We start from the raw sequence: 110,504 nt of genomic DNA, 5'->3' as shown, positions 1-110,504 counted from the left end.
AGCACCGAGGCGAACACCGAGTTTCAGACGAACCAGGCGCTTGCTCGGCGACAGGAGGAGCTGGACGACTACGGGCGCTCGGGATACGTGCTCACCAGCACGATCTCGGTGCCCGCCGCGGACCGCGTCACCATAGTCGACACCATGCAGCGGATCGTCGAGGACTGATCATGCGGCGCTGCATCATGTGCGACGAGCCGAACCCGATGTACATCCCGGACGACGTCGTCGACGACTACGGCACCTACAGCTGCGGCAACTGCGGATTCGAGATGGAGTGCGCGCGAGAGCTGCCCGCACCGCCGGTCACGGCGATCCCTCTCATCCCCACTGCGATCCTCCTCTCCCTCCCGCACGTGGACGAGCCCGCACTCGAGCACACGCCGCCGGCGCTTCTCCTGACAGGGAGCCACCATGGATGACACCAACCCCGCCACAAGCACCGAGCAGCTCGTCTACATCGGCCGAGCGCGAGCAGCCTCAGGAAAGCTCGCACACTGGTACCGCCCCATCGTGGGCAACATCCTCGATTCCGGGCGGCAGGTCGGGACACTCAAGCGCTACGCGTCCAGCCCTATTGGCGCGATCGTCACCGTCCACCGACCCGCAGGCCAACCGGACCACATCTACACTGCGGGCCAGTACGCCCCCGAGATCTCCGGCGCATGGCACGACGAAGCGGCTATCAACGAGTGGCGCACAACCGACCGTGCCGAGTACCAACGCGACGCCAACGAGTCACGCGCGCGCAAAGAGCTCGCCGGCGTCCCGGACGAGTTCATCGCCGCCCTCGACACCCTCGCCGCACACTTCTCCCGCCTCAACCACAGCCAGCGCGCAGCACTGCTCTTCCTCGTGCAGACGAAGCTTCTGCGCGGATAGCGAGCAGCACAATGCACACGATCGACATCATCGGCGACCAGTTCCCCCACGGCACACCTCGAGGATTCACCGAAGGATGCCGCGGAGCCGCCTGCCCCGCGCTGATCAGCTGTCGCGACATCCACACCAGATACGCGGGCGACTGGAGCTTCAAACGCCTCATCGACGTCGGCACCCCGCTCGAGGAGATCATCGCCCGCGAGACAGCAGAACGAGACAGCGTCCGAGAACGCGACCGAGCCGCGACCCACGCGGACCGTCACGCTGAGGCGCGAACCACACGAGCGCGCGCCGCCAACCGGAAGCCATCGTCCACCCGCGGCCGCGGCGCTTCGCCCGCGGTGGCACTTCCGACACGCGCCACCCCAGCGGTGTCACCCCCAGTAGCTCCCGAATCCGCGGCACCAAGGGTGCACCCCGGATATGCCTGGCTTTCCAACGCTGAGACCCTCGCTGCCGAACTCCCCGTTGAGCAGGCGGCCGACTGGCGGCGAGCGCTCGAGGAGTATCGCTCCGCGCTTGACGCGCACGTCGCAGACCTGGCCGGATGGGCGGCCGATCGCCGGCGGGGCCGTGCAACTCTGCGCAGCGCCAAGCTGATGCTCGAGCAAACCCGGATCGCCCTGAGCACAGGGATCTCCCTGGACGGAGCGATCTCCGCTGCAGCGGATGCCGCACGAACGGAGTATGACTGTGCCCTGGCGGCGTGGGAGGAGCATGCGGCGTCCGCGAGGCCAGAACCGCCTGCCCGTCCGCGCCGGCCGCAACACCGCCTCGTGAAGCGGACGCCGGCGGCGCCGCGCGAGCTGAAGCCCCATGGGACGAACGCTTGCCGGGCTCGAGGGTGTGATCGCCCGGAATGCATCGAGGCAGGCCGTCAGTACCACCGCGCATGGGTGGCCGGGCGGCAGGGTCAGAACATCGAGACGAAACATCACGGCACGGCCTATGGCTACCAGCTCGGTTGCAAAGACCGTTCGAACTGCCCTGCCGAGATTTCCTGCGCGGATGCGTCGCTGAACGAGGAACGACGACGAGCACGGCAAGCGGGCATTCCCGCACAAGCTCCCCGTGTCCCCGCTGAGCCCGTGCGCGAACGCGTTCGAGAACTCATGGCATCGGGCATGACCATCCTCTCGATCGCCGCCGACGCGCAGGTCTCCAAGACAGGGATCAAGATCTTGCTCTATGGGCGGTCGGGTGCCCGCAAGGGCGAGGTGCCCGCGGCGATCGAACAGGGCAAGGCTGATCGGATCATGCAGCTCAAGCCCCACCGCGGAGCATCCTCACAGACTGCGTGAGTCAATCACGCACCGGTTACCGCTTCCTGTTGGCGAAGGGCCAGCGCCCATACCGCTCCGCGAACACTGCGCGGTAGTGGATCTCGACAGCCTCTGCCGACTCGTCAGGAGTTGTGGCCCAACAGACCAGCAGCTCGTCCTGATCAGCCAGCTGCCAGATGGACCGTCCACCCTGATGACTGGCACCCTTTCGCGCGAACTGGCCCAGTCGCTTGCGCAGCCCGCCGGCCTTTGCCTCGGCCTTCCCGATGTAGACCACCGGCGTGCCCTCAATCCATCGAGCGGACAAGTCCTCGAGGGGGTAAGCCGCTCCGGCGCGTGCTCTGGTCACCTCGAGTAGGTGAGGCGGTGTGCTCGCTGTTCGCAGCACGAGGTAGATGCCGGGGGAACGGGGGACATTGGCTGTGTTGAGCTCGGCGAAGGCGACGAAGCCAGCGAAGCCCACCTCCTCGAGTCCAGCTCGATCCCACGAAGCCGGCAATTGAAGCGAGCTCATTCGCCGTCCACTTCCGCAACGGCGAGCGCAATCCCCCGAGGATGCACGGACGCTCGCATCAGCTCAACCACGAACCGGCACCGAGAGCAGCTTGCCGCTCGAACCAGCAGCCGTAACGATGACCACGCCACCCTCGGGCGGCTCCACCGTCGCGATCCCGTCGGCGTCGACTGTCAGGACGTATCCGCTGACGACAGCGCGACGGTGATCCTGGATCTCCTCGATCGGCGCGTCACCGTGACGAACCACGTCGGTGTCGACGTACTGGATCGGACGCGCCTGGCCACGGACCCACGGCTTGACGGGGCTCTTCTGCCCCACCAACGAGGCGAACTCCACCGACTCCTCGGCGTCGAAGTAGACGCGGCCGTCCTCTTGGCGCTCATGCGACTTCACGTCATAGACGGAGACCACCTGGTCGTTGTAAACCCCGACGACCACATCGCCGTAGCGTTCCACAGCCTCATCGGTCACCCCGGCCCACCAGCCCAGAGTGGCGTCCTCCATATCCCTGAGGCCGGCGAGCACCTCTCGGTAGGACTTGCGCAGATTCACGACGATCATTGTTCTTCCTTCATCCGGTGAAGATGGGTCTTCTTTGTCACTCGTTTCGAAGATAGCACTTCTTCAACCCAAGATGTTTCTGTAGGTTCCCGCCCGAAATGGCGAAGGTTTCCGCTATTCCACGGTATTTGACAGCGACTTACGGACAAGGAATCCACGCGAAGTGGCGGATTCCTACATTCCGCCAACTAGCAGTGGAGCTGTAGGCGGTTCGGATCGGAAGAACTGCCCGCGCGGATCCGAGCTACCGGCCCTTCGGGCCGAGGGAGCCGGCCGTGTACTCCTCGAGCGGGACCTCGCCATTCCGCCAGGCGCGCAGCACCGGTTCGAAGATGCGCCAGCTCTCCTCCGCCATGTCGGCCCGCACCGACAGCAGCGGGTCACCCTCGACGATGCCCTGCAGCACCTGACCATAGGGGAGCAGGTCGCCCAGCTCTTTCTTCGCAACCAGGGTGCTGCGTTCCAATGTGAACGCGTCGCCACTTCCGTTCATCGTCAGATCGAGTTCGACTGAGCCCGACTTGAGATCAAGCGTGATGCAGTCGGGCGCCGGAGCGCCGCCGAACCCGGGGATTGCCGGCACCGGCCGCATGTGCACGCGCACCCGAGTCACGTACTTGCCGAGAGCCTTGCCCGACCGCAGCACGAACGGCACGCCATGCCACCGCGCGGTGTCCACCTCGAGGGTGACCTGCGCGAACGTCTCGGTCTCTAGCGCCGGATCCACCCCCGGTTCATCCGTGTACGAAGGCATCGATCGCTCGCCCACCTTGCCGGCCGTGTAGCGGGCCCGGCGGCTGGAAGTAGCCGGATCGTCGTCCCACACGTGGGTGGCGCGCAGAACCTGGGAGGCATTCGATCGGAGCTCGACCTCGTTCAGCCGCGGCGGCCGCTCCATCGCGACGAGCGCGAGGACCTCGAGCAGATGGCTCTGCAGCATGTCGACGAGGGCACCCGCGTGGTCGTAGTAGCCGCCGCGCCCCTCGAGTCCGAGCAGTTCGTCGTACACGATCTCGACGCGTTCGATGCGGCGGCTGTTCCACACCGGCTCGAGAAACTGATTCGCGAAGCGCAGGCCGAGGATATTCAGCACCATCGACATCCCCAGGAAGTGATCGATGCGGAACACCTGCTCTTCGGGCACAAGCTGCGCGATCTGTCGGTTCAGCGCGCGCGCAGACTTCAAATCGGTGCCGAACGGCTTCTCGAGCGCGAGGCGAGTGCCATCGGGGAGGTCAAGCGAACGCAGCGAGGCACACACCTTGGTGGTGACGGCGGGCGGCAGGGCGAAGTAGATGATCGGCGTGTGGTCGCACGCCGCGATCAGACTGCGAAGCTGCTCGGCATCCGTCACGTCTCCCGTGATATACCGGGCGGATTCGAGGTAGCGGTCGGCGTTCTTGGGATCGGTGACCAGCGCGAAGCTGTCGCGGATCAGCTGCCGCCATTCCGCGTCCGTGCGCTCTTCCCGAGCCGCGCCGATCACCTGCACGTCGTAGTCGTGCGACGACAGCAGGCTCGCCAGCCCCGGGAGCAGCAGGCGCTTAGTCAGGTCGCCCCCGGCTCCGAGAATCAACAGGCTCACGCTCTTGGGTGCTCGACGCTTGGTCACAGCCCCAATGCTAGGTCGTGGTCGTCCGGCGCGAGGGCCCCTCGTGCGCGAGCCCCTCCGGTGCTGCCGGTTGGATCCCGGTACACGCTCGAGGTCACGCGCTGGCGGAGTCCGCCTTCCGGCTGCCGGCCTCCAGCACGTCACCGGCGGGAAGCTCGGCGTGCCCGCCGAACTGCAGGCGCATCGCCGAGAGCAGCTGGTTCGCGTAGTGATCCTCACCGCGGGAGGCGAAGCGCTCGAACAGTGCCGCCGCGAGCACCGGGACAGGCACTCCGGTGTCGACAGCGGCCTTGATCGTCCATCGCCCCTCGCCCGAGTCCGACACGCGACCCGCGAGACCGTCCAGCGTCGGATTCTCCTCCAGCGCCGCAGCCGTCAGGTCGAGCAGCCATGAGGAGATGACCGATCCGCGACGCCACAGCTCGGTGACCTTCGGAGTGTCGACCGTGAACTGGTAGAACTCCGGCTCCTCCAGTGGTGCGACCTCGGCGGAATGCTCGGACTCTCGGATGCCGGCATCCGCGTTGTCGAGGATGTTCAGCCCCTCCGCCAGCGCCGCCATGATTCCGTACTCGATGCCGTTGTGCACCATCTTCACGTAGTGCCCCGCGCCCGACGGCCCGCAGTGCAGGTAGCCCTGCTCCTCCGGCGCGTAGTCGCCTTCCCGACCGGGAGTTCGAGGGATCTCGCCCGGCCCGGGTGCGATCGTCTTGAGGATCGGCTCGATCACCGATACCGCCTCGTCGGGGCCGCCCACCATGAGGCAGTAGCCCCTCTCCAGTCCGAACACGCCGCCGCTCGTGCCGACGTCGACGTAGTGGATGCCACGCTCCTTCAGCTTCGCGGCCCGGCGGACGTCATCTCTGTAGTTGGAGTTGCCGCCGTCGATGATGATGTCGCCGGGCTCGAGTACATCGGCGACCTGGTCGACTACCTTTCCCGTGAGTCCTGCGGGGATCATCAGCCACACGACACGTGGCGCCGGCAGCTTCGCAACCATCTCCTCGATGTTGCGGCTGCCCTCCGCCCCCTCACTTTCGAGAGTTGTGACCGCCGCTTCGGCGACGTCGAAGACCACGGTGTCGTGACCGTCCCGCATCAGCCTCCGCGCGAGATTCGCACCCATCCGGCCGAGGCCGACCATTCCCAGCCGCATGCTTCCTCCGATTACTCGATCGACCCCACCCAGGCGGCGGATCACCGGAGTCTACGGCGAGGTCGTCCCGGGAAATAGCACCGGGGAAGACCGAGCTCGTCTACGACTCGGCAATCTCCGGTTCGTGGTCTGGGCCACTCGAATCGACCATCGCTGCGGTTGCATCGAATTGCGACATGATCAAGGCCGCTGTGCTTGTGAAGCCAGCGGCAAGGGCGATGAGGATCGACGGGACGAAAGCGGACGTGGGAGGCGCCCATCCTCCGATGATCCAGGGAAGAACGATCAACACGACGACGGCCGCCGTGCTCGTCCATTGATTGACCAGGAGTGCCGACGAATCGCCGGATCCGCCCTTCATCAACATTCGCCGCCCCGTGTCGACCGTGGAGACCGCCAATATCGCACTCAGGGCGATGAACGCCGCGGCACCCCAGATCGTGTCCAACGCCGCGAGAGCCAATGATGCGAAGAGTGCCAACGCGTAGACGACGAAGACCCAACGCACACCCGAACGCAGATAGCGATCGGCCGTATCCGACGCCATGAGTCGGCGGTGCATATCGGTGTCGATATAGAAGAACACTCCCACAATGAATGTTCCGAGCAAGGTCGCTGAGACCCCGGCGACGCCCAAGAGAAGTTCATCCACGTTGATGCGCATGGTCGGTCAAACCCCTCTTTCGTGTGGTGTGGACTCTGTCACGCACTCATGCTGTCATGACACTCGGGCGGCGGATCCTCAGGTGATGCGGGTTGCAACGCGATTGCAGAGCGTGATCCACTCGCCTTCCGGCCTGAACTCCCAGTGATGGGTTTGAGTGCGTCCGTCATCGTTGAACGTGATGGTGGCGCGCTCCTCGTCGCCGGTGAGGGTCCAGACGTCTCCGTCGACGGTGACGAGATACTCACGCGCGAATCCGTGATTCTCGATGCTCCATGAAAAGTAGGTCGAACGGTCGGCGTCCCATCCGAGGAAGCTCATCGTGTCGAAGGGTCCGTTGGCGCGCTCATTCTGAACGATGAAGAAATCGCCGGAGTGCCAAACGGCCGAGTGCACGCTCCGCCACGGTTCCCTGTGGAGTTGGCGCTTTTTGGCGGTGTTCTGTGATCGCTTAGTGTCGCTGGTTGCCAATGACGAGGGTGCTGGCGGCGGCCTCGATGACGTCGTCCGTGATGGTGTCCAGCTGGTTGATCTTGAGGACCCGGTTGATCTGAGGGAAGAGTCGTTCGAGGAGGCGGAATGAGTCACCCCGGCATGTTCGGAGAGCGTTTTGCTGGTGTCAGCCCGTTCGTTCGAGGGGTTCGGTGTGAGCGTAGTCGAGCTGCTCGGCCTCTACGGGGGTGAGGTCATCGATCGAGCTGTGGGTGCGTTCGGTGTTGAACCACTGCACCCAGCTCGCGGTGGCAACCTCGACCTGGTCGACGTCGCGCCAGGGGCCTTCGTGGTGGATGAGCTCGGACTTGTAGAGCCCGATCTGCGACTCCGCGAGGGCATTGTCATACGCATCGCCGACGCTGCCGACGGACGCGTCGATGCCCTCATCCACGAGCCGATCCGTGAAGGAAATCGACGTGTAAACGCTGCCCGCATCCGTGTGATGGGTGAGGCCGGCGAACCCAGCGATGCCCTCACGACGACGCGTCCAGAGCGCCATTTCGAGACAGTCCAGAACCAACGGTGTCGTCATCGAAGTGGCGGCGCGCCAGCCGAGGATGCGGCGGGAGTGCGCGTCGAACACGAACGCGACGTAGACCCACCCGGACCATGTCCAGACATACGTGAAGTCGGCGACCCAGAGCTGGTTCGTGCGGAATCTCGCGAAATGCCGGTCGACGAGATCAGCTGGTCTGGTCTCCCGCGGGTCCGCATCGACCGGACGCTTCCGGCGCCCGCGGATCACACCGGCGATGCCCAGTTCTCGCATGAGGCGTTCGACCGTGCAGCGGGCGATATCGTGCCCATCACGACGGAGCCTCAGCCAGAGTTTCCGGGCGCCGAGGAGCTTTCGCTGCTTCTGCCACGTCGCCAGGACGATCGACTTCCACCGTTCGTCCGACACCCCCCGGGGTGAGGGGCCGCGGCGCCTCGCGTCGTAGTAGGTCGATGGGGCGATCTTCACGTCATGCTGGCTCAGCACGGCGCAGATCGACTCGACACCCCATCGCAGCCCACCATCCCGGCGGTCCTTGTGCGCCTCGATGAAGGCGACTAACGCAGGTGTGGCCGGTCGAGTTCGGCCGCGAAGAAAGTCGAAGCCGCCTTCAAGATCTCGTTCGCCCGCCGCAACTCGGCGTTCTCCCGCTTCAGCTTCTTGATCTCGGCCTGCGCGTCGGTCGTGACACCCGCCCGGTCGCCGGCATCGACCTCACGCCGGCGAATCCACGTCCGGATCGTCTCCGGCGAACCGATACCGAGCATCCCCGCCACCGCCGTCATCGCGGCATACTCGCTCGGATAATCGGGCCGCACCTCGGCGACCATACGGACAGCGCGCTCACGAAGCTCACGCGGGTACTTACTGGGACGTCCCATAAGACAGATCCTTCCAAGGAATCTGCCCTCCGGACACACCGGGGTGACTCAGGACGTGGAAATGTTGTCGTTGGACTGGTTGGTCCGGAAGGCTGGGCGTAAGGTGACGGGTGTGTCCCGCCACGAACGGCTCGTGCTCTCGATCGCAGTGGGAGCATCGTTCGTCGTCTTCATGAGCGGAACGGTCCTCACGGTCGCGCTGCCCAGAATCACCGACGACCTCGGTGGGGGTCTCGTGGGGCAGCAGTGGATGATCAACGCCTACCTGGTCACGCTCGGTTCGCTGATCCTCGTCGCTGGCTCTGTCAGCGACTCGCTGGGTCGCGCTCTGGTGCTTCGCGTAGGTCTAGTCGGGTTTGCGGTTGCCTCCACGGCCATCGCCCTCGCACCAACCGTGGAACTGGTCGTTGGTTTCCGGGCCGTGCAGGGCGCCGCGGGCGCGTTCCTGGTACCGAGCTCGCTCGCATTGATCACGTCCACGTTCCGCGGTGCTGCCCAGGCTCGGGCGATCGGCATTTGGACTGCCGCCACAAGCATGGCCTCCATTGTCGGCCCCATAGTCGGCGGACTGCTCTCGGACTTCCTGTCGTGGCGGTTGGCTTTTCGTGATCAACCTGCTACCGATCGTGATCGTCCTGGTCCTCGTCGCCGTGGTGAAACTGCGCGACGTACCGACGGGCGGGCGAGTCGACATTCTCGGGGCGGCGCTATGCGCTTTGGGCCTGGGCGGTCTCGTGACTGCGCTGATCGAGGGACCGAGCCAAGGCTGGGCCGAGCCTCTCGTGCTCGGATGCCTGATCGGGGGTGCCGCGCTTTTCCTCGCCTTCATCGCCCGGCAGCGATATGGTTCACACCCGATCGTGCCGCTGGAGCTGTTCAAGAAGCGAAACTTCTCGAGCGGAAATCTGGCCACGATTTTCGTTTACGCAGCCCTGTCACTAAACGGGTTCGCCCTGGCCATCTTCCTGCAGCAGTCGGTTGGCCTCTCTGCGACCGCTGCCGGGCTGGCATCGCTGCCCATGACGATCATCATGATCCTTGGAAGTTCCGCCATCGGTTCGCTCAGTGGTCGCTTCGGACCACGACTGTTCATGACCGTCGGGCCGATCATGATGGCCCTTGGCTCGCTAATGCTTCTCACCGTGTCAGTCGACTTCAACTACTGGCTGCAAGTGCTGCCTGGCGTCATCGTGTTCGGAGCCGGCCTCACGGTGACCGTCTCGCCGCTGACGAGCGCCGTGCTCGGCTCGGTGCCCATCGAACGCTCCGGAACCGCGTCGGCGATCAACAACGCGGTTGCCCGACTTTCCAGTCTCGTCATTGTTGCTTTGCTCGCCGTGATCGTCGGAGGGCAAATCGACCTCTCAGGGTTTCACCGCGCCGCTGTCGTCACGGCAGCACTTCTCGGTGCGGGCGCTCTCGTGTCATGGGCCGGGATCCGCACTGTGATCGAGCCGAATTCTCTGACCAAAACGATGGTCACGGCTGAGCCCTGCACAGCGTCGGATATCCCCGTGGCTGTCGGCGTCGCACGAGCACACCCAAGACCCAGGTGACAAACGAAGGAGCTATCCGATGGGAGTGATCAACAGCAGATTCGGTGGGCGTCGCGGCGACGACGATTCACGGGTGCCACCGGGCCAGACAGTCGTCGACGACTGGCCGGTCCTGACCGCTGGCCTGACGCCCGATATCGGAGCGCACGAGTGGACGTTCACCATCACGACCGAGACGGGCAACGAGCACCGATGGGACTGGAACGCGCTCCAAGACGTGGGCGTGGAAGACATCGTCGCCGACATACACTGCGTCACCCACTGGTCGAAACTCGACATGGCGTGGCGCGGAGTCTCCCTGGACCGGCTATTCAAGGACGTCAAGACGTCCTATGACTACGCCATGGTCCGAAGCCATGGCGGCTACACCACCAATCTGCCCCTCAAGGATCTGCTCAACGGCCAGGCCTGGATCGCCACCGAGGCAGAAGGTGAGCCCTTGTTTGATGAGCACGGCGGACCCGCGCGTCTTCTCGTGCCCCATCTCTACTTCTGGAAGAGCGCCAAGTGGGTCCGCGAGATTCGGATGATTCCCAGCGACGAGCCCGGGTTCTGGGAACGGAACGGATACCACCTCCGCGGTGATCCGTGGCAGGAGGAGCGCTACTCGTGACCCATACGGGCAGGACGGGTCGCCAGCTGTGTTGGAGCTCAGCGTCGTGAGGCACGAAACGGAGGAGAACATGACCGCGCACAACGAAGTCGCTGACCATGCCGGCCGCGAAGAACCTCGCGCACACGCGAAGAGCGAGGCAGATCACAGCCAGGAGATAGGCAGGATTGGGCTTGGACTCGCGGCTCTCGGACGACCGGTCTACCTCACGGCGGGCAGAACCGATGCCTTCGGCGCTCCTGGCGACCGAAGCGTCGACGCCATGCGTGCCCGGACGTTCGAGGTGTTGGATGCTGCGTGGCGACTCGGCATCCGGTTCCTTGACGGCGCCCCCTCGTACGGGCACGCGGAAGACTTCCTGGGAGCATGGCTCACCTTGCACCCGACTCGCCGCGGTCAACTCTTGGTCAGCTCAAAATGGGGGTACGAGTACGTTGCCGGATGGGACCCCAAAGCGACAGTCCACGAACGCAAAGAACACAGTCTTGAGATGCTCGAGAAGCAGTGGCCCCAGAGCCGTGCCGCCCTTGGGAGCACTCCAAATTTCTATCTGGTCCACTCCGTAACTCCTGACAGCCCGGCGCTCAGCGATCCCGCTCTGCTCGCGCGGCTGAGAGCTGTGACGGACGAGGGCACGCAAGTCGGGCTCACCACCAGCGGCCCGTATCAAGCACAGGCCATCGACACAGCGCTGAGCCTTCCATCATCGCCGTTTTCCGCTGTGCAGACCACATGGAACCTGCTCGAACGATCGGCACAGCGATCTCTCGAGACCGCTGCCGACCACGGGTGGACGGTCATCGTGAAGGAAGCCATGGCCAACGGTCGCCTCGCGCCAGGTGGGACACCCGAGGTGGACCGCCTCGCGGCTGCGGCTGGCACCACCAGCGACGCGCTCGCAATCGGCGTGGCCCTCGCGCAAAGCTGGGCTCACATCATCCTCAGCGGTGCGGTAACCCCCACTCAATTGATAAGCAATACGAGTGCCCAACCGTTGATCATGGACGCCGCAGAACTCGACCGACTGTTGATCCCCACGGACAGATATTGGGCGGAGCGAGCCGCACGCACGTGGAGTTGACCGGCCTGAGCCCTCATGTGCTGGGCCTTCGGGCAGCCGTCCCCTCCCCCACGGGATCGGTGATAGTCGTGCAGTTCTCGTCGAGGTCCGCGACGACCTAATCCCCCCGAGAACGTCAGCTGTCTCAGCGTCGGCCCCGCGGCGAGTCCTCGGCGACGAGATCGGCCAGTCGGCCGAATCAGTCGCGAAGCTCATCGGCCGTGATGTCGCCGCCAGTTACCGCCACACACGCGATCGAAGTCCCGGCGTCGGAAATCGTGATCGTCCCGCATGCAGTGATGCCCGGCCTCCGCCTCGGCGGCCGTCGTGGTCCTTCGCGCTACATCCGTTCAGGCGCGTCGACGCCGAGAAGGTCGAGTCCGTTGCGCAGAACCTGACCGCTCGCGTCATTCAGCCACAACCGCGTTCGGTGCACGGCTTCGATGGGTCCGTCGCCGAGTGGGATCACGCGGCACATGTCGTACCAGCGGTGGTACAGTCCGGCCAGCTCCTCCAGATAGCGCGCGACGCGGTGCGGCTCGCGCAACTCCGCAGCAAAGCCGACGATGCGCGGGAACTCCTGCAGGGCGCCCAGAAGTGCGGCCTCCGTCTGGTGGTCGAGCAGTTCGGGCGCGAACTCCGAGCGGTCGACACCTGATGCGGCCGCGTTACGTCCGACGTTATGCGTACGGGCGTGCGCATACTGCACGTAAAAGACGGGGTTGTCGTTCGTCCGCTTGCGCAGCAACTCGGGGTCAAGCGTGAGCGGCGAGTCGGCCGGGTAGCGTGCCAGCGAGTATCGCAATGCATCGGTCCCAAGCCACTCACGAAGGTCGTCCATCTCAATAATGTTCCCGGCGCGCTTGGAGAGCCTTGCACCATTGACCGACACCAGCTGGCCGATCAGCACCTCGATGTCCTTCTCCGGGTCGTCCCCGGCGGCACCGGCGAGTGCCTTTAGCCGATGAACGTAGCCGTGATGATCAGCTCCGAGGAGATAGATCTTGTGCGCAAAGCCGCGGTCGCCCTTATTGAGGTAGTACGCGGCGTCAGCAGCGAAGTACGTGTACTCGCCATTGGATCGACGGATCACTCGGTCCTTGTCATCGCCGAACTCGGTGGTGCGCACCCACACCGCATCATCAGCATCGAAGACGTGGCCCTGCGCCCGCAATCGGCCCACCGCCTGTTCGACGAGGCTGGGAGCCCCGCCGGTGCCGGCCGCGTGCAGGTCTCGCTCGGAGAACCAGACGTCGAAGGCCACATGGAAGGCTGCGAGTGAGGCCTGCAGCTCGGCGAGCTGGAAGCCGTACGCGAGATCACGCGCAGTGGTCATCTGCTCAGCGTCGTCGAAGCCGAGCAAGTCGGGCCGCGCCGCGATGACCCGCCGCGCCAACTCGTCAACGTACGCCCCGGAATAGCCGCCTTCCGGTGCGGGCTCGCCCTTCGCCGCCGCGATCACCGAGCGGCCGAAACGATCCATCTGCACACCAGCGTCGTTGATGTAAAACTCCCGGACGACCGTCGCACCGCTGGCACGAAGCAGTCGCGCGATGCAGTCACCGAGCGCCGCCCAGCGGGTGTGGCCGATATGCAACGGACCGGTCGGATTCGCGCTGACGAACTCGACGTTGATCGAGTTGCCACGCTGCGAGTCGTTGGTGCCGAAGGCCGCGCCGGCCTCGACGATCACCCGCGCCACCGACCCAGCTGCCGCGGTCTCCAGTCGTATGTTGATGAAGCCGGGGCCGGCCACTTCGACGGTCGCGACACCGGGAGTCGCCGTCAGGGCCTCTGCGATCTCGGCCGCGAACTCCCGCGGATTCGCTCCGACCGTTTTGCCGAGCTTGAGCGCAGCGTTGGAGGCCCAGTCACCGTGGTCGCGGTTCTTCGGCCGGCCCAGCAGGAGGTCAGCGACGCTTAGATTCTCTGTCGATCCGGAGCGCCGTGCCTCCGCAAGCGGAATGATCACGGCGAGCAGGGCTTCGGCGAGAGCGTCAGGATTCATGACCGGGCCAGTCTATGGTCGCCGTCATGTTGCCCTCCGGCACCCTGGGAAAGTCCATTAGTTGCAGCCCGGACACGAGAATCGCGGTGGGATGGGCCGGTGAAGCAACTTCTCGGTCCATTTCTGGGATGAGAAGGTTCCAGGAGTTTGGATAACACCATCCCCAGAACTGGCCCAACAGGACCAACATACGCTGCCATCGGAGGCGTGCTGCCGGACACCGGCCTACGGGCCAAGGCTCATCTTGACGCGGGGCGCGCTGAAGCTACATCGCTAAACTGGTCCTGCTGGGCCAATAGCCGTTGCGACAGCAACTGTGCGTGCCGGATACTGACCCTCATGACAACGGCCGAAAGTGCAACCATCTTTGATGATCTCGTCGGCGAGATCATCCAGCACCACCCACGGGGGCGCGTTCTCATCGCGATCGACGGAGTTGATGCACAAGTATCCGGTGGGTTTGCTCTCTCGCTGGCGGAGGCGATCAGAGCCAGGTCGCGGGTAGTTGTCCGGTCGACAAGTACGGCGACCTCCGATCCCGCGCAAGGGTGTAATCTCTCGTTTCCTCGGCATGAGGGCTATCTCGCCGACGACGACTACAGTCGGCTGCGCGACATCGTCTCGCATTTCCGTGACGGCGACCTGTCCACAGATACCTCAGAGACGGTGATTCCTAGCGACGCGGTGCTGATCGTCGACGGCCGATTCCTCCTGCGACCAGAACTGCGGGGAGTTTGGCATTTCGGGGTGTGGCTAGAGGGCGACACCCGTCTCAGCGACGAATCACTCGAAGCACAGATTCGCTACAGCCGGGACAGTGCACCCAGGGCCGCCGCAGACGCCATCTTCGATGTCACGAAGACTGATGCGCCCGCTCGAGTATGGGCTGACTCGTGCTGACCTTGCAGCATCCGGCCCATCCGGCCCTCTCACGCGGGCAGCGAGCCTCAGAAAAGGTGAAAACAGCCGTTACGACGACTTCCCCACACCCACTCAGCCGCGACAAGCCAACGTGCGCCGTCCAGCACGTTCGTCCGGGCGGCGGCGCCTCACGCGATGATCGAGGACTGGCGCCCGACAATGTGCGATGCCGCTGTCACGGATGGACTGCGTGTGATCTCAGCGGTCCGGCAAAGTCTGAAGCTGGAGCGTTAACGTCATCACCTCCGTCGCGGGTCGCCTGAGAAGAGTGTTGCCGTGGAGGACAATGCAGTTGACGCCCGCGACCAGAATGTCGACATCCGACGAGCGGAGTTGGCTGCGGGATTGAGCTGTGCTGACGTGACGGACGCCGTCGGCCGGAAGCACCGTCACCGGGCGCACCTCACCGGCCTTGTAAGTCCAGTACCGAGTCGCACGCTCTTTGGCAGAGTTGTGACGATCTCATTCTTCCCCGCATGCAGATCAAGACTGAATCCGGACGATTTCAACTTTGACCGACTATTTCACGAGGCCGTGCACGGCGGAGGAAGCGATCCCGCGCACACGGTTCTCGTCATGGCGAGTAACGGGTACACGTCGACGTCGCTCGCTGGCGGAACAAAGCTGTCACGCGTCACCACCGCAGGCCTGGCGGGGGTGCTAACCGACGGGCGCCTGCGTGATTTTGACGAGCTGGTCAACGAACCGTACGCGGCGTGGTGTTCAGGCGAAGCGGTCGCGTGGGGCGGTGGCGACGTGACCCCCTTCCAATCGAACGTGCCGGTAGTCATCGGCGGCGTCGGCGCATACCCGCACCAGTACGTATTCTGCGACTCGTCTGGAGCCGTGTTCATCCCGGAAGCGGACATCGACAACGTGCTTGAAACTGCTCATCAGATTCGACGCGAGGATGCATCTCACCGTATCGACATCGCCCGAAAGGGCATGACTGCCGCTGCCGGAGACGAGCGGTGATGGGTGACAGCGAATCGAGCCCTCAGGAGATCCCATCCGTCCACGACGGTGGCACATCAGCAAGCCTCGGGTCCCCGCGTCTGGCAGATTTGGTGGAGAGAATTCCTGAGGGCTGGACACGTGCCAGCTATCGAGGGCGCGCCTACGGCTTGTCCCGGACGACTCGGGTTGGAGGTCGAAGTATTAGTGTCACTGCGGCGGAGCTGGGCGGACAGGACCTCATCAGCGCGAACGTGTATCGCACCCGTCGAGACGACGTTCTTCGATCATGCGAGATGCCAGATGCGAAGGTGCTGGCGTTCCTGCGCGAATGGACGCCCGCATAATTAACTTCGGTCGCGCGCACGGTCTACAGCGGGGAGGCCAAATGACCAGACGAGGGGTCGGACTAGGTTGAAAACATCCGAACTTGCGCGATTGCCATGTCCAGCGCCACTCGCATGGGCTGCACATCACGGAAAGTTTTTGCCAGCAAGTACCCTCCCTGCACTGCAGCGAGGAGGCCGTTAGCTGATATGTGACTGGTTCCTGTCAAGTGGCAGGGGAAAGAGCGCCCGGAGTGATCGAGCTCCGGGCGCTCTTTCGTGGGGTCGACGGCGTCGTGGTCTCGGTTGACGAGCGTGTCGTGGCGACGCGTGGTCAGACTGATATGCGCGGGTTGGTTACCGCAGGACGGGCTGTTCGGCTGGAGCGGAACCGCTTGTCTAGGATCGAGCGTCGCCCGCCGTGGGCAGGCTGCTCATAGCTAAATCGCGGGTCGCTCCTCGCGTTGCCGTCACCGTTGTCCGCGGCGCCGTCGACCGGTCGGGGGCTGTCAGTCGGGCATGACGGCCAGGGACCAGCACCAGCCCGCGAGCTCGCGGGCGACAGCGACGTTCGCGATCACGGGACGCTTCTTGCGGGTGGTGAACTGCTGCCACTTGTGGTGAAGGCGGTGGTTGCCGGCGTCGCCCCGCGCGACGGCCATCCCCGAAGCTTGAGCCCACCGCGCTTGCATGACCGCGCCGGGTCGGTACGGCTTGCGGTGATGCCAGGCTGATTCGACCAGCAGGCGCCTGGCGTGCGTGTTGCCGGTCTTCGTGATCGATCCCTGAACCCTGGACTGGCCTGAGGAGAACTCTGAGGGCACCAGCCCGAGGAACGCACCGATGGTCGATCCGGTGAACCTGTCCCAGTCGCCGATCTCGACGGCCAACGCGAACCCGGTCAGCGTCGAGACACCCCGCAGGCAGCCGAGCCGGCGCACCGTGGCCGCGTACTGACTGGTCTCCGCCAGCTCCTCGATCAGCTTGTCGAGGCGGTCCTTGCGGGCACCGATCTGCTGCACGGTCTCGTAGTCCGCGTCGAACGCGGCCTGCAGGCCCGGATGCTCGAAGCGGTGCCGTCGCAGCCAGGCATCGTGCGCGCCCGTCCACGCAGACTTGCCGTCGTAGAGGATCCCGTGCCGCAACAGCAGCTTCGACAGCCGATGCCGCGCCGCCATCAGCGCGGCCCGGTTGTCTTCCCGCGTGCGGACAAGATCCCGTGCGGTCTCCTGCTCGATCGTCGGCACCCGGACCGCGACGATCTCGTCCAACCGCAACAGCCTGGCCAGATGCAACGCATCCCGCGCGTCCGTTTTGACTCGATCCCCTGACGGTCGCTGAAGCTTCGACGGCGCCGCGACAAGACACGAGATCCCCGACACCGCGAACAGTCGCGCCAACGCGAAACCTGTCGGACCGGCCTCGTACGTCACCGCCGCGGGCTGCGGCAAAGACCGCACCCAGGCGACGACCTCGGCGGGGTCATACCCGAATCGTCGCCGGAGGACCTCGCCGGTCTGCTCATCGATCGCCGCCGCCACCACACTCCGTGCGTGCACATCCAGTCCGACGCTCGTACGCTGAGTAATCAACTGGGGCCTCCATTCGCCTGTCGGATAGACCAGTCCCCACCGGACTGGTAACCCACGCTTACGCGAATCGAGGCCCCAGCCTCAAGAGGACCGAAGACCCATATCGTCTAGCGCCCGCGAATCAGCGTCCGCGCTGATCACTCCATGACTTTTCAGCCTGTCAAGCGCGGCGGTCAGTAGCTGAAGCCACTCATCGAAGTGCGCGGCGATCCTGCGTCGGCCCTCATCGTCTTGGTCGGCGATCTCGTTAGCCATTGACCCAAGGGGACACCCGAACGCCCCATCACGGATCGCGTTGCGCTCCACGAGCTCATCACGCCAAAGCTCGAGCCCGCGAATGGAGTCAACCTTCTCCAGCCGACGACGCTGCTGCGCAAGCACCTTCTCGGCCCGAACCTCGATGACTTCCCCCACTAGTGCGGCCTTGCTGGCGAAATGTTGATAAAGCTGGGACTTGGACGTCCCACTAGCAATCCGAACATCAGCAAGCGTGGTAGCCGAAACGCCCCGCTCGTACATCAGTTGATCAGCGACCTCGACGATGCGCAGCTTCGTGGCCTTCCCACGCGACGTCAAACGGCGCACACTCGCGTCGGCGCTGCTAGTAGTCACACCCCCAGGTTAGCCCTCCCCCAGGCTTTGAATCCGGGAGGCTTCGTGTGTGGAGGTGCGTGGATCGAGGCGCGCCGAATGAGTTGGCCGGCGCTATCGCGTGTCGTCGTGCGGCTTCATTTCAATCCCACTGGTCTACTTAGTTCTTCGTTTGGACCCTCGGGTCCTCGTCTGCGAAAAGCCTACTGGATGAGCGGGCGCTGTTGATCCCACACAAGGGGGCCAGCAGACCAGCGTTTGCCGGAGTTTTCGCTCCGTCCTCAGCTTCCCGGTCACGTGGCACCCAGTTGTAAAAATGGACCTGTTGGTCCTACATGACCGGCGTATGATGATCGAACAATCCAGGACGAAGTGTTCGCCTCACGATCGGAGTGGAGCATCCGTCTTCACATCCCTGAACGGCACCTGGTAACTGCGTTTGGGCGCGTTATCGTACGCGTCTTGCGTAAGCCATTGGATGGTGCCAGCTTCATCTTGCCGAGCTCGATCGCGTGGACCCGTTCGCTGTGATGCTGCTCGGATTGAACGTGGCAGTCCCGAGTGAAGGAGTCCCATGTCAGTCATTAACAGCGGTTTCGGTCGCCGACACGCCTCTAGCGACCCACGGTTGCCTCCGGGACAAACATTGGCCGATGACTGGCCGGTGCTCACGGCAGGTCCAACGCCCGAGATCGGGGATGACCAGTGGTCTTTCACGATCAGGACAGAGACGGGCGCCGAGCACAGCTGGGATTGGAACGCACTCCACGAGCTCGGCGTGGAGGAGATCGTCACCGACATTCATTGCGTCACGCACTGGTCCAAGTTGGACATGGCGTGGCGCGGGGTGTCGCTTGACAAGATTTTCGAGAACGTGGAGTCGCTGCACGACTACGTGATGGTGCAGAGCTATGGCGGCTACACCACCAACCTTGCAGTCGAGGACCTGCTCGATGGGCAGGCCTGGATCGCCACGGAAGCAGAGGGGGAACCGCTTACGCCAGAGCACGGTGGACCGGCGCGTCTTCTCGTACCCCATCTCTACTTCTGGAAGAGCGCCAAGTGGGTCCGCGGGATGCGAATGATGTCGCTTGATGAGCCCGGTTTCTGGGAGCAGAACGGATATCACCTCCGAGGCGATCCCTGGTTGGAGGAGCGCTACTCGTGACGCTACTGACCCGTGCGAAATGGCACATCGGGCGAGTAGTGGACATTCGCCGCGAGACAAGATCGGCGGTGCGTATTGAACTCGATGTACCTACTTGGCCTGGTAATCACCCCGGTGCGCACCTGGATATCCGTCTCACCGCCCCTGATGGCTACCAGGCTGCGAGGTCGTATTCCGTCGCCAGCTCTGGCGAGACGACGCGAGTGGTCTTGGCTGTCGAAGAGGTTGATGGCGGCGAGGTATCGCCCTTTCTCGTCCACCATCTCAGCAAGGGTGAAGAAGTAGAGGTGCACGGCCCACTTGGCCGCTACTTCGTATGGGATCCTTCGACACCCGATCTAACACCCGTGCAGCTCATAGCGGGAGGGTCGGGTATAGTCCCGCTGTTCGCGATGGCGGTCGCTCGGGAGCTGGAGGCAGACAGCGTCGCTTTTCGCTTGCTGTACTCCGTCCGCACACCTCAGGACGTGTTCTTCTCCGAGGAGATCGCCGCATTCGCGAGGACCACCGTGGACCTCGTACACACCAGGGAGCCACCTCCCGGGGCCGACCGCCCGGCGGGACGGCTAACAAGGGAATCGCTTGGTGCCCTCACTTTCCCTTCCTCAGCAGCACCGCGGATCTTCGTCTGTGGGCCCACGCCGTTCGTCGAGGCGGTTGCTGGTTGGCTTGTTCAGCTTGGCCACGACCCCGCAAGAATCCGCACGGAACGATTTGGAGGAATCGGATGAGTTACGTAGACGGAAACGCTCTTGCGGGAGTGCTTGCTGACGTATTCGGCGTCGAAATGACTGCGGCCATTGCACGGTGTCGCCACTGTCAACGCATCTTCGAGCTCGCCGTGGCACACGTGTTCATCACCGCCATGGGGTCAGTGATGCGGTGTGCACACTGCCAGTCGACGCTCGCCGTGATCGTGAACAAGCCCCACGAGACCCTCTTCAGCCCCACTGGCCTATCGTTCGTGGCAGCCCCGCGGTCGTGACCGCGTGCACGGAAGAGATCAGAAAGGGTGCGAGCACAGATGTTCCATATCTACGACAGTCGCACCCGCGCAGTGCGCGCATTCATCCCCGTCCAACCAGGAAAGGTCAGCATCTACCTCTGCGGGCCCACGGTTCAGTCCGCGCCACATATCGGGCACCTGCGAAGTGCCCTCACCTACGATCTCTTGAACCGCTGGCTCACCCACCGCGGATACACCGTCACCCTCGTACGAAACGTGACGGACATCGATGACAAAGTCCTCGCCTTGGCCACCGAAGACGAACCATGGTGGGCCCGCGCATACCGTGTCGAAACAGAATTCACGCGGCTGTACGCGTCGATGCGAATCCTGGCGCCCACGTATGAGCCGCGCACCTCGGGCCACATCATTGACACGCAAGCATTCATCGAGAGGCTGATACAGCGCGGTCACGCCTACGCTGCTAGCGACGCATCTGGAGACGTCTACTTCGACGTCAGCAGCTGGGGCGACTACGGTGCGCTGACGAGGCAGAAGCCGGATAGCATCCCCGATTCCGATGAGGCCCCCAGCGCCGCGAAGCGCGATGCACGAGATTTTGCTCTCTGGAAGGGAACGAAGCCCAACGAACCGGCGTCGGCCTCATGGCCCTCCCCATGGGGGGCTGGCCGACCTGGTTGGCACATCCAGTGCTCGGCCATGTCGCACCGTTATCTCGGGCCCGTTTTTGATATCCACGGTGGCGGTCTTGACCTTCGGTTCCCACACCACGAAAACGAGCTCGCCCAATCGGCGGCTGCCGGCGACGCATTCGCCCGGAACTGGGTCCACAACGGCTTGGTCACCGTCGGCGGGCAGAAAATGGCCAAGTCGCTCAGCAACTGGGTCTCCGCTGACGAGCTCCTCCAAACTGTCGGCCCGGACTCCCTGCGCTACTACCTGCTGAGTGCTCACTACCGGTCGACGCTCGACTATCACCCGCACGCTCTCGCCGACGCCCAAGCGGCCTTCGCTCGAGTTTTGACCTTCCTGAAGCGGCATCAGCAACAAGCTGTCGCCGCAGCACACACAGTCGATGCCCTTCCTCGCCAATTCGCTGATGCCTTGGATGATGACCTGAACGTGCCAGCGGCTCTAGCCGTCCTTCACGAGCATGTCCGCACCGGAAACATGGCACTCGATCGCGGCGAGAGAGCCATCGCATCCGCGGAGTATCGAGCAGTATCGGCAATGCTCACGGCGCTCGGCATGCACCTTGATGACAAGACCCGTCCGACGAAGCATGACAACCGTGACACGCTTGCGGACCTCCTCGATGTCCTGGTGGCCCGTCGCGAGCAGGCACGAGCGGCAGGCGACTACGCCTCAGCTGACCGCATTCGCGACGATCTCGCACGCGCCGGAATAGTCCTCGAAGACACCCCCTCAACCAGCACCTGGAGGACCATGACGACTCCCCCGTAAGCACATCAACAATCCTCCGGCAGTCAGCGTGGGCGAGCGTGTCCTGGTGACATCCGGGAGTCGGAGTTCCTCCTCTGACGGGAGAAGAGGACCCCATGGCTTGGTCCGACTGAAGCGGCATCAACCCCGAACTGATCTAGACCTCAGGTGCATCTGCGCCTGGGACACACTTTCAAGTCCACATCCACTGAGGAGTCCCATGGAACACGCACCGAAGTCCACGCCCGAGTTCTTTGCGACCCCTGGATATGGGGAATGGGCACGTGAGCACCTTCACTACTCGCAAGCGTTGCGGATCGGAAATCGAATCGAGACCTCCGGCCAAGGCGGCTGGGACGACCACTGGGTGCTCCCTGAATCGCTGGAGGCGGAGATCGTACGTGCGTTCGAGAACGTCGAGCGCACTCTGGCGACGGCCGGCGCGAGCTGGCGGGACGTCGTTCATGTGAACTCCTACCACGTGCCAACCGAGACAGACGCGATCGGTCACGCACACAATGACGTGATGGTGGCACAGCTCCGGCGCTGGACAGGGCAACGTGCTCCGATCTGGACCCAGACCGGCGTGACAGCACTCGGACTGGCCGGGATGAGGGTTGAAATCCGCGTCACCGCGATCGTCGCTTAGCGGCAACGTGGCATCGCATCAAAAGGATGGTCGACATCGGCCCAAGAACGACCTCACACACCGCAACACAACCCAAAGGACGAGGGATTTGATACTCATGGCTCGACCACTTAAGGAAGCACGCGGCTGCGGCGGTTTGGGCGACCTTCGCCGGCAGAGGGATGCTGACGAGCACTACGGCTCCCACCCCGAGTACCGGTGAGATCTCACATGAATCCCGCCGCGACCGAACGCATTGAATTCTCAGGCTCGCAGGGTGACTCACTTGCCGCCCGACTCGAACTGCCGCTCGGCGAGCCGCGCGGGTACGCCCTCTTCGCCCACTGCTTCACCTGCAATAAGGACTCCGTCGCCGCAAGTCGCATCTCTCGCGCACTCACCAGCTCAGGGATCGCAGTGTTGCGCTTCGACTTCACCGGCCTCGGCCAGTCCGGCGGTGACTTCGAGAACTCGAACTTCAGCTCAAACATCGGAGACCTGATCGCCGCTGCGGACTATCTGCGCGAGAACTACGACGCGCCCCGCATTCTGATCGGTCACTCGCTCGGCGGCTCAGCCGTGCTCGCCGCTGCGGGGAGTATCCCCGAAACGGCGGCTGTGGTGACGATCGGCGCTCCCGCAGAGACGGAACACATCGTGCGGTTGATCGGCGATGACCTCTCCACAATCGAGCGCGACGGAGTCGCAGAGGTGAATCTCGGCGGCCGACCGTTCCGTATCCAGACACAGTTCCTGCGCGACATCGAGATGCAGCCCCAGCAGGAGCGGATCGCGAGCCTCGGCGCGGCGCTGCTCGTGCTGCACTCACCGGTGGATGAGACCGTCGGCATCGACAACGCACGCATAATCTTCGACGCGGCGCGACACCCCAAGTCGTTCATCGCGATCGACGGTGCCAACCATCTGCTCTCCCACAAGCAGGACGCTACCTACGTCGCTGCCATCATCGGTCACTGGGCGAGCCGCTACGCCCTCACCGACCCACCGGCCGAGGCCATCGGTCGTGGGCCAGACCTCGCCCCGGGGCACGTGCGCGTCTCTGAACGATCAGCCGACGGCTTCGTCCAGACGGTCACCACGGCCCAACACCTGTCCGTCGCCGATGAACCCTTCCCGCGCGGCACTGACGCAGGCCCGAATCCCTACGAGCTTCTTCTCGCCGCCCTGGGAACATGCACCTCGATGACCCTACGGATCTACGCGAATCGCAAGAAGTGGCCGCTCGAGCACGTGGAGGTTGAGCTCTCCCACGCGCGCTCCCACCCAAACGACTGCGAAACCTGCGACGAGACCACCGCGCAGCTTGAGCACATCGACCGCACGATCACTCTGACGGGCAACCTGACTGACGATCAGCGGTCCGCTCTCCTGGTGATCGCCGACAAGTGCCCGGTGCATCGCACGCTTCACGCCGGACTCGTCGTATCAACCCGGCTCGGATAGACGCCAACCTGAGGGCGACGACGAGGGTGTCAGCTTCATGAGCTTTGCCGCCGTAGACCCTTACCGAGCACGAGCATGCGAACGAGTACGCCGGAATGCCGCAATCAGCTCGCCCGCACGCTAGACCTCGAAAAGGAGCGCAGCAACGCCGGGCTCAAGTGCGTGTTCAGCTAGCGGTGATCAGATAGCCGTCGAGGAATCATCTAAGTGCTCGCGGGCCGCGTCCAGCGCACGGCTGAGAGGTCCCGACATCGATGCCGAGGGTCACCGCTGCACGCTTGCTCGTTTCACCGACCCGACGGCTCCCGCCGGCACGCGGACCGTCAGATCGCGCACCGAGCGTTACCTGCCGCTGCCCTCGAGACCCGCGTTGTGCAACTCGACAAGGTATTGGCTATCTGCGGGGTGAATCGGCCTGACTTTCGTTCCGTTCTTCAAGTAAGGATGGAACACGATGAACAGGAAGTATTCGCCGGAGATGCGTGAGCGGGCGCTGCGGATGCTCGCGGAGACGCGGCCGTCGCACCCGACGATGATGAGCGCCGTCCGGCACGTGGCCGGATTGCTAGGGATGAGCCCGGAGACGTTGCGATTGTGGCAACGCCGCTACGAGGTAGACGCCGGCGTGAAGCCCGGCGTAACGACCGAGGCGGCCGCGGAGATCAAGCGTCTGCAGAAGGAGGTCTCGGAGTTACGGAAAGCGAACGAGATCCTCAAGGCTGCGAGCATCTTTTTCGCGAAGGAGCTCGACCACCCCTCGACGAGATGATCCGGTTCATCAACGAACACCGGGATCGTTTCGGGGTCGAGCTCATCTGCCAGGTCCTCCGACCGGCAGTGAGAGGATTCCTCACGTCACGCGGCTACCGCGCTGCGGTGAACCGCACTCCATCCGCCAGGCAGCTGCAGGATGACCTGCTAGTGCCCGAGATCGTCCGGCTGCACGCAGAGAACTACGGGGTCTATGGGCGCCGGAAGATGCACGCGCTGATGCGACGACAGGGGTGGGACATCGGGCGCGACCAGACCGAACGGCTGATGCGTCTCGCCGGTGTTCGCGGGGTGCGCAAGTCCAAGCGAGTGTTCACGACGAAGTCTGATCCCGCCCTGCAGCGTCCGACGGATCTCGTCAACCGCCGATTCACCGCCGACGGTCCCCGCCGGCTCTGGGTCTGCGACGTGACCTATGTCGCGACGTGGTCCGGGTTCGCTTACGTCGCGTTCGTCACCGACGTCTACTCACGTCGCATCGTGGGTTGGAACGTCGCGGCCACGCTTCGGGCGGAGATTCTGCCGATGCAGGCGCTGGATATGGCGGCGTGGGACGCCGGCGATGACCTCACCGGGCTGACGCACCACTCGGACCACGGCTCGAACTACATGGCGATGGTCTACACCGACAGGATCGTCGAACTCGGCGCTGTTCCCTCGACCGGGACGGTCGGCGACAGCTTCGACAACGCGATGGCAGAGGCGGTCAACAACCTCTACAAGACCGAGCTGATCCGCCAACGCGGTCCCTGGCGGACCGTCGAGCAGGTCGAGCTCGCGACCCTCGAATGGGTGTGGTGGTGGAACAACTCCCGCCTCCACGGCGAGCTCGACATGCGCACCCCACTCGAGGTCGAGCAGGCGTACTACGCTGACCAAGAATCAGCCCAACCGGCCCCCGCCAGACAAGGCTCCCGATAGGAACGAAAGTCAGGCCGATTCACACTGAGCGTAATTGGTGACTGTGGTCGAAACACATGACCGAGAGTGAATTGATCGAGCTGCGACCATCGACGACGTCTGCCGGCACCCCGAAAAGCCCGCTCGAGCATGCGAAAGAGGACGCCGGAACGGCCGCGCGACAAGCTCGCTCGAGAGGGAGCGCAGCCACGCCGGATCCCAGTGCTTGCTCAGCTGCTGGTGACGAAATAGCCGTCCAGAGAACCACGAAGATGATGGCGGGCCTCGTTCAGCGCACGGCGGAGATCGCCGACCGCGACGCCGAGGATCGTCGCCGCGCGCTCGCTCGTTTCACCTTCAAAATCCACCAGGTTGACCGCCGTAGCTTGCAGAGAGCTAAGGTCGTCGAAGGCATCGTCGACGACGCCGTACAACTCCGTGGTCGAAAGATCCGCTTGCGGCCCCAGGATTTCGTTGTGTCCGGGCCACGCGTTGGGCTGGTCGATCCACGCGCCAGCGTCGGGGCCCTCGCCATAGAACGCGGGGTAAAACAACTCGGCTTCATCCGCGTCCGCGTCCAGCTGGTCGACGATGGCGTCTGCGCCGCCGTCGTGATCATCCCATGACCGCACCTCGGGGTCACCGTCGTCCTCGACCAGAAGCAGCTCGGTGAGTCGTTCGCGGGTGAACGCCTCCGAACCCTCGCGAAGAGCGCGCAGCCAGGCAGACTGGACGGCATCTTGCGCGCTCTCGGGCCGGAAGGCCCGAGCGAGTCCGAGCAGGTATCCGGTGTGGTCCATGGCAGCCTGAGCCGCCACGTCGGCCAAAGATGCGGTTGCGGAAGCGGCGGCGAGTACATTCCGTAGTTCGTCGGGCACGACGACATCTGGCCGTTCGCCCAGGATCCTGATGGTGGTCCGAAGTTGGGCGAGGTGCCGCGGGCACGCGTCGCAGCCTTCCAGGTGTGCGTCAACCTCTGAGCGCTCCTGCGGCTCGAGTACGCCGTCGAGATAGTCCGAGGCCATCGATACGACCCGGGCGCATGTCAATGTAGCCATCATTCGACTCGAGGCGCTCATGCGTCGGTGACGTCGATGAGCACTTTGCCGACGGTGTCCGCCTCAACGGCATCGTGAGCTGCCGCGGTGTCAGCGAGGTCGAACCTGGTGAGGGGAAGCCCGTGCTCGGCGCCGACGGGCAGTGCACCGTCAGCAAGAGCGGAGGTGACGGCGGTGACCGCGTTGGTCTTCTGGTCCTCGGTCACGGTGTAAGTGAGCACGAACTGGTATCGAGCGTTTCGACGCATTGCGCTACCGATGGGAACGGCGAGCGGCGCGGACGAGTCCGAGGCGTAGATGGCGATCGTTCCGCCGAACTTCAGCACCGCCAAGTCTGTGGCACCGTTGGCCTGCACGTTCACGTCGACGATGGTGTCGACGCCCTCTTCCGCGATGGAGAGTACGGCGGCGGCTACATCCTCGTTGCGGTAGTTGATGACGTGGTGGGCGCCGGCCGCTCGGGCGAGTTCCGCTTTCTCGGGGCCGCTGACCGTGGTGATGACCGTTGCCCCTGCCCAGCGCGCGAGCTGTATGGCTGCGTGCCCCACGGCGCCGGCGCCGCCGGTCACGAGGATGACCTGGCCGCCGAGTGCACCGGGAGCGAGCCGCGCGGGGCCGTGTTCGTTGGCGGTGAGGGTGCGGTGCGCGGTTAACGCCGGGATGCCGAGCGATGCGCCCACGTCGAAGGAAGCGTTGGACGGCAACGGAACGACCTGCCGGACGGGCACGACAGCGAGTTCCTGGGCGGTACCCGCGGTTCGCTCGTATGCGGCATCCCACACCCAGACGCGGTCGCCCACCGACAGCCCAGACACTCCGCTGCCGAGCGCGTCGACGATACCCGCACCGTCTTGATTCGGCACTCGTCGCTCGAAGCTGCTCGACGAGCTGCCGGCGCGTGCCTTCCAATCCGTGGGGTTAACGCCGGACACGACGATCCGCACGCGGACTTCTCCTGGGCCCGGATCAGCGGCCTGGACCTCGTCGAGGGTCAGTACTGAGGATGCGCCGGGCCGGTTGTAGCTGATTGATTTCATAGTGGTATCCCTAACTGTTGAAGTGAATAGTGAATCTCGCCTACCGCTGAGCAGAATCCGGTTCGTCGTCCGCAAGGCTCAGATCGGCCATTGCTGCGGTCGCATCGAATTGGCCCATGATCAGACCGAGAGTGCTTGTGAAGCCGGCGGCGAGGGCGAGGAGGATGGACGGGATGAATGCGGTCGCCGGAGGCACCCATCCTCCGATGACCCAAGGAAGCGCGACCAGGACAACAACGGCTGCTGTAGACACCCATTGATTGATCACCGTGGCAGTCGAGTCACCCGATCCACCACGCACGAGCATCCGTCGCACCGTGTCCCCGGTGCAGACGATCAGAATCGCGCTCAAGAGGATGAATATAGCGGCGCCCCAGACCGGGTCGAAGACCGCGAGAGCTAAGGAGGCGAAAAGCGGTAGGGCGTAGACAAGGAAGACCCAGCGCACGTTGGAACGGAGGTATCGATCGGCCGCGTCTGACGCCATCACAACACGGTGCATGTCGGTGTCGATGTAGAAGAACACCCCGACAATGAAGGTGCCGAGGAGCGTCGACGAGACTCCCGCAACGCCCAGCAGAAATTCATTCAAGTTGATGCGCATCGTCGGACCTCTCACAATCTGAGTTTGTTTTGGCAGTCGCCCGCTGGCCATCGTGTGTGAGCGACCCTCAAGGCTCAGTGTGGTGCGGATCATAGGGTTTCTCGGTAACCAGGGAGGGTTTCCGTTTGCATCCCATGAAGTACGGTGCTCCACGCAGACTCGCCTTGCCATAGTTGAACGATCCGCGATCGAATCTCGACCGCATCGCCTCCTTTCTTAACTCCTGAGGCACCACCCCCGCACGCAGACAATCTGACCAACTCCGGTGAAGCTCCAGGTCTCGACCTCGGATCCCGCGCTCGCGCAGGATCCGAGGACTGCACGGTAGGCGGCTTCCGACTCGATTCGCGCCGTGGCCGCGGAACCCGCTGCAATCGGCGGAACTGCGGCCTGGAGGTCGGCGACCGCCTCACTTACCGCACCCTGGCCGGAGGTAGCCACTCGATCGAGTGCACGTGTCGCGAGCCGATTCCAGCTCCGCTGCTCCTGCACAGTCAGGCGACCCTCCTGCGCTGCCGAGTCAGCGTTGAACGTGATCGCGACAACGTCGCCGATGGCAGCGCACATGTCCGCGTCCGTGACCCCTACCACTGCGTTTACTGAGTCCGTGAGTGGAGGATCAGGCGACGAGGCGCAGCCAGCAAGGGTCAGCACGAGTGTGAAGGCGAAGGCCCCAATCGCAGGCCTCACGTAGCGAAGCCACACATCCTTGTCCCGATGGCGCGGACTCACCCGGGGTCCACCTGACCGACGATCTGCGTTTCGTCCGGCCCCATCGCCTCCGACTCAACGGGCACAGCCCCTTGCGCGAGCTTGAGGCGAGTCCACACATTCATGTTTATGACGACAGCGGCGATCTCTGCGACATCGCGTTCGGTGAAGTGGGTGCGCAGTTCGTCGTGTGCGGTGGCAAACCGCTCCTGGTTGAAGACGGTTAGGGCTTCGCAGTATTCCAGTGCTGCTCGCTCCTTCACGGAGAACATCGTGCTCTCCCGCCACGAGGGGAGATGCGCCACGTCGATCGACGAGATCCCGATCTTGATTGCGACTTCGGAATGCAGGATCAGGCAGTAGGAGCATGGATTGAGCTGCGCGACTCGAAGTCTCAGCAGTTGCAGCAGTTGCGGATCAACGGCCAGTTCGGCCGAGTACCCGAATGCTGCGGCCATCTCTGCCGCCAAGCGGTCGAGTCCAGTCTGTTCCGGGTTAAACCGGGTGTTGCGGAAGCTGACGTTCTCGAGGACCTTACCGAAGCGATTGGTCTCTTGCTCAGACATCGTCATCCGGATCCCGGCCCGGTTGGTGGTCGAGGCGTGCCGCGTACTCTGGGTGATGCTGGACGAACGAGCGGAAAACGGGGCACTTCACCGTCACGCTCTTGCCCTCGGCATGGAGCATGTCGAGCACCCTTCGCGTGAGTGCCGCGGCCAAACCCTTCCCGCGAAACTCCGGCAGGATCGACGTTGCCAGAAGCAGAACTCTGTCGTCTTTTTCGGCGAACACCACTCCGCCGAACTCGATGCCATCCTTTGTGGCTATGAACACGTCGGCGGCCTCGTCTAGGGAGATCGAAAACGAGGGCTCCTCCTCTGGACCAGTCGCCGGCATCTCGTCCATCAGAGCCTGCTGGTCTGCGGAGACAGCGGGCGAGCTGTGGTCCGCCCGGTCCAAAGCATCCGACGACGACAAAGCCGGAAGACGCGAATCGGTCATGTCAGCCTCTCGAGTCCACTGCGGAGATATGGGATCAGGGCGTTAGCGGAGCCCGAAAAGCGGGCCGCCAGGCGCTCAGGGGACTTCGATGTCGAACGCCTCCGTGAGGCTGAGCATACTCCCAGGCGAAAGTTTATGGACGCCAAGGTCCAAGCCCATCTATGGTGAGGAATGGCGGCGGTACCGAGGAGGAAGCCATGACTTCGAAGGACTATCTCAAGACCGAGGAGGCGCTCAGTCGCCTTACTGAACGGCAGCGCTATGTCACCCAGAACGAGGGCACTGAGCCCGCGTTCAACAATGAATTCTGGGCGAACGACGAGCCCGGCATCTATGTCGATGTGGTTTCCGGGCAGCCCCTGTTTTCCTCTACTGACAAGTACGACAGTGGAACTGGCTGGCCGAGTTTCACCAAACCAATCGAAGACAATGCTGTCGACACCAGAACCGACTACCGTCTGACCCGGCCCCGCGTCGAAGTGCGTTCGGTGGGTGCGGATAGCCACCTCGGCCACGTCTTCCCGGACGGACCGCAGGAAGCTGGTGGTCTTCGATACTGCATGAACTCCGCCGCCTTCCGTTTTATCCCCGCCACATCGCTCGAGGAGGAGGGTTACGGCCAATACCGCTCCTTATTCGACTCGACAACAGAATCGACAGGACACGGATCATGACCAGCGCCATCAACAACACCGGGAAGATCACCCGCAACACCGACACGGAGACCGCTATCCTTGCTGGCGGCTGCTTCTGGGGCATGGAAGATCTGTTCCGACACCAGCCAGGCGTGGTCGACACCCGTGTGGGCTACACCGGGGGCGAGAACGATCATGCGACCTACCGCAACCACCCGGGTCACGCCGAGGCGATCGAGGTCGTGTTCGACCCAACCCAGACGACCTACCGCGACATCCTGGCCTTCTATTTCCAGGTGCATGATCCGACAACACTGAACAGTCAGGGCAACGATTACGGCACAAGTTACCGATCTGCGATCTTCCCAACCTCCATGCAGCAGGAGCAGATCGCGCGGGACACGATCGCGGACGTGGATGCGTCCGGCCTGTGGCCGGGCAACGCGGTAACGACCATCGAGGCGGCCGAGTCGTTCTGGGAAGCGGAGCCTGAGCACCAGGGCTATCTCATCACTTACCCGAATGGTTACACGTGCCACTTTGTGCGTCCGGACTGGGTTCTCCCGAGGCGAATCGTGTCAGAAGTGCCGGCGAGTCACTGAGCCACCCAGCGGTTGCCAGTGACCAGCTTCGCCCCTTCCTTTCGGACGCCGTGGTCGCAGAGCACGCGGAGAGGCTTTCGCAGGTCGCCCACTACCAGACAGTCAGGACGACATGGAACGCAGTGAAGACAGCATGGTCACGCTGATGGGCACTGACCAAGTGATCGCGGAGCTGACGGTGTCCGAGACCGGGGCGACCGATGAGGACGATCTTGGCATCAGCGACAACAAAGACGCTGGCGCCTACGAGCTCAGGGTCGCCGGGCAGACGGTAGCTGGCCTTCTCTATACGGAAACGGGGACGCGCGTCACTCTTCTCGCGACGTCTGTGTTCCCCGAGTTCCGCGGCAGGGGTATCGCGGGCAGGCTTCTCGGCGGAGTCCTCGACACGCTTCGCAGAGAGGGTCGAACGGTCACACTCAGCTGCCCGTTCGCGATGGCCTTTGTCCGATCTCGCCCCGAGTACGCGGACCTCGTCGACGTCGCTTTTCCTGGCAGTGCGCACTCTCTTGGGCACCACGGCATGCACGGAGTCTTGCGCCAGCACTGAGTCATGTCGAGGGAGCAAGCGATGGAGCCAACACACCGCGCGGCCAACAACATCACACCATCGACTCGGGATCACGGGGTCAGGGTGCGCCTGGACGACGCGCCCGCGGAGCGATGATGCGCAACGAAGATGGTCTGCTCCCTTTCATGGACAAAGCTCTACCCGACGCGTGGACGGCAGCGACGACCTTCGCGGCTGCCATCTCCCGGGAGACCACCCGGCACGGCCTCACGCTCGCGGAAATCGAGCTCATCAAGGTGCGCGTCTCCCAGCTCAATGAATGCGTCTTCTGCCTGGACCTGCACTCACGGCAGGCCAGAAAACTTGGCGTGCCGCAGCAACAGCTGGATCTCCTGCCCGCATGGCGGGAAACCGCATTGTTCAGCGCGCGGGAAGCTGCCTTGCTCGCTGTCGCCGAGACAGCCACCGAGTTGCCACTAACAGAACGCAGCAAGGCAGACCTCATTGCCACGTATCGCCCTCGGCGACGAGACCTTCGTACGCGCTGAATGGGTAGCCACCACCATCAACATCTTCAACCGGATCTCCATCCTCAGCGAGCACCCGGTACGTACACGCGATGCTGACGGACATCTCTCCTGACGCTGACGCCGGGACTCGGCCCCTGTGTCGGGGCACGAACCGAGCCCGACTCGTCGTTTGACGGTCCTCTCGTCGGGAGCAGCGCACTCGCCATCACCATCTGCCGCGCTGTGAGATCGGCGTGCCCGGTTGCCGGCCGGGCCGAGACTGAAGTCACAGTCAGCTCCCAGGAACTCAGGACCAAAAGGTCTACTTCCTGCGTTTCACCTGATGACGCCGCGGACCAGACGCGGCCGGAACGGAGAAATCGTGGTCAAGTCCCGTGGTGTGGTGTCATTCCGTATCAGTAATCTTGAAGAGCGGACCATCTCACCCAGGAGGAGACCATGAGCGCGAAGGATTACGTGAAGACCGAGGAGGCGCTACGCAGCCTCACCGAGGACCAGCGTTACGTCACGCAGGAAGAGGGCACCGAACCTGCTTATGACAACGAGTATTGGGCGAACGACGAGCCCGGCATCTACGTCGACATCGTCTCCGGGCAGCCGCTGTTCTCCTCGACCGACAAGTACGACAGCGGCACCGGTTGGCCGAGCTTTACCAGGCCGATCGATGACGACGCCCTGGACACCAGGACCGATCATCAGCTGGTCACGCCTCGCATCGAGGTGCGTTCGACCGGTGCGGACAGCCACCTCGGCCACGTCTTCCCCGACGGACCGCAGGATGCTGGGGGGCTCCGGTATTGCATGAACTCCGCCGCCCTTCGCTTCGTCCCGGCCTCATCCCTCGAGGAAGAGGGATACGGGCAGTACCGCTCGCTGTTCGACGCGGATGCCGGCTCGACAGGAGTCGTCGCATGACCGCCGGCATCGATGACACCGGAAAGATCACCCGCAACCCCGACACCGAGACCGCCGTCCTCGCGGGCGGCTGCTTTTGGGGCATGGAGGATCTGTTCCGTCGCCAGCCGGGCGTGGTTGACACCCGTGTCGGCTACACGGGAGGCGAGAACGATCACCCGACTTACCGTAACCACCCCGGGCATGCCGAGGCGATCGAGATCGTCTTTGACCCGACCCAGACGACGTACCGCGACATCCTCGCCTATTTCTTCCAGGTCCACGACCCCACGACCCTCAACAGCCAGGGCAACGACTACGGCACGAGCTACCGCTCCGCGATCTTCCCCACCTCCATGCAACAGGAGCAGATCGCCCGCGAGACGATCGCCGACGTCGACGCATCCGGTCTGTGGCCGGGGAAGCCTGTCACCACCATCGAGCCCGCGGGCTCTTTCTGGGAAGCCGAGCCCGAGCATCAGGATTACCTGATTACATACCCCAACGGCTACACATGTCACTTCGAACGCCCCGATTGGGTGCTGCCGAGCCGAACCGAGGCGGACGCGCCGGCATAGCGACGGCGGATCTCAGCGAACCTCGGACGATCGCGCCGGAAACAGGACACACATGGACAGCAGCCAGGACGGCATGGTCACGCTGAGAGGTACCGATCAGGTGCTCGGAGAACTGGACTCGTCCCGGACCGCCGACTCGCTCGCCGAAGTCACGAACATCACGAACGACGAGAGCGCATCGGTCTATGAACTCCGCGTCGAGGACCGCACCGTTGCGGGACTTGTGTACGCCGAGACCGGCAACCGGGTGACTCTGCTCGCGACATCCGTGTTTCCTGAGTTCCGCGGAAAAGGGCTTGCCGGCAAGCTCCTCGGCGGCGTCCTCGACAAGCTTCGCACCGAGGGCCGGACCGTGACCCTGACGTGCCCATTCGCCACCGCATTCGTCCACTCCCATCCCGAGTACGCGGATGTCGTCGACCCCACCTTCCCTGGCAACGCGCACTCACGCAGGCACGGACGACGGCACTGAGCCGCAAGAGAGGCAGCCATGACCCACCTCGAAGAACACTCGCTCCCGTACATGGACAAAGCCCTCCCCGATGCATGGAAAGCAGCGACAACCTTCGCTAGCGCGATTTCTAGAGAAGCCGCTCAGCACGGGCTGTCACTCGCCGAAGGCGAGATCATCAAGATCCGCGTCTCGCAGCTCAATGGATGTGTCTTCTGCCTAGACCTCCACTCCCGGCAAGCCCGGAAGCTGGGTGTGCCGCAGCAGAAGCTCGACCTGCTCCCAGCATGGCGAGAGTCCACGCTCTTCAGTGACCGGGAGGCAGCGCTGCTCGCAGTCGCCGAGACAGCGACCACGCTCCCGCTGAGCGAAGACAGCAAGGCCGACCTCCTCGCCGCCCGAAGCGCCCTCGGTCAGGAAGCTTTCGTCAGCGCCGAATGGGTGGCCACTACCATCAACATCTTCAACAGGATCTCCATCCTCAGCGAGCACCCCGTGCGAGCGCGAGATGCTGAAGGGAAGCTCTCCTAGAGTCGAGAACGGACGCCCCGCAACGCCGCGAAAAGGACAGCATTCTCTCAGGAAAGCGGGACCAAAAGGTCCACTTCTGACGTTATCTCCAGTGACGCCGCAAGCCAGCGGCGGCAGAAACGGAGGAATCGTGCCCAGCAGTAACTACCCCAAGACGTCCGAGGCGCTCAGCCGTCTCACCCCGATCCAGTACCGCGTGACCCAGGAGGACGGCACCGAGCCGTCGTTCTGCAACGAGTACTGGAGCAACCACGAGCCCGGCATCTACGTCGACGTGGTCTCGGGCCAGCCCCTGTTCTCATCCACCGACAAGTACGAGAGCGGCACCGGATGGCCGAGCTTCACCCGACCGATCCAGTCGGACGCCGTCCACACCAAGACCGACCGGAAGCTCTGGATGGAGCGCACAGAGGTCCGATCCACAGGAGCCGACAGCCATCTCGGGCACGTCTTCGACGACGGACCTGCCGATGCCGGGGGATTGCGCTACTGCATGAACTCGGCCGCACTCCGTTTCATCCCCGCAGCGGAGCTCGAGGCACAGGGATACGGCGAGTACCGCTCCCTGTTCGACACCACCGACACCACAGAGGAGAACGCATCATGACCAGTGGCATCCACGACGCCGGCCAGATCACCCGCACACCCGGCACCGAGACGGCGGTTCTCGCCGGCGGCTGCTTCTGGGGCATGGAGGACCTGGTCCGCCGCCAGCCAGGCGTGCTGCAGACACGAGTCGGCTACACCGGCGGTCGCAACAGCCACGCCACCTACCATCGTCATCCCGGTCACGCAGAGGCGCTGGAGGTAGTCTTCGACCCCGCCAAGACCACCTACCGTGATCTCCTGGCATTCTTCTTCCAGATCCACGACCCGACCACCGTCAACCGCCAGGGCAACGACATCGGCTCCAGCTACCGCTCAGCGATCTTCCCCGTCACCCCGGAGCAGGAGAAGATCGCCCGCGACACCATCGCAGACGTGGACGCCTCCGGCCTGTGGCCGGGCAGCGTCGCGACCACAATCGAGCCGGCAGGCCCGTTCTGGGAGGCAGAGCCTGAGCACCAGGACTACCTGGAGCGGTATCCGAACGGCTACACGTGTCACTTCCCTCGTGCAGGTTGGGTGCTTCCGCCTCGCGCGGCGCATGCGGCGATCTGATCAAAGGAGGAGGGTGTGCTCACCAGGGTGAACACACCCTCCCGGTCGATAGGGAAGCAGTTAGTGAGCTCCGCCGTCGTCGGCCCAGACCTGCAGCTCGTTCATCACAAGCTCGTCGAGCATGGGCGTCTCGTATCGCCCTTCGGCGGTGTAGGACCCATTCCGGAAGCTGAGCCCAGCAACAAGATGGTCTTCAACGATCCATCGAACGTCATAGCAGGCCCGGTAGCTCGGAGGCCAGAAGGAGCAGAAACGCCCCGTCGCGTCGAGGTACCATTCGCCGCGAGTGGACCGCCCATACTCGACATACACAGTGCCGCCGGCGGGGTCGAACGTCTGTGTCGCCCCGTCTGCGTATCGGAGAGGTCCTCTTGTCACCGCGTAAGCAATGTCTTCGGCGAGGACGACGTCGCCATGCTTCATGATCGGCTTCTCCCAGCGTACGGAGCCTCGGCCCTCGTCTTCGTGCTAGACGCGGTCTCCATCAAACAACGGCCTCCTCGATGAGCTCGTAGATGTTCGCGCGCCGGAGGTCGGCGGCGTGAAAGACGAGACCGTCGCCGCGCTCGGGCGGTTCCACGGCGACATGCCGCACGCAAGTCGCGGCGAGATCTCGCTCTTGTCCCGTCATGACAACGAGCCCGATCACCGTGGTGTCGGACCCGACCGCGTTGGTCGCTGCCACTCTGATGTCGCGGGTGACGTGCCGTGCGATGCGGTCCACACGTCGCCGTGAGGCGCCGTCAGCACCCTCGAACACCATCACCACCGTCCGCGGCTGCACAGCGTGCACCGCGCCAGTGACCTCCCGGCGTATGCGCGCCACTTCTGCTCTCCTTGAGCGGAAACCGAGCATTCCTCTGATCCGATATGCGGCCAGCACCATCCGCAGGTCCTCGACCGTGGGCATATCGGAGGCCAGCGGGACGAGATCCAGAACGGCCGCGTCGTCGCCAATACGGACTGGCGAACGTATGTCAGACATCGCGCCAACTGATCGGGGGCATGCCGCACAGGCTTGCGTGCCCATCTACGTCCATCGTTGAGGCTCCCGTCGAGATAGTTGCGCCTTCGTGTGCCACTGCCCCTCGGCGACGGGCGAGGAGGACCGCCCGTCACCAATTCGCTTCGCGCCGCGGCGGCTAGGCGTGAACGTGACCCGGCTCGTGCTGGTGGTTGTCGAGCTCGGCACGGACCTGCTCCATGTCCAGCCCTCGCACCTGAGCGATGAGGTCCTCCAACGCCGGCTTCGGCAGTGCGCCAGCCTGGATGAACACCCTGATCGAGTCGCGGTAGACCGCCACGGTAGGCAATGCACGGATGCCGATCTCCGACGACAGCTGAGCCGCAGCCTCTGTATCGACCTTGCCGAACACAATGTCCGGGTGCTCTTCGGAGGCGGCCTCATACACCGGGGCAAACGCTCGGCACGCACCACACCAGGTCGCCCAGAAGTCGAGGATCACGATCCCATCGCGGCCCGTGACCTCCTGAAAGTTCTCGTCTGTTACCTCTATCGTCGCCATCTCTGGTCCTCTCGTGAACAACCTTATTGGACTTCGTGGTCCTGTTACATAGTCCTCGGTCGCGCGGGACTGCGCAAGGTCGCGGCTACCTGTTGGCGGCGTAGCGATAACCGTCAGCAGCGGGGCGGAGATGCGAGTCGACACGTCGCTACACGCGATCGCCGGATTTTCCGTCCAAGATCAGGCTTGTCGGGCTCGCGAGGCGAGCCTCGGTAGCGGTCGGCTTTCGGGCGCCGCGAAGGTTCCCGGCGTCGTCAACGTCGCCACCCGCGTACGGCTGACTACGTGCTGCTGTCGGACCCGATCGTTGTGACGGTCATTCACCACCGGGGGGGTATCACCGGATGAGTGTGCTCTTGCTCCAGAGGATCGACTTCCATCTCGGTGGCGTCCGACACGGCCTCGACGCCGGCACCCGAGCGACGACTCTCGTTGAGTGCCTGGACGATGCGAGCAAGCGCTGGTTCAGAAAGCGTGCCGGTATGGCTGAAGACTCGTGCGCCGTCTCGGTACCCCAGTAGGGCCGGGACGGCGGCCACGCGTGCGACGTGCGCAGCCTGGAGCTCGCTGGTGATGTCGACGCGTGCGTGCAGGACGTGTGACTGTTCGACGGATGACCTCTCGTAGATCGCACCGAAGGCACGGCAGGGAGAGCACCAGCTCGCCCAGAAGTCGACGACGACGAGTTCGGTCGTCGCAACCACGCTTACGAAACTCTGATCAGTCAAAGCAACCACGGTCATGGGTCAATGCTCCTGTCAATTTCGACGCGGCGGTCTTGGAGGGGCAACGGAATGGCGGCGACCCCGGTGGCTGCGGGGCGACCCCCGCATCGTGTCTCGGTCAAGTCCCGTGGTGTGGTGTCACTCCGGTTGTTCCCTGTGGTGGGTGGAGGGTCAGGCGGTGAGGTAGCGCTCGGGGCGGGGCTGCTCGGTGTGATCGTGCAGGGTATGGACGAGTTTGCGCATGGAGATGTCGGAGAAGTAGCGGCGTTCGCCGTAGGACCATTCCTCGTGCTGTTCTTGGAGGACGGCCCCGATGAGGCGGGTGACGGAGTCGCGGTCAGGGAAGATCTGGACGACGTCGGCGCGGCGTTTGATCTCGCGGTTGAGGCGCTCGATGGGGTTGTTCGACCACACCTTCTGCCAGTGCTCGCGGGGCAGCGGTGCGAACGCGGTGAGGTCGGGTTCGGCGGCCTCGAGCATGGTCGCGATCTCCGGGAATGAGCCGCGGAGGCTGTCGGTGACGGCCTGGTATTGCGCGGTGACGGCTTCGGTCGTGGTTTGCGCGAAGATCGTGGAGATCAGTGCGTTGACGGGCTTGGAGCGGGCCGAGCCGATCTTCTGGGTGACGTTGCGAGCGAAATGGACCCGGCATCTTTGCCACCCGGATCCGGGCAGGATCGCTTTGACCGCGGCTTTCAGGCCGGCGTGCGCGTCGCTGGTGACCAGGGTCACCCCGAGCGGGTCGGCGTCGGTGGCGACCTTGAGTCCCCGGTCGCGGAGGGAGCGGAGGAACTCGGTCCAGAAGTCGGTGGTCTCCGCGTCCCCGAGCGCCATCCCGAGGATCTCCCTCCTGCCGTCGCCGGAGACTCCGGTGGCCACGACGAGGGCTTGGGAGACGACCCGGCCGCGGTGGCGGACGTCGAGGTAGGTGGCGTCGAGGAACAGGTAAGGGAACCAGGTGTGATCGATCCGGCGGTGCAGGAACTCCTGCACCGCCTCGTCGATCTCCCCGCAGATCCGCGACACGGTCGACCTCGAGATGCCGGTGTCGTTGCCGAGCGCACGGACCAGCTGGTCGACCTTCCTGGTCGAGACTCCGTCGATCCAGGCCTGGCAGATGACCGCGTAGAGGGCTTTGTCGACCCGGCGACGCGGGTGCAGCAACGACGGGAAGAACGACCCCTCCCGCAGCTTCGGGATCTGAAGGTCCACCTCCCCGGCCGGGGTCGCGAGCGTCTTCGGGCGCACTCCGTTGCGGCGGGTCGTCCGCTCAGGAGACCGCTCGTGCGGGGCCGCGCCGATCTTCACGGTCGCTTCCGCGTTGATCAGGTCTTGCAGGCCGGCCTGCAGCATCCGGCGGAACACGTCCGAGTGGGCGAGGTCGGGGTCGGCGAGGACTTCGCCGATCAGGGTCGTCAAGGCAGACTGGTTCTGGGTCATCGTGGGATCCACTTCTTTGCTTCTTGGCGGAAACAACTGGGTATCCCACGGTGGCCCGTCATCGTCTACGACGACGAGGACCCCGCGGGAAGTGACACCACGCTATGGGACTCACCCCGACAAAGTACGATCGCGGAATGCCCGGCCTCGTTGCTCCGATGACCTTGCCGCCCGGCGAGCCGGCTGCCGGCCCTTGGCGGGCGATTCGAGAAGAGGACCTCGTCCGGGTGCTGTTCAATGCGGGCAGCGTTTCGCCCCGCAAGCCCTTAATCGTGGCGGTAGACGGTCGCGGTGCATCCGGGAAGACAACTCTCGCCGAACGGTTGGCTCGACAGGTGGATCGCTCAGCCATCGTCCATACCGATGACATCGCTTGGAATGAACCCTTCTTCACGTGGGGCCATCTCCTCGGCGATCACATCCTGAGTCCGTTGCGCCGCGGTGAGAGCGTGATGTTCTCACCGCCCGCCTGGGCTAAGCATGGGAGGGACGGGGCCATCGAGGTTCGCGCTGGTTTGGATCTCGTGATCATCGAGGGCGTTGGGGCCAGCCAGCGCGAATTGAGCGACCTCGTTGATGCCACCGTCTGGGTACAGTCCGACTTCGCTGCAGCGGAAACACGAGGTATTGCCCGAGACATTGCTCAGGGCGTGAATGGAAGCGCCGAAGAGACCGTCGCTTTCTGGCACGAATGGATGGATGAGGAACTGCTGTTCTTATCGGAGCAGAGGCCGTGGGAACGGGCATGCATAGTTGTCGCGGGGACCCCCACGATCCCGCTCGAGCGAGATCGGCTGGCCGTGGCGAGCGGACCCTTGTAAATCTCCAAGCCCGCGTCATCTCAGGTAGGACGCTCTGATCAGTGGGCGCCCGACATCGTGCGGAGATCCGCTACTGAGGTGCCCTCAGCGAGACCATCGTCGACAATTCTGTGGACCCATCCTTCTACGGTCGTCCCCCTGGGCGCGTGCGGAATTTCGGCTTAGGGCGCGAGCAAGTACGCGACGGGTTCGGAAACGGCCACGATAGCGGTCACCACGATGCCCATGACAGCCAAAGTCGTCCAGCGCGCGGAGGTGGACGCCGCCAGGCCGACCACGATCGTTCCCACGCTCAGCGCGAGGAGGGCGGAGCATGTCGCGATGAACGCCGCGATCGCCCACAGGTTCTCTGTGTCGCTCGTGATCTGCTGCGAGACGAGCCCCGCAAGGAAGTACGAACCGAGGTAGGCGAAGAACAGTCCGCTCGCGGCCATGCACAGACCGGACGTGATCCAGACGGCGACAGCCTGGAGGTGTCGGCGCAGGTATGGAACGAGGAAGACAAGCTGACCGAGAAGTGCGAGCACCGTCCCGAGGAGACGGATATCGGTGAACGAAGTCAGGGAGGCCACCACCAGTGATGTCATGGTGACGATGACGTAAAGCACGGTTACCGCCGCCACCGTTCTCGTCGATCGCGGTTCAGCGGTGGCCAGTAGAGGTTCCGTGCTGGTCATCGGCTGCCTGCCTGTCGTTGATCCCAGATGCTGTGTGTCGTCGTCTTCAGCATCAATGGGAATCTCTGCACCCGCAAGCGGATCCGCTTGCGGGCGCTCGCCCTAGGGGGAAGTGGACATCTTCGCGCAACGATGACGCTGCAGCTCGTGGACATTTCTCGAGTCGAAAGCCCGCTGTGACGTGCGCGCGGTGGACAAGTCGCACCGGTTCCTACAAAGATTGAGATGTCCGAGACAGGACTGGCTCCACGTCCGATGGGGCGCACCAGCAGGCGGCGATCACGCCGTCCGCGAGTAAGGAGAGATCATCGTGCCGACGTGTGGGAAACTCAGGTCATGACCATGGCCGACCCGTACACCCCGGAGAAGTCGAAGGCGCTCTTCGGCAACAGCCACATGTCCACGGTCATGCTCGAAATCGCCTCGCTCGACGACGACACCTTCTCGCCCAAGCAGATCGTGGAGCGCACCGGCTTGCTGGGCAGTGTCGTTCACCCACTGATCCACCGCCTCACCGACGCCGGACAGATCGAATACCTCGGCCGTGGGCCAGACGGCAAGGCGAAGCTCTACCGCATACGCCGCACCCACATCTGGGATGCAATGAAGAAATACGCAGACGGCGTCGACGACGAAGTCGGCCAACTCGCCAGCTGAGAGTTGTCTGCGGGCACCTACGTGGTAGACCGATAAGCCGAACGTGGGGAAGCAGGAGAAGCTTCACCGGAAGGGTGCCGTGAGCCGTCGCTTCAGTTGCCGAGGTCAGCGTGGTAGTGGCCCAGGAGCAGCCGGGTGAGCTGTTCACCCCGTACCGCGACGGCCGTGAGGTCCTCCGTGGTCATTGCGGCGAAGTTGGTGGGGTATCGCTCGACACGCTCACGCGGGATCAGATCATGGAGTGGCACCGGGAGCTTGTGATCGCGCATCCCGAGGTATGCGTGCACGAATCCATCAATCTGGCCGGCCGCGGCTGCGTCGTGGATGCGGCCGCGGCTCGCATCTTGGGTCTTGCCGTACGTGATATCGAAGCTCTGCGACAGCCGGCCGGGGAGGAAGCGTGCAGCGCGGCGGTGGGCGCGCCCTCGGCCGGCATCAGCCGCGATCAGGAAATCGAGCTCGTAAGTGTGGCTTGTGTGAGCAGTGGATCGATTGGGCAGCAAGGGACTCAGTCCAAGGTTGTCGTATACGCCGCCGTCGGTCATGACCACCGTCTCATGCGTTCGATGACCATCGCGGTTCTCGAATTCATACTCCCTGGTCATCGCGGGCAGGAGTATCGGGAACGCAGCCGAAGCCGCCACCGCCTCTGCGACGGTGACCGGATCCAGGATCTTTCCGTACGCGGAGCAGGAACTCACCCTGCTACCGAATCTCACGGCGTTGCCGGTAGTCATATCCGTCGCGGAGAAAATCACGCTGCGATCCGGGTGCGTAACGTCGGCCACGTCGCGGCTGCCGAACGCTCGTGAGGCAAGTGCAGCGACGAGGGCATCGGTACGCGAGTACCCGCGGCGCTGACCCGGGACTGTGGCGCGAAGTGCGCTGCTCGCGCTCTTCACCATCGCGGTGGGCGCGAATGCGCGTCGGGCGAGCTCGGCCTGCAGCCCGCAGCGAAGGAGTTGGACTACCGAGTCGTCGAACTCAGCGAACTCGGCCGGCCCGTACGCCCACATGGCCGTGAGTAGGCTTCCGCCGCTAATTCCGGATACGACAGACACGTGCTGGAGAAGGTCGCGATCCTGCAGTGCCCGGAGACAGCCAAGTCCGAAGGCTGTAGCGCGAAACCCGCCTCCCGAAAGGGCTAAGCCAATACGCGGAGTGGTCATCCGTCCGCCTCGATCGCGCCCGCCGTCGGGTAGGCGAATCCTCCCGGGAACCAGTGGGTGCTGCCGATCGTCATGTAAAACGGTGAGCTTGCAGGTGTCCGGGTGCGTCCTTCATCCCGTCGGACAACGCGCGCATATAGGTGGGGTGGGGTCCCATCGCGTAACCAGGTCGACCAGGCGTGTGACGGTCCGCCGAGGATCAGCATCAGCGCCCGCCGCCCAGCACCCTGAGGCGCGACGATCTGCGACATTCCCGCATCGTCAATGTCGCTCGGTCTGGCGGGGCCGTGCGGGTGCGTGTGCCACATGCCCACGAAGCCAACCCGGTCACCGGTGTTACGCAAGCTTGCCTCCACGATCTGCTGAGTGCCCTCGACGCCGTGATCGAAATAGATCGAGGAGAGGTGGCTGTCCGGGGACGGGCCCGTGGCGGCGTCCACGTGCACAGTTCCCGTCGCATCGTCGATCATGCCCAGGAGCATCCCGCCCGTCTCGACCTTTGCCCCTCGGATGCGCGCACCCCGACGGGCTTCGCTCCGGATCTCAGCCAGTGCACGCGAACTCACCTGGACCTCATACTCACCGGAATGATCCGCCATCGTCACGTCGTTCGGCCACGTCAATGGCCGCGGCACGTGGCCGGCCGCGGGCGGGGTGAGGTGAATCGCCACCGCCGTCATCGGTGCTGCCTCACGATCAGTCAGCACACGAAGAGCCGACCACAACAGTTGGGAAGCGAGAGCCACTGTCTGGGTGGAGGACCCCGTGAACGTGGGTGCAGAACAACCCGGCTCGGGGAAGAACATGTCCGTCCGCGGGGTGGCTGGGAAGAAATCTTCAGCGATCTCAGCCCATCCGAGGGGCGGGTTGGTGGCGATGTCGATCGCAGTTCGTCGCAGGACATCGTGTGTTGCCCCGGTTGCTCCCGTCAAGGACACGGTGACGACGCCGCGCTCCGCGGTGTGTCCGAACACGGCACCGACAGTGGGCGGCCACTGATCTCTGCGCGAAGAGCGGGCATCCTCGAGGGCGGTCCGCACGCCCACGTCCGCCGTCGCATCGATGACGAGGTCGTATCCCAGGACGGCGTCGGGTTCGCTCAGGATTCCCGTGACGATGTGGGATCGGGAGGCCGTCACGATCAAGTCTTCGCGGACACGGGACAACCGAGCTGCCAGACGCTCCGCCTTGTTGTAACCGATGTCATCATCGTCGTAAGGCTGGCGCACGAGGATCCCCGGGCCGACATTCCCTTTGTCGATCACGTGAAGAGCCGCCACGCCTGCGCGAACGCATTGCTCTGCGATCGGTGCGCCGAGCGCCCCGGCGCCGAGCAGCAGCACACGCTTTCCGGCCAGCCATGTCGACGCTGATCCCGTGTCACGGCGTCGTGTCACCTCGGCGCGCGCCTCATGGACGATCATCCATTGAACCTTCGCGAAACCCAACCAGGCCTCGGCCAGCTCGCGAACGTCCGTGGCGAGCTGCTCGTTCTCCGGTCGGATCATCTGCAAGAGATCGGTGATCTTGGAGCCGAGGTCATCGAGGTGCCAGCACGTCACGTGCGCAAGCGGCTTCCCAGGGTCGAGGCGCCGCGCAGGTGTAGCCAGAAGCATCATCGCTGGCACTGCACTGCCACCGCTTACCGAGTGCCCGAGCACCTTGTTGATCGTCGATGCCCGAACGAGAGCCGAGAGAAGCATGTCCCGCGGAACCCCGTACCCATCCAGCGCGTCGGCGAGGGCAGCGGCAGTTGCCGGGTACTCCATATCGAGTGTGTCGCTGATCACTATCGAGGGCGCCACGAAGAGCGCGCGACCCTGATCGTCATGGCTCGCGACACCGTCCTCGAGAACGCGCTCATAGGTCTGAAGCGGAGTGAGCCACTCGAGCACATCAACGCGAGACCCGCGTTGCACACACCACGCGTAGACCAGCCTGACCCCGTCACCGCCGAGATCGCGCCACGGCACCAGATCTCCCAGATCCGGGCGCAGCACAATCCACCCGTTCTTATAGGAGCCGTACGCGATAGGTGGGTGCAGCGGCTGACCCGCTGGATCGAGCTCTCCCGCAGCTGCGCGCTGCACCCACGACATCAGGCGGGAAATCAAACCCCGCATGCCATCTGCTGGATTCCACTCAACGGACGGCGCCGCATAGAGACACAACACCGAACCCCACTGCACGTGCGGTGTGCCCGCCCACCGCCGGTGTCGAACCATCACTGACGGGTACGCGTGAGGGTATGACGGCTCGACCAGGATCTCGAATCGTTCCCTGCGCCGCACTGAGATACCGGAGCCAGCGGTAACGACACCGGCCGTGTCCAAGGAGATGCTGTAGGTGGAGATCGTCTCGTCCGCCGTCGATCCGAGAAGCTGGATAGCGCCGCCACTCATGTCGGCGAGATCCGCGAGCTGGCGGGCGGCGAGTTCGCTCAACGACCGAACCCGATGGGGTTCTCCGGTGCGCTCTGCCCACCACGATCAGCGGCGATCGCGTCCTGAACCCGATCCACGCCCGAGAACTCAGAGGCCACCGCTGTCGCAGGAAGTGCGTGCGCCAAGCTCACCGCGGCAGCAGTGACGGCGGCAAACCGGCGGCCGACGGAGGACATCGACAACTCCAGCGCCGCTTCCTGCGCCGACTTCTCAAGCAGCTCGCCGCGGATCACGCGCGCACCGTACGCGTCGACGCCGAACACCACCGGACTGGGTGCCAGTTCATCAACCCACGACATGGTGCAAATCAGCTCATCAGCTATCTCGGCGTACCGATCCGCCGCCATAAGGTGCGGCGGGTTGTGGCCGTCCACGTCCACGTCAGGAAACACCGCGCTACTGGCCACAATCGAGGCACCCAGCCGGGCGTTGCGCTCGAAAGCGTCAAGGATGTCCTGCTGCAAGACCTCCGCGCCGTCCACATCCTTCTTGTACATCACCCGCTTCGAGCAGTGATGCGGCGCAAGCAACAGATCCCACTCGAGATACTGCTCGCGATCCTTCGCCTCGCTGTACTTGAAGATCTTCATGATCGTGTCGTGCGCCAGATCTCCGAAGAGCAGAACCTTGCCGTCAACACCCGACTCGTCGGTGAGGGTCACCTGCATCGACAACGATGTCTCGTTCCGGGCAGCCGCAGCATCCTCCTTGAAGGGTGCATGGATGAACGCCTCGAAAACACCGGCACGATCATGACCGTCCAGCACTGTCAGCGACGTCCCCGGATACGCCAAGTACTCCTTCGGGAGATCGTCGTACGCATGGGAGCTGTGATCGGTGTCGTATCCAACTACTCGGATCCGATCGCCACTCCCTGGAGCCCCACCGACGCTCACCGCTGCACGCGTGACCTCAATACGACGCTCCGACTCTTCACGAAACGCGATCGCGTCCGCGCACAGCTCCGGTGCCTCCGGATCGTTGTATTCACGCCACAGGCGCGGCGTCGACCACAGCTCACCAATACGGACCTTCGCCAGCAGATCCGCAAAACCCAGGCAATGGTCCTTATCGGCATGCGTCAACACGAAGGTGGCAAGATACGGCTCCCCATCAACGATCGGGAGGGCATCAACGAGGCGATCAACAACCGCGACTTCTGGGTTCTCATCGCTGTCCGCCTTCGCAAGGTCATGAAGATCGACCTGCATCACCACGCCATCATCAACGACGACTGTCGTACTATCTCCGGTGCCAACCGGCCAGAACACCGCGCCTCTCGCGGGAAGCCCCTCTGAATACATCACGCACCTTCCTGTCGACCAAAACCGGTGCGCGCCAATCCGCCACACTTCGGGTGTGCACTGCTCAAGGTAGCTACGACCACCGACACCAACACTGGGAAACGCAAGCGGATCATTGAGCCACCCAGCGCCAATCCGGCTCCCAGCGCCGCCCCACATTCGACGTCACCACGGCAAGCACCGGCGAATGGCACAAGGAGCGGATCCCGGGTACCTGGCACGAATGCCAACTGCATGCCATCTCGTCGTGGAAAGTGCCATCTTCACGCGGAACCTACAGTTTCTTCTTCAGCAATGTCAGTGGTCCGCGCTAAAGTGTAACTGTCAGAGATACAAACAAAGGAGCATGATATGAGCGGAACGATGCGACTGGCAGTGAAGGTCTCGCCCGATGCGCGCACGGAGCGCGTGGACCTGGGGGCGAACGCCTATCCGGTGATCTCGGAGGCGGTCCAGGGGGACATCGAGCCCGTCACCTTAGCTGAGGATTTCGAGTTCTACGCCAACGAGAACGGCTGGGCCGAGTTCTCGCCGCTCGAGCGCAACCCCCTCGCGGAGGCAGTCCAACTCGGCTGCCTCGGTGCCGCCAACCCGATCGTGGGTCCGGTGATCTTCACGGGGGGTATCGACGAGGCGGGCGAGACTCGTGGGCTGTCCGAGACTCGAGCCGCGCTGGTGGAGCAGCTGGCGATGATGCTGCGCGGGGAGGCCTGAGATGGGTGCGGACATGCTGTTGGCGATCGCCGCCTCTCCCCGAATGACCAGCAGGGGTTCCGATGCGTCGGTCGACGTGCTGTGCACCCGCGTGGAGGAGCGAGCGGCAGCGGCGGCCTCGGAAGGGGATCTGGAAACAGAGCTCTACCCGGAGCTGTTCGAGGACAGATCCGGCAGGGCGGCCGATCTGGCTGCTGACGCGCTCACAAGCTGGATCAGGAACGGAGGGCTCGAGTCCCGAGACGTGGCACATGTTCGGATCGGCGGCCGTGAGTACATCGCCACAGGAGGACTCTCATGGGGCGACTCCCCCACCGATGCATTCAGCTACGTGAGCCTGCTCGACGATATCCACGCCTTCGACGAGCCGCTGCCCTGACACCACGCGCGCCGCTTACTCCTGGTCGAGGGGTCAGCGGTCGCGGTGCACGACCTCGATGGTCTCCACCTCGATGTCGGGAACGGTCTGGGCCGCATGGCTCACCGTCGCGCACAGAGCGGTGATGGTGACGCGATCACCCTTGCTGACGGCAGCACGGATCATCTCAGCGCGAGGCCCAGTCGCGTGGACGTTATACGGGCCGTGCTCACCGTCTATGCGGAAGCTCACCCGAGCTACTCGTCCGGGAAGGCTGCGGGTCAGCATGAGGGGTGATCGGACGATGCCTGTTGCGATGACCGCAGTCTTCGGCGACGAGGCGATCTTGGTGGTGTGCATGACTTTGCTCCAGATCTAGCTGTAGATGGGCGCGTCGAACGTGACGCGATGGAAGATGTGGTCGGCGTCGTCAGCGCAGCCGGCGCCGAGATCGTCGATCATGACGGCTGCACAGCAGAGCTGTCCCTCCGCATAGGCCGCGGCGAGCGCGTCGAGGATTCCTTGGAAGGTGACGGTCGTAGTGACCTCTCCTTCGGGCTCGTCGACGTCGGTGTAGTGAGTGATGGAGACGGTCGCCGCGTCGAGATCGGACTCGGTGGCAACTAGCCAGGATGAGCTTGGACCGCGAAGAAGGTCACAGAGGTCGACCACCTGAGACGGCGGGATCTCTCTGGTGATCGTGAGTGTCAGCGCCATAGTTGCTTTCCCCTTGTTAGTATCTTGGTTCGTTACTAACGGTACTCTCCTAGGGTGATGTGTCAAGGTGGCGATTGTGAGCTCGCGTCTTGCGAGATAGCGTCATTCCGCATCAGCAGCAGACGCCTCGACAGGGTGAGCGAGCAGTTGCGGCTTGGCGGGCCGAGAGAAGAAGCCGAAGGACTCGTCATCGTCACCACGCTCGACGGTCGCTGTAAACGCCACGCGGTGGCCGCGGGCGGGTCGACCATCGAACTCAAGCCCACGCGGCACGCTGCCCCATACTTTCCAGCCCGGACCTGTGACGAGCATCTTGAGCGAGCCGCCGTAGGCGTTCTCCACCCACTTCGTAGCGGTGATCTCCCCTTCGAGGCGCACACGACCGGTGGGAACGGGGCGCTTGGCAGCCTCCTGCTTACGCAACTCGGCGATGACAGCTTCAGCTTCGAGGCCCCAGACATCGAAGTCGAGCTCTTCGATGCCGGCAGTCTCGGCAGCATCCAAGAGATCCCCCGCCCTGCGGCGCAGCGGATCGCCCTCGCGCAGTTCACCGTACGCGTGGGTGAGCGCGCCGTGGGCGGATGCGTTCTCCTCCATGAAGCGCGCTTGCGCGGAGACAATTCGCGCAAGCGCGTCTCGGGCTTCGTCAGCGAGGCGTGCGCGGCGACGTGCGGTGGATCGGGCAGACGAGATGAGGAATGAACGCGTGCCGGCTCCCCCACAGGCGAAGCATCCGGTCGTGACGTCACCGACGCTCGAGGTGTAGAAGGTGATCCGGCTGGGTGCGCTGTAGATGCCCGTACCCCCACACGCGCCACATGCTTCGGTGATCCGGTCGGCGCCCTTTCGACCGGGGTAGGGATCTTGGTACGAGCTCGCGCCGGCTGAAGGAGCGTTCTTCACGTCTCGCATCGCGCTTACCTCCCTTTCGTATCTCTGTCAGTTACAAAATACACCCACCCGCAGACACTCGCGTCGGGATCCTGCCGCCGGAGCGAATGGGGTTAGGGAGAGATCTTCCGCGTGTCCCTCGTCGGGTGTATATTAGTAACTGTCAGAGATACATACAGAAGGATGGTGCACGATGGCTACTCGAAAGACGCTCAGCCCCGAAGAGCGCAAGGCTCGCGCTGAAGCACTGCACGAGACGATCACTGCGCAGGTCGAGAAGCTTCGCGACTCCGAGCAGTGGACCGAGTTCCTGCGATACGCACGCAGTTTCCACCGCTACTCGCTCAACAACCTCTGCCTCATCTGGGCCCAGTTCGAGGCGCTCAAGGCTGCCGGTCTCACGGGCAGCGCCGACTCCTTCACCCAGGTCGCCGGCTTCCGGAAGTGGCAGGAGCTTGGCCGCCAGGTGCGCCGCGGCACCAAGGCAATCCGAATCTTCGGGTACGCCCAGAAGCGCATCGATGCGGCCGAGGATGAGAGCACTGACAGCGAAGCACGAACCGTGACCTGGTTTCCCGTGTTGAGCGTCTTCGACATCTCTCAGACCGATCCCATCCCCGGGCACCCAGGCGCCCCGGACAACCCCGTGAAGCAGCTCACCGGGGACGACGATCTCGGGATCGTCGATGACCTCAGCGACTACATGACGGGTCTGGGGTGGACTGTCGGCCGCGAGCGCATGCCCGAAGGGATGAATGGCTACGCGTCAGGCACACGCAAGCACGTCGCCCTGTCCGACTCGATCTCTCCCGCCCAGTCGGCAAAGACGATGATCCACGAGGTCTGCCACTTCCTCCTCGGGCACACGGATGAGGATTGCGACTACGTGGCGCATCGCGGCACATGCGAGGTCGAAGCGGAGTCCGCCGCCTACGTCGCACTGGGCATCCTCGGCCTCGACTCGGCCGACTATTCGGCCGGCTACATCACGGGGTGGGCAGAGCGCGCCGAGGCCGACGTCATGCGCGAGACAGCCAAACGCGTCCTGGACGCAGCGCAGCGCATCTCCGAGATCCTGACACCAGCGCCCGCGATCGCTCACGAGCTCGCCGCCTGACCATGATGCAGGACACCGGACCCCTGGAGACCGGCGCCCACGCGTCTGCAGGGACGGTCTCCTACGGCGCCCACATCCGTGCCGCCGGCATCCTCTGGGAAGTGTGTGACGTGCGCTCGATTGAAGCTCCCCCAGCCTCGAGGGAGACCCGCGGGCGTTTGCGCCCCATCGATACGGAGACCGGTGATCGTCTCACGATCGTGCGCATCGGACGCGCCGAACGGGAGATGGTCCACGTCGACCTGACCGTCTACGCCGGTGGCGAGATCTCCGCGTTTCCCGCTGCACGGAACTACAGCGCGCCGTTGACCGACCGGCAGCGGCAACTCATCCTCGACGACCTGGCCGGTGTCGAGTTCCACCTACCGCCTCTGAACGTTGACGAACGACTCAAGCGATTCATCTCGTCGATCGCCACCGATGCCACCCACGCCGCTGCGAACACGATCAGCTACGCACGCCGTCGGGTCTTGAGTGAGCACTTCGCCGAGCTCCAGACCCGTCCGGAGGCTGACCGGCATCGGGCAGCAATTCTCGACCAGGCTTGTGCCGAGTTCCGCGCGCGGTTGCAAGCGCTACTCACCCAGGCCTGAGCGCCGATCGGTATAGAGACGAGCAGCGCTTACGTCGGTATCCGCACCTAAAATCGGCGCCCATGCCCCCTCACCACTCATACCCATCCGGCGTCGAATGGAGCGACGTTTGTAGCTGGATCGCGGCGAATCGCCCCGATCTCGACGCGCGGCTCCGGGACGGCATCCCCGACCGGCAGGATGACCAACCCGCACCAGCACCTCCACCAGCGACCGTATGAACGCGTCCGCGTTCCACACCCAGGACAATCCGGGTCCGAGGACACCAAGCCGTCATCCGCGATCATCTCGGCACGCTACTCGCTCGTCGTGGCCGGGAAGCTCAACTTTCCACAGCCTCCGCAATCCTGTAGAATAGTAACTGAGAGAGATACATACCGAAGGGAGTTGAGGGAAATGGCGAACAAGACAGCAATGCAGGTGATGAAGGTTCTGCACCGCCAGGCGAACCCGACCGCAACCACGCGAGGCACTCCGGCCCAGGAAGCGAAGCGTCTGAACAAGTCCCGCAGGCTCGCGCTGGCCAACGCCACCGCCATGCTCAGCAAACTCAACCGCGCAGCCGTCACCGAGTCCGCCACGACCATCCAGGCGATGACCGACGATGCACAGGTACTCCTCGACGCTGCCACCGGGTTCCAGGAACTCATCGACGACATCCCCAACGGTCGCCAGCTCGCCGCCTGACATGGCTCGCCGGATCGTAACCGCCATCGCCGCCATCAGCGCCGTCTGCGCCGCCACGGCGGCGATCTGGCTGACGTCCGGCTCGTTCGCGTCCCCTGCAGAGAGCATCGTCCCCGACCCCGACCTGCAGCCCCTCGTGAACGCCGGCTACACCACACAAAGTGAGAGCGGCTCCTACGCCTTCAACCATTCGCTCATCGAGCAGCAGATCGACCAACTGCCGCCCGCCGATGAGGTGCTCATCCGCGCGTATGAACGTGACACCTTCGGCCAGCGCTGGGCGGATGTGGACCGAAACGGCTGTGACACCCGCAACGACATGCTCCGAATCTGGTTGACGGAGGTGACATTCAAGCCCGGAACACACGACTGTGTCGTTCTCACGGGCACGCTCGCCGATCCCTTCAGCGGCACCGCAATCGCGTTCACCCGCGGTCAAGGCACGAGCGAAGCGGTGCAGATCGACCACCTCTGGCCGCTGTCAGCAGCCTGGCAACGCGGAGCGGACGCCTGGACCGAGGTGAAGAGACAGCAGTTCGCAAACGACCCACTCAACCTCACGCCCGTCGACGGCCCGCTCAACCAGTCCAAAGGTGACAGGGTCAAGTCCCGTGGTGTGGTGTCACTCCGGTTGTTCCCTGTGGTGGGTGGAGGGTCAGGCGGTGAGGTAGCGCTCGGGGCGGGGCTGCTCGGTGTGATCGTGCAGGGTATGGACGAGTTTGCGCATGGAGATGTCGGAGAAGTAGCGGCGTTCGCCGTAGGACCATTCCTCGTGCTGTTCTTGGAGGACGGCCCCGATGAGGCGGGTGACGGAGTCGCGGTCAGGGAAGATCTGGACGACGTCGGCGCGGCGTTTGATCTCGCGGTTGAGGCGCTCGATGGGGTTGTTCGACCACACCTTCTGCCAGTGCTCGCGGGGCAGCGGTGCGAACGCGGTGAGGTCGGGTTCGGCGGCCTCGAGCATGGTCGCGATCTCCGGGAATGAGCCGCGGAGGCTGTCGGTGACGGCCTGGTATTGCGCGGTGACGGCTTCGGTCGTGGTTTGCGCGAAGATCGTGGAGATCAGTGCGTTGACGGGCTTGGAGCGGGCCGAGCCGATCTTCTGGGTGACGTTGCGAGCGAAATGGACCCGGCATCTTTGCCACCCGGATCCGGGCAGGATCGCTTTGACCGCGGCTTTCAGGCCGGCGTGCGCGTCGCTGGTGACCAGGGTCACCCCGAGCGGGTCGGCGTCGGTGGCGACCTTGAGTCCCCGGTCGCGGAGGGAGCGGAGGAACTCGGTCCAGAAGTCGGTGGTCTCCGCGTCCCCGAGCGCCATCCCGAGGATCTCCCTCCTGCCGTCGCCGGAGACTCCGGTGGCCACGACGAGGGCTTGGGAGACGACCCGGCCGCGGTGGCGGACGTCGAGGTAGGTGGCGTCGAGGAACAGGTAAGGGAACCAGGTGTGATCGATCCGGCGGTGCAGGAACTCCTGCACCGCCTCGTCGATCTCCCCGCAGATCCGCGACACGGTCGACCTCGAGATGCCGGTGTCGTTGCCGAGCGCACGGACCAGCTGGTCGACCTTCCTGGTCGAGACTCCGTCGATCCAGGCCTGGCAGATGACCGCGTAGAGGGCTTTGTCGACCCGGCGACGCGGGTGCAGCAACGACGGGAAGAACGACCCCTCCCGCAGCTTCGGGATCTGAAGGTCCACCTCCCCGGCCGGGGTCGCGAGCGTCTTCGGGCGCACTCCGTTGCGGCGGGTCGTCCGCTCAGGAGACCGCTCGTGCGGGGCCGCGCCGATCTTCACGGTCGCTTCCGCGTTGATCAGGTCTTGCAGGCCGGCCTGCAGCATCCGGCGGAACACGTCCGAGTGGGCGAGGTCGGGGTCGGCGAGGACTTCGCCGATCAGGGTCGTCAAGGCAGACTGGTTCTGGGTCATCGTGGGATCCACTTCTTTGCTTCTTGGCGGAAACAACTGGGTATCCCACGGTGGCCCGTCATCGTCTACGACGACGAGGACCCCGCGGGAAGTGACACCACGCTATGGGACTCACCCGGTGACAGCGGGCCCGAATGGATGCCTCCGAACGTCAGCTACCGCTGCGTCTACGTCGCACGGATGGTTCTCGTCGCCACCAACTACCAGCTGGAGCTGACCCTCGAAGACCGGCGCGCGCTCACTACGACGCTCGCCAGCTGCGCCTGATATAGATCTCCGTCATGAGGCCGGGCGAATGCAAGTCCGCAGACATGGCGGAAGCGATGTCACGCTCGGGCAAGTACCGCGCGGATCAGTGGCGTGGGGTCGGCGGCAGGATTTCGCCAGTCAGCGCGGCCGGGATGGGTCACGGTTACGACAGCACGGCCGTCGGCCGCGACGTGCGCCTCGCTGGTCCATGCTCGGGCGTTCTGTTCCCGAAACCGGTCGATCAATCGGTCGGCGCCGATCGCCTCCCGAGTCCAACGTCCAGCAGTGCCACCGAGGCAAAGAACAGTGCCAATCCCCAGCGATTGAAGAACCGCGTCATGAACCACCCAGCACTGCTTCAGCAGCGCCTCCTTTTCACGACCAAGCGCCTCCTCGCTCGTCGACCGGACGAACACGACGTTGCTGGCCGGCACATCGCGGAGGTCAAGCCCCAGTCGGTCGAACACGTGCCGCATGCGTGGTTGCAGCCCGTGCGTCCCAGGGGGTTTGCCCTGCCAGGAATCGTCGAGATACGCGGACCAGGGCGCCGCACGCCGCTTCCAATCGTGAACGCTGCGTGCGACCGTCTCACTCGCTTGGGAAACGGGCGACCCACCGGGATTCAAGCCCAAGATGTATAGGTCACGGTGACCTTGAAAAGCGCTCGACCCCGAATAGAAGAGCGCGCCGGATCGCTCGAGCGTAGATGGCGAAAGTTGCTCTATCGACGCGGCAATAGCGTCTGGCTGAAAATCGGGCATGGAGCGGTCAGGACTCGTTAGCCGCGATGGGCGCGGACAAGGCGACAGTCTTCGGCACGGCCCCACGCTATCTGAAGAGCATCGGGGTCCCTGACTGTTCTTCAGGCGCTCACGAGGAGTGGACTATCGGTTCCCCCTCGAGGGCGCACACGCGCAGATCCGCAGGCGAATGTGGCCCCCTGTCTGCCACGAATCGCGGGCCGCCTGTACGCGTGTCGCCAGGGTGGAGTAATCTCCTCTGAGACGCCCGGTTGCGGTGCGGCGGTTGAGAAGCAGTATCTCTGACAAGTGCTCCTTCCCATCTCCCGCTTCACCCACCGGGCGTCTTCTTCTATTCGGCGGTGATCAGTAGTTGCTGGCCGCCCCGCTCCGGTAGAGAGCCTCGGCGTCGCTTGCCGCTCCGATCGCATCTCGAACGTTCTGCTGCGTGAGGTCAAGCACCCGCAGCGTGTCGTCGACCTTCGCGACCGCTTCGATGCGGTGGAACGCGGCGCCATGCTCGACGGCGAACCGTGCCAGACCACGAAGCTTCGGCAACGCGTCGGCGAGATGGAACCCGTGCGGATCGACGATAGAGGGCCGAACGCTCCCACCGACGTCGGCGAAGAAGATGAAGTCTGGGAACAACCGGCGCCACGCACCCTTGCCGTCCACGTAGGCGATCGCGAGCGCGTCGTCGGCAGCTCTTCCCGGGTTTCGGTACCAGGCGGCGCTGTGGGGCAGCTCGCGATCGAGCACGTCGATCTCCCAGCTGCCGAGCGAACCGATGGGGAACGCGCCGTGCTCGTCCGACATGAGGTGGTGGGTGCGCGTGGCAACTGGATTGCCGTCTTCGGTGATAGTCGACTCCGTACGTACCTTGGGCCGGAGGACGGAGATCGGCTGCGGCGTGCCCGTCATTGCGATGAGCTCGGCGTAAACGGCCTGTCTCTCGTCGGAGAGGCCCTTGATGGGGATCCGGTACTCGGCAAGCCATCGTTCCGCGAGTGCAGTCGCAGCGCGGTTGAGCTCGTCCGCCACGGTCGGCACTTTGGCGAGCGCGGCGACTTGGAGATGTGCTGCGAAGAAGGCGTCGTCGTTGCCGTCACGGTCTGCGATGCGCTCGGCGTATCGGGCTGCGATGTCTTTGCCGAGGACTCGGCCGGCGGCGCGATATTCGGCGTCGACCGTGCGGTCGTCGGCGAGTTCGGTGAAGGTCGAGTCGACGATGAACGTCCGGTTTGCGATGGACGCGATGATGGTTTCTCCGTCGACGGTGCGAACATCTTGGCGTGCCTCGTCGACGATGTCGGCGTAGCGGGCCGCGAGACCGTCGAGCACCGCCAGCAGCTCGGTGTGGGCGAGCTTGGTGGCATTCGGCACAAGGCGGTCGTATGCGAGAGCCTGGGCCAGTCCCGAGAGCCGTGAGGTGGGTCGAGCGCCCTTCCGAGGGAGCGTCTCGGACGGGAGCTGATCGAACGCGTTCCAAACCTCTACCGGGATGGTGGCGTTGACGTGCATGTCGATCGGTCCCAGGAGCACTCGTCGACCGTCACCGCCGCCGGAGCCACCGCCGGCGTCGAGGTCGTCGTCATCGCCGTCGGAGGAGGCGACGCCGAGGAGCAGCTCGACGACCTTTCGGGCGGTGGACCGTTCGAAGAATGGGAGGATGCACTCCACCGAGTTGAGGCGATCGTCTCCGGGGATGCGTCGGGCCAGCGGTGTTCGCACCATCCGGCCGAGCAGCTGGGTGATGTGCGTGTCGTCCTGGGCTGGGCGGTAGGAGACGAGCACCTCGGCGCGCGGGCAGTCCCAGCCCGTCGAGATCGCGTCCTTCGCGAGCAGGACGCGGATGGCGGTGCGCTGTTGCACGTGCTCGGGGCTGATGTAGCCAATGACGCGACCACCGATGACCAGGTCGGTGTGCTCGCCGAAGACGTGTGCGATGTTCGCATCGCCGAGCTCCGGCCACTCGTCGGCGATCGCCTGGAGCGCATCGAGCAGCATCTGGTCGCTGGGGGTGTTGGGCACCTGCACCACCAGGAGGGGAATGACGGGATCCTCCATGGTCTCCTGTGCGCGGTGGTAGTCGGCCCAGTGCTGGGTGGATTCCTTCACTCTGCGTACGCCGCGGCGAAGCAGCACGGTGTCGAAGGTGCCGGTCTCTGCGGGGAAGTCGAGACGGATGTCGTCCTTGAGGAGTCCAGACTCCTGCACTCGGGCGGGGTCGACCACGACGTTTGGAAGCAGAGTTCGTCCGGACGAGTCGGCCATCGCCTGGTTGAACCGCTCGACCGTTGCGCTGATGCCGAGCACGACCGGTACCGGAGGGGCGCCAGCTTCGCCGTTGACGAGCTGACGAACGATCGTTGACTTCTCTGCCCGTTCATTGCGATTGGGGCGCTTCATCCCCCGGTGTGCCTCGTCGAGGATCACGTACAGCGTGAGGGCGGGATCTTCGATCGTGTTGCGCAGGACATCCCAGAAAGTGTTGGCCCGGCGGTCTGGAGCGATCAACATGTTCTCGGCGTCGGCGAGCGTGCCTCCGCGCACAAGGAGTGATCGGGCAGCAAGCTTCTGAGAATTGAGGAAGTAGACGTGCCCGGGTTCGAGGCGATCTCCGGCGAACGTGTTGCCGATCGCGACGAGTCGTGAGTACGGGATCTCCTCGGTAGCCTGCAGGATGCGATGACGGGTCTGCTCGTTCAGTGACGGGTCGCTGGTGAACCACAGCACCACGGCGCCCGGGTCGGGTGCGAAGTTGAAGTCGTCGTTGCCGGCGAACAGCGCTTCGATGACCGCGGCCGCCATGACGGTCTTGCCAGCACCGGTGACAGCAGACAGCGAGAACGCCGACAGCCGCGGCCGTGGCCGGTGATAGTCCTCGCGCGCGTCGATGAGATTGGCCAGCACGTCCGCTACCGCATCGGCCTGATAGTCCTTGAGGGTGAACTTCACCGGCTCTCTCCCCCGACGTTGATCGTGAAGTTGGTCAGATAGGACTCGTATAGCCGGACTGGCTCTATGTGCTCCGGGAGGCCTGCGCAGACCATCTGGAACGATCTGTCATCGTCGGTGACGATGTAGGCCACGCGTGCCGATGGCGCCGCGGCCAACTGCTCCTTGAACGCCCTCGAGGAGTCCACGTCGAACAGCACCCCGTACGTCTCGGCGATCGCGAAATCCTCTTCTTCGGCGTCAATACGCGGCCCACGAGCTCCCGCCCTCAGCCACAGAAGTGGAGCAATCGCCGAGAACGCTCTGTTGTGAGAAACCATCCGTGGTGACTCGTATGTGAGGGTGAACACCTCGAGGTTTTCGTCGAAGCCGTCGAGCATCGGAAACTCGTCGACGAACTTGTAGTCTCCCTTGATCGGCTCGCCTGCCGGCGTTCTTCCCAAGATCGCCGCCTCGAGTCGCGGCTTGGTGATGTAGTCGCAGATACCCCAGCGCTCCCATTCCTGATCGCCGGGCCGTAGACGGTCTGCACGCAGTCGCTTCTGCTCGTCAGCACTCACTTCGTTGTTGGTGATACTGATCGACTGTCGACGTCCGCCGTCCTGTCGATTCAGTCGCATCACTGCGTGCGCGGTCGTTCCGGAGCCAGCGAAGAAGTCGACTATCGTCGCGTCCGGGTTGTCAGCGACGAAGAATCTGAGCGCATCCTCGACCGCATAGAGCGCCTTGGGATAGGGGAACTTTCTGTCGGGGAGAAGTGCGGCCAGCAATCGCGACCCGCTGTTGCCGGCGTCATGAGATGAGATTCGCCACACATCGGTAGGCACGAATCGTGCCTCGTAGTCGGAGCTGTCGGTAATGACTGAGCCGTCGGCCCTACGTCCGAGCACCTTGAAGGTGCCTTCGGTGACCTTCTTGCGCTCCCCGAGCTTGAGGTAATAGGGAGTTGTTCGTTCGGCGTTCCACTTGCCCAACCGTGCATGACCTTGAGCTATCAGTTCTCGGAGAGCCGCGGGACTGATCTGCCAGCGGCCTTCCCGACCGTCCTGTCGGATGGGCCACACCGCTACGGCGCCCTCTGGGGCGGGTTGGGTTTGCCAGCCGTCTCCGTAGTACGGCTCGCCGACGGAATGAAAGATGGGTCCTTGTGGGGTGTCGACCACATTCACTGGATAGAACAGGTTGGGATGTGTCGTGCGGAAGGGTTGTGTTCCGGAGCGCATCAGCAGGTTCCATCGGATGTCGTTCTTGTTGCGTGTCACGACTGGGTTCCACTCGCTGCCCAGGGGCAAAGGTGAGGGAGCGGAGCTTCCGAACTGAACGAAATACAGGTACTCGGCGGATCGGTTGAAGGTTCCGCTCCGGGTGGATCCCGCACCATTGATTGACGACGTCACCATGGTGATTCGTGCTTCCGGAAATACCTGCTCGAGGAGCAGCCCGAGCCGCAAGTACTCCTTCTCATCGATGGTGACGATGAGGACAGAATTGTCTGGGTTTAGCAGCCGCTTGGCGACGTTCAGGCGGCGCTCGATGAAAGCTAGCCATTTCGAGTGGCGGTAGATGTCTTCGCCGTCGACGTAGTCGTTGTTGTACTTCCAGTCCTTGGCGCCGGTGTTGTAGGGCGGGTCGATGTAGATCACATCGACCCGTCCTGCGTGGGTGTACTGCAGCGTTTGCAGTGCGTGGAAGTTCTCGGCGTTGATGACGGTGTGGAACGGCTTGTCTCCGCCGCGCTCTACTCGCCCTGTTGACACAAGGCCCGGGTAGATGGGATCCCGGAACTCGGCGACGACGACGAGGTCGTCGATGTTCCGGGTCACGACCTCGAGCTCCACATCTGTCGGAGCAGGCGTGGAGTCTTCGATCGAGGCGACGAGCGTCGCCGTCTTGGTTGCTTCTTCGAGGGCGATGCTTCTCACCCTCCACAGACGATCGTCGACGGTGGAAGGTGCGTCGCCGCGGGCAGGCAAGAATCGCACCTTGTCGTTGACGCGAACAGGGCGGCCGGGCAGTTCGACCGTCTCTGGAGTGTGCCGCTCGAAGTTGAGACCGAACGCGCGGCGGCCGCTCAGTGCGGTGTACTCGCGTGTGAGGTCGGCTGCCAGCTGGGGGTTGAGTTGCTCGACGTGTTTGAGCAGCTGGGTGATTCGGGACACAACGGACAGCCTATTGATCCCGTTGCGACTCTCATCGCAAGCCTTGCCCTCGGCCGGGATTAGCGACTGGAGGAGGATGGCTGCTCGGTGGCCGCCTTCTCCCAGTATGCGTAGAGCGCCTGCTCCATCTCTCCTTTGAGCCTTGTCAGCTGCGCGAGCTGCGCTTGTTCTCGATCTGACAGCGAAGTGCTGCTCATCTTGGTGGTGAGCTCGGCGGAAGCATCCGTGACCAGTTGCACGCAGATGTTGGCGGCCGTGTTGAACCCGTCCTCGAATGCCTGATCGGTGTGTTCGGCTGCGACGCCTCGCACCCGAGTCAGAGCCTCCTGCCCGATGTTCTTGGCGAAGTCGATCAAGCCGGCCATGAATCCCCCTCTTCAATCCAACGACTATGTCGTGCGCTTGCGTTCAGGCTAGCGATTCATCCGCCGCCGCGAGCTGCGGGGAGCTTGAGGTCGAGGCGACCCGAGACGGCTGCCGCCGACCATTGTCGACGTCTCTCACCGGTGATACAGTTAGTAACTGTCAGAGATACTAACTAGTAGGGAGTGAGACTATGGCTGCAGCACTCGTTTCAGACGACACGATCGATCTGCTTGTTTCTGCCCTGATGATCCTGGGACTCAGCCCCGACCCGGCCAAGCCGATGCCGACCGGGTCGCAGTGCGTGACGCATGTCGCGGACGGAATCGGCCGCGAGCTCAGCGACGCGAACCTCGACGCGGTGAGCCTGGCGGAGGCCACGAACCCGCCCCGTTCGACATACCGATGGCAGCCGATCATGGAAGTCGCGCTGAGCTATCTCCTGCAGCCCACGGTGGCGCTGCAGGTCGAGGCGGCGCGCCGGCACTACGTCCGCAATTGCGCATCGCACCCCGGATGGGAGCAATCGCAGGCGCGACAGATCGTCGCCCGCTTGGGCGAGAGCCTCCGGAAGGGCCCGCTCCTGAGGTGGCCCCGCGAAAACCATGGCGACCTGCGCGGCATCCGGAAGTGCGAGCCGGCGTGGACACGAGAGATCGGCTTCGCCGGTCTGGAAGCGAAGGCTGACGCATGAGCGGGCAGCCACGGACTCCCGGTCGCCTTCCGGAGCACCTCCGCCACCGCTTGTCAGTGCAGTTATCTGTAGTCGCCGTTCTCGCCCTGGTCACTGGTGCAGGGCTCTTGGGGATCGTGGTGGCACCGATCCTCGACCGGATCATTTTGACAGGGCTGGCGGCGGGTTTGGTGTGGCTACTCATCGTCGCGGCAGTGGGGTTCTTCCGCGGAGACTGACATGACTAAGCAGACCGTGAGATGGACTCAGCAGGCTGAGGTGGTCGCCACCGTCGACATCAGCCTCGACGAGCTCGCCGTCTGGGCAGCAGAGAGCGCGCAGGTCCGCGCTTTGATGGGCGCCGAAGCGACCGCAGCTCACGTTAGCCGCGTGAGGTTGCTCCTGGAGTCGAACGCCCACGTACGCGACACCTTGGTCCGCCTGTGGGCGGTAAGCAAGGCGACGGAGAACGGCTGAGAGGTCCCGGATGTTGGGTCTCTCAGCCGTTCAACCGCATCAGGCGAGACGAGCAGCGAGCTCGTCGATCTTGTCTGGCCGGAATCCCGACCAGTGATCTTCGTCGGTGATGACGACGGGCGCCTGCAGATACCCAAGCGCCTTCACCTGCTCGAGCGCGTCAACGTCCTGCGAGAGGTCGTGAACTTCGTACTCGATCCCCTTCGCATCTAGCGCCCGATAGGTCGCGGTGCACTGCACGCACGCGGGCTTGGTGTAAACCGTGGTGGCCATGTGGTGTCCTCCTTCCTATTCTCGTTGCGCTGAGACTGCCAACCAGCTCAGACATCAGGTGGATGTCACTGAAGCGCGGTGATGACGATGCGGCGCGGCCTACGGGCCGGCAATGGCACGGCCAACGCGAATCGCGGCGTCCGCACCCACAGTGCGCGGCGGGGGTGCTCCCGAAGCGTGCGGGCCCACTCGTCCGCGGCCGCCTGCAGAGCAGGCAGCTCCCGCACAAATAGCACCGCGTTGTATATCCGGTAGGCGGACTCACCCAGCGCATCCCGTTCACCGGCCGACGCAGCGAAAGCACTCGCCACCAGCAGGTGCGCCTTCAACTGCCGTCCCGTCATCAGCCGCACTCTCATCCGTCGCCCCTCCCTGCGCATCCCAGATCTCACACTCGCTCGATGAGGATCGACCCATACTGTGCTCGCGTGACAAGGCTCCCGACCGTCTCGGTCCGCTCGAGCTCTTGAGCCGTAAGGATCGTGGAGGACGTTCCTTCGGACCCAGTGATGGTGACGGTGAACTGCATGGACGAGATCTCCCTGGTCAACCGGAGGCTGCGTTCGCGCGAGCAGCGCGGAGCACCTTCTGAATGTGTGCGTCGAATGCGCCGGCGACATCGCCAGCAGAGTTGGTCACCCGCCCGCGGGCGCCGCACCCACAGCCCCAGCGGCCGACGCCGCCTGGCACGTAGAAGTGCTCTATCGCTGGTGCGTGTTCGGTGCTCGTCATGAGGAGGATCCTGAGTATGAGGCGACCGCCGTCGCGTGCATCCGGATCGTTACGTCCTTCACTGCACAGGGATGCCGCCAGATTCGCCGGTCTACTAGCAAGACGGGGCGGGTTCCCGCGACGGATTCGGCAGCTTCGGCAAGGTCACGCGCCCAGACTCTGATGATCCCCGTCGACGGGTCAGCGAAGCCGAGAAGTTTCGGTAGGCAGCGGTGCGGCATCCCGGACCGAACGATGAGATCCGCGCCGATCAGGAGCGGCGGAAGCGGCACGATCGCCGTCTGCGGCGACTCGAGGTACACCGTGTACGCGGTCGGATGCGCTCGCATCATGAACCCCACTTCGAGCGACCCACGCGACTGAAGACGGTGAGCATGCCGGTGATGCCGACGACCGTGCCCACCGCGAGAGCTGCGGATGCCACAGCTGCCCCTGTCTGGGCGGCGAGCAAGGCGGGCGTCAAGCTGACGACCACCAGCACAGCCGCAACAACGATGCGAGCAATCATGAACTGTTGAAGCGTTCCGCCGACTCGCAGAAATCGAGTGGCCGCATCGGCGGCAGAGTGGCCGAGCAGCGCGGCGGCGAACAGGATGCCGACCAGCATGCCGAAGAGCGAAGACCACAGTGCAAGCGCGAACACGAGCACGGCTGTGACCACCTGCGCGAGGATCTCGGAGGCGAGCAGCAAAGCGGAGGGCGCGTCCCTAAGCGGCGGGCTAATCTCACTGGCCGCCGAAGAGAGTGTCCAAGCTCGGCGCTGAAGGAGTGTCCCGAGGATCTTGCTGCCTACCCCCGCCACGACCAGCCACGGCCAGGCAGAGCCGCCCGCAGAGAGATCAAACACGCCCGCAGCGACCACGGGCAGGAACGCCTGGCGCAGCCCCCATCCCGCGATGAAGATTCTGCGCAGAGGGCCTGGCTGGTTTGCCGGATGCGCGTTCACGACCAGAGTCATGGCTGCACCTCGCCACCAGCGCCGGCGGCGACGATGGGCCGAGCGAAACCCTCCGCGCCAAGACCGGGCCAGGCTGTCACGGAGTACTCACCGCGTTGGACGTCCTGGGACTGCGCCTCCAGCAGATCACGGATGCCGGCCGAATCGGAGCGGCGAGCCAGCCTGACCATGGCACGGGTGATCTCGATCGTCAGCTCAAGCTTCGCAAGAGGGTAGTACCGGCCATGCGCTCGGGCAGCCTCGTAGCACGTCAGCAGCTTCCGGGAGTTGTGGTTGGGACAGCCGCCCCGGCTCTTGCACCCGCCGATGTACCCCGCGGGCGTGCCATGGTCGACGCGTTCGATCATGTCGAGGGTGCGGCTCATCAGGCAGCCATCCTCTGGTCGGCCACGAGCTCGTCAGAAACGTGCTGCACCCGCAGGACGGTCCGCGACGTCACGCCGAGCAACTGAGCAGTCTCCTCGAGGCTGTAGCCGAGCTCGCGCGCGCGGTGGATGGCGAGGTGACGCTCTTCCCGCGTCATACGGACGCGCTCACCGTTGAGTGCCAGGGCGACGGCGACTTCGTCGATGACTGGCTCGGAGTCTTCGACGGCCGGCTCGTCGTCGTTGTCGATGTCGTCCCACGCCATTGCCGGTAGCCATCCCAGCCGCCGGGCGTAGTCGAGCGCTCCCGTGTAGACGGCGCGGTCGTATCGCGTCTCGTGGGGCGGTCTTACGTTCCACAGCTCCTCGAAGAGCGATGCCGCGGCCATGTGTAGCTCGACGGGGATCTCGCCATCAGTGGTGAGGATGCGTGCCATGCGCGACTGCGTGATCCCGAGGCGACGCGCCAGCCGCGTCTGCGCCCAGCCGAGCACTCCCAGAGCCTGGATGCGCCGCCGCATGCCCCGAGAGGACACCTTGACGTCAGGAGGCAGCGTGCTGAGGTCCGGCTGCACACCGGTGATCCGCTCGGCGGTGGTCCGGTGGATCCGCGCGGGCGGTGCCCCGCGTCCGGGACCGTCCTTGCGCTTGCTGCCGAACCAGATAGCGCGGATGGTGTCGGTGCTGACGCCGGCAGCCGCGGCGATCGCCGTGACGGTCATGCCGTGCTTGAGGAGGATCCCGATGTGCAGCTTGACGGGCGCCGTCGACGACATGCCGGAGTCGTACCTGCCGTAGGCGATCAGCTTCTTGCGCTCGTAGCACCGCTTGGTGTTCGCCGCGCAGCAGGGCGCGCAGCTGCATCGGTGGACGCGGTAGCAGGTCGGCGTGGCACCGTGCTTGTGGTCGGGCGGGCAAACCGCAGTGCGTTCCATCATCCATCCCTTCTCGACTAACTTACTTTTATAAATGTAAGCAGAGCATTGGCCGGTTGTGCAAGCGGAGAAGGAGCTCTCCTACCTACAAGGGGTGGACTACGACAGCGAAAGTGGACATATCCGGTTGCTGCTCATCGGCTGACGGCCGGCGTACGCGGTAATGCGACGCGTACGACTGGGCACTTCGGGCCCGAAAGTCAGTGGCGCCGACGGATCACACGTGGGTTGAATGCGACGGTTGCGCGTGTGGCGCGGACGTGCGGTCTCCTCGACCCCTCAGGGAGTGTGTACCGGCCGTAGGCGATGACGTGCCGCCCTATGAGAGCGTCTGCGTCGGTGATGTGGAGCCGGTTGAGGTTCTGCTTGTCGACGAGGATCGCAACCTGATCGGCGGCTCCGTTGAGCCGGATCATCAGCCCCTCCCACCTGGTGTGGGTGTAGCCGGCGACCCGTCCCCAGATGATGAGGTCGGTGTTGAGGCATGCCGCGATCGACGCGTCCCGGGCATGGACGATGACGCTGTCGGCCGCCACTGGGTCCTGGGCGCCAAGGACGAGCTCGAGGCCCGGAGGCATCGTGCCGGCGACCAGGTTGACCAGCATCGTGGAGAAGGATCGTTGATCGGCAATGTCGGTCTGATCTTGTGCCTGTTCGGTGCGGAAGCGGCGTGTCAGCTGCCCGGGTCGGTTCGGATCCGGACGACGACGACCATCCGGTCCTGCAGACGGCTCGGCGACACCGAGCCGCATCCGCCAGCGCGTCGGCCGTGGTCCCTGCTCGTACTGATGGCCGGCGTCGCCGCGGCGGTCTTTGGACCGGATGGAGCCCTCATCGCAGCCCTCGCCGTGGTGCGCTGCGAACGCGGCCGCCTTCTTCGTGCTGTGCAACGCGGTCGTCCAGACCTCGGCGCCGCACTCCTCACCGCCTGGAAGCCCACCGGGGCACCACAGGGTGGGAATCACCGCCTGGCCGCGCACTTGCTCGAGGGTGACGAGATCACCCGCGGCGTTCCTCGCGACGTCCACCGGCGCCTACTCCCCGGCGTCACCCTCGTCGACGTCGCGCGCGAGCTCGTCCGCGAAGGCGCGGGCGATGGTTTCCTCGTCCGGAAGCGCCTGCTGCGCATCCTCGGTGAGCTCGTATCGGCTCACAGCGACCGGCTGCGTCGTCGACGCGAGCGCATAGCGGACGACCGTGTCGTTCTTGCCGGCGACGAGCAGGATGCCGACGGTCGGCTGGTGCTTGTCATGGATTCGCAAGCGGTCGTCGACGACCGCGACGTAGAACCCGAGCTGGCCGGCGTCGCGAGGGTCGAACTTCGTGGTCTTGAGCTCGATGACGATGTAGCGAAGTTGCTCGACGTGAAAGAACAGCAGGTCGACGTAGAAGTCGTCGCCTTCGATGTCGAAGTGAACTTGGCGGCCGACGAACGCGAACCCGGGTCCAAGCTCTTGCATTGTGTCGAGGATCCGGTCGACCATGCGTTGCTCGAGTTCGCGTTCAGAGGCATCGCCGTCGACGGCGAGGAATTGCAGCGCGTACGGGTCTTTCGTGAGCTCCTGCGCCTGGTCTGAGTCGATCCGTTCGAGCGCGCCGGCGAAGTTCGTCGGCGCGGCCGCTTCTCGCTCGTGCAGCTTCGTGGTGATTTGATGTGCGAGGACCGGGCGGCTCCACCCGTGATGGGCGTCTTTCGCGGCGTACCAGTCCCGCTGCTGTTGGTCGTCGAGCTTGTCGAGCAGCTCGATGACATGACCCCACGGCAATTCGCCAACGGGTCGTTGGCGAATTGCATCGAGATCGGGCCATGCCTCGGCGAAGCGCCTCATGTACCGCAGATTGGCGGTCGAGAAGCCCTTCATCGTGGGGAACTCGGTGCGAAGATCTCTTGCGAGCCGGTCGAGAACGTTCGTGCCCCAGGCCTCCTGGGATCGCCGCGTGCGAATGGTCTGGCCGACGTGCCACCACAGCTGCAGCAACTCGTTGTTGGCTCTGCGCTGTACCCGCAGCCGGGCGGCGTGTACACGACCCTTGAGTTCCTCGAGAGTCGTCGCGTAGTCGCTCGGTTCCAGTTCGCTCACTTGCTCAGCCTCCCATTTCACATTGCCGACAGCGGCTCACCGCCGCGGTGACGGTGGCTTTCGGTAGTGGCCCTCGATTTCGCGGCCGTTGCGGGTGTGCGCCTGGACCCAGGTGTGACCGTCCCCTCCGGCTTCGGTAGACGATGCGATGGCAGCAGGAGATGCAGAGGGTGAATGGACGGCAGGTGCTTCCGAGATCTCGAGCGGGGGTGCAGCCCGTCGGAGGGCCCACTTTCGCGACCAACGTCCGTCGTCTCGCTTGCCGGAGTACTTCTCGACCAGCTCGGGAGCGGCCTCCGGTTTGTCGACGGCGTACCGCTGGAAGCTGACCACGTTCGAGTTCGCCTCGGCTACACGCTTGGCGATCCCGGAGCAGATCGACTGCTCATCGTTTTCGTACAGCTTGTCGATGAAGCCGGGAGGAACGGCTCGACCTCCGAGCTGCTCGGTCGCTGTGGCGTCGGGCTTGAGGCTCTCGATGTGTTCGCTGCGCCACCGGTACTCCGCCCGTGCTTTCGTGACGGGCTTCGGCCCGTCGACGACGATGATGTCGACGGCGTATCCGCGCTTGTGCAGCACCTCGAGCATCGCGAAGGCTTTGGGCTCGTTCGCGAGCGTCCCGTCGAGGATGATGTTCTCTCCGCGCAGGATCGCACGATCCCGCTCCTGCTTCATCAGCAAAGAGGACTCTTCGTGCACGAGGGAGGCGCGTTCTCGCGGGGTCAGAGCCTCCGTTCCCGGCGGAGCGAGCTCGCGGTCGATCGATCCGTCTCTGGCCGCTCGCAGGAGCAGCTGATCCTTGAAGTCGTCCGCGTTCAGATCCCGCCAGTCCTCGTCGGAGGAACCCATGTCAGCGATGAGCTTTTTCCGGGCGGAGGACTTGCCGGCGCCGGGTGGCCCGGCGAGAACGATCGCGCGACGCTCACGCTTCACATTGGGACGTTGGGCGCGGAACGTGTTGCGGATCTCTCGGTGCACGGCCTTCCGCTGAGTAGAGGGTTGAATGCCCTCCTCGAACCAGGTCGAGTTGTGAATCGTGGAACTTGCGGTGTCATCTGCGAGCGGACCACCTGGGGCGCCCAGCTGCTCGAGCAGCAGTCTGCGGCCCTCGAAGTCGATGTGATCAGGGAAGGCGGCCACCGTTGTGCTCCCTCACGGCATCCGCGATCTCGTCGTAGAGCTCGTCGTCGATGAAGTCGCAGGCCAGCGCCGAGCCGATCTCCTCGAACGAGCCGGGCGTCGTCATCACCGGGTCGTCGAACGGCGGCGCGATGCGCTCTCGTGGCGCGTATGGGTACACCGCCAGCACCTCGAGCAGCTGCGAACGCGAGATCTCGCCCTCGCTGTACTGCTGAGCGAGCTCGAGTGGGGTAGTAGTGGTCATCCTGATCACCTCCTCCACAACCATCATGTCCATGGCCCCATCATACGACAGGACGGGTTATATTCGATAAGGTTTCCGTTGCGGGACATCAGAACTCCCTTCCCCTACAAGGGGTGGAAGCCGGCAGCCTCGCTCGACAAACTCAGGTGACGATGCCGATCGCCGCCACCGCGATCGCAGCGATCGCGATCGCGGGACCATGCGCGTGAGCGCGGCGATCTCCACCTCGAGCGAGCCTGATCGCTCGTTCCGCACCGCTGAGAAGTACAGCCAGCGGCACGGCGTAAATCGCGAACCAGCCCGCGAAGATCCCTGCGAAGAGCGCCAGCCCTGCCGCGAACTTGGCGTCACCGAAACCGAACCAGCCCGCCATGCCCATCGCTACGTAGGCGGCGAACACCACGGCCGCTGCGATCACCGCACCGATGGCGATCCAGAGATCCATCTGCTGCACGCTCATCGCCGCCACCTGTACAGCTGCGGCGACGACGAGTGGACCAGTGAAGCGATTGGGCAGGAGACGGGTCCGCACGTCCACCGCGGCAATGGTTGCAGCGGCAGCTGCGAAGCAAGCCAGCGCGACCCAGGCGTAGATCTGGACGTTGAGGTATGCGATCGACGCGAGGATGAGCCCGCCCGCGGTCGCCGTCACGTAGACGCCCGCCGCTCGCCCTCTAGTCGAGGGAGCAGCCTCCACCACGGTCATCGGGTTCCCGCGAGCTTCGTCTGCGCAGCGTCGATAAGTCGTTGGGTCGCCTCGTCGAGCTCGTAGTCAGGATCGCCACCCCCGGGACGTGCGTAGAGTTCGTCGACGACACGGGAGAACTCTGTTGCGCTGCCTGCGCGCATGGCCGCCTCCAACTCGAGGCGCCATCCGGCTTCGTTGAGCGGATCGGCTGATTGGGCGATACGCGCCGCGAACCGCGCCTGATCGATCTCTCCATGGCGAAGTGCCCGGTGGGCGAGCTCGTCAGCGGCATCCAGCACCGCGGCGATCATCTGCTCCTCGAGCAACGAGCGCCACACCCACCATCCGCGACGATTGCGGGCCGGGGTCAAGGGCTGGCCGCGGACGAGACGGATAGCGGCAATGAGGTCCTCGTTCGGAGTGACCTTGAGGTCCGGTCCGATGAGCTCGCGGAAGTCATCCCAGTCACTCCGGATGGCCGGGTGGATCCGGAACCCGACGTCGTTACGACCCTCGGGGAGCAGCTTGTGCCCCTCAGGGTCGCTGCCGAGAGCGTTCCTCAGATGCTTGGCCAGCTGGCGCGCGTTGTTATTCGACGGCTCGTACTTATCCGGCCAGAACGCCTTCTGCAGCTGGGCACCGGGAACCTGGCCGTTGTGCAGCAGCAGGTAGGCCATCATCTCGACGCCACGGCCCGGGAGGCTGTCGGCATCTGCGACGTTGAGCACGTCGATCGTGCCGAGCAGTCGGACGTAGGGTGCGGGCCATTCCGGCGCCTGAACGGTCGCCGCAGGGTCCAGCCCCTCGGTGGCAGGCTCGACGCTGACGCTGGAGGTCGAATCGACGGCGGTAGCCGCATCTGGCTCGGGAAGGCTTGCCGCGTCGTCGACGTCGGAAGATGCCGACCCGGATGCGGGTTCCTCGCTGGAGAGGTCGGGTTCTACAGCGGTCTCGTCGACCGAGCCGACCGCGACCTCCTCGGCAGGAGTGTTCACGGTGGGTATCTCGGCGACAGGGGTCTCTGTCTCCTCGGCGAGCTCGCCAGCGGTCTCCGTGGCTTCGGGAGCGGCCGTCTGCTCTTCCAAGGGAGGCCGCTCGTCGATGTGATTCTCGATGGGAAGGTCAGCCGGGATCGACTCGCGTGTCGTGGTGTCGAAGAGGTTCTGGATGAGTTCCAGCTCTTCACCCGCCAGGATCTGCGGGTGGAAGGGCAGCGGCGGCAGCTGGCCGCCGGACCGGTACTCGGCCGTGGTTCGGTCCGTGATGACGACGGTCGAGCCGGCGGCGATGGCGTCGCCGCTGGCGACCGTCGCGATGCCGAGGCGGGGCATGCGTGCTACCAGTTCGGCGAGCTCGGCGCGGAGATGCTCTGCTGGCTCTTCGCCGAGGATGACGATGTGCGGTGCCCACGACTCCATCTCCGTGGCGCGGACCCGGGCTTGGTGTACGTCGTCGACGCCGTAGCTGTCGAGGGCGGCGCGGCGGTCGTCCATGTCAGCGCGAAGGTTGCGGAGCAATGCCGGTACGTCGTCGACGTGTTGGATGCGGAATGTGCCGATCTCGTGCGCGAGTCCGTGTGGCATCCCCACCAGGGTTACCTGGATCTGATCGGACCACGGATTGACGGCGAGCTCGACGGCGATCGCTGTGAGCACTCCACGTGCGGTCTCCGCGTCACCGACGACGTTGAGAGAGCCGATCTGTTCCAGGTCGAGAAGGAGGACCCCTCCGGCGTCGTCGGTGCCGATTGTCGTCAGGGCCGGGTATGGGGAGACGGTCGGTCGAGTCGGCGGTGTTGCTCGTCCCGGGCGGACCACCCAGGCCGTGCGGTCGGGGTGGGCAGGTTCGAACGGCTCGGGGAGGTCGGCCGGTTGTGTCAGGTAGACGGCGATCTCATCATCAGCGAGGCGAACTGCGAGCAGCTCCGGCAGAACCGATCCCGTGTTCTCCGCCCATTCCTGGAGCCCGCGCAGCGCGTTGTCGATGTCCTCGACGCCGATCGGGTTCTCAACCAGTCGCATTTCCAGCTCGAGGTCGGCCGCGGCCTGCTCGGGCATCGCGATACGCTCGCCGGCCGCGCGCTGCCGGCGCTGCCGTAGTCGCCTCGTCCCAATCGCGGCGAGTAGACCCGCCAGAAGCAGCCCGACAGCGCCGCCAGCGGTCGCGAGCGGGATCAAGGACTCCGCGTCATCTGCCTCGTTGACGTCGGTGTTGGACGTGGAGGCTTCCTCAGTGGACGCCGAGGTGTCACTCGCCGAGGAGTCTGACTGACTACCTGCTCCTGCTCCCGCTCCTGCTCCCGCACCGCCGGCGCCGCCGGCAGAATCCGCGCCAGCTCCGCCTGCATCTGCCCCCGTGTCCGTGCCCTCATCGAGTGAATCAGAGCTCGTAGAGTCATCTGTGCCCGACGGGGGAAGCTCGGGTGCCGGCGACGGCGGAGCCTGCTCGACCTGGACATTAGGGACTGCGAGCGTCCATCCCGTGATGATCAGATCCGGGTCGCTGAGGGCGCGACCATCCGACTGCACCACTCCCCTATTCGCCTCGAAGATCTCCGGGTAGCGCCGACCGTCGCCGTAGTAGTTCTCCGCGAGATCCCACAGCGTGTCGCCGCGGACAACTGCGTGGGACACCGTCGTGTACACGAAGGCCGGCGCTGGCGATTCCGCCGCAATCGGTGCGGCCGTCTCGGGAGTTGTCGTTGCAACTGATGGAGCTGGGCTGCTCTGCGCGGGCGCCGTAGCAACCGTGGAGACAGAAACGGACTGAGAGAAGTCCGCCGCGGCCGCCGGAGTAGTGGTACCAATCGCTCCAAAGCCGGTGAGCATGACCGCGACCGCAGCGACCAGCGAGGCAGCCACCCGCTGCTGGCCTCGGAACACTCCCACCCTCTTGCGAGTCGGACGTCCCGCGATGCCTGCGAAGATCTCGACCAGCAGAGGACCGGCGAACGCAGCCCACGCGATCCAACAAAGCAGCGGAAGGACCTTCGTCGTGGTGATGACCCACCCGTAATCGGGGGTGAGGGTGAAGATCGCCTGCCACTGTTCAGGTGAGGGCAGCGGGTTCCCGGCGATGGTCACCAGCGCAATCGGTACACCGACGAGCAGCGCACCGATGACGATCAGAGAGCCCAAGCCTCGCAGCAGTTTGATCACGCTATTGCCCTTCCGATCAGCCAGGCTGTTCAGTCACCGTAGTTGGCGGTGTTGACAGACTGGAGCTCGCCCACCCGAACCTGCGCGCTCGAGGTGGTCGTGGGCATCGCGATCGTGCCGTTCTCCCCGCCACCGTTCCACTGCACGACCCAGGTAGTCGACGCCGAAACGGTGAACGTGCCGGAGCCGGATGTTCGCTGATACCGGAACCCGCAGGTCGGGGAGTCGACTGCCAGCTGATCGGCCATGGCCGCTGCGTTGAACGGCGTGCCGACACCGCAGTTGACCGTCTGCCCGTCGCCCGACGACCAGGTCAGAGATTGCACCTGCGCGGTCGCGGTAACGGTGACGCCGCCATAGGTCGCCGTCCGGGTGAGAGGCCCCCACGTGCTCTCTGAGGTGCTGTCGACCCACAGCCAGACCGGGATGCCGACCCACGTGCGCCGATACGCCGCGGTGCCGGCAGGGTCGTCGGTGTGGACCTTGCTCTCCGGAGCCATCCCGATCGTGATCGGCTGGAGCACGAACGTGCGCACGAGCATGCCGGCCGCCTGCGCCGGCGTATAGCGAGTGATGCCCGGAGGAGGAGCGTCCAGCCAGGTCGAGATGCCGTAGCACGCCAGGACCGTGCCGCAGAAGGACGCATTTGGCACGTGTGGGTCGCAGCTGTAATAGGCGCCGACGTTCCTACTCTTTCCGTTCGGTGCAGGACGCTGAGGATCGTCGATCGACCAATAGCACTGGCGTTCGTTCGACCAATAGCCATCCCCCGATGAGCATGGAAGTTCCTTCGTCTGCAGCTCCGGCTCTTCAGAGCCGGGTACTCCGTCCCAGATGCACGACGTCGGCCCGGGAGTAAAATCAGCGGGAGCGGTTCCTCCGCCTCCGCCAGGAGTGCCTGGGGTGCCCGGCTGTCCGACCTCAACGTCACAGACCCACTCGCCAACGTCGTTGTACCTGCAATCATTGGCCGCGGCAGGTGATGAGGTCATGACCAGTATGGTCAGAACGACGCCTACAACCGCCAGTAGCCCGGCCGCTGTGCGCGATCTACGAGCGGCTCTCAACATGTCGGAGCCCCGTCTTGGTCACGCAGCGAGACGTTCTCCTGGATCAGCCAAACTTGAGCTGTCTGCTCATAGATGAGCGTGTACTGATTCGGGAAAGATCCCCTCGGGATCTCGGGCGCCACCTGCCCCTCTGGCACCTCAAATGTCCAACTGGTGTTGTCTGCACAGCCATAGATAATGGCCGCCCCAAACTCGAACTTCTCGCCAGTTGCCGCGTTCGTCGACTGCGATGCATACGACATGGCGTCGTTGGTTTTCCAGGTTGTGGGCGACCCGGTCTGCCGAAGGCCGATCTCGATGTTGTGAGCTACGGTGTCACGAATGACTTTCGCCTGAGGCGACCCCTGCACTAGGAACCCGTCTAGATACGACTCACCGAGGTCAGGATTCTGCGCTAGAGCGAACGACGCGGCGAGATACTGCTGAATCGTGTTGCTGGCGCCGGTGATCGCTTCCTGCTGCGTAGTGGGTGCAGACACCGGGCTCTGAGTAGGCGCTGCTTCTGGGGTGGGGGTGGGAGTGCTTGTCGCCGTGGGCGAGGCTGTGGGGGATGTCGTGGGGTCGGTCGGCGCGGTGGGGGTGCACGCGGCCATCGCGAGGGCGGCGGCGACCATGAGGGTGATCGCGGCGGTCTTCCGGGTGGTCTTCATGCGTTGTTCCTAGTCGTCGATGAGTACTGCGGATCCGGTTGCTTGAACAGGCAGTGGGCCGAGGCCGATTGAGCCGAGGATACGTGGCGTGTAGGTCATGTCGACGGTGACGAAGACCTCGTTGCCGTTGACGGTGACGGTGCCTGTGGCACCTGCTGCGGTGATGTAGTTTTCGGCGGCGTTGACCGCGGCGGGGATGGAGAGGTTGAATGCGTCGCCGTTGACGGAGTTGCCGGTGGCGGCGTTGGTTCCGGCTCTGGCTGCCGATTGGGCGACGGTGAGCGCCTGCTGGAAGGTCTGTGTCTTGCCCTGACCGTCTACGACGATGCCGGCGATGATGATGAGGGCGACGAAGAATCCGAGCCACATGGGGATGTACTTCATGGTCTGGTCACCTCTCTCTGTACGGGTCTACGGGGCTGCTGGCGGTCTTGGTGATCGTGATTGATCCCGGCATACCTGGGAATGAGATGTCGGCTGTCGCGATCGTGCATGCGACGGTCGCTGTTACGGTTCCTGTCTGGCCGATGCCGGTGCTGAGGCCGTTGCCTCCGATCTCGATGTCGAGGTCGATGCAGGTGACGTTGCTCCCGAGTGCAGCTGCGGCCGCGGCTTGGGCGTGGGGAACGGCTTCTTCGACGGTGCGGGAGATGGATGCGTCTCGTGCGGCGGCGTACGCGGCTGCTTGCACGGTGTTGGCGGCTGCGCCGCCGCGGCCGGCGTAGACGATTAGTCCGATGAGGGTGAGCGCGGAGAGGGCGAGGATGGTCCAGCCGGGGAGGTCATCGAGATCTCCGGCTTCGCTGCGGATGATCCGCCGGATCGTCTTCATGGTGCCGGCACCCATCTCTCGACGGGCCCCGTGTGGCTGCGCGTGATGGTTGGGAAAGTCACACCGGGGATGAGGGATACCGGCTGCCCGGTCACCGTCACGGTCACAGTGTCGGCCGTACGGTTCACCGCGACCTGCGGGTTGATGAGCAGCCCGGTGCCATCGAGCAGCTGGTCTGCCGTAGCGATGCCGGCGGTTCCGTCGGACTCGTAGGCGCGCGCGACCGTGTAGCCGGCTTGAGCTGCGGTGTTGGCGGCATCGGTGCCGAGGTACCAGGTCGCAGCCTGCAGGCCCAAGAACAGCAGAATCAGGCTGGCGGGGACGAGGATCGCCGTCGAGGCGTATCCCTCCTCCCCCGCCAGCCTTCTTCTGGTGGTCTGGAGCCATGTGCGCATGCGTGAATCAGAACCCGTTGAGGCGGTCCTGGATGTACCCCTGACCCCAGGTGAAGATGAAGGTCGCGATGGCGATCGCCGCGGCGCCGCCGACGGTGATCCAGATCGCCTTCCAGGCGGCGTCGTCCAGGCCGGACTCGGGCTGCTCGGTGAGGCGGTCGACGCCTTCGCGTACCCGTGCCTGCGTGGTGATGACTGCCTGGTTGACCTTGTCCGAGACCTTGGTGGCCTTGTCTGTGATGGTGCTCATGATGTGGGTTTCCTTTCGGTGGTGGGTGGTGCAGGTGGTTCAGATGCTGGCGAGTTGAAGTACGGACGGGACGATCATCAGGGCGAGGATCGGGATGATGGTGCAGTAGACGGGGATGTCCATCTTGCTGGTGACCCTCTCGGCAGCATCCTTGTCGGATGCTGCGACTTGTGCCCGGAGCATGTCGCAGGCCGAGAGGAGCTGCTCACGCAGTCCGACGCGAGCTTCGGACAGGCGCATAGTGCGCGCCATGTCGACGAGCGCGGGGACGCCGACGGTGACTCCGAGCCGCTCGAGAGCGTCCCACTTGCTGGTGCGGGTGAGTTCGGCTGCTTGGTACTCGCGGCGGATCCGACGAAACACCCAGGAGTCGGAGACGGATGCGGCGGAGGTGAGAGCTGCGTCCGCCGTGGTGTTCCCGAGGAGTGCGACGGCGACCAGCTGCAGGTAGACGGTCACGAACCTGGTGAACTCGCGTCGCGCCTCCTTCGTCTTGGAGCGCACATTGGAGTCCGGGATGATCCAGAAGATGAAGGCGAGGATCGGGGCGAACAGGACGGGGAGCGGGAAGCTCAGGCCGCCCAGTTGCAGGATGGCAGCGAATCCGAGCGGGATGGCGAAGCCGATCGCCGCCATCTTGAGCTTGTCCGCGTAGAACTGAGCAACGGGGATCTCGAGCAGGTCGAGCTCGGCGGTGGGCGCGGAGAAGAAGGGGATGCTGGGAGCGCGGCGGGAGACCCAGGCGCCAGCTTTGTCCCAGCCGGCGAGGTTTTTGACGGGCGTTGCGCTGGGGATCGAGACTTCGCCCAGGCGGGTGAGCGCGTCGCCGGCACGGATGGTGCGCGGAGCGTAGGTGAGCATCAGGACGGCCAGGCCGGCGCCGGCGATGAGCCCGGGGATGATGGCCAGGAGCACGGGGTTCATCGCTCGACCTCCAGCGGGGTTTTGCTGAGCACGATGCGGGATTCTGGACGGAAGCGGGTCTGGGATTTCGCCCAGGCGAGGATCCCGGTGAACACGCCGATGATGACCAGAAGTGCGACCTGACCGACGGGGGTTCGGTAGAACGCGATCGTCGGCGTGCCGGAGAACACAACGAGTCCGACGAGCACCAGGGCGACGATGCCGGTCATCACTTGCATGGTGCGGCGCGGCTTCTCCCTCTCGTTGAAGATCTCCATCCGCTGCTTGGCCTGAATCGCGAGGGTGTCGGCGACGGCGGAGAGCGCTCGGGCGAGTCCGCCGGCGTTGAACTGGGCGGCCTGGATCAGATAGACGGTGACCTCGTCGACGTAGGCGCTGTCGAGCTCGTCGGCGAAGGCCTTGAATGCTTCGGCGGCTGTCCAGGAGGTAGACATGCGCGCGTGGAGCCGGTCGACAGCGCCGCGCAGCAGCGGTGGGGTGGCGCCGCGGGTGATGCCGATTACCTCGCGGAGGGTGTACCTGCCGGTGTCGGCAGTAGACGCGAGCGATCGCGCCCACGCCTCGAGGGCGATGATGAGCTGCTGCTCGCGGGTGTCCTGTTTGCCCAGGAGCAGCGGGAGCCCGACGATCGCGGCGGGGACGATGATGATCAGAAGCGGGAGTGCGGTGATGAGTGCTGCGAGCAGGCCGACGACAAGACCGATGATGAGGCGCAGTCGTGTTGCTCGGCTTACTCGCCGCCAACGCTGGACGAGCGTGGCCTGCGTCTTGACGTGCTTCTGCGGCTTGGGCGGTGCGGGCCGGAAGTAGGCGACGATCATGACGAGGCCGGCCAGGAGGATGGCGCCGGCGATTGCTGCGGGCAGGATCATCGCGCCTCCCAGGGGATTCCGCTGGTGCGGCTTGCCCGCTCGAGCATCGGGCGCAGCTTGTCTTCGGTGGGGCGCTCGGGTTCGGTGTAGATGCCCTTGTCCCAGTCCCACTGGAAGAGCTTGGCGGCCATGGGTTCGAGCCGGTCGTTCGGTCGGACTTCGGCGATTTCGGAGACGATGCGGGTGCGGGTTCCGTCGCTGTTCTCGACGAAGTCGAGGTAGATGATGATGTCGATGCTGCGGAGGATCTGGCGCAGGGGCACGGAGTCGGTTGCCAGACCGTATTCGCTCATGAGCATGTCGGCGAAGCGGTGGATTGCGTCGTCGGCGCTGCGGGCGTGGATCGTGGAGATCGAGCCGCGGCCTGCCTGCATGGCCTTCATCGCCCATCCGGACTCTGGGCCGCGCATCTCGCCGTAGAGGATTCGCTGCGCGGACGAGCGTAGCGACTCGTAGAAGGCGTCGCTCAGGCTGTAGGACGCAGTCACGTCCGTCCCCGAGAACATGGCCGGCATGTACTGCAGGTCCTGCACCTGGGCGTGCCTGGCGCCCTTATTGAGGTAGAGCTCGCGCTCCGTTTCGATGGTGACGATCTTCTCGTCCCACGGCACGGTCGCCATCCATGCCCGCAGGAACGTCGTCTTTCCGGTACCGGGGAATCCGGCGATCAGTGCCGAGCAATTCGCGCGTGAGGCGAGGGTGAGGAAGGTCTTCATCTTGTCGGTGATGGTGCCGATGTTGACCATGTCGTCGAGGTCGACGTCCACGAGGTTGTGCTTGCGGATGGTGAGGTTGGGCACGCTCGTGATCGGCACGCCGGTAGCCGAAAGGCGTGCACCGCCGATATCTAGGTCGAGGTGGCCGCCGGGCCGGGAGAAGGAGCGGCCGCGCCAGGATGCGATGTCGGAGATCATCTGCTCGAGGTCGCCGGCGTGTTCGGTGAGCGGTGGCCGTTGCTCCCGACGACCGCTCGCCTTGGTGACCATGACGTTGTCGTGGCCGACGACGCTGACGTCTTCCACATCGGGTTCACGCAGGTACTGCTGCAGCCTTCCGTAGCGGAATGCGTTGTCGAACACGGCTTGCACGTGCTGCGCGCGCTTTCGTGGGGACCACTCGTTGTCGCTTCCCAGGTTGACCACGCGCCACTCGGCGTGCCGGGTGACCAGTCGGGTGATTTCCGAGAGGGACTGCTCCTCGAACGGGGTCTCGGGACCGGCCGATGCGATGGCCACATCGAACTCGGCGCGTGTGCGTCCGGCGCCGTCCTCATTGAGGGTGAGCTGCTTGGTGAGCGTGTCGACGGCGTTCCAGTCGACGTCGTCAAGAAGTGCCTCGACGACGGTCACCGGCGCGACAGCGGGGTTACGTCGGGTCGCCGGTGCCGGCGAGGCAGGAGCAGGCATCTGGTAGTTGTCGGGAAGCACTGCCGCGGTGGGTGCGGCGACGGTGGGTCGCTCATCTTCGGCGACCCGGTGCAGGTGCGCGCGGCCGGTTGCCGCGGCGAACAGGTGCGGGTTCTCGGCCGCGGTGTTGCCGCTGGTGCGCGAGGTGACGTCTGGGGCGCTTGAGAGCAGGTCGCCAAGGAAAGGGCGAGTGCTGATCTGGACCTCGGGAATGGATTCGTCGCTCATGTCAGCTGGCGCTCCGATCGAGATCGCTGTAACCGATGATGCTGCCCAGGGAGGTGATCACGCTGCGGATCCGCTGGCGGTAGCTGTTCCGACTGGGTTTGATGTCCGGGCGCCCGACGGAGAACGTGGCCGCACCTTGCGGGTCGAAGGGCAGCACACCGAGTACCGGCAGCACGTTGGTGGTGAAGTCCGAGGCGGGCAGCTGCTCGGCGACCGCTTCGGTGAGCAGTACGAGGAACTTCTCGTCGTCGACCACACCGATCCGCTGGGCGAGGTCGGGGATCTCGAGGCGGCGGTACACGCGGTTCAGGTCGACCATGGTCGAGTGCGCGCAGATGAGGACCCGGTCGGCAGTGTCGATCAGTGGGAGGCGAACGTCGTCACGGCCGAGTCTGCCGAGATCGAGAATGACGTCGATGCCCGCTTCGGAGAGCGACCGCAGCAGCTCGGGCAGTCTGGCCCACAGTCCGCTGACGCCGTCAGCGATGCTCAGGTGGAAGAAGCCGGGGACGACCCACATCTTGTGTTGTGGAGGAAGTGCGGGGATCGGTGCCGCCTTGATGGGCGGCAGTTCGTGGACAGCGATCGCGAGGTAGCGGTCCGGGTCGAGGAGATCTTCGGGGGTGAGGATGCCACGGCTGTAGGCGAGTTGAACTTTCTCGATCCCACCGAGTTCGGGGAGCAGGTTGGACCGGAAGAAGCCGGGCATCGCGCTGGTGACCGCATTGGTGTCGGCTTCGATCACTACAACGGGTCGCGGCCAGTGCACGCCAAGAGCAAGAGCGGCCGTGCTCACACCGGGGGATCCGCTGATGCTGGTCAGGGCGATAACTGCCACGGTCAGTTCCCCGGGGCGAGGTAGATGGCGACGCCGCCAGCCGCGGCGAGGCTGGTCACGTTCGCGGCCGAGCGTGCGTCGACGTAGACGTCGACGACGACGGTGCCGGTGGTGTTCGCGGAGGTTCTCACTTGGGAGACGGTGGCCTGAACTGTGGTGGACGGATCGACCGTGGTCGGTAGTCCGGTGGCGGATTGGGTCGCGACGGGCACGATGACGATCTCATCGCCTCCGACCAGGGCTTGCGCGGGCAGCTGGCTGCTCTTGAGCTCGAGGCCGACGAGCGCCTGTCCGGAGGGGACGGGGAGGGTGGTTGTGAGGTCGCTCTCTGTGATCATCCCGCCGACGGCGATGTTGCCGGTGGCGATCTTGCCGATGACGTCGTTTGCTCGAGTGACGGGGATGGCCTGTGTGGTCTGCCCTGCGGCCAAGGCGATTGTGGTGAGGTCGTCGCGTTCGATCGTGTCGCCGCGGGCGATGGTGCTGGCGGCGACGAAGACCTGCTCGGTGTTGCTGGCCGTCGTGTACACGAAGGCGCCTCCGATGGCACCGAGAAGGATCAGCACGATGGCAGCGGCGAGCCAGATGCCAGAGCGTCGTGTGCGGACTGGTGGCACGGCCGCAGTGTCGGCGGAGCTCTGACCGCGGGAGCGGGACTTGTCCGCCTTCTTCTCAGCCGGAGCGGTGTCGGTTGCTGTGCTCACCGTCGTCCTTTCGTTTAGGTCGTCCTCTACCCACAAGGGGCGGGAGCGGGAACCGAGAGTCGACATATTGGCTGTGCCGAGCTCGCGCCCGCTGCCCCCCAGGAGCGAATTGCAGACAGCCTAACCCCGCCTTCGATCCCATCGAAAGCCGCTTGGCTTGAGGTGGGGAAAGCTATGTCGACCGAGAACAACAATCTGTCCCCCGAACGGGGGACAAGTCTGTTGTGAGCTTCTCGGGGTCGCCGGCAGGAGGGTGTGGCAGCAGAACCACGACGCACCGAGCACGCGGGTTCCTGTGACGCGCCCGCGGGTCGATCAGCTGCCAGTGATCAACGCGGTCATGATCTGGAGGCGTTGATCCACAGCTTCCCGGTTCACCCGCCAGATCAGGCGGTTGAATCCGGATGCCTTCCCGACGCGGGTCGGATCCATCTCGGGGATGAGGATGCCGGCGTCGACGAGGGGCTTGATGTGGAAGGTGAGAGTGCTGCGCGCGATGCCAAGCTGGTCCATGAGTTGGTCTGCGGTGACCTGACCGTCTCGATATGCGATGCGGATGATTCCGACCCGAGAGGACGATAGTCCAATCGTCTTGACCAGATCAGCGAGAAGGTCGGGGGAGTCTTCGGGCATGCTGGCCATTGTGCCAGCGGGGTGACGCTGCACTGCAGCTGCCGTGAGGGGATCACGCGTAAAAGTACGCGAAGTCCTCCGGGGTGGGGAGCGGTCGATCGGGGTAGAAGATGACGTTGTCGAGGTCTTCACTCATCGCTTCGTACTCGTCGGCGAATCGTTCGGGATTGTCGATCATGGAGGCGGGTGCGGAGGCGTACGTGAACGCGAGCTCCCAACGGCTCTCGTGCAGCGAGCTCATGGTCACAGTCCTTCCTGGACGGCGGTGGCGATGCGGGCGCGGATCCGGTCGGCGCGCTTGCGGAGGCAGGCTGTGGACAGCCCCAGCTCGCTGGCGATGTCGGCGTGCTTCTCATCGCTAAGGGCGGTGCGTGAGAGAAGCGCGAGCTCGTCCGTGGTGACGAGCTTGATGTCGAGGGCCCAGGTGAACAGGTTGGCGAGCTGCTCCTCCGGAGTGCGCTCCGGCTCCTGCCAAGCGCCGGCTTCGATCTCCAGAACGTCCGCGGCCATCGGTGCCGTCTTGTCGGCGATGAGCCGGTCGTTGGCGGTCTTCTCCGGGGCGAGGATGCCCAGCATGTTCATGGTCAGATTGGCCATCACTCGCGCGTGCAGGTGCAGCTTGTACTTCTGGATGGACTCCCATGCGGCGCCGATGGCGTAGCCGACGCGGTCGTGGCGATCGAAGTCGTCCAGTGATCGCACTCGGTGGGCCATGCGCTGCGCTGCGGGAATCAGAGACTGCAGGACGACGCGTTCAGCGGTGCGGTCCCCTTGGTGGGCCAGGGTGACGAGCTCGTAGAGCAGCGCGTCTTGGGCGGCACCTTTGGTGGTGCGGATCTGCTCGAGCAGGGCGCCGGCGGTGTGGAACCCGAGGCTGCCGAACTCGTACTCCTTCGCGGCGATCTGTGTGGTCCATTCGCTGTTGAGGCGGGTCATCAGCGGCGCCGGCCGCGTGCTGGTGATCGACATGGGGACTCCCGGGTTGACGGATGTGGTCCCACACGACGGTCCTCACGCGGCGTGTACCCCTGCGTGTATCCGGGGTGGTTGCGGCAGCGAGATCTCTGCGTGACTGCTGGTGCTGTTCCGCGTGTTTGCAGCGATCGCGGGCGTGTATCCCCGGCCGCAGAAAAAGTTCAGCGAGTTTGTCCACTTCGCCTCGCAGCGCCCACCCCTTGTAGGTGAGGGAGCCGTGACGCTCCCGCCGTAAACGACGAGGAGAGCGAGAGATGAGCTCAAGCGAGGGCCAGGACGATGCGGTCATCGGCGCCGAACTGCTGACACAGCTCGGGGAGAACGCGACCGTACTGGGCGTCTACGACGAGGGGCAGGACATCGCCCTGGACCTTCACGAGGGGCTCTTCTCGCCCACCACACACCAGCGGGCGTTGGCGTTCCTCAACTCGGACCGCTACCGCGACGCCGCGTCGAAGTTCCGCCGTCTGACCGGCTCTCCCGATACGGCTGAGGAGGCCTCATGAAAAAGCTTCGCAAGACTGCGGCGGCGTCCGCCGGCCCGGACGCCGCCGCTCCGATCGCCCAGACGACGGTCGAAGGTTCCAGTTGGTCGTACGGGAGGAGCCTGGGTCAGAAGGCCGTCACGGGTCTGCTGTACCTCGGCATCGCCTGCGGTGTGCTCGCGCTCGGAATGCAGCTGCTGCTGCCTCCCGCCAAACCTGCCGCAGCCGTCTCGACCGCCGAGGGCGGGCTGACGGTAGCCCAGCAGCAAGCCGGCGCCTACGCGACGGGCTTCGTCGGCGCCTGGCTCAGCGCGACACGACAGCAGCCCGGCACCCTCCTGGACTACATCGACGAGTCGACCACGTCGATGCTCAGTGAATCAGCGTGGGTCTACCGAGACCTCGGCGTCGTGTCCATCGACCCCGTCGACGAGACCGGCGTGGTCAGCGTGGTGGTGGCGGCCAATGTCGAGGAGTACGACATGACCTCCGACGACGGCCTGACGTTCTGGCCGCGCCGCTACTTCTCCGTTCCCGTTCGCATCGCCGACGCCGGCTTGGCCGTGGTGGCACTACCCACCCCGGTCGCCGCACCGCTCCGCGATTCCGCGAACGTGCAGATGCCGTACACCAAGACCGTTTCCCCCAACACGCCCGCCCGCGCGACGGTCGAAGCATTCCTGGCGGCCTACCTCGCCGGTTCCGGGGACATCACCCGAGTCATCTCCCCCGGTTCCACGATCAACGCCGTCCTTCCCGCCCCATACCAGGAGCTCAAAGTCACCGACGTCCGCAGCGACAAAGAGGCGTCCGAAACGCCCGCCGGCGGCGACGTCGTGCACGTGTTCGCGACCGCGGATGTGACCAGCGCCTCCGGTCAGCGGCTGACCACGACCTACGCACTCACGCTCACCGCGCGTGATGGCCGATGGGAGACGACAACCGTCGATCTCGCACCACAGGAGCGCTCCACCGGAGCAACCTCCAGCAAATCCACACCCACCCCGACCCCCTCGCGCTGAGCGGGTCTCCTGAAAGGAACAGCACTCATGGAATCTCTCTCCGACTGGCTCATCGGTCTCTTCGCATCGTGGACCACCGTCGCGCAGGTCGCTGTCGTCTTCCTCGCGATCGTCGTCGTCATCGGCGTCGCGATCATGACCAACCTCAAGTGGGGCAAGATCATCGTCACCGGCCTCGCGGCCGCGGTGGTCGTGATGCTCGTCAACGGCGGCATCCAGCTCTTCTCCGACCGCCTCAACACTGAGGTCAACGCCGCCCCGGCCATTCAGCTCACCTCCGACGAGGTGGGGGTCTGGGCGCTTCCGGAGCTCGCCGAACCGGCGGTGTAACCCGTGCCCCAGGAGACCGCCCGCTTCTACACGAAGTCCCGCCGATTCCCCAAGATGATCGGCCGGATGAACGACGGCTCGCGCATTCCCGGCGGCCCGTACACGCTCACCCAGGTAGGGGTGGGCGGTGCTGTGCTGCTGGCGATGTTCGCCACTCGCGGTCTGCTGTGGAGCACGGGCGAGATCCTCCTCGACATCCTGATGACAGCCGTTCTCGCGTTCGCTGTCACCTGGTTGGTGGGCCGGCTGCCGATGACCAGGCGCAATCTGCTGTTCGCGTTCCTGGACGCCGCGGCCGCGATGTTCAAGCCATTCGGGGGGAAGTACCAGGGGCAGGTGATCCGACTCGCTGCACCTCACGGCGCGGGAGGCGGCACGCGTGTGCTTCCCCCCGAACAGCCTGTATCGCTGGTCCCCCCTCCCGCGCCGGTGGGCGCCAACCTCCCGCCGTACCCGACGAAGACCCCGCGGCCCCGCCGCGACGTCTCCCTCACGCCGCCCGCGCCGATCACCACCCCGGCGCACCGACCCGCGACTGGCCTCGAGCGGCTGCTCACCCAGGTCAACTCCACCAACAGCTAGGAGCCGCTCATGCAGATCCCCGCCGCCGCCTTCGCCGGCAACCTCACCTGGACACGCACCGGCGTCATCTGGGCCACCTGGCGCCTGCAGGGACTCCCCCACGGTCTCGGCACCGACGAGATGGCCAGCCTTGTGCTGTCGCAGCATCAGGCGCTGTTCCAGTCGCTGCGGGGCGAAGCGCTCCTGCTCGGGTTCTGCGCCGCGACAGACCCGGTCGACATCGTCGACAAGATGCTCGCCGGCGTCGACGTTCGCGACGCGCCTGCCTGGGCCGAGGAGTGCGCCCTCACTCTCGACTCCCTCGAGGAGATCGCGCTTGGGGAGCGTGTCTACTGGCTGTCCATCCCACTCGCGGCAGGCAACTGGCGCACCCGGTCACGCGCAACATGGCGCGCCGGTTTCAACCAGTTCCGTGAACAACTCGCCCTGCCGCGCACCGCACCGACCAAGAGCGAAGTCGCCGCTGCCATGGCCGCGGCCGACCAGCTCGCACACCGCATCCCTGCTGGCTTCCAGGCCCGCCCTGCCACCATCGCCGAGCAGATCTGGATTGCGCTGCGCTCTCAGCACCGTGGTCTCGTTCTGGATGGCGCCGCGCCGGACGAGGCACCCGGGATCGACGAGGTGCCCGCTACGCAGCTGCCCACAGCAATGCCTCGCCCCTGGCTGGACGAGGGTGGCCAGTCTGATCTCTCCCCCGCGGAACTCAAGCGTTTCCTGCCGTTCAACCGCCGCTACCTCAAGGTGCAGAGCCCTCACTCCGAGGAACCCAGCTATCAGGTCATGCAAGCCGTCGTCGGCGGGCCCAAAGGCGGCTGGGTGATGCCAGGGGTCGAGTGGATCAGCCGTGTCGAGCAGTACGAGATCGACGTCGACTGGGCGATTCGCCTGACCGTGACCTCGGCCGAGGCCGTCAAGCGTCGCAACAAGCGCGCCGAGGAGCAGCTGATCGACCAGGTGCAGCAGCAGTCGGGGACCAACGCGATCACCGGAAGCGGAGCTGATCTCATCGAGATCGGCGAGACGCTCGCGGCGTATCACGCATCCCTCAACGTCTCCGACAAAGAGGTCGAGGTTGAAGGAACCGTCATCCTCTCCGTCGGCGGCCCCACGCCGGCGATTGCTCAAGCACGCGCCCGCTACGTCGCGGCCGACTACAAGGCAAGCGACTTCCTTCTGGAAACCCCTCTCGGCGGCCAAGAGGAGCTGTGGTGGGCGATGCAACCAGGCACCCCGACATCCCGGCTCGTGCGCGACCTGGCTCAGATCACCACCGGAAGGGAGTTCGCGTCCGGCCTTCCGATCGTCAGCTGCTCGCTGGGCGATGACCGCGGGATTCGCCTCGGCGACAACATCACCACCGGACGGCACACCCCGATCCTCATCGATCTGCACGGCAACATCCGCGCCGACTCGAGCGGATCCTTCGGTGTGGTGGCCGAGCTCGGCGCCGGAAAGAGCGTGCTGCTCAAGGCGATCGCCGGCGACGTCCTGGACCGCGGCGGCCGCATCGTCGCGATCGACCGCACCAACGCCCGTGAGTATGCCACCTTCGCACGCTCCCTCGCCTACGACCAGGACGACTCCACCGACGGCGGCAAGATCGTCCGAGTCGTGGACATCCTCGAGCCGGAATGGTCTCTTGACCCGCTGCGCGTCCTCGGACCCCGCAAAGGCGCCCGTATGGTGCAGTCTCTGTTCGCGCTCATGCTCAACGTCGACCCCGTCGAACCGCGCGGGGTGGAACTGTCCCGCCTTCTGGAGTCGGAGTACATGACCGAGCACAAGATCGTGAGCCTCGGATCGCTCATGACCCACCTCGGAACCCTCCCCGACAACACCATCGCCACCGAGCTGCTCCACCTCATCCGCGTCGTCGCCACCAAAGAGTTCGGAACGGTCCTGTTCGACGAGAACATCCCCGCCCTCGACCTCAACGCCGACGCGATCGTGTTCACCACCCGCGGCCTGCCGCTGCCCGACCGCGCGGAAGTGGAGAAGGAACACCTGTTCAAGCAGCTGCCGCTCGAGAAGAAGTTCGGGCGCGCCATGTACGCGGTCCTCACCCAACTGACCCGCGAGGCCTGCTTCATGGACATCTACCGGCTGGCCCTCGCCATCTTCGACGAAGCCCACCACATCACCGTCAGCCGCGATGGAGAAGCCGAGCTGCAGACCTTCTTCCGCGACGGCCGCAAGCACGGCGCAGCCGCAGGCGTCGGATCACACGACCCCGCCGACTTCGGCGACGAGGTGACCCGCGGTCTCATCAAGACCCGGTTCGTGATGCGACAGACCGACGAGAAGCTCGCCCGACGCGCCATCGAATGGCTGGGCCTCCCCGTCACCAACGAGACCGTCCGTGAGGTCACTCAGAACCTCAGCCCGATGGGCGCCGACCGGCAAGTCCCCACAGGCCGACGGGGTGAGGGCCTGATGCGCGACATCCGCGGCCGCTACGGCAAGTTCCGCAAGACCCTCCCTGCTCGACCCGACCGCCGTCAGGCAGTCATGTCCACGCCATCCTTCGCAGCGGAGACACCGTGATCACCTTCTACGCCACCTCGTTCCACACCCTCAGCAGCTGGGCGCTTCGGGCACGGGTCTGGGCGCACACCCACCCGTGGAAGGCACGCACGCTCGCCGTCCTCCTGCTGATCACGTACTTCACCGTCATCACTTCCCAAGCAGCACACGCCTCCTGGCTCCTCCCCGAAGGAACCACATTCACCGACACCCACGGCGTCCCCATCGAGGCGTACGCGACGATCAACGTGAATGCCGGCGACATCTGGACCCCCTGGAAGGTGATCGCCAACTTCGTCGTGCAGCTGGTCTGGATGGTGCAGTACTACCTCACCACCGCCATCATCTGGCTGTTCAGCTTCCTGCTGTCCTTCGAATGGGTCGGCTGGCTGGCCACCCCGTTCAACGCACTCGCTGTGTGGCTGCAGAGCGTGCTGTCCGGCGTCGGATGGATCCCATTCGCTCTCACCATCGCCGCGCTCGCCGGTGGCGCCGCGATTCTGTTCGGGAAGACCTCGGCCGGCGTGTGGGAGCTCGTCATCGCCCTGGTGATGTCAGTGCTCGCCGTGGGTGCGCTGGCCAACCCGGTGGCAACCCTCACCGCCACCGGCGGCATGCTCGAGAACGCGCAGGAGTGGGGTGGTTCACTGGCCGCGGCGATCGTGGTCGACGACACCCAGACCTCTGTCGATGTCGACACGATGTCGGCCGCCGTGAGCTCGCAGCTGGTCGACGTGTTCATCCGGGTCCCGCACCAGGTGATCTCCTACGGAATGGTGCTGCCCGACAACTGCCAAGAGCCGTACACCGCGGCGATGACCACGGCCGACCCGATCACCGGGTTCGTCTCCGGCAGCTACGCGGCGTTCTCCAACTGCCTGCCCGACTTCGCCAAGTCGGTGTCGGACAACCCCGGGGCGCTGAACATCATGTTCGCGTTCGTCAACAGCGGCGGCGTCACCACCCTGCTGATCTTCGCTCTGGCGATCGCCGCACTCCTGCTCGTGTCTGTCTTCTTTTTCCTCGTCGCCGCGGTGAAGTCGATGATCCTGGTCTACCTGGCGATTCTCCCGATCAACCGGGAGCCGTTGTGGCGGTCCATCAGCGACACGTTCATGGGACTGATCAGCCTGGTGGTGATGACCTGCCTGCTTTCGCTGTACCTCAAGTTGACGACCTGGATCATGACTGCCAGCGGTGGCATCCCCCACAACTTCCGGATGATCATCCTCTCGCTGCTGCTCATCATCATGGTGGTGCTCATTTGGCGGGCACGGAAGGCGACTCTCAAGGCCGGGCGTATGGCGGCCGGGCCCCTGAGCCGGCTCGGGCTGGGGATGAAGGGCAGCCCGCGGGACGCTAACGCGCTACTCAAGATGGGTGCCGTCACCAGCATGGCCAAGAACGCATATGACCTTCTCAAGCGTGATGGGTCCAAGTCGGTGCAGGCCTCTCCCACCCCCGCGGCGCTATCGGAACCTGACCCGATCCAGCTGCACCAGGTGCCCAACGCACCTCAGCCGCGGCCGCAACAGGCATCGCTGACAACGGGTGGCGGCCGCGGGAGTAGCGGATCCGGCGCAACGGTTCCCGATGGTGGCCCTCGCCCGCACGGGAGCGCGGGTGTGCGCAAGGCGATCGGCGCGGGCACCACGGTCGTCAACGTCGCCAAGGGCGCCGCGGCCGGTGGGGTTGCTGGAGCCGCCGGAGCCGCTGCGCTCGAGGCAGGGAAAGGTCTCGCCGGTCGCGCCGCGCGTGCAGCAGCGCAACGAGCGCAGCGCAACGACGTCGGCGAGCTCAAGGTCGTCACCGTCTCCGAAATGCCCAGCCGCATCCAGGTCGACAAGGACGGTGTCGCGACAGCTCGCCGTATGCCGACGATCGTCCACGACGTGTCTTCGCTGCCGCCCACTCCCGCGCAGGCGTCACCGCGCGCTCTCGAGCGCCGTCGACAGCTGGAAGCCTTCCGGCCGAAGGAACTGACCCGCCAATGAAGAAGCTGCTCCTCGTCGCCGCAGCCCTCGTCGTCGTGCTCGTCATCGGCGCCGGAGGCTTCGTCGTCGTCGCGCTGGGAGCGCTGTCCTCTTCTGCGGCCGCAGCCGGCAGCTCAACCGGATGTCTCCCCTCCACAGCCGGCGCCGTTGGCCCAGCCCCGACAGGAGCACCCACTGGCGCACCGCCCGCCCCAAGACCCGTCGCCTCTGCAGCTACCGCTTCCACACCCGCCGCGGCGCCGGAGACGTTGGAGATCCCCCGCGGAGACAGCACGGTCACCCTCCAGAGTAAGCAGCTGACGATCGCCACCTCGATCATCACCGTCGGCCGGCAACTGGGCGTCTCCGACCAGGGCATCAAAGTCGCGCTGATGACAGCGCTGCAGGAATCCGTGCTGCGCATGTACGCGAACTCCACCGTCCCCGAGTCGCTCAACTACGACCACGACGCCGTCGGCAGCGACCACGACAGCCTCAACCCCTTCCAGCAGCGCGCCGGCTGGGGAACCGTCGCCGAGCGGATGAACCTGGACTATTCCATCCGCGCCTTCTTCGGCGGCAAGGACGGCCCCAACGGCGGTTCACCCCGCGGCCTGCTCGATATCCCCGGGTGGGAAGCCATGACACCCGGCGTCGCCGCCCAGACCGTGCAGATCAGCGCCTACCCCGACGCGTACGACAAGTGGGAAGCCGGCGCAGAGCTCCTGATCACCCAGCTCGGCGGTGGGATCAGCTCCGGCTGCGGCACGGGCACGATCATCGGCGAAATGGCGCTGCCCCTGGACCAGCCCTACCAAATGACCAGCGGCTACGGGCCCCGAGACATCGACGTACCCGGCGCCTCCACCTGGCACGCTGCGCTCGACCTGCAGAACTGGCCCGGCAACTGCGGCGCGCCCGTCTACGCGATCCTCCCCGGCGAAGTAGTTCTCTCCAGCGCCCTGTGGCTATCCGTCAAGCACCCCGACGGCTTCGTCGTGTCCTACCTGCACATGTACAAGTCCGACCGCCTCGTCGACGTCGGAGACCAAGTGACCGCAGGGCAGCAGATCGGGAAGGTCGGCAACGTGCCCCCGAGCGGCGGCTGCCACCTGGACCTGCGCATCAACGTCGCCAACAACACCAACGCCGAAGTCGCCAAGCTCACCCTCTCCCAGAACGAAACACGCATGCGCTCAGCGACCCTCCCCGAGCACCAGAACTTCGTCGACCCCGAGCAGTTCATGCAGCTGTGGAGCGTCGATGTATGCCCCACCGACTGGTGCCGACGGCTCTAACCGCAGCGCGGATTTGTCGACTCGACCATCGCAAACCAACCCCTTATGGAGTGAACGCGTACCAACGCAGGAGGACTCATGAACACCGACGACGACCGCACCATGCTGATCCTCACCCTGCCGATCCTTGCGCTCCTACTGGGCCCCGGACTGCTCGCCTCCTTCCTCCCCGACGTGCGCGCCCTGCTCCTCGAAGCCCACCTCCTCGTCGACGAGAACGTCGTCATCCCGATCGCAGACGGAATCGGGCTCGACACGGCAAGGATCGTCATCCTCGGAGGTCTCCTCGTCGCACTGCTGACCCTGGGCGCCCTCGGAATCAAACGGCTCCACGCACGCCGCGACGAAAAGGCGACCCGCTGATGTCCGTCCGCGCCACAACCGCCGCACTCCCCCGCAGCAACCCGCCAATCCTCGCCGTCGGCGCACTCCTGACCGGCATGCTGCTGGCAATCGGAGCCGGCATGCTCCTCGAACTGCCCATCTTCACCCTGATCCTCGTCGGCATCATCACGGTCGCGCTCACCGCGGCTGTCATCGCCACTCACATTCGCTCTTCCCGTCGTCAGGAATCCCTGGACCTGTGCCTGATGCGCCTCTACGGGACCCTGGGATGGCCCGCTCCGGCACGGGAACAGCTGACCGCTACACGGTGGCGTGGTGGATGGTTCGGCAAGCCCACGCGTCTCCTGGTGCGTTACAACCCCATCGCCGACGAGTCCTTCCCCGAGATTCTGGGAGAGACCAAGCGCATCGTTGAACGCGCCTTCGACTCTCGATACAAGCTCGGCAAGCACAAGCCCCGCAAAGGGTGGTTCCAACTCGCGCTGAACACCGAAGAGGCCGACACCAGCAAGGACGCGCAGATCGAGCGTGTGCACACCGTGATCGCGAAGACCTTCGGCGGGGACGCCAAGGCGTCAACGAAGTTCGTGGACGACAAGCTGCGCGAGATCACCGTCCGCTACGAAGTGACGCCGAGGCTGTCCTCGAGCGCGCTGCGCGGCCGCATCGAGTCGCAGATCTCCTCGGTGCTCGACGGCCGCTGGCGGGCATTCTGGGATCTGCAGAACGACACCGTCCGCCTCGAGGTGCGTCCCGACATGTCGGGCGTGATCTTCAACCCGAACCGCGCCCCCGCCGCGGTCGATCCGCTCGCCAGCTACGACGACCTCAAAGTCCCGTTCGCCGTCGACGAGGACGGCAACACGATCTACTGGCGTCCCAAGCGTGACCCGCACGGCCTTATCACGGGAAAGACCGGCGCCGGCAAGACGGTCGCCATGCTGGGCATCATCCAGTTTCTCGCCGCGCAGGGGTGGGAGATCTGGGGCATCGACGGCAAGCGCATCGAGCTGCTCGGTCTGCGCTCCTGGCCGAACGTGCGGATCATCGCCGGACGCATCGACCACCAGGCGCGCGTCGCACACGAGGTGTTCCGCACCATGCAGCAGCGCTTCGAGGACTACGAGAGCGGACGGATGCGCCTCGAGGACTTCACCCCCGTCCTGTTCCCCATCGACGAGTTCAAGACCTTCAAGAACGCCGTCACCCGCTGGTACCGCACCGTCAAACCCAAGGGCCCCGGCACACAGCCGCCCGTGCTCGAGGAAATCAGCGACTTCATGTCCCTGGCCCGCAAGGTGCGAATGCACGCGCTGCTCGGTCTCCAGCGCCCTGACGCCGAGTTCCTGACCGGCGACATGCGCGACAACTTCGGCTTCCGCGCATCCTTCGGACGCCTCTCCCCCGACGGCGCACAGATGATGTGGAACTCCTACTCGACCGGCGTCACCGTTCCCGTGAACGCCAAGGGCCGCGGCATCGCCTACGACGACCACGGCACCCCCGTCGAGATCCAGGCCTACTGGACGCCCGACCCCTACCAGACCGAACCCGAACACCCTGAGAACTGGGTCTTTCCCGACGACCTCAAACTCGTCCAGCAGATCACACCGAAGCACACCATCCACCAGCTGATGGCGATCGTCGACCCGGAAGACCAAGCCGACCTCGACGGCACGGGCACCGACGGGGTGCCCGATTACAACGACTACATGGCGGCTCGGATCGTCACAGCCGACCGCATCGACGAACTTCAGCACAAAGCGCGCGGACTCATCACCGGCCTCGAAGACGACAACCGTGTCGCCGAGCTGGACCGAATCCAGCGTGAAGAAGCAGAGCCCGAGCTCGACGACGCCGAAGAACTGTTCGCCGGCTACACCCAGCCCGACGAGCTCGTCGTGGAAGAAGTCCTCACCGACGACGGCACGCTCGCCCGCGAAGGCATGCTCGCCCTCGTCGACCCCGACACCAACACCTGGGGACTCGTCGAAACAGCCGAGTACGACGAGTTCGACGAGGGATACATCGCCTTCACCTACCGCGACTTCGAAACCGGCGAACCAGGCACGCTCTCGCTGCCCTCTGACGGCGCCATCACCGTGCGTAGCCCCGGTGCATAATCGTGCTGCTCTTCATGTCCCGAGATGTAGACACGCACTCGAATGTCTTCCATGTGCGTGTGCACATGTGGTTTAGTGGCGCGCATGGCACGTATTCAGCGGCGACGTGGGGCGCTGCTCGACCCGGTCCAGCCCAGCTGGCGCATCGAGCGTCAGACGAAAGTGCGCGCCGACGCTATCGCAGCGCGAGTGGGCATCTCGACCTCCGAGTTCGTCGACGAGCTCGTGGCCCACATCGAGTTGACGGACCAGGGCATTCCCGTTTGGATGCCCGAACTTCCACGGGATGGGGAGCTGCCTATCGATACGGCATAAAACGACGGACCCCCCGCCGAAGCGAGGGGTCCTGGTGTCAATGGTCTCGGTCTGAGCGTCGCCAAACAAATCAGTCCGAGTTAGTCCTCAAGAGTTCAGGCCTGCCAGCCAGATCTCTTGTGTATGTCACCCGGGAAGCAACCCGGGGTCTTGTCACGCCTACCGAGGAGGTAGAGGAGGTGGCCTCATCGTAACCGTTAATGCTGGGATTAGCGAGCTTCGCCACGCGAAATCTGCAAGCAGTTTGCAAGAAAAATGCAAGCAGATTTCGCCTGTGGATGCCGGAGTAGCAGGCCTTTCATCCGATCGAAAGCCGCAGTCTGGCTCGCAGCGTTCGGGATCGTGGTCGCTAACTCCTGCTGACGGCGCCTATGCGGCACTGCCGGCGTGGACTTCTGCACGCGCCTGGATGGCGCTCGTCGAGCGCGTCCTGGGCTCTGAGCGGGCTGCGCAGCTCCGCGGAAAGAAGATCTCCGTTGGGAGTGCGATCCTCGTCGCCCGCGCCGACATGGCCGCGGCCGACGTGCGCACCGGCCGCGGCGTCAGCACCTCGCACGAGACGGTCGCGAAGCGCCTGGGTATGAGCAAGCGCACCGTCGGCGAAGCTCGGCGTCTGCTCGAGAAGCTCGGCCTCGCCGTCACGGTCGTCATGGGCCGGCACCTCTCCCCCGCCGAGCGCAGCCAGGCCAAGAGGCTGCACGGGAGATATCAGGAAGCTGCCGCATCGGTGCGCGCTCTCGTCATGCCTCGCCCCACCAGCCCTGTGGATACTTGCCACCTACCTCGCAGAGGTTCAGTTCTTAAGACATCTCCTGTTCAAAAATGGTCACCAACGCGCGCAGGAGCGCGCGAGACGGCCGCTTCGCGGCCAAAGCCGAGACGAAGAAGTACACGCCGGGTCCCCCCGGCGACATCGCCTCGCCCTATCGAAGTTCAGCGATTCACCTGGGCCGTCGCCCGCAACTACGGCCTGGACGCCGGAGGACCACCCACAGCCACCGGTGCACTGCACGGCGGCCGCCACATCGGCCAGCTGAGCAACATCCTGCAGCGCTACGACGTCACGCCCGACAGGTACACCCTCGCCACGCTCCGCGCAGAGCTCGACGAGGCGATGGCGGCCGCGAAAATCCTCCCGCTCGAGAACGGGCAAAAGCGCGACCGTCTCGCGCACTTCGCCTGGATGCTGTCCAAGCTCCAGACATTCACTCGAGGCGAGACACGCCTGCAGCGGCAACTCAGAGAGCACGCAGATCGCCTCACGAAGCGACACTCCGACCTTGAGGCGGCACGACAAGCCGAAAGGGAGCGGCAGCGCCTGCTGGAGGAGGATCAAAGCGCTCGTGAAGCGATCATCGAACAGCTCCGCCGTCACAGCCTGAGGAGGCAGCCAGCAAGCGCAGCACAGCGGGCAGCCGCTGCGAAGGCGCTCGTGATGGCGCTCATCGGCCACGAGCGGGCCCTCTACGCCATGCCAGTGCGAACGCAGCAGCTGGTGGGCGAGATCTCCGCTCTCGATAAGTGCCTGACCATGCACGGATGGCACCCAGAGCACGACGTCGCAGCTGGGGCTGCGCGGTGGCGTGACAGCGACAACGGCGAAGAACTCGTCGTCGCCCTTGTCGACGGCGCTGAGGACGCCGCTCGAGTTCGCGTCGTGTTCCCCCACCGGGCGCCGCTGCCGTCCGCAGTGAGCGACATCGTGGGGCACCTCGCGTCATCGGGCAATGACGGAAAAAACGGCAACGACGCTAATAACGCCAATAACGGATAAGACGTGTATTGCGTCAACGACGGAATACACGTTATATTCGTGAAAGACGTGATACACGCAATAAACGGTAATCCCGTTACTAACGGCGAGAGGATCCACGATGGTGAACGCGCGAGCCACGATCGACCATGACCAGCTCAGCAGAGTGATGGCGATCGAGAGCCTCAAGGGCGGTGTCGGTAAGACGACGCTCGCAGCAAACATAGGTGGCTACTTCGCCCTCGCCGGCGCGCGAGTACTCCTGGTCGACCTCGACCCGCAGGGCAACCTCGAAGACGACCTCGGCTACGCCGACGACGACCGCAACGACCAGGGAGAGTCACTCGCCAAGGCGTTGATGTTCGGCGGCAGCGTGGACGCGCTCATCGGCGTCCGAGAAAACCTCGACGTCTGGGCCGGCGGGGGACACCTCGCGAACGTCACCGCGGCACTGAGCGCCAAGATGGGCAACGACCCGACCGCAGCGAAGCTCGCACTCGCTCGCATCCTCGAGCCCGTGGCCTCCGGCTACGACTTCATCTTCCTCGACTGCCCACCCGGCGACGGAGTACTTCAACTGGCAGCCCTGTCGGCAGCACGCTGGGTGCTTGTGCCGAGCAAGACCGACAACTCGAGCATCAAGGGCGTCGCGAAAGTGGCCGAGCGCATCGACCAGGTGCTCGACGTCAACCGGGGGATCGACTTGCTGGGAGTGATCCTCACCGATGTGGGAACCGCCACCGGACGCAAGGACGGCACAGTCGTGATCCGCAACGCCGAGCGCGACGCGCGCGCCGAGCTCGACGCGATGTTCGGAGTCGGGGACGAAGGCGGCATCGGCCGAGAGGTCGTGTTCCGACGAACCGTTCGCCACAGCGAAGCGGTCGCCAGCCAGGCACGCCGCGCCGGGCTCCTCGCGCACGAGCTCGACGAGCGAGCAAAGGCCGAGGCCAAGGCTGGCATCGCCTGGTGGAAGATCCGCAGCGGCGAACTCAAGGACAAGCAGCTCACCAGCGCCACGGCAGGATCCGTTGCCGATGACCTGCAGGCGATCGCACAGGAGATCAACGACCGCATCATCATGGCAGAGACGCCGACGCTGGAAGGAGCCCACTCATGACCGACAGCACCCGGGGCATCACGGGCCTCGCGCCTCGCAAGGTCGATCCCAAGCGGATGTTTGCCGCCAATCGCGACGCCGAGACAGCCACGCCACCCGCGCCGGAAGAAGTATCCGCAGGGACACCCGCGCCGGAAACGCCCAAGGAGCAGCCCACGAAGGCCTCCACGGCGCCAAACGTGCGACCGAAGGCCCAGCAGCCACGGAAGCCTGCCCCGCCCGCACAGGGCGCTCAGGGACGCGTGAATACCTACATCGACGCGGGCAAGCGGGCACGGGTCGTCGCCGCCTACAAAGCGACCGCGCACCTCGAAGGGGACGAATCGTTCAGCGCCTTCGTAGAGACGGCACTCGTGAACGAGGCCATCCGTCGAGAGCAGCTCCACAACTCCGGCAACGAGTTCGCGGCCGCGGGAAAACTGCAACGCGGCCGCCCCGTGCGCGACTGAATACACACAGTCGGGTGCGTGTATCGCACCACGGTCTGGAGCCGAGCCATCCTCGAGCTGCAGGGATACGGGCGAGCTACGCTCTGCTCATGTGCGGCCGCTTCTCTCTGTCGTCGAAGACCAACGAGCTGATCACGGAGTTTGTCGTCAGCGGAGGCAAACCCGAGGATTGGCGACCCACCTACTCGATTGCGCCCACGACCAGCGTTCCGATCATCCGTGAACGTCTCGCTGACGATGACGTTCAACGCGAGCTCACGCTCGCACGATGGGATTGGCCCAAGCCCGCGAGCCGCCCCGGCGGTGGGCCGATTATCAACGCCAGGATCGAGAAGCTGCCTACCGGGTTCTGGGTCGGCGCGTTCTCCAACAGCCGCTGCATCGTTCCCATGGCGCCGGGCTACTTCGAATGGACGGGGCCGAAGGGAAGCAAGCAGCCGCACCTGATCGCCGGCGACGGGATCCTCGCCGCTGCCGGCCTGACCTGGACGACCGACATCGCAGGAGAGCGGCAGCGGGTATTCGTCGTCATCACCAGAGAGGCACGAGACGCATCCGGAGAGATCCACGACCGGATGCCGGCGTTCATCTCCGACGACCTCCGCGACGACTGGCTCAACCCCACCTCGCTCACCATTCAAAACGACAGCGCCGCATCGAAAAGGAACCGCCTCGAGCTGCTCGACGAACTCGATGCCAGCTCGAGCGCGATCGCCGAAACGATGCGCACCCATCTTGTCGACCCTCGGATGAACAACGCCCGCACCGTCGACCGGCACGACTCGACGCTGCTCGAACCGATCGATCAGCCGAGCTGAGCAGCGCCAACCGAAAAGTGCTTGAAAAATGCAAGCAGCCCTCAACGTCCGAAACGTGACGCACTTCAATGCGTTCCGTGTACTGGGGGAGAGGGCCTGTTGGTCTGAGCCTCCGCATCTCCCTCGCGCTATAGCGCGGGTCAACGCTGCGGCTCAGCCTAACACGGGCGGCGAAATCTGCAAGCAAAATACACGCAATTTGCAAGCACTTTTGTCCGATTGTCAGAACTCTGTCAGTACGGCCACGAACTTTGTCAGTAGCGCCATAACCTTGCGGTGAGTGATCATAGATCCTCCTTAGTCAATGCGAGACTCGGCGAGACTCATCGTCTGTCATCAGAACCGCTGGATCAGCGTGTGATCGCAACTTGCCCCGCAAATCGCCTCTGCCACGGTGTCTCCACGGCGCCGGATCGATAGTGCGTGCGCACCCATTCCACGGCTTCCTCTGCGGGGACACCGCTGTAGCGCGCGAGGATTGCGATAGCCGTTCCTGTTCGTCCCCGTCCACCTCCGCACGCGATTTCGACCTTCATTCGGGCTGATCGGGTCAACGCCTCCTCGATCGCTGCAACCGCATCGGTCGCGCTTCGCGGCACACGGAAGTCCGGCCAGGCAACCCATCGGGATTCCCAAGCCTCAGCGTGCGGCTTCGCGGTCAGATAGATCCCGAAGTCGGGCACCTCATCGCCAACCGGTGGGCCTGCCCTCAGGGATCGACCCCGCACGGTGCGACCGTTTGGAAGCTCGACAACCCCAGCCATCATCGGATCCCACGTATGCATGCTTCCATCCTGCCGGGCGGCCGTTTGGTTGCGTGCGGGCTGCGCACACTGCTCGTCGACTACTGACAAGTTGTCTGGCATAACGAGTGCCGGTGGCGGATCGAGGGACCGCGGAATTCCGGCAAGCCGAAGCTCGAGTACTCGCCAAACTGCGTGTCATCGAACAACTTTTCGAGTCGAAATGTCATGCGTTCTGGAGTCTTCCGCGTGAGCTCCCGGTCGATGTGATGCGACGTTCACGGAAAGAGAAGAGGCCACCGATGAAGTATCGGTGGCCTTCAAGACGATCTGACTCAGCGTCGCTTGCGTCCGTAGAGATGACGTACCGCCGCAGTCACCGCGTCGTCCTTCGTCAGCCGGATGCCGTTGTCGGCAGCCTCCTGGCGAGCGCGATCGATCAGCTCATGAACATCGGGCGGCAGCCGGAACGTGGCCGGCTTCTTGTCGACCTTCTTCACGTTGTAGGGCCCGCGTCGACGCGGTGCCGGCTTGGCGAGATCCTGCTCGGCGTCTTCGACGTCGACTTCCGTCACCGGCTCGAGGGATCGCGAAGCCGTCTCGGGCTTGCTGAACGCTGCGCTCCAGTCCGTCTTGGGCTTCCTCTGTGGCTGGGTCATCGGTCGCCTCCCGCCAGGATCTCCTCGAGCACGTCGGGGTAGACGCCGAGGTTCGTGGGTACGGTGCCGAACGCCTGAGAGTAGAGCAGCTGGAACGGCACATTGACATCGAGAACGTGGAGACCCTCGACATCGCCTTCCATCGCTTTGAGCTGCTCCCACGCTTCACGGAAGCTGATGGTGTTTGGCTTGGTGCGTGTGAAGAGTATGGACAGCTGTATCGGCTTGATGCTTGCGACCTCGGCAGCGGCCTGCAGCGTCGGGGTGAGCCGCGTGGCCTCCGAGGGGGTGGCGCCGATCGGCATCACCAGGTGGTCGGTGACCATGAGCGCCTGCCGCAGGGTCGTCGAGTCATTGCCGGTATCGATGATCAGGTGCCCCTCGGGCCACATCTCGCGGACGCGCTTGCCGAGCATCTGTGACGGCAGGTACACGACGTTGACCTCGGCTGGCCACACCTCGCCGGCGTACTCGGACCACTCGAAGCTCGTGCCGTTCGCGGCATCCGCGTCGACCAGAAGCACGCGCTGGCCGGTGCGCTTAACCAGAGCGAGGGCAAGCATGATCGACGTCGTCGACCGGGCCACGCCGCCCTTGAGGTTGCCGACGGTGAGCCTCAGGGGGTTCTCTAGTGGCGTCTGCTTATCAGTCATCGTCTACTCCTCGTCACGACCTGCGGCCGCCGCGGCGTCGCCCCTGCTCGAGGCGTGCCTTTTCTTCTTGGCGCCGAATCTCGGCAGGGTTCAGTGCACGCGATCGCCGCGGCCTGCCCTGAGCCTTGAAGTCCTCGTACTCGGGTGTCTTCGTGTCGGCGAACACCGTCAGGGTGACCCCTGTGATGGGTTCGCGGGACACGTCGAGGTTGAGGTACCTGTTCTTGGACTCACCGCGCATCCACTCCAGTGCACTGCCGCCGGCCTCGTTGACGCGCTGCAGCATCGTCGAGGCGTTGTACGTGTTGACCTCCATGACGCGCCCGTTGGCGAACGTCAAGGTCGCGCGGATCTTCTTCTGATTGTCGCGGGCCTGGCCCTTGGCCGCGTTCCGGATCTGGCGGACGAGTTCAGCGTCGGCCGACGTGCGGCCCTTCGCAGTCTTCCCCTTGGGGAGGCGGAGCTCGACCTGCCGACCACCCTCGGCCATGTACGTCGTCGACGCCTGCATGGCACCACCCTGGCGGGCGGAGGTGTACTTGCCACCTGGATCCTCAGGAACCACGGTCTTCTGCTTTGCACCCGCCTTGGCCCGGACGGGAACCAGACCCCCCGACTTCAGGCGCCGGCGAGGGGGAACGCTGGAGGTGCGACCGGTGTTGGCCAGCTCCTCAAGAGTCGATCGATACAGCGCGCCGCTGGTCTCGCCGTTGAGGATCTTCCGCACCATCCTGGGGGAGCGGTGCAACTCGGCCGCGATCTCCGCCGTCGAGATCCCGCGCCCGCGGAGGAAGCGCACCAAGTCCTGCGCAGATCGGGCGCTATTGCTGTTGTCGCTCACGACATCACCACCTCGTGCTCGAGCGCCGACTCGACGCCGGCTTTTTCTGCGCGGCCGCGCAACGACAGGCGCTGCTGCAGTCGCTCCGGCGTCAGGAACGACCCACGCAGATAGCCCTGCAGACGCAGGCGGCCAGGCTTGCCGTCGTCGCCGCCACCGCTCGCGACCGGCAGTGACCAGGTCGGCAGCATGCTGGTGTAGATGGCGTCACCCTGGATGCCCAGCAGTGTGGACGGATCGACTGCGAGAGCCCCGGCGGTGTGGAGCCCGAGAGCGCTTGGTCCGTCGAGTACTCGAGCGCGAGCTCGCCCCCACACCTGAGCAGCGAGCTCCGGGTGATAGAAGGACTCCGTCCGGGAGTTGCGTTCGCTGGGAACGTGGTAGACGAACAGCTTTCCTTGCCGCTGCATGCGAGCTTGGAACTGCGGAGGAACATCGAGGGCGTTTGTCGCGACACGGGTCTGATCGCGACCCGACGACGCGAATGCGCCCACACTGTGCAGCACGATCGCTCGAAGCGCAGCCATCACCGCCTTGCGCAGCAGAGGGTGCATATCGGGGTGCTCGTTGACCCGGTCTCGGGCGCGCATGATCCGTTCGAAGAAGGTGTCCAACGGACGCGCCTTGCGGAAGACGACAGCCTCGAGCGGGTCAATCACCCACCCCGCTGCGCGCGCCACCTGGATCTCGGCTGCATCCGCCCACGTCTCACCACGCGCCCCTGGACGGTTCGGGTAGTACCAACCCTCTTCCACCCGCTGGTGGCGGACGCCGAGGAGTCCGACGTGGTTCCACGTCGAGGGCACCTGGAAGCGCACGTTGAATCTCGCGCGTGCGTACGGATCCTCATCCATCAGCTGATACGCGGCCGCACGATTCAGCCGACGCGCTGGACCCAACCCGAGCTCGCGGCCGAGCGCGGCGTACATGAAGCGACCGTCGACATACGCGAACTCGGCCATCTTCTTCTGTTTGGCCGGATCAACCAGCGGGACGCAGTCCTCGTGGGTCGAGAAGTCCGGGCCGGCAACGAGATGCTCGATATGGTGCTGGCCACTGGTCGCGTGGATCTCCTCGGCGATGTCAGAGGACACCGGCACGGGATTGACGTTCTTGGGCAGCGACAGAGCCCAGAGGTTCGTTCCGGTCGCAGCGGGGGAGTTGAACATCCGCGCGCGTTCATCGGCGGCCTTGAGAATCGCGGCTGTGGTGTCCCACGCGCTCCGCGCCTGCGCAGGGGTGAGAGGAATCTCACCGAACCACTCTTCGGCCGTGCGGATCTCGATCTTGAAGCCGGTGGTCTCGTGCTCGAACCTGCCCGTAGGCGGCCCGTTGTTGATCCAGTGAGTACCGGGCTTCCACCGCGGCGTCTGCACGTACAGCCAGTGGCGAATGCCCGGCTCGGGCTCGGGGCGCTTTCCCGTCAGCATGATCCGATTGGCGCCGTAGCTGGCGGCTGTATCGAGCAAGTCGGTGAGGTTCGGGTTCTTCCGGCGATCGCCAACAACCGGCCGGACAACTACGCCGTCCTGCGTCACACCCTGCCCGGACGTGTGATCGACCCAGATGGTCGGAACGTCTTTCGGTACCCAAGGCTTCGGGCGGTAGTCGAAGTCCTCCATGCCCGTCACCTCCATGTGCTTATATTAGTAAAAGAATATTGCAATTTGCAAGCATATTTCACGAACTGCGACGGCTTCTGAGGGTCCCGAAGCTCAGGATGCGCGTGCCTCAAGATGAGACGAGCGCGCGCGAAACGCCTTCTGCGTCTTCCGAAGCCCGGTCTCGGTCATACCCAGCAGCTGGGCAACTTCCCGATAGGTCATGCCAGCTGCGCGCGCTTCCTCAACCAGATGCCCACGACGCTCCAGCAGTTCGTCGGTGCGGGAGATCTCTACACCGACCTGAGAGATCTGCCGGCGGATGTCATCGATGTTCGCCATGACAACCATGTTACGGAACAGGGATGCGAAACCAGATACCGGATGGGGAGTGTCGCCCCTTCCAGTGGGAACCTGTCGCCACGGCTCGTTACATTTATGAAGGAAGCGCGCAGTCACGCATGCTCGATCGAGAAGAGGGCCTCCCGCGAATGAAAGACACCAACGCTGCCGGGCGCCGGATAAGCAGCGCGGAAATCGCCGAGAAGATGGGCGTCTCCCTCAACACGGTGTACGTGTACCGCAGCAGCGATCGCGACAAGTCGCCGGGCCCCTCCCGGTTTCCCGATCCCGTCGGCTTCGAGGGGCGAACCGTCCTGTTCGATGAGAACGCGATCGACGCATACATCCGTGCCCGCTCGGACACCCAAGGCCGGGCCGGTCGGCCTCCACGAACCGCCCTGCGCCGTACCGGCCCGACTGCACCCTTCCCGGACCGGATCCGCGAGGCCATAGCCGCCGGCGCCGGCGCGCCCGGTATCACCACTCTCAAGCAGCTCGCCGAGACGCTGCAGCTGAACAACGTCACCTTTGGCGAGCGAATGCGGGGCCGGACGGCCTGGACCGCAGACGAGCGGGAACGGATCGCCTCCACGCTCGGGATAGAAACCAGCGACGCCAACCTCCAGGTCGAGCAGCTGCGCGCCGAGCGGCGCACTCGACGAGAAGAGGACGAATGACGGCACCGCTGCCAGACCCTCCTGCCGGCGTCCACCTCGCCACCCGCCCCGACAGAATCCGTGAGGCCGGTTGGGTCTTCCGATCGCTCCTCTGGGAGCGTATTTTCACGCGGCGAAGCACGAGCGGCCAGCGCCTCTTCTCCCTCGCGATCGTCCTCATCCCTCTCGGAACGCTCTGGTACATCGGCTGGCGGGACGGCATCCGCGGCCTCATCATCGCCGCGCTCGTCCTGCTGGCCGTACTTGCGCTGTGTGCGGGGCTCCTGCGCCGGCAACGGCGGGGCACGCAGACACGGGTCTACGTGCTCGATGACCGGACCGCGACCCTGACGATGACCTCCAACGGCGATTACTGGACTATCGCCGGCCACAACCGCAGCCGAAAGGCGCCAGGCGCGGGGGAGCGATTACAAGATCAACTGCTCCCCACCGTGTCGGTCGCCGCCGATCGCGCCGACGTCGGCGTCCGCCTCACCGCGGCCGCACCCAAGCTCGCCGACCGCTATGCCCACAAGCTGCCCGGATTGCTCATGATTGGTCCGGCCGTCCCGTACGGAATCCAGATGTACCGCCCCAGCCTCACGCAGCGCCGCGTGATCTCCATCGACGAACTCGATTAGACGCCGGCGAAGAAGCGCACCACTGTCACGCAAGGTTGGTACACTCCTGCATTGACAAACCTTCTACTGCATCGATCGGAGACTCGGCATGGTTTCAGCGCAGACGATTGCGCTCGAGGACGTCGTCCGCCCGGAGTACGTCACCTACAAGCAAGCCGCCAAGATGATCGGCGTCAAGCACGACACCGTCCGCGTGTACCAGACGAGATCGCGTCGGATCGAGAAGGAGGGCAACAAGACTGGGCTGCCACTGTTCCCCACTCCGATGCGGATCGAGGGCATGCGCGCCAGCGCGGTCTTTCGGCGAGCGGACATCGAGGCGTACATCGCCGAGCAGCAGAACCGTGGAGACAGCATCACGGGCCGGCCACCTCGCAATGCTGCCGATCGCCTCGACCAGGACGCGAGCCGTGGAGTCAGCGAGTGGCTGGAGAAGCTCTTGTCAGAGCGTTCCATCAGCAAGGCAGAAGTCGCGCGGGCAGTCGGGATCGGCGCCGGCCCGCTGCGCTCCCGGATGTCAGGTCAGGCGCGGTGGCGCACGGCAGAGGTGCCCGCACTTGAGCAGCTGCTGGGCGAGAAGCTGCCGACAGGCAAAGGCAGCAAGAAGCGCCGCTGATCCATAACGCTGACCGGCCCGCCCCTACTGATCTTGCTCGTCTGCCTGCTCCGCAGTCTGCATACGCGCAGCCGCGTCAGCTTTGATCAGGCCGTGCTCAGTCATGCCGAACATCAACGCGAGTTGCCGCCATGTGGCGACGTTGCGACGTCGCGCTTCGGAGATCAGGCGAGTGCGAGCATCCACAACTTCCGCGAGCTCTTCGCGAAGGGCTCTCTGTCGCTGCGCGAGCTGCTCCAATTCGGTCATGAGCTCATGTGAGTCCTCAGCGGGGCTGGTCATGACGGACCACCTTGGGCTGCCGCGCCAAGTTCGTCTGACGCGATGTTCGCGGCCCGGGAGCCTCGGATCAGTTCCAGGGTGCGGAGCCGCCCGAGTGCGTTGGCAAACCCTCCGCCCGCGACGGCGTATCCCGTGCGCTCGGCAATCTCATCGTTCGACAGTGCATTCGGCCATGCCTCGAGCAACGTGGAAAGGATGGCCCGCTCCGCTTTAGCCAGCCGGGTAAGCCAGTGGTCCACGAGGGCCTGCCCGGATGGCAGCGGCTCGAAGTCGCCGAGATCGGCGATGCCCTGCTCGGTGATCGAGATGTGATCGCGGCCACCGACGATACGGCCTGTGCTGCGAAGGCGGCCGAGCGCGTTGGCGAACGCGCCTCCCTTGCCGCTGTAGCCGGTGAGATGTGCGATCTGCGAGTGCGTTCTCGGTCCGTAGGTGGCGAGGGCAGACAGAATCAGCCTTTCCGCCTTACCCAACGAACCGCGCTCGTGAGCCGTCGCCGACGGCTCACGAGTCGCCTGAGTGGTCGTCGTCCGGGCTGGCGGGGCGAGAGGGGCTACCGGCTGCGGATGCTCGGTCCGTGGGATTGAAGGCGGTGGCACCTTCGTGTGTGACGGAGTGGCAGCGGTTTCGATCTGGCTTAGCAGCGCCCACGCCGCGGCGACATCGCCCTGCACCGTGCCGAGCATCTCGTCGACGCGCGTGAGAGTCTCCGTCGCCTGATCGAAGCGACGTCGGTCCTCATAGGTAAGGGTGGGCACCTCCACGCGCACTTCCATCGGCGGGCTGATCGCCGGCGCTGCGGCCGGCCGTGAGGCGAGCTGCCGCTCCAGCTCTGTGATGCGAGCTCGCAGTCGGCGGGGATCCTCTGCCGCAGCCTTATCGATCGTGGCGCGGATGACGGAGCCGAGCTCGTCCAGATCGATCGGGGCGCGGGCCTGCGGGACAGCGGTAGCGACACCGACCTTCGGGGTGGCCGAGGAATCGAACGTCTTCCGTGCCCGGACATCGACCATCTGCAAGATGCCCAACCAAGAGGGAGACCACACCCATGCCGTGCCGGTGGGAAGGCTCGCAAGTGTCGACTTCACTCGCAACGCCTCTGCCTGGTCGGCATGCAGGCGCACCCACTCGTCGATCGCGGCGACGTCGCGCGGTCCGGTGAGGCCGTGGGTGATGAGGACTTCGATCTGTGTGAGCACGTCCTTGTTGAGCACAGCCGGCCGTTGTGTGACCAACGTCACACCCAAGCCGCGTGCGCGGCCGCGTCTCACGAAATCCTCCATTGCGCCCAAGAGTCGGGCGCCCTCCGCACGTGGATTCTGGGGCGCGAGCTCGTCGGCCTCATCGAAAACGACATGAAGCGGATCCCGGTTGCGGTGGTAGACCTCCGTCACGAAATCCGTCAGGAACCGCCGAGCCGCGCCCTTACTGAGCAGTGATGTGTCGATCACAGCGGGGATGCGGCGCTCGACGATGACCTCCGCGATCACCTTGCCCGCGGTTTCCTCGAGCGGCACGTCAGCATGAGATCCGCCGAACACGACCACAGGAAGTCCCGGTCCCTTGCCGGACTTGCTGGAGCGCAGGCCCCACCACACGCCGACGGTGTCGACGACACACACAGGAACGCCCAGGCCGATCAGTTCCTCGACGATCACACCCGCGGTATTCGTCTTCCCTTTGCCACGGCGCCCCAGCACTGCGATGGCTTCCGTCGCGAGATCTATCGGCAGCGAGAGCTTCGAGCCGAGCTGGATCTGAGCAGCAACCGTCCGACTCATAATCGGCCTCCCGTATGCAAGTCAGTTGTGTAACTAAGTTACACAATACGGCCACAATAGAGCGAGCGCTAGCACCTTCCGCAGATTCGGTCTAACTTCCTAATGTCTACCCGCGCGCGCATACTCGAAATCGTCAACATGTTCTAGGAGGTCCCTCATGCGCGCTGTGGATGTACGAGTCGCGGCCGCGATCGACGTGCGTGCCATGTCCGTACGCCCGGGCATTCGGGTCGCCCCTGTCGCTGTCGCAGCAGGGTTTCCGTCGCCTGCGCAGGACTACTTCGAGGGAGACATCGATCTCACGGAGATGCTCATCGACGATCAAGCGGCGACCTTCATTGTGCGCGTTGCCGGCGAATCGATGATGAACGCGGGCATCAGCAACGGCGACGAGCTGTTGGTCGACCGGTCCAAGACTCCCCGCGACGGCGACGTGGTCGTCGCCGTGCTCGATGGGGAGCTCACGGTGAAACGGCTCCGGCTCACCCCAGTCGGCGTCGTCCTCCAGGCAGACAACTCGGAGCATCCCGACATTGTCGTCCCCGAACTCTCAGAACTGACCATCTGGGGCACGGTCACCTACTGCTTGCACAAGCTCTGGATCAGGTGAGCCGGTGCACCTCGCGCATGTTGATATCAACAGCTGCTACGCCAGCATGGAGCGGGTCTTTCGTCCAGATCTCGCTTCCACCCCTCTCGTCGTCTTGAGCAACAACGACGGCGCGATCGTCGCTGCCAGCGCCGACGCGAAAGCGCTCGGGATGCAGATCGGTGAGGCGTGGTTCAAGGTACGAGCTCAGGCCGAACGGCTCGGTGTCGTCGCGGTGAGCTCCAACTACGAGCTCTATGGGTCAATGAGCTCGAGGGTGATGCGGCTCCTGGCTCGGTACACCGCAGATCTCGACATCTACTCCATCGATGAGGCGTTCCTCGTCGTCCCGCCGCACATCGAGCGGGATCCGGGAGCCATGCAAGCCTGGGCCCAGGACATCAAAGGCACCCTTGCGCGGCTGATCGGCGTGCCGGTGTGTGTGGGGATCGCGAACAATCGCACCCTCGCCAAGCTTGCGAATAGGTGGGCGAAGAAGGCGTCGGCGTTCGACGGCGTCTGTGTCTGGCCTGACATCGACCCCGCCGACCGGCACGCGCTGATGAGCCGGCTGCCTGTCTCGGAGATCTGGGGCATCGCGTCCCGCCTCGAGCGCCGCCTCAACGCGATCGGCATCGAGACGATCGCCGACCTCGCTGCAGCCGATCCGACCGTGGTTCGGAAGAACACGTCCGTGGTGACGATGCGAACGGCGCTCGAGGTGCGTGGAATCCCCTGCATAGAGGCCGAACCCGACCACACCGGCAAGAAGCAGCAGCTGATCGTGTCTCGCTCGTTCGGGGAGAAGATCACCACGGTCGCCGAGATGCGCCAGGTGTTCTCGATCTACGCGCAACGCGCTGCGACCCGACTCGTTCGCCATGGTCAGGTCGCCAACCTTGTCACAGCATTCGCCAGCACCTCCTCATACGCGGAGAGCACGTCATTCCAGCAGACGGTCGCCCGGCTCCCCACGCCGACAGCAGACCCAGTGCAGCTCACCAAAGCAGCACACAGCATCCTGCCGAAGCTCGAGGAGGGCATCCGCTACGCGAAAGCCGGAATCATGCTCACCGATCTACGCAAAACCGACGAACACCAGACTCTCGACATGTTCCGACACGCCCACGAGGAGTCACGGATCGCTGAGCTCCTGGACAGGGTGCAGCGCAAGACGGGTCGGGAGGTCGTGGGGCTTGGCTATGCCGGCATTCGGCCCGGGCCCAGTTGGCAGATGAAGCGTGCGATGCTGACCCGTCGTGCGACGACTCATTGGGACGAGCTCGCGATCGTGCGCGCCTGAGAGGGTAGGCGCTGTCGCCGGTGCCGCGGCGCGCTACCCGCGCACCGGCGTGGGCCTGAGCAGTTCATAGGCATCGTCGGGGCCGGTGACGATCTGCGCCTCGCACTCTCGGATGAGGCGGTGGCATCCGGACGATGCTGGGCTGCTGATCGGGCCAGGCACGGCTCCGAGGCCGCGGCCGAGGATCGCGGCGTGGTTGGCCGTGGTGAGGGATCCAGAGCGCCAGCCTGCTTCCACGACGACCGTGGCAGCGGCCGTGGCGGCGACGAGGCGATTGCGACTGAGGAAGCGGTGTCGAGTCGGAGCGGATCCGGGCGGGATCTCGCTGATGACGGCACAGCCGGCGTGCGTAGCAATCCGGTCGATCAGGTCTCTGTTGCCGGCCGGGTAGGCGCGGTCGACGCCATTGGCCAGCCAGGCGATCGTGTGGCCGTCGTTCCAGAGCGCTGCCCTGTGGGCGGTGGCGTCGATGCCGTAGGCGGCGCCGCTGACGATGGTGATCCCGCGCCCGACGAGGTCGGTGGTTAGTTCTCGAGTGACCTGGTCTCCGTAGTTGGTTGCGGCGCGCGCGCCAACGAGAGCGATCTTGCTGCTGAGGGGAGTGACCGCGGCGCCCAGGTCACCTCGAACCCAGAGCACATGGGGCGCGAGGATCCCGAGATCGGCGACGCCGGGCACAGCGTCGGGGTCGAGCATCTGAATGCCGTGACGCTGTGCCTCCCGGAGTGCGAAGTCGAGCGTGCGGCTGTTCATCCGCGGTAGCCATCGCTGTACGGCTGTCGCAGCCTCCTCCTGGGTTGAGGCGGCGTCGGCGTCCATGATCGCTGTAATGCATGCCGCAGGGTTCTCGAGCGCGGTGAGAGCTTCGGCGTATCCGATGGCCGCCACGAGACCGCCGGCGACCGTGTCGCCGGGCTCGGTGAGGACGGACCAGGCTGCTCGCGCCTCGAGGTTGACGTTGGTGGGGGTGCTCACGGGGATCTCCTGTCGTGGGATTGTTGGTAGGTGGTGGCGGGGGAGAGGTCACCCCGCCATCACCGGGTCAGTTGCGCAGGTCGGCCCAGTCGCGGCCATGGATGCCGTCGAACAGGTCGGACACGGGGCCGGTACCGGCACCGACGAGGATGTCGTGGCGCTCGGCGTAGTAGTCGGTGACTCTGTCGGTTGCGGTTGCGGTCGCAGTTGCCATGGTTTGCGCTCCTTTGTATCTCTGACAGTTACATACTAACGCACACCTCAGACATGGACCATGGACGACGATGCGACGGACCCGACTTGGCCGGTGTCAGCTGACGGTCCTGAGTTCGGCGGAGTGCTCGAGTGACGCAAGGCGTCTTGTCCATCCACCGATGACATGGGCTGGTGTGGCCCATGTGTCGAAGTGCTCAAGAGTGAGGGAGTTGCGCCGATTGATCAACGCCGGCACGTCCAGCAGTGACAACTGGAGATAGCTCATGTGGACGGCAGTGAGGCTGAGATCGTCGGCGGTGACGTGGACGCTCTCGCGATAGTCGAGACCGCGACGAGCGAGAGCTTGAGTCATCGCGATGACCATGGCTCCCGCCCCGCAGGCTGGCTCATAGATCGTCAGAAACGGCCGGGGTGGGACCCGAGTGGAGGTGCCAGTGAGCTGCATTTCGGCGATGAGCTGCGCCACGTTGTACGGGGTGAAGAACTGTCCGCGATCGCGGTCAGCGATGCCGAGCTGCATGTATGTCTCCCCGAGCACGTCGCGTGGGTTCTGGGTCACCTCGATGGCCACCAGGGCCAGTGCTTCCGCGAAGCGGTCCATCTGCGCGGCGCTGTACTGAGATCGGATGCGCTCGTACGACTCCTCCCGCTCTCGGAAGCCGTGAGAGTCGACGCGGTTGCGGATGGCGATGGCGCTTGCCTCGCAGAAGTCCGTGAATACCGTGCGCAGGTCGCGAGATCCGGCGTTGGCTTTGAGTGTCCTCACGATGGGTGTCATCATTGCTGCTCCTCTCGGCTCGTCGAGGATCAGCGGGAAACCGCAAAGCTGAAGTCCGGGAGGTGACCGGCGGCGACGAATGTGCCGACGATCTGCGACAGGCCGTGCTCGGGGTCGATCGCCAGCGCGCGGAGTGAGTAGGCATCGGCGTGAGTCGAGCGCCCCAGTGCCCAGGAGAGCCACGCAGCGACCGCCAGAGGGCCGACCTGCTCACTTTCGGGTGCGAGTGCGGCGAGGTGGCGGCACGCCGTCAGAGCGGCGGACAGGCGGTCCGCGTCGGGGCGCGGTCCCTCGCCCCACATGACCATCGCCAGGTGCTTCGGGTAATCGACGCCGTTCTCCCAGGCGATCTGCGCGTCCAGCGCGCTCTCACCGGCTGCGAAACCGTGCGCCCACTGCACCACGGCCACGTCGCGCAGCGAGGGCCGGTTCAGCAGGGTGATCATCGTCGCGGCTGACTGCGCCTTGAGGTCCGATCCATCCCACGACAGCGACTGCTCGAACAGGTCGAGCGGGTCAACGTCCAGCATTGCCAGACGGATGCCGAGGTCACCGGGGAGAGCCTCGGCGACCTCCCGTGCGAGAGCCTCGTCGGCCTCCGGCAGAACCGCCCCGGCGTGCTGATCGGCTGCGGTGACCATCGCTGCCAGGTGCTCGGGAACCTCGGGCATCGGGGACACCGCATCGTCGCCGATGAGGCCCCACCCGGCGCCGGTCACGTAGAACCGCTCGATCATGCTCAGCCCGCACTCGTCGGCGGTCTGGGTGATCGCCTCAGCGACCGCCTCGGCCTCGGCGCGCTCGCCGTAGACGATGACCGCCAGGCCCGTCGCGTTCTCGACCCTGCAGACCAGGCCAGCGGCCACGGTCGCGAGGTGCACGGCGTTCTCGACGCTCGGCAGATCGAAGCGCATCGCGCCGATCGTGCGGGGACCGTCGAACGGGATAACGACGACTGAGTCAGTTGGCTGGTAGCCGAGCATCGGGGGCACGGCAGCGAGGAAGTCGCCGGGCTGAGTGGCCTTGTGGAGGGTGGGGAGTGGAGTGGTCATGGTGTGTCCCTTCCTGGGGTTTGTATCTCTGACAGTTACAGACTACGAGGGGGGTCAGACATTGGGGACCATGGGCGGCTGGTTGGGGT

124 protein-coding genes and 3 pseudogenes (1 of these 127 running past the window's edge) are annotated in these 110,504 nt (G+C 64.7%); 57 read left to right on the top strand and 70 right to left on the bottom strand.

The features are described from left to right. The 4 genes in view from ACFC3F_RS05555 to ACFC3F_RS05540 are tightly spaced (at most 11 nt apart) and all read left to right on the top strand, a layout consistent with a single transcriptional unit that may run on beyond the window. Positions 1-168: the 3' portion of a hypothetical protein gene (locus ACFC3F_RS05555; RefSeq protein WP_376127451.1), read on the top strand. 39 nt of this gene lie to the left of the window's left edge; 168 of the gene's 207 nt are visible here — the last part of the coding sequence; its start codon lies beyond the left edge, outside the window; its stop codon occupies positions 166-168. Between the two features lie 2 nt (positions 169-170). Continuing rightward, entirely contained in the window at positions 171-422 is a 252-nt protein-coding gene (locus ACFC3F_RS05550; RefSeq protein WP_376127449.1) for a hypothetical protein, read from the top strand. Further along, positions 415-882 carry a hypothetical protein gene (locus tag ACFC3F_RS05545; RefSeq protein WP_376127447.1) on the top strand — a complete coding sequence of 156 codons (468 nt, stop codon included), beginning with the start codon at positions 415-417 and terminating at the stop codon, positions 880-882. The genes ACFC3F_RS05550 and ACFC3F_RS05545 overlap by 8 nt, the downstream gene beginning before the upstream one ends. Before the next feature lie 11 nt (positions 883-893). Then, positions 894-2,183, top strand: coding sequence for a hypothetical protein (locus ACFC3F_RS05540; protein ID WP_376127445.1), 1,290 nt, complete (start codon positions 894-896; stop codon positions 2,181-2,183). Positions 2,184-2,199: 16 nt separating this feature from the next. Here the strand turns inward: ACFC3F_RS05540 and ACFC3F_RS05535 are convergent, their stop codons facing one another. From ACFC3F_RS05535 to ACFC3F_RS05500, 8 genes and pseudogenes are all read right to left on the bottom strand, one after another. Then, positions 2,200-2,679, bottom strand: a complete 480-nt coding sequence (locus tag ACFC3F_RS05535; RefSeq protein WP_376127443.1) for a hypothetical protein — start codon at positions 2,677-2,679, stop codon at positions 2,200-2,202. Between the two features lie 63 nt (positions 2,680-2,742). Further along, complete coding sequence (locus ACFC3F_RS05530; protein ID WP_071044872.1) at positions 2,743-3,243, bottom strand: hypothetical protein; 501 nt, start codon at positions 3,241-3,243, stop codon at positions 2,743-2,745. A gap of 244 nt (positions 3,244-3,487) precedes the next feature. Then, positions 3,488-4,855, bottom strand: coding sequence for a glucose-6-phosphate dehydrogenase (locus ACFC3F_RS05525; protein ID WP_282837952.1), 1,368 nt, complete (start codon positions 4,853-4,855; stop codon positions 3,488-3,490). Between the two features lie 94 nt (positions 4,856-4,949). After that, positions 4,950-6,011, bottom strand: a complete 1,062-nt coding sequence (gene gnd / locus ACFC3F_RS05520; protein WP_376127441.1) for a phosphogluconate dehydrogenase (NAD(+)-dependent, decarboxylating) — start codon at positions 6,009-6,011, stop codon at positions 4,950-4,952. 100 nt (positions 6,012-6,111) lie between these two features. Then, positions 6,112-6,675, bottom strand: coding sequence for a hypothetical protein (locus tag ACFC3F_RS05515; RefSeq protein WP_376127439.1), 564 nt, complete (start codon positions 6,673-6,675; stop codon positions 6,112-6,114). A gap of 78 nt (positions 6,676-6,753) precedes the next feature. Continuing rightward, on the bottom strand, positions 6,754-6,996 hold the full coding sequence (locus ACFC3F_RS05510; RefSeq protein WP_376127437.1) for a hypothetical protein: 243 nt from the start codon (positions 6,994-6,996) through the stop codon (positions 6,754-6,756). 130 nt (positions 6,997-7,126) lie between these two features. Continuing rightward, positions 7,127-7,276: pseudogene (locus ACFC3F_RS05505) on the bottom strand (ATP-binding protein); the annotation flags it as partial. Between the two features lie 18 nt (positions 7,277-7,294). Next, a protein-coding gene (locus ACFC3F_RS05500) for an IS3 family transposase (RefSeq protein ID WP_376127435.1) occupies positions 7,295-8,547 on the bottom strand; the annotation gives its coding sequence in 2 pieces (ribosomal slippage) (positions 7,295-8,265 and positions 8,265-8,547; 1,254 coding nt in all). 61 nt (positions 8,548-8,608) lie between these two features. Between ACFC3F_RS05500 and ACFC3F_RS05495 the strand changes: the two are divergent. The 4 genes and pseudogenes from ACFC3F_RS05495 to ACFC3F_RS05480 form a co-directional block, all read left to right on the top strand. After that, positions 8,609-9,091 (top strand): annotated as a pseudogene (locus tag ACFC3F_RS05495) (MFS transporter); the annotation flags it as partial. Between the two features lie 61 nt (positions 9,092-9,152). After that, the gene (locus tag ACFC3F_RS05490; RefSeq protein WP_376127434.1) at positions 9,153-10,103 is read left to right on the top strand and encodes an MFS transporter; all 951 of its coding nucleotides are present in this window, start codon (positions 9,153-9,155) and stop codon (positions 10,101-10,103) included. A 19-nt stretch (positions 10,104-10,122) separates the two neighbouring features. Beyond that, a complete protein-coding gene (locus ACFC3F_RS05485; protein WP_376127432.1) occupies positions 10,123-10,716 on the top strand; it encodes a molybdopterin-dependent oxidoreductase in 594 nt (197 codons plus the stop codon). A 70-nt stretch (positions 10,717-10,786) separates the two neighbouring features. Then, positions 10,787-11,797: an aldo/keto reductase gene (locus ACFC3F_RS05480; RefSeq protein ID WP_376127431.1), complete on the top strand. Its 1,011-nt coding sequence runs from the start codon at positions 10,787-10,789 to the stop codon at positions 11,795-11,797. A 319-nt stretch (positions 11,798-12,116) separates the two neighbouring features. Here the strand turns inward: ACFC3F_RS05480 and argS are convergent, their stop codons facing one another. Beyond that, positions 12,117-13,784: an arginine--tRNA ligase gene (gene argS, locus ACFC3F_RS05475; protein WP_376127429.1), complete on the bottom strand. Its 1,668-nt coding sequence runs from the start codon at positions 13,782-13,784 to the stop codon at positions 12,117-12,119. A gap of 339 nt (positions 13,785-14,123) precedes the next feature. Here argS and ACFC3F_RS05470 point away from each other — a divergent pair, with 339 nt between their 5' ends. Then, positions 14,124-14,684, top strand: coding sequence for a hypothetical protein (locus ACFC3F_RS05470; RefSeq protein ID WP_282837950.1), 561 nt, complete (start codon positions 14,124-14,126; stop codon positions 14,682-14,684). A gap of 297 nt (positions 14,685-14,981) precedes the next feature. Next, positions 14,982-15,680 (top strand): RraA family protein, encoded by a 699-nt coding sequence (locus ACFC3F_RS05465; protein ID WP_282837949.1) that lies wholly within the window; start codon positions 14,982-14,984, stop codon positions 15,678-15,680. An 814-nt stretch (positions 15,681-16,494) separates the two neighbouring features. On the opposite strand, the gene ACFC3F_RS05460 is transcribed toward ACFC3F_RS05465, so the two are convergent. Continuing rightward, on the bottom strand, positions 16,495-17,526 hold the full coding sequence (locus tag ACFC3F_RS05460) for an IS110 family transposase (protein ID WP_376127427.1): 1,032 nt from the start codon (positions 17,524-17,526) through the stop codon (positions 16,495-16,497). A 132-nt stretch (positions 17,527-17,658) separates the two neighbouring features. Further along, complete coding sequence (locus tag ACFC3F_RS05455; protein ID WP_282837947.1) at positions 17,659-18,189, bottom strand: TetR/AcrR family transcriptional regulator; 531 nt, start codon at positions 18,187-18,189, stop codon at positions 17,659-17,661. Positions 18,190-18,742: 553 nt separating this feature from the next. Here ACFC3F_RS05455 and ACFC3F_RS05450 point away from each other — a divergent pair. The 7 genes from ACFC3F_RS05450 (at position 18,743) to ACFC3F_RS05420 (ending at position 25,530) form a co-directional block, all read left to right on the top strand. Continuing rightward, positions 18,743-19,336, top strand: a complete 594-nt coding sequence (locus tag ACFC3F_RS05450; protein WP_282837946.1) for a molybdopterin-dependent oxidoreductase — start codon at positions 18,743-18,745, stop codon at positions 19,334-19,336. Next, the gene (locus ACFC3F_RS05445; RefSeq protein WP_345947492.1) at positions 19,333-20,067 is read left to right on the top strand and encodes an FAD-binding oxidoreductase; all 735 of its coding nucleotides are present in this window, start codon (positions 19,333-19,335) and stop codon (positions 20,065-20,067) included. Before ACFC3F_RS05450 ends, ACFC3F_RS05445 begins: the two co-directional genes overlap by 4 nt. Beyond that, positions 20,064-20,321, top strand: a complete 258-nt coding sequence (locus ACFC3F_RS05440; RefSeq protein ID WP_282837945.1) for a DUF6510 family protein — start codon at positions 20,064-20,066, stop codon at positions 20,319-20,321. Before ACFC3F_RS05445 ends, ACFC3F_RS05440 begins: the two co-directional genes overlap by 4 nt. 39 nt (positions 20,322-20,360) lie before the next feature. Next, positions 20,361-21,767: a cysteine--tRNA ligase gene (cysS, locus tag ACFC3F_RS05435; protein ID WP_282837944.1), complete on the top strand. Its 1,407-nt coding sequence runs from the start codon at positions 20,361-20,363 to the stop codon at positions 21,765-21,767. Positions 21,768-21,966: 199 nt separating this feature from the next. Then, positions 21,967-22,395 (top strand): Rid family hydrolase, encoded by a 429-nt coding sequence (locus ACFC3F_RS05430; RefSeq protein ID WP_282837943.1) that lies wholly within the window; start codon positions 21,967-21,969, stop codon positions 22,393-22,395. 210 nt (positions 22,396-22,605) lie between these two features. After that, entirely contained in the window at positions 22,606-23,838 is a 1,233-nt protein-coding gene (locus ACFC3F_RS05425; RefSeq protein ID WP_282837942.1) for a bifunctional alpha/beta hydrolase/OsmC family protein, read from the top strand. 454 nt (positions 23,839-24,292) lie between these two features. After that, positions 24,293-25,530 (top strand): IS3 family transposase gene (locus ACFC3F_RS05420; protein ID WP_282838261.1). Its coding sequence is split into 2 segments (ribosomal slippage): positions 24,293-24,578 and positions 24,578-25,530, totalling 1,239 coding nucleotides; the frame shifts between segments, so codons are not numbered across the junction. A 209-nt stretch (positions 25,531-25,739) separates the two neighbouring features. Here the strand turns inward: ACFC3F_RS05420 and ACFC3F_RS05415 are convergent. From ACFC3F_RS05415 to ACFC3F_RS05395, 5 genes are all read right to left on the bottom strand, one after another. Continuing rightward, a complete protein-coding gene (locus tag ACFC3F_RS05415) occupies positions 25,740-26,567 on the bottom strand; it encodes a zf-HC2 domain-containing protein (RefSeq protein WP_376127422.1) in 828 nt (275 codons plus the stop codon). 17 nt (positions 26,568-26,584) lie between these two features. Then, complete coding sequence (locus ACFC3F_RS05410) at positions 26,585-27,604, bottom strand: NADPH:quinone reductase (protein ID WP_376127471.1); 1,020 nt, start codon at positions 27,602-27,604, stop codon at positions 26,585-26,587. Positions 27,605-27,644: 40 nt separating this feature from the next. Beyond that, the gene (locus tag ACFC3F_RS05405; RefSeq protein ID WP_376127421.1) at positions 27,645-28,301 is read right to left on the bottom strand and encodes a hypothetical protein; all 657 of its coding nucleotides are present in this window, start codon (positions 28,299-28,301) and stop codon (positions 27,645-27,647) included. Positions 28,302-28,936: 635 nt separating this feature from the next. Next, on the bottom strand, positions 28,937-29,491 hold the full coding sequence (locus ACFC3F_RS05400) for a carboxymuconolactone decarboxylase family protein (protein WP_376127419.1): 555 nt from the start codon (positions 29,489-29,491) through the stop codon (positions 28,937-28,939). After that, a complete protein-coding gene (locus ACFC3F_RS05395; protein WP_376127417.1) occupies positions 29,478-29,921 on the bottom strand; it encodes a GNAT family N-acetyltransferase in 444 nt (147 codons plus the stop codon). The genes ACFC3F_RS05400 and ACFC3F_RS05395 overlap by 14 nt, the downstream gene beginning before the upstream one ends. 197 nt (positions 29,922-30,118) lie before the next feature. On the opposite strand from ACFC3F_RS05395, the gene msrB (ACFC3F_RS05390) reads away from it, so the two are divergent. The 10 genes from msrB (ACFC3F_RS05390) (at position 30,119) to msrA (ACFC3F_RS05345) (ending at position 35,814) form a co-directional block, all read left to right on the top strand. After that, a complete protein-coding gene (msrB, locus tag ACFC3F_RS05390) occupies positions 30,119-30,595 on the top strand; it encodes a peptide-methionine (R)-S-oxide reductase MsrB (protein ID WP_376127415.1) in 477 nt (158 codons plus the stop codon). Then, complete coding sequence (gene msrA / locus ACFC3F_RS05385; RefSeq protein ID WP_376127413.1) at positions 30,592-31,158, top strand: peptide-methionine (S)-S-oxide reductase MsrA; 567 nt, start codon at positions 30,592-30,594, stop codon at positions 31,156-31,158. The genes msrB (ACFC3F_RS05390) and msrA (ACFC3F_RS05385) overlap by 4 nt, the downstream gene beginning before the upstream one ends. Before the next feature lie 112 nt (positions 31,159-31,270). Beyond that, a complete protein-coding gene (locus tag ACFC3F_RS05380; protein WP_376127411.1) occupies positions 31,271-31,708 on the top strand; it encodes a GNAT family N-acetyltransferase in 438 nt (145 codons plus the stop codon). 113 nt (positions 31,709-31,821) lie between these two features. Continuing rightward, positions 31,822-32,217 carry a carboxymuconolactone decarboxylase family protein gene (locus ACFC3F_RS05375; RefSeq protein WP_376127409.1) on the top strand — a complete coding sequence of 132 codons (396 nt, stop codon included), beginning with the start codon at positions 31,822-31,824 and terminating at the stop codon, positions 32,215-32,217. A 420-nt stretch (positions 32,218-32,637) separates the two neighbouring features. Next, positions 32,638-33,114: a peptide-methionine (R)-S-oxide reductase MsrB gene (gene msrB, locus ACFC3F_RS05370; protein WP_101966239.1), complete on the top strand. Its 477-nt coding sequence runs from the start codon at positions 32,638-32,640 to the stop codon at positions 33,112-33,114. Continuing rightward, positions 33,111-33,671, top strand: coding sequence for a peptide-methionine (S)-S-oxide reductase MsrA (gene msrA, locus ACFC3F_RS05365; protein WP_101966238.1), 561 nt, complete (start codon positions 33,111-33,113; stop codon positions 33,669-33,671). Before msrB (ACFC3F_RS05370) ends, msrA (ACFC3F_RS05365) begins: the two co-directional genes overlap by 4 nt. A gap of 52 nt (positions 33,672-33,723) precedes the next feature. After that, the gene (locus tag ACFC3F_RS05360; RefSeq protein WP_101966237.1) at positions 33,724-34,143 is read left to right on the top strand and encodes a GNAT family N-acetyltransferase; all 420 of its coding nucleotides are present in this window, start codon (positions 33,724-33,726) and stop codon (positions 34,141-34,143) included. An 18-nt stretch (positions 34,144-34,161) separates the two neighbouring features. Then, on the top strand, positions 34,162-34,653 hold the full coding sequence (locus ACFC3F_RS05355; RefSeq protein WP_219721920.1) for a carboxymuconolactone decarboxylase family protein: 492 nt from the start codon (positions 34,162-34,164) through the stop codon (positions 34,651-34,653). Between the two features lie 130 nt (positions 34,654-34,783). Then, entirely contained in the window at positions 34,784-35,260 is a 477-nt protein-coding gene (msrB, locus tag ACFC3F_RS05350) for a peptide-methionine (R)-S-oxide reductase MsrB (RefSeq protein ID WP_251393508.1), read from the top strand. Next, entirely contained in the window at positions 35,257-35,814 is a 558-nt protein-coding gene (gene msrA / locus ACFC3F_RS05345; protein ID WP_101966235.1) for a peptide-methionine (S)-S-oxide reductase MsrA, read from the top strand. Before msrB (ACFC3F_RS05350) ends, msrA (ACFC3F_RS05345) begins: the two co-directional genes overlap by 4 nt. 60 nt (positions 35,815-35,874) lie before the next feature. On the opposite strand, the gene ACFC3F_RS05340 is transcribed toward msrA (ACFC3F_RS05345), so the two are convergent. The 5 genes from ACFC3F_RS05340 to ACFC3F_RS05320 form a co-directional block, all read right to left on the bottom strand. Then, on the bottom strand, positions 35,875-36,237 hold the full coding sequence (locus tag ACFC3F_RS05340; protein WP_180951267.1) for a hypothetical protein: 363 nt from the start codon (positions 36,235-36,237) through the stop codon (positions 35,875-35,877). A gap of 61 nt (positions 36,238-36,298) precedes the next feature. Then, positions 36,299-36,799 carry a hypothetical protein gene (locus tag ACFC3F_RS05335; protein WP_144820275.1) on the bottom strand — a complete coding sequence of 167 codons (501 nt, stop codon included), beginning with the start codon at positions 36,797-36,799 and terminating at the stop codon, positions 36,299-36,301. A 157-nt stretch (positions 36,800-36,956) separates the two neighbouring features. Then, complete coding sequence (locus tag ACFC3F_RS05330; protein WP_101966233.1) at positions 36,957-37,340, bottom strand: co-chaperone YbbN; 384 nt, start codon at positions 37,338-37,340, stop codon at positions 36,957-36,959. 320 nt (positions 37,341-37,660) lie between these two features. Further along, on the bottom strand, positions 37,661-38,083 hold the full coding sequence (locus ACFC3F_RS05325; RefSeq protein ID WP_101966232.1) for a co-chaperone YbbN: 423 nt from the start codon (positions 38,081-38,083) through the stop codon (positions 37,661-37,663). Positions 38,084-38,236: 153 nt separating this feature from the next. Continuing rightward, positions 38,237-39,505: an IS256 family transposase gene (locus ACFC3F_RS05320; RefSeq protein WP_242089912.1), complete on the bottom strand. Its 1,269-nt coding sequence runs from the start codon at positions 39,503-39,505 to the stop codon at positions 38,237-38,239. Between the two features lie 137 nt (positions 39,506-39,642). Between ACFC3F_RS05320 and ACFC3F_RS05315 the strand changes: the two genes are divergently transcribed. Next, on the top strand, positions 39,643-40,326 hold the full coding sequence (locus tag ACFC3F_RS05315; protein WP_279071142.1) for a uridine kinase: 684 nt from the start codon (positions 39,643-39,645) through the stop codon (positions 40,324-40,326). Between the two features lie 161 nt (positions 40,327-40,487). Here the strand turns inward: ACFC3F_RS05315 and ACFC3F_RS05310 are convergent, their stop codons facing one another. Then, positions 40,488-40,898, bottom strand: a complete 411-nt coding sequence (locus ACFC3F_RS05310; protein WP_376127403.1) for a hypothetical protein — start codon at positions 40,896-40,898, stop codon at positions 40,488-40,490. A gap of 441 nt (positions 40,899-41,339) precedes the next feature. On the opposite strand from ACFC3F_RS05310, the gene ACFC3F_RS05305 reads away from it, so the two are divergent. Next, on the top strand, positions 41,340-41,660 hold the full coding sequence (locus ACFC3F_RS05305; protein ID WP_282837531.1) for a hypothetical protein: 321 nt from the start codon (positions 41,340-41,342) through the stop codon (positions 41,658-41,660). 92 nt (positions 41,661-41,752) lie between these two features. On the opposite strand, the gene ACFC3F_RS05300 is transcribed toward ACFC3F_RS05305, so the two are convergent. Genes ACFC3F_RS05300 through ACFC3F_RS05290 form a run of 3 tightly spaced genes read right to left on the bottom strand, consistent with a single transcriptional unit; the run spans position 41,753 to position 46,580 of the window. Next, entirely contained in the window at positions 41,753-42,829 is a 1,077-nt protein-coding gene (locus tag ACFC3F_RS05300; RefSeq protein WP_282837532.1) for a patatin-like phospholipase family protein, read from the bottom strand. Then, positions 42,826-45,273: a ThiF family adenylyltransferase gene (locus tag ACFC3F_RS05295; protein WP_282837533.1), complete on the bottom strand. Its 2,448-nt coding sequence runs from the start codon at positions 45,271-45,273 to the stop codon at positions 42,826-42,828. The genes ACFC3F_RS05300 and ACFC3F_RS05295 overlap by 4 nt, the downstream gene beginning before the upstream one ends. Beyond that, positions 45,270-46,580 (bottom strand): hypothetical protein, encoded by a 1,311-nt coding sequence (locus ACFC3F_RS05290; RefSeq protein WP_376127400.1) that lies wholly within the window; start codon positions 46,578-46,580, stop codon positions 45,270-45,272. Before ACFC3F_RS05290 ends, ACFC3F_RS05295 begins: the two co-directional genes overlap by 4 nt. A gap of 348 nt (positions 46,581-46,928) precedes the next feature. Between ACFC3F_RS05290 and ACFC3F_RS05285 the strand changes: the two genes are divergently transcribed. Beyond that, positions 46,929-47,291, top strand: a complete 363-nt coding sequence (locus tag ACFC3F_RS05285) for a DUF3846 domain-containing protein (RefSeq protein ID WP_376127398.1) — start codon at positions 46,929-46,931, stop codon at positions 47,289-47,291. 13 nt (positions 47,292-47,304) lie between these two features. Further along, positions 47,305-47,670 carry a hypothetical protein gene (locus tag ACFC3F_RS05280; RefSeq protein ID WP_376127397.1) on the top strand — a complete coding sequence of 122 codons (366 nt, stop codon included), beginning with the start codon at positions 47,305-47,307 and terminating at the stop codon, positions 47,668-47,670. Positions 47,671-47,703: 33 nt separating this feature from the next. Here ACFC3F_RS05280 and ACFC3F_RS05275 read toward each other — a convergent pair whose 3' ends face one another. From ACFC3F_RS05275 to ACFC3F_RS05265, 3 genes are all read right to left on the bottom strand, one after another. Continuing rightward, on the bottom strand, positions 47,704-48,009 hold the full coding sequence (locus ACFC3F_RS05275; protein WP_376127395.1) for a hypothetical protein: 306 nt from the start codon (positions 48,007-48,009) through the stop codon (positions 47,704-47,706). Positions 48,010-48,024: 15 nt separating this feature from the next. Beyond that, positions 48,025-48,366 carry a hypothetical protein gene (locus tag ACFC3F_RS05270; protein ID WP_376127393.1) on the bottom strand — a complete coding sequence of 114 codons (342 nt, stop codon included), beginning with the start codon at positions 48,364-48,366 and terminating at the stop codon, positions 48,025-48,027. A gap of 102 nt (positions 48,367-48,468) precedes the next feature. Continuing rightward, entirely contained in the window at positions 48,469-48,963 is a 495-nt protein-coding gene (locus ACFC3F_RS05265) for a hypothetical protein (protein ID WP_376127391.1), read from the bottom strand. Positions 48,964-49,450: 487 nt separating this feature from the next. Between ACFC3F_RS05265 and ACFC3F_RS05260 the strand changes: the two genes are divergently transcribed. The 4 genes and pseudogenes from ACFC3F_RS05260 to ACFC3F_RS05245 all read left to right on the top strand — a co-directional run. Continuing rightward, positions 49,451-50,374, top strand: coding sequence for an ArdC family protein (locus ACFC3F_RS05260; RefSeq protein ID WP_376127389.1), 924 nt, complete (start codon positions 49,451-49,453; stop codon positions 50,372-50,374). Positions 50,375-50,376: 2 nt separating this feature from the next. Beyond that, positions 50,377-50,967, top strand: coding sequence for a hypothetical protein (locus tag ACFC3F_RS05255; protein WP_376127387.1), 591 nt, complete (start codon positions 50,377-50,379; stop codon positions 50,965-50,967). A gap of 396 nt (positions 50,968-51,363) precedes the next feature. Further along, a complete protein-coding gene (locus ACFC3F_RS05250; RefSeq protein WP_376127385.1) occupies positions 51,364-51,654 on the top strand; it encodes a hypothetical protein in 291 nt (96 codons plus the stop codon). Beyond that, positions 51,572-52,234, top strand: a pseudogene (locus tag ACFC3F_RS05245) (HNH endonuclease family protein); the annotation flags it as partial. The gene ACFC3F_RS05250 and the pseudogene ACFC3F_RS05245, both read left to right, overlap by 83 nt. A 75-nt stretch (positions 52,235-52,309) precedes the next feature. Here ACFC3F_RS05245 and ACFC3F_RS05240 read toward each other — a convergent pair. After that, positions 52,310-53,578: an IS256 family transposase gene (locus ACFC3F_RS05240; protein WP_242089912.1), complete on the bottom strand. Its 1,269-nt coding sequence runs from the start codon at positions 53,576-53,578 to the stop codon at positions 52,310-52,312. Positions 53,579-53,716: 138 nt separating this feature from the next. Between ACFC3F_RS05240 and ACFC3F_RS05235 the strand changes: the two genes are divergently transcribed. Next, positions 53,717-53,845, top strand: coding sequence for a hypothetical protein (locus ACFC3F_RS05235; protein ID WP_376127383.1), 129 nt, complete (start codon positions 53,717-53,719; stop codon positions 53,843-53,845). Between the two features lie 59 nt (positions 53,846-53,904). On the opposite strand, the gene ACFC3F_RS05230 is transcribed toward ACFC3F_RS05235, so the two are convergent. The 4 genes from ACFC3F_RS05230 to ACFC3F_RS05215 all read right to left on the bottom strand — a co-directional run bounded on the left by ACFC3F_RS05230 (position 53,905) and on the right by ACFC3F_RS05215 (position 60,049). After that, the gene (locus ACFC3F_RS05230) at positions 53,905-54,294 is read right to left on the bottom strand and encodes a hypothetical protein (protein ID WP_376127381.1); all 390 of its coding nucleotides are present in this window, start codon (positions 54,292-54,294) and stop codon (positions 53,905-53,907) included. A gap of 639 nt (positions 54,295-54,933) precedes the next feature. Further along, on the bottom strand, positions 54,934-57,525 hold the full coding sequence (locus tag ACFC3F_RS05225) for a DEAD/DEAH box helicase (RefSeq protein WP_376127380.1): 2,592 nt from the start codon (positions 57,523-57,525) through the stop codon (positions 54,934-54,936). Next, positions 57,522-59,684, bottom strand: a complete 2,163-nt coding sequence (locus tag ACFC3F_RS05220; protein ID WP_376127378.1) for a site-specific DNA-methyltransferase — start codon at positions 59,682-59,684, stop codon at positions 57,522-57,524. Before ACFC3F_RS05220 ends, ACFC3F_RS05225 begins: the two co-directional genes overlap by 4 nt. 59 nt (positions 59,685-59,743) lie before the next feature. Then, positions 59,744-60,049 carry a hypothetical protein gene (locus ACFC3F_RS05215; RefSeq protein ID WP_376127376.1) on the bottom strand — a complete coding sequence of 102 codons (306 nt, stop codon included), beginning with the start codon at positions 60,047-60,049 and terminating at the stop codon, positions 59,744-59,746. A gap of 191 nt (positions 60,050-60,240) precedes the next feature. Here ACFC3F_RS05215 and ACFC3F_RS05210 point away from each other — a divergent pair, with 191 nt between their 5' ends. Both ACFC3F_RS05210 and ACFC3F_RS05205 read left to right on the top strand, forming a co-directional pair. Continuing rightward, a complete protein-coding gene (locus tag ACFC3F_RS05210; RefSeq protein ID WP_376127374.1) occupies positions 60,241-60,741 on the top strand; it encodes a hypothetical protein in 501 nt (166 codons plus the stop codon). A 219-nt stretch (positions 60,742-60,960) separates the two neighbouring features. After that, positions 60,961-61,197 carry a hypothetical protein gene (locus ACFC3F_RS05205; RefSeq protein ID WP_376127372.1) on the top strand — a complete coding sequence of 79 codons (237 nt, stop codon included), beginning with the start codon at positions 60,961-60,963 and terminating at the stop codon, positions 61,195-61,197. A gap of 39 nt (positions 61,198-61,236) precedes the next feature. On the opposite strand, the gene nrdH is transcribed toward ACFC3F_RS05205, so the two are convergent. The 25 genes from nrdH to ACFC3F_RS05080 form a co-directional block, all read right to left on the bottom strand. Then, entirely contained in the window at positions 61,237-61,470 is a 234-nt protein-coding gene (nrdH, locus tag ACFC3F_RS05200; protein WP_071044856.1) for a glutaredoxin-like protein NrdH, read from the bottom strand. Between the two features lie 65 nt (positions 61,471-61,535). Next, a complete protein-coding gene (locus ACFC3F_RS05195) occupies positions 61,536-61,814 on the bottom strand; it encodes a hypothetical protein (RefSeq protein WP_376127369.1) in 279 nt (92 codons plus the stop codon). A gap of 716 nt (positions 61,815-62,530) precedes the next feature. Further along, positions 62,531-63,160 carry a hypothetical protein gene (locus tag ACFC3F_RS05190; protein ID WP_376127368.1) on the bottom strand — a complete coding sequence of 210 codons (630 nt, stop codon included), beginning with the start codon at positions 63,158-63,160 and terminating at the stop codon, positions 62,531-62,533. Next, positions 63,157-63,525, bottom strand: coding sequence for a hypothetical protein (locus ACFC3F_RS05185; RefSeq protein ID WP_376127366.1), 369 nt, complete (start codon positions 63,523-63,525; stop codon positions 63,157-63,159). Before ACFC3F_RS05185 ends, ACFC3F_RS05190 begins: the two co-directional genes overlap by 4 nt. After that, complete coding sequence (locus ACFC3F_RS05180) at positions 63,525-64,463, bottom strand: hypothetical protein (protein ID WP_376127364.1); 939 nt, start codon at positions 64,461-64,463, stop codon at positions 63,525-63,527. Before ACFC3F_RS05180 ends, ACFC3F_RS05185 begins: the two co-directional genes overlap by 1 nt. Before the next feature lie 197 nt (positions 64,464-64,660). Next, complete coding sequence (locus ACFC3F_RS05175; RefSeq protein WP_376127363.1) at positions 64,661-65,488, bottom strand: hypothetical protein; 828 nt, start codon at positions 65,486-65,488, stop codon at positions 64,661-64,663. A gap of 6 nt (positions 65,489-65,494) precedes the next feature. Continuing rightward, a complete protein-coding gene (locus tag ACFC3F_RS05170; protein ID WP_376127361.1) occupies positions 65,495-66,541 on the bottom strand; it encodes a YhcG family protein in 1,047 nt (348 codons plus the stop codon). A gap of 36 nt (positions 66,542-66,577) precedes the next feature. Beyond that, a complete protein-coding gene (locus tag ACFC3F_RS05165) occupies positions 66,578-67,474 on the bottom strand; it encodes a zeta toxin family protein (RefSeq protein ID WP_376127359.1) in 897 nt (298 codons plus the stop codon). Between the two features lie 190 nt (positions 67,475-67,664). Further along, positions 67,665-67,925, bottom strand: a complete 261-nt coding sequence (locus ACFC3F_RS05160) for a hypothetical protein (protein WP_376127357.1) — start codon at positions 67,923-67,925, stop codon at positions 67,665-67,667. A 142-nt stretch (positions 67,926-68,067) separates the two neighbouring features. Further along, entirely contained in the window at positions 68,068-68,631 is a 564-nt protein-coding gene (locus ACFC3F_RS05155) for a prepilin peptidase (protein WP_376127355.1), read from the bottom strand. Continuing rightward, a complete protein-coding gene (locus ACFC3F_RS05150; protein WP_376127353.1) occupies positions 68,628-70,670 on the bottom strand; it encodes a hypothetical protein in 2,043 nt (680 codons plus the stop codon). The genes ACFC3F_RS05155 and ACFC3F_RS05150 overlap by 4 nt, the downstream gene beginning before the upstream one ends. Positions 70,671-71,800: 1,130 nt before the next feature. After that, positions 71,801-72,424 carry a hypothetical protein gene (locus ACFC3F_RS05145; protein ID WP_376127351.1) on the bottom strand — a complete coding sequence of 208 codons (624 nt, stop codon included), beginning with the start codon at positions 72,422-72,424 and terminating at the stop codon, positions 71,801-71,803. 410 nt (positions 72,425-72,834) lie between these two features. Further along, positions 72,835-73,491, bottom strand: a complete 657-nt coding sequence (locus ACFC3F_RS05140) for a hypothetical protein (protein ID WP_376127349.1) — start codon at positions 73,489-73,491, stop codon at positions 72,835-72,837. 9 nt (positions 73,492-73,500) lie between these two features. Continuing rightward, positions 73,501-73,875, bottom strand: coding sequence for a DUF3060 domain-containing protein (locus tag ACFC3F_RS05135; protein ID WP_075807116.1), 375 nt, complete (start codon positions 73,873-73,875; stop codon positions 73,501-73,503). A 7-nt stretch (positions 73,876-73,882) separates the two neighbouring features. Then, complete coding sequence (locus tag ACFC3F_RS05130; protein ID WP_376127347.1) at positions 73,883-74,338, bottom strand: hypothetical protein; 456 nt, start codon at positions 74,336-74,338, stop codon at positions 73,883-73,885. Beyond that, positions 74,320-74,718, bottom strand: coding sequence for a hypothetical protein (locus ACFC3F_RS05125; protein WP_376127345.1), 399 nt, complete (start codon positions 74,716-74,718; stop codon positions 74,320-74,322). Before ACFC3F_RS05125 ends, ACFC3F_RS05130 begins: the two co-directional genes overlap by 19 nt. Positions 74,719-74,725: 7 nt before the next feature. Beyond that, the gene (locus ACFC3F_RS05120; protein ID WP_376127343.1) at positions 74,726-74,968 is read right to left on the bottom strand and encodes a hypothetical protein; all 243 of its coding nucleotides are present in this window, start codon (positions 74,966-74,968) and stop codon (positions 74,726-74,728) included. A gap of 39 nt (positions 74,969-75,007) precedes the next feature. Beyond that, complete coding sequence (locus ACFC3F_RS05115) at positions 75,008-75,892, bottom strand: hypothetical protein (protein ID WP_376127341.1); 885 nt, start codon at positions 75,890-75,892, stop codon at positions 75,008-75,010. Next, positions 75,889-76,764 carry a type II secretion system F family protein gene (locus ACFC3F_RS05110; RefSeq protein ID WP_376127339.1) on the bottom strand — a complete coding sequence of 292 codons (876 nt, stop codon included), beginning with the start codon at positions 76,762-76,764 and terminating at the stop codon, positions 75,889-75,891. The genes ACFC3F_RS05115 and ACFC3F_RS05110 overlap by 4 nt, the downstream gene beginning before the upstream one ends. Next, positions 76,761-78,398, bottom strand: a complete 1,638-nt coding sequence (locus ACFC3F_RS05105; RefSeq protein WP_376127338.1) for an ATPase, T2SS/T4P/T4SS family — start codon at positions 78,396-78,398, stop codon at positions 76,761-76,763. Before ACFC3F_RS05105 ends, ACFC3F_RS05110 begins: the two co-directional genes overlap by 4 nt. 1 nt (position 78,399) lies before the next feature. Continuing rightward, positions 78,400-79,143, bottom strand: a complete 744-nt coding sequence (locus ACFC3F_RS05100) for a hypothetical protein (protein WP_376127336.1) — start codon at positions 79,141-79,143, stop codon at positions 78,400-78,402. 95 nt (positions 79,144-79,238) lie between these two features. Further along, positions 79,239-79,940: an SAF domain-containing protein gene (locus tag ACFC3F_RS05095; RefSeq protein WP_376127334.1), complete on the bottom strand. Its 702-nt coding sequence runs from the start codon at positions 79,938-79,940 to the stop codon at positions 79,239-79,241. A 315-nt stretch (positions 79,941-80,255) separates the two neighbouring features. After that, complete coding sequence (locus ACFC3F_RS05090; protein WP_376127332.1) at positions 80,256-80,573, bottom strand: ArsR/SmtB family transcription factor; 318 nt, start codon at positions 80,571-80,573, stop codon at positions 80,256-80,258. A 52-nt stretch (positions 80,574-80,625) separates the two neighbouring features. Then, positions 80,626-80,814, bottom strand: coding sequence for a hypothetical protein (locus ACFC3F_RS05085; RefSeq protein WP_376127330.1), 189 nt, complete (start codon positions 80,812-80,814; stop codon positions 80,626-80,628). A 2-nt stretch (positions 80,815-80,816) separates the two neighbouring features. Then, positions 80,817-81,542: a hypothetical protein gene (locus ACFC3F_RS05080; RefSeq protein WP_376127328.1), complete on the bottom strand. Its 726-nt coding sequence runs from the start codon at positions 81,540-81,542 to the stop codon at positions 80,817-80,819. Positions 81,543-81,802: 260 nt separating this feature from the next. Here ACFC3F_RS05080 and ACFC3F_RS05075 point away from each other — a divergent pair, with 260 nt between their 5' ends. The 14 genes from ACFC3F_RS05075 (at position 81,803) to ACFC3F_RS05010 (ending at position 96,687) form a co-directional block, all read left to right on the top strand. Continuing rightward, positions 81,803-82,054, top strand: a complete 252-nt coding sequence (locus tag ACFC3F_RS05075; protein WP_071044835.1) for a hypothetical protein — start codon at positions 81,803-81,805, stop codon at positions 82,052-82,054. After that, entirely contained in the window at positions 82,051-83,055 is a 1,005-nt protein-coding gene (locus ACFC3F_RS05070) for a conjugal transfer protein (protein WP_376127326.1), read from the top strand. The genes ACFC3F_RS05075 and ACFC3F_RS05070 overlap by 4 nt, the downstream gene beginning before the upstream one ends. Before the next feature lie 27 nt (positions 83,056-83,082). Continuing rightward, positions 83,083-83,385: a hypothetical protein gene (locus tag ACFC3F_RS05065; protein WP_376127324.1), complete on the top strand. Its 303-nt coding sequence runs from the start codon at positions 83,083-83,085 to the stop codon at positions 83,383-83,385. 3 nt (positions 83,386-83,388) lie between these two features. Further along, positions 83,389-83,967, top strand: a complete 579-nt coding sequence (locus ACFC3F_RS05060; RefSeq protein ID WP_376127322.1) for a hypothetical protein — start codon at positions 83,389-83,391, stop codon at positions 83,965-83,967. 9 nt (positions 83,968-83,976) lie between these two features. After that, positions 83,977-86,514, top strand: coding sequence for an ATP-binding protein (locus ACFC3F_RS05055; protein WP_376127320.1), 2,538 nt, complete (start codon positions 83,977-83,979; stop codon positions 86,512-86,514). Next, positions 86,511-88,487 (top strand): hypothetical protein, encoded by a 1,977-nt coding sequence (locus tag ACFC3F_RS05050; RefSeq protein ID WP_376127318.1) that lies wholly within the window; start codon positions 86,511-86,513, stop codon positions 88,485-88,487. Before ACFC3F_RS05055 ends, ACFC3F_RS05050 begins: the two co-directional genes overlap by 4 nt. After that, a complete protein-coding gene (locus tag ACFC3F_RS05045; RefSeq protein WP_376127317.1) occupies positions 88,484-89,764 on the top strand; it encodes a M23 family metallopeptidase in 1,281 nt (426 codons plus the stop codon). Before ACFC3F_RS05050 ends, ACFC3F_RS05045 begins: the two co-directional genes overlap by 4 nt. Positions 89,765-89,842: 78 nt before the next feature. Continuing rightward, the gene (locus ACFC3F_RS05040; protein ID WP_376127315.1) at positions 89,843-90,127 is read left to right on the top strand and encodes a hypothetical protein; all 285 of its coding nucleotides are present in this window, start codon (positions 89,843-89,845) and stop codon (positions 90,125-90,127) included. After that, a complete protein-coding gene (locus ACFC3F_RS05035; protein ID WP_376127313.1) occupies positions 90,127-92,232 on the top strand; it encodes an FtsK/SpoIIIE domain-containing protein in 2,106 nt (701 codons plus the stop codon). Before ACFC3F_RS05040 ends, ACFC3F_RS05035 begins: the two co-directional genes overlap by 1 nt. Before the next feature lie 84 nt (positions 92,233-92,316). Beyond that, positions 92,317-92,547, top strand: coding sequence for a type II toxin-antitoxin system RelB/DinJ family antitoxin (locus ACFC3F_RS05030; RefSeq protein WP_071044894.1), 231 nt, complete (start codon positions 92,317-92,319; stop codon positions 92,545-92,547). Between the two features lie 409 nt (positions 92,548-92,956). Continuing rightward, the gene (locus tag ACFC3F_RS05025; RefSeq protein WP_376127310.1) at positions 92,957-94,321 is read left to right on the top strand and encodes a hypothetical protein; all 1,365 of its coding nucleotides are present in this window, start codon (positions 92,957-92,959) and stop codon (positions 94,319-94,321) included. Positions 94,322-94,421: 100 nt separating this feature from the next. Next, positions 94,422-95,420, top strand: coding sequence for a ParA family protein (locus tag ACFC3F_RS05020; protein WP_376127308.1), 999 nt, complete (start codon positions 94,422-94,424; stop codon positions 95,418-95,420). Beyond that, the gene (locus tag ACFC3F_RS05015; RefSeq protein WP_376127306.1) at positions 95,417-95,869 is read left to right on the top strand and encodes a hypothetical protein; all 453 of its coding nucleotides are present in this window, start codon (positions 95,417-95,419) and stop codon (positions 95,867-95,869) included. Before ACFC3F_RS05020 ends, ACFC3F_RS05015 begins: the two co-directional genes overlap by 4 nt. 89 nt (positions 95,870-95,958) lie before the next feature. Then, positions 95,959-96,687 carry an SOS response-associated peptidase gene (locus ACFC3F_RS05010; protein ID WP_376127304.1) on the top strand — a complete coding sequence of 243 codons (729 nt, stop codon included), beginning with the start codon at positions 95,959-95,961 and terminating at the stop codon, positions 96,685-96,687. Positions 96,688-97,037: 350 nt separating this feature from the next. Here ACFC3F_RS05010 and ACFC3F_RS05005 read toward each other — a convergent pair whose 3' ends face one another. From ACFC3F_RS05005 to ACFC3F_RS04980, 6 genes are all read right to left on the bottom strand, one after another. Beyond that, positions 97,038-97,451, bottom strand: a complete 414-nt coding sequence (locus tag ACFC3F_RS05005) for a protein-tyrosine phosphatase family protein (RefSeq protein ID WP_376127469.1) — start codon at positions 97,449-97,451, stop codon at positions 97,038-97,040. Positions 97,452-97,765: 314 nt separating this feature from the next. Next, on the bottom strand, positions 97,766-98,089 hold the full coding sequence (locus ACFC3F_RS05000; protein ID WP_376127302.1) for a hypothetical protein: 324 nt from the start codon (positions 98,087-98,089) through the stop codon (positions 97,766-97,768). Further along, positions 98,086-98,742: a ParA family protein gene (locus ACFC3F_RS04995; RefSeq protein ID WP_071044819.1), complete on the bottom strand. Its 657-nt coding sequence runs from the start codon at positions 98,740-98,742 to the stop codon at positions 98,086-98,088. Before ACFC3F_RS04995 ends, ACFC3F_RS05000 begins: the two co-directional genes overlap by 4 nt. 13 nt (positions 98,743-98,755) lie before the next feature. Further along, entirely contained in the window at positions 98,756-99,583 is an 828-nt protein-coding gene (locus ACFC3F_RS04990) for a hypothetical protein (protein WP_376127300.1), read from the bottom strand. Further along, positions 99,580-101,220 carry a hypothetical protein gene (locus tag ACFC3F_RS04985; protein WP_376127299.1) on the bottom strand — a complete coding sequence of 547 codons (1,641 nt, stop codon included), beginning with the start codon at positions 101,218-101,220 and terminating at the stop codon, positions 99,580-99,582. The genes ACFC3F_RS04990 and ACFC3F_RS04985 overlap by 4 nt, the downstream gene beginning before the upstream one ends. 78 nt (positions 101,221-101,298) lie before the next feature. Then, positions 101,299-101,526 carry a hypothetical protein gene (locus ACFC3F_RS04980; protein ID WP_071044816.1) on the bottom strand — a complete coding sequence of 76 codons (228 nt, stop codon included), beginning with the start codon at positions 101,524-101,526 and terminating at the stop codon, positions 101,299-101,301. Between the two features lie 149 nt (positions 101,527-101,675). Here ACFC3F_RS04980 and ACFC3F_RS04975 point away from each other — a divergent pair, with 149 nt between their 5' ends. The 3 genes from ACFC3F_RS04975 to ACFC3F_RS04965 all read left to right on the top strand — a co-directional run bounded on the left by ACFC3F_RS04975 (position 101,676) and on the right by ACFC3F_RS04965 (position 103,439). Then, positions 101,676-102,203 carry a helix-turn-helix transcriptional regulator gene (locus ACFC3F_RS04975; protein ID WP_376127297.1) on the top strand — a complete coding sequence of 176 codons (528 nt, stop codon included), beginning with the start codon at positions 101,676-101,678 and terminating at the stop codon, positions 102,201-102,203. After that, positions 102,200-102,823 carry a hypothetical protein gene (locus ACFC3F_RS04970; RefSeq protein ID WP_376127295.1) on the top strand — a complete coding sequence of 208 codons (624 nt, stop codon included), beginning with the start codon at positions 102,200-102,202 and terminating at the stop codon, positions 102,821-102,823. Before ACFC3F_RS04975 ends, ACFC3F_RS04970 begins: the two co-directional genes overlap by 4 nt. An 88-nt stretch (positions 102,824-102,911) precedes the next feature. After that, a complete protein-coding gene (locus ACFC3F_RS04965) occupies positions 102,912-103,439 on the top strand; it encodes a helix-turn-helix transcriptional regulator (protein WP_376127293.1) in 528 nt (175 codons plus the stop codon). 24 nt (positions 103,440-103,463) lie between these two features. Here the strand turns inward: ACFC3F_RS04965 and ACFC3F_RS04960 are convergent, their stop codons facing one another. Beyond that, positions 103,464-103,721: a hypothetical protein gene (locus tag ACFC3F_RS04960; protein WP_376127291.1), complete on the bottom strand. Its 258-nt coding sequence runs from the start codon at positions 103,719-103,721 to the stop codon at positions 103,464-103,466. After that, positions 103,718-105,502: an ATP-binding protein gene (locus ACFC3F_RS04955; RefSeq protein WP_376127289.1), complete on the bottom strand. Its 1,785-nt coding sequence runs from the start codon at positions 105,500-105,502 to the stop codon at positions 103,718-103,720. Before ACFC3F_RS04955 ends, ACFC3F_RS04960 begins: the two co-directional genes overlap by 4 nt. A 205-nt stretch (positions 105,503-105,707) precedes the next feature. On the opposite strand from ACFC3F_RS04955, the gene ACFC3F_RS04950 reads away from it, so the two are divergent. Both ACFC3F_RS04950 and ACFC3F_RS04945 read left to right on the top strand, forming a co-directional pair. After that, complete coding sequence (locus ACFC3F_RS04950) at positions 105,708-106,112, top strand: LexA family protein (RefSeq protein WP_376127467.1); 405 nt, start codon at positions 105,708-105,710, stop codon at positions 106,110-106,112. Positions 106,113-106,116: 4 nt separating this feature from the next. Beyond that, positions 106,117-107,394 carry a Y-family DNA polymerase gene (locus ACFC3F_RS04945; RefSeq protein WP_376127287.1) on the top strand — a complete coding sequence of 426 codons (1,278 nt, stop codon included), beginning with the start codon at positions 106,117-106,119 and terminating at the stop codon, positions 107,392-107,394. 33 nt (positions 107,395-107,427) lie between these two features. Here the strand turns inward: ACFC3F_RS04945 and dprA are convergent, their stop codons facing one another. The 4 genes from dprA to ACFC3F_RS04925 all read right to left on the bottom strand — a co-directional run bounded on the left by dprA (position 107,428) and on the right by ACFC3F_RS04925 (position 110,415). Next, on the bottom strand, positions 107,428-108,369 hold the full coding sequence (gene dprA / locus ACFC3F_RS04940; protein WP_376127285.1) for a DNA-processing protein DprA: 942 nt from the start codon (positions 108,367-108,369) through the stop codon (positions 107,428-107,430). Positions 108,370-108,436: 67 nt separating this feature from the next. Then, the gene (locus ACFC3F_RS04935; RefSeq protein WP_376127283.1) at positions 108,437-108,583 is read right to left on the bottom strand and encodes a hypothetical protein; all 147 of its coding nucleotides are present in this window, start codon (positions 108,581-108,583) and stop codon (positions 108,437-108,439) included. Between the two features lie 96 nt (positions 108,584-108,679). Next, positions 108,680-109,366, bottom strand: a complete 687-nt coding sequence (locus tag ACFC3F_RS04930; protein ID WP_376127281.1) for an N-6 DNA methylase — start codon at positions 109,364-109,366, stop codon at positions 108,680-108,682. Positions 109,367-109,392: 26 nt separating this feature from the next. Beyond that, positions 109,393-110,415: a DUF4192 family protein gene (locus tag ACFC3F_RS04925; RefSeq protein ID WP_376127279.1), complete on the bottom strand. Its 1,023-nt coding sequence runs from the start codon at positions 110,413-110,415 to the stop codon at positions 109,393-109,395. Positions 110,416-110,504: the final 89 nt, after the last annotated feature.

It is taken from the genome of Microbacterium sp. NPDC055910 (assembly GCF_042271185.1).
Lineage (GTDB): Bacteria > Actinomycetota > Actinomycetes > Actinomycetales > Microbacteriaceae > Microbacterium.
This window is presented reverse-complemented; position numbering and strand designations above follow the sequence as displayed.

Bases quoted from the DNA above. Each gene is read 5' to 3' on its own strand.
- ACFC3F_RS05400 (WP_376127419.1), bottom strand. From the start codon at position 29,491: ATGACGATGTCTGAGCAAGAGACCAATCGCTTCGGTAAGGTCCTCGAG.
- ACFC3F_RS04965 (WP_376127293.1), top strand. From the start codon at position 102,912: ATGGTTTCAGCGCAGACGATTGCGCTCGAGGACGTCGTCCGCCCGGAG.
- ACFC3F_RS05180 (WP_376127364.1), bottom strand. From the start codon at position 64,463: ATGATGGAACGCACTGCGGTTTGCCCGCCCGACCACAAGCACGGTGCC.
- ACFC3F_RS05315 (WP_279071142.1), top strand. From the start codon at position 39,643: ATGCCCGGCCTCGTTGCTCCGATGACCTTGCCGCCCGGCGAGCCGGCT.
- msrB (WP_101966239.1), top strand. From the start codon at position 32,638: ATGAGCGCGAAGGATTACGTGAAGACCGAGGAGGCGCTACGCAGCCTC.
- ACFC3F_RS04960 (WP_376127291.1), bottom strand. From the start codon at position 103,721: ATGACCAGCCCCGCTGAGGACTCACATGAGCTCATGACCGAATTGGAG.
- msrA (WP_101966235.1), top strand. From the start codon at position 35,257: ATGACCAGTGGCATCCACGACGCCGGCCAGATCACCCGCACACCCGGC.
- ACFC3F_RS05135 (WP_075807116.1), bottom strand. From the start codon at position 73,875: ATGAAGTACATCCCCATGTGGCTCGGATTCTTCGTCGCCCTCATCATC.
- ACFC3F_RS04930 (WP_376127281.1), bottom strand. From the start codon at position 109,366: ATGATGACACCCATCGTGAGGACACTCAAAGCCAACGCCGGATCTCGC.
- ACFC3F_RS05470 (WP_282837950.1), top strand. From the start codon at position 14,124: ATGACAACGGCCGAAAGTGCAACCATCTTTGATGATCTCGTCGGCGAG.
- ACFC3F_RS04995 (WP_071044819.1), bottom strand. From the start codon at position 98,742: ATGACTGATAAGCAGACGCCACTAGAGAACCCCCTGAGGCTCACCGTC.
- ACFC3F_RS05300 (WP_282837532.1), bottom strand. From the start codon at position 42,829: ATGACCACTCCGCGTATTGGCTTAGCCCTTTCGGGAGGCGGGTTTCGC.
- ACFC3F_RS05380 (WP_376127411.1), top strand. From the start codon at position 31,271: ATGGAACGCAGTGAAGACAGCATGGTCACGCTGATGGGCACTGACCAA.
- ACFC3F_RS05130 (WP_376127347.1), bottom strand. From the start codon at position 74,338: ATGGGTGCCGGCACCATGAAGACGATCCGGCGGATCATCCGCAGCGAA.
- ACFC3F_RS05040 (WP_376127315.1), top strand. From the start codon at position 89,843: ATGAACACCGACGACGACCGCACCATGCTGATCCTCACCCTGCCGATC.
- ACFC3F_RS05110 (WP_376127339.1), bottom strand. From the start codon at position 76,764: ATGATCCTGCCCGCAGCAATCGCCGGCGCCATCCTCCTGGCCGGCCTC.
- ACFC3F_RS05125 (WP_376127345.1), bottom strand. From the start codon at position 74,718: ATGCGCACATGGCTCCAGACCACCAGAAGAAGGCTGGCGGGGGAGGAG.
- ACFC3F_RS05195 (WP_376127369.1), bottom strand. From the start codon at position 61,814: ATGACGGGACGGCAGTTGAAGGCGCACCTGCTGGTGGCGAGTGCTTTC.
- msrA (WP_101966238.1), top strand. From the start codon at position 33,111: ATGACCGCCGGCATCGATGACACCGGAAAGATCACCCGCAACCCCGAC.
- ACFC3F_RS05430 (WP_282837943.1), top strand. From the start codon at position 21,967: ATGGAACACGCACCGAAGTCCACGCCCGAGTTCTTTGCGACCCCTGGA.
- ACFC3F_RS05550 (WP_376127449.1), top strand. From the start codon at position 171: ATGCGGCGCTGCATCATGTGCGACGAGCCGAACCCGATGTACATCCCG.
- ACFC3F_RS05005 (WP_376127469.1), bottom strand. From the start codon at position 97,451: ATGGCTGGGGTTGTCGAGCTTCCAAACGGTCGCACCGTGCGGGGTCGA.
- ACFC3F_RS05375 (WP_376127409.1), top strand. From the start codon at position 31,822: ATGATGCGCAACGAAGATGGTCTGCTCCCTTTCATGGACAAAGCTCTA.
- ACFC3F_RS05410 (WP_376127471.1), bottom strand. From the start codon at position 27,604: ATGAAATCAATCAGCTACAACCGGCCCGGCGCATCCTCAGTACTGACC.
- ACFC3F_RS05090 (WP_376127332.1), bottom strand. From the start codon at position 80,573: ATGCCCGAAGACTCCCCCGACCTTCTCGCTGATCTGGTCAAGACGATT.
- ACFC3F_RS04955 (WP_376127289.1), bottom strand. From the start codon at position 105,502: ATGAGTCGGACGGTTGCTGCTCAGATCCAGCTCGGCTCGAAGCTCTCG.
- ACFC3F_RS04975 (WP_376127297.1), top strand. From the start codon at position 101,676: ATGAAAGACACCAACGCTGCCGGGCGCCGGATAAGCAGCGCGGAAATC.
- ACFC3F_RS05305 (WP_282837531.1), top strand. From the start codon at position 41,340: ATGACCATGGCCGACCCGTACACCCCGGAGAAGTCGAAGGCGCTCTTC.
- ACFC3F_RS05415 (WP_376127422.1), bottom strand. From the start codon at position 26,567: ATGGCTACATTGACATGCGCCCGGGTCGTATCGATGGCCTCGGACTAT.
- ACFC3F_RS05485 (WP_376127432.1), top strand. From the start codon at position 10,123: ATGGGAGTGATCAACAGCAGATTCGGTGGGCGTCGCGGCGACGACGAT.
- ACFC3F_RS05530 (WP_071044872.1), bottom strand. From the start codon at position 3,243: ATGATCGTCGTGAATCTGCGCAAGTCCTACCGAGAGGTGCTCGCCGGC.
- ACFC3F_RS05210 (WP_376127374.1), top strand. From the start codon at position 60,241: ATGGCTGCAGCACTCGTTTCAGACGACACGATCGATCTGCTTGTTTCT.
- ACFC3F_RS05160 (WP_376127357.1), bottom strand. From the start codon at position 67,925: ATGACCACTACTACCCCACTCGAGCTCGCTCAGCAGTACAGCGAGGGC.
- ACFC3F_RS05395 (WP_376127417.1), bottom strand. From the start codon at position 29,921: ATGACCGATTCGCGTCTTCCGGCTTTGTCGTCGTCGGATGCTTTGGAC.
- ACFC3F_RS05190 (WP_376127368.1), bottom strand. From the start codon at position 63,160: ATGACTCTGGTCGTGAACGCGCATCCGGCAAACCAGCCAGGCCCTCTG.
- ACFC3F_RS05255 (WP_376127387.1), top strand. From the start codon at position 50,377: ATGATGCAGGACACCGGACCCCTGGAGACCGGCGCCCACGCGTCTGCA.
- ACFC3F_RS05045 (WP_376127317.1), top strand. From the start codon at position 88,484: ATGAAGAAGCTGCTCCTCGTCGCCGCAGCCCTCGTCGTCGTGCTCGTC.
- ACFC3F_RS05020 (WP_376127308.1), top strand. From the start codon at position 94,422: ATGGTGAACGCGCGAGCCACGATCGACCATGACCAGCTCAGCAGAGTG.
- ACFC3F_RS05070 (WP_376127326.1), top strand. From the start codon at position 82,051: ATGAAAAAGCTTCGCAAGACTGCGGCGGCGTCCGCCGGCCCGGACGCC.
- ACFC3F_RS05405 (WP_376127421.1), bottom strand. From the start codon at position 28,301: ATGATCCGCACCACACTGAGCCTTGAGGGTCGCTCACACACGATGGCC.
- ACFC3F_RS05055 (WP_376127320.1), top strand. From the start codon at position 83,977: ATGCAGATCCCCGCCGCCGCCTTCGCCGGCAACCTCACCTGGACACGC.
- ACFC3F_RS05340 (WP_180951267.1), bottom strand. From the start codon at position 36,237: ATGAAGCATGGCGACGTCGTCCTCGCCGAAGACATTGCTTACGCGGTG.
- gnd (WP_376127441.1), bottom strand. From the start codon at position 6,011: ATGCGGCTGGGAATGGTCGGCCTCGGCCGGATGGGTGCGAATCTCGCG.
- msrA (WP_376127413.1), top strand. From the start codon at position 30,592: ATGACCAGCGCCATCAACAACACCGGGAAGATCACCCGCAACACCGAC.
- ACFC3F_RS05360 (WP_101966237.1), top strand. From the start codon at position 33,724: ATGGACAGCAGCCAGGACGGCATGGTCACGCTGAGAGGTACCGATCAG.
- ACFC3F_RS05120 (WP_376127343.1), bottom strand. From the start codon at position 74,968: ATGAGCACCATCACAGACAAGGCCACCAAGGTCTCGGACAAGGTCAAC.
- ACFC3F_RS05510 (WP_376127437.1), bottom strand. From the start codon at position 6,996: ATGAGCTTCCTCGGATGGGACGCCGACCGTTCGACCTACTTTTCATGG.
- ACFC3F_RS05545 (WP_376127447.1), top strand. From the start codon at position 415: ATGGATGACACCAACCCCGCCACAAGCACCGAGCAGCTCGTCTACATC.
- ACFC3F_RS05185 (WP_376127366.1), bottom strand. From the start codon at position 63,525: ATGAGCCGCACCCTCGACATGATCGAACGCGTCGACCATGGCACGCCC.
- ACFC3F_RS05150 (WP_376127353.1), bottom strand. From the start codon at position 70,670: ATGCCCGAGCAGGCCGCGGCCGACCTCGAGCTGGAAATGCGACTGGTT.
- ACFC3F_RS04985 (WP_376127299.1), bottom strand. From the start codon at position 101,220: ATGGAGGTGACGGGCATGGAGGACTTCGACTACCGCCCGAAGCCTTGG.
- ACFC3F_RS05270 (WP_376127393.1), bottom strand. From the start codon at position 48,366: ATGGCGCTGACACTCACGATCACCAGAGAGATCCCGCCGTCTCAGGTG.
- ACFC3F_RS05025 (WP_376127310.1), top strand. From the start codon at position 92,957: ATGGCGCTCGTCGAGCGCGTCCTGGGCTCTGAGCGGGCTGCGCAGCTC.
- ACFC3F_RS05325 (WP_101966232.1), bottom strand. From the start codon at position 38,083: ATGACCGTGGTTGCTTTGACTGATCAGAGTTTCGTAAGCGTGGTTGCG.
- ACFC3F_RS05330 (WP_101966233.1), bottom strand. From the start codon at position 37,340: ATGGCGACGATAGAGGTAACAGACGAGAACTTTCAGGAGGTCACGGGC.
- ACFC3F_RS05240 (WP_242089912.1), bottom strand. From the start codon at position 53,578: ATGACCCAGAACCAGTCTGCCTTGACGACCCTGATCGGCGAAGTCCTC.
- ACFC3F_RS05480 (WP_376127431.1), top strand. From the start codon at position 10,787: ATGACCGCGCACAACGAAGTCGCTGACCATGCCGGCCGCGAAGAACCT.
- ACFC3F_RS05080 (WP_376127328.1), bottom strand. From the start codon at position 81,542: ATGTCGATCACCAGCACGCGGCCGGCGCCGCTGATGACCCGCCTCAAC.
- ACFC3F_RS04950 (WP_376127467.1), top strand. From the start codon at position 105,708: ATGTCCGTACGCCCGGGCATTCGGGTCGCCCCTGTCGCTGTCGCAGCA.
- ACFC3F_RS05035 (WP_376127313.1), top strand. From the start codon at position 90,127: ATGTCCGTCCGCGCCACAACCGCCGCACTCCCCCGCAGCAACCCGCCA.
- ACFC3F_RS05235 (WP_376127383.1), top strand. From the start codon at position 53,717: ATGCCTCCGAACGTCAGCTACCGCTGCGTCTACGTCGCACGGATGGTT.
- ACFC3F_RS04980 (WP_071044816.1), bottom strand. From the start codon at position 101,526: ATGGCGAACATCGATGACATCCGCCGGCAGATCTCTCAGGTCGGTGTA.
- ACFC3F_RS05140 (WP_376127349.1), bottom strand. From the start codon at position 73,491: ATGAAGACCACCCGGAAGACCGCCGCGATCACCCTCATGGTCGCCGCC.
- cysS (WP_282837944.1), top strand. From the start codon at position 20,361: ATGTTCCATATCTACGACAGTCGCACCCGCGCAGTGCGCGCATTCATC.
- ACFC3F_RS05030 (WP_071044894.1), top strand. From the start codon at position 92,317: ATGGCACGTATTCAGCGGCGACGTGGGGCGCTGCTCGACCCGGTCCAG.
- ACFC3F_RS05075 (WP_071044835.1), top strand. From the start codon at position 81,803: ATGAGCTCAAGCGAGGGCCAGGACGATGCGGTCATCGGCGCCGAACTG.
- ACFC3F_RS04970 (WP_376127295.1), top strand. From the start codon at position 102,200: ATGACGGCACCGCTGCCAGACCCTCCTGCCGGCGTCCACCTCGCCACC.
- ACFC3F_RS05065 (WP_376127324.1), top strand. From the start codon at position 83,083: ATGGAATCTCTCTCCGACTGGCTCATCGGTCTCTTCGCATCGTGGACC.
- ACFC3F_RS05280 (WP_376127397.1), top strand. From the start codon at position 47,305: ATGCTGTTGGCGATCGCCGCCTCTCCCCGAATGACCAGCAGGGGTTCC.
- ACFC3F_RS05540 (WP_376127445.1), top strand. From the start codon at position 894: ATGCACACGATCGACATCATCGGCGACCAGTTCCCCCACGGCACACCT.
- ACFC3F_RS05085 (WP_376127330.1), bottom strand. From the start codon at position 80,814: ATGAGCTCGCTGCACGAGAGCCGTTGGGAGCTCGCGTTCACGTACGCC.
- ACFC3F_RS05535 (WP_376127443.1), bottom strand. From the start codon at position 2,679: ATGAGCTCGCTTCAATTGCCGGCTTCGTGGGATCGAGCTGGACTCGAG.
- ACFC3F_RS05320 (WP_242089912.1), bottom strand. From the start codon at position 39,505: ATGACCCAGAACCAGTCTGCCTTGACGACCCTGATCGGCGAAGTCCTC.
- ACFC3F_RS05010 (WP_376127304.1), top strand. From the start codon at position 95,959: ATGTGCGGCCGCTTCTCTCTGTCGTCGAAGACCAACGAGCTGATCACG.
- ACFC3F_RS05215 (WP_376127376.1), bottom strand. From the start codon at position 60,049: ATGGCCGGCTTGATCGACTTCGCCAAGAACATCGGGCAGGAGGCTCTG.
- ACFC3F_RS05450 (WP_282837946.1), top strand. From the start codon at position 18,743: ATGTCAGTCATTAACAGCGGTTTCGGTCGCCGACACGCCTCTAGCGAC.
- ACFC3F_RS05265 (WP_376127391.1), bottom strand. From the start codon at position 48,963: ATGGAGGAGAACGCATCCGCCCACGGCGCGCTCACCCACGCGTACGGT.
- ACFC3F_RS04935 (WP_376127283.1), bottom strand. From the start codon at position 108,583: ATGGCAACTGCGACCGCAACCGCAACCGACAGAGTCACCGACTACTAC.
- argS (WP_376127429.1), bottom strand. From the start codon at position 13,784: ATGAATCCTGACGCTCTCGCCGAAGCCCTGCTCGCCGTGATCATTCCG.
- nrdH (WP_071044856.1), bottom strand. From the start codon at position 61,470: ATGGCCACCACGGTTTACACCAAGCCCGCGTGCGTGCAGTGCACCGCG.
- ACFC3F_RS05205 (WP_376127372.1), top strand. From the start codon at position 60,961: ATGACTAAGCAGACCGTGAGATGGACTCAGCAGGCTGAGGTGGTCGCC.
- ACFC3F_RS05260 (WP_376127389.1), top strand. From the start codon at position 49,451: ATGGCTACTCGAAAGACGCTCAGCCCCGAAGAGCGCAAGGCTCGCGCT.
- ACFC3F_RS05335 (WP_144820275.1), bottom strand. From the start codon at position 36,799: ATGTCTGACATACGTTCGCCAGTCCGTATTGGCGACGACGCGGCCGTT.
- ACFC3F_RS05015 (WP_376127306.1), top strand. From the start codon at position 95,417: ATGACCGACAGCACCCGGGGCATCACGGGCCTCGCGCCTCGCAAGGTC.
- ACFC3F_RS05440 (WP_282837945.1), top strand. From the start codon at position 20,064: ATGAGTTACGTAGACGGAAACGCTCTTGCGGGAGTGCTTGCTGACGTA.
- ACFC3F_RS05285 (WP_376127398.1), top strand. From the start codon at position 46,929: ATGAGCGGAACGATGCGACTGGCAGTGAAGGTCTCGCCCGATGCGCGC.
- msrB (WP_376127415.1), top strand. From the start codon at position 30,119: ATGACTTCGAAGGACTATCTCAAGACCGAGGAGGCGCTCAGTCGCCTT.
- ACFC3F_RS04925 (WP_376127279.1), bottom strand. From the start codon at position 110,415: ATGACCACTCCACTCCCCACCCTCCACAAGGCCACTCAGCCCGGCGAC.
- ACFC3F_RS05105 (WP_376127338.1), bottom strand. From the start codon at position 78,398: ATGAGCGACGAATCCATTCCCGAGGTCCAGATCAGCACTCGCCCTTTC.
- ACFC3F_RS05515 (WP_376127439.1), bottom strand. From the start codon at position 6,675: ATGCGCATCAACGTGGATGAACTTCTCTTGGGCGTCGCCGGGGTCTCA.
- ACFC3F_RS05000 (WP_376127302.1), bottom strand. From the start codon at position 98,089: ATGACCCAGCCACAGAGGAAGCCCAAGACGGACTGGAGCGCAGCGTTC.
- ACFC3F_RS05275 (WP_376127395.1), bottom strand. From the start codon at position 48,009: ATGCACACCACCAAGATCGCCTCGTCGCCGAAGACTGCGGTCATCGCA.
- ACFC3F_RS05355 (WP_219721920.1), top strand. From the start codon at position 34,162: ATGACCCACCTCGAAGAACACTCGCTCCCGTACATGGACAAAGCCCTC.
- ACFC3F_RS05250 (WP_376127385.1), top strand. From the start codon at position 51,364: ATGGCGAACAAGACAGCAATGCAGGTGATGAAGGTTCTGCACCGCCAG.
- ACFC3F_RS05425 (WP_282837942.1), top strand. From the start codon at position 22,606: ATGAATCCCGCCGCGACCGAACGCATTGAATTCTCAGGCTCGCAGGGT.
- ACFC3F_RS05115 (WP_376127341.1), bottom strand. From the start codon at position 75,892: ATGAACCCCGTGCTCCTGGCCATCATCCCCGGGCTCATCGCCGGCGCC.
- ACFC3F_RS05155 (WP_376127355.1), bottom strand. From the start codon at position 68,631: ATGACCGTGGTGGAGGCTGCTCCCTCGACTAGAGGGCGAGCGGCGGGC.